Here is a 91578-nt window from a genome sequence, read left to right on the forward strand (position 1 = left end):
AAAAAATGGAAACTAATTTAAGCTAGAGATCCCCTAATGCATATGTATGAAATTTTTAAATAGTTAAAAGCAAGACCAGTAGTTACCAAGATGAACTTATTAACCTGCTTTATTTAAGACATCGTAGTCTGGAGTTTCAGGCAATTTATAAGCTGTTTTATCTCTCATCATAGCAAAAATAATATCAACTAAGCGACGTTGTAAGCAGACTAAAGCAGATTTGCCAGATTTACCTTCGGCTAATTTTTTTTGGTAGTAGTTATAAGCAACTGGATTTTTGGGTTTACCATTTCTAGTAGTACTGATTTGTTGTAAGGCCAGCATATAAAAGGCATTGTTAAGATTACGACAACCATACTTTTTACGAGATGTGTGGCTTGATTTACCTGAACTGTGTTCAGTCGGTGCTAAGCCTGAATATCTAGCTAACTGATTGGCTGAATTAAAGCGGCTAATATTACCGATTTCAGCAATGAATTGAGCCGCCAGGTTATAGCTAATGCCAGGCATGGTAGTAAGTTGATAAGGACTGTTATCAACCGCTTCTTGAAGCTCAGTCTTAATCTTTTCTAGTTGTTGGTTAATTAGCCGAAGTTGTTCAATTAGCATAACAATAAGTTTATTTCTAGCTCTTACAGAAACATCTTGTTCTTGGTCTTTATCAACTAACGAAAGGATTTTACTAGCTTTATCATTGGATATGTTTTTGGTCTGTTTTTTAAGGAATTTTTGTAATCTTTTTTCACCGTAATGCTTAAGTTTATTGGGATGAGGGAACTTTTTCCAAAAAGCTAAAGCAGTCTTTACCTTAAAAGGGTTGCTAAAAAACTTCTCATAGTTAGGATATTGTTGATGAATTAAGTTATGTAATTGATTTTTAATCTGAGTTCGTTGCTTAACTAGCCCACGAAGATGATTATTTAATTGCTTAATAGCTTTATGATTACCGTCTTCATGAATGGTGGGTAACTTATCCCATTGAGCTAGTAATACGTTGGCGATGGCTTCGCCATCAACTTGATCAGACTTATCAGGATTAGGACTATGTTGTCTTTCTCGTTTAGTTAAAGCAGGATTAACTTCTTTAACTTGATAATCCCTTTTAATTAACCATTGAGCTAAAGAGCGGCCTAATCCCTGGGTGTCTTCTAGACCAAAAACTAAAGTTTCCTGATTAGGAGTAAGAGTTTCAAGTTCTTTAATAAGTTCGTCAAAATTACTAGGGTTATTATGTGTTTCAACTACGCCAAGTTTTTGATGAAAGCAATTGATGACCACAGCAGTATGTTGATTCTTATGAGTGTCAACACCAACGAAGAGATAGTCTTGATAATTCATGAAAATCAACTCCTTTAAAGATTATTTATTAATAATCATCAGGCGAGTCCTGTTGTAGAAGCGTTGGTTCGCAGCGTCCTATCTATCGTCTCTGATGATTAAAAGGAGTGGGAGCCAGTCTTAATAAAAGCGTTACTTCAAAATCAATTGAAGCCGCAAGGAGGGATAAAGACTAACCCACTCCCTATTGATTGACTTTTTCAAAAATTAAAAAGCGAGTTGGAGTCCTCAATGGTACGAGCGTTACTCCTTGAAAAAGGAGTCGCAGAGGTACTCCACCTCGCTTCAGGGTAATTATAACAAAATTTTAGACAAATGTTAAGGTGGAGTACAATTATTTAACTTATTAGTAAGATTTCTTACTAATAAAATATCACAACAGGAGGGATTCTGATGAAAGCTAAGAATCAAAATATAGGACTTAAAAGTTTCTTAGATAAATTAGAAAAGTATAAAGAGGATAATATAATTTTTTTAGAAATTTTAAATACTACTGAACAGTATTTAGGTGAATACTTTAGGGAAGATAAACTGCAGGCCGAAACTTTCTTCGCCGGATTAAATATTATCAATTCATGTAAACAAGAATTAAAAGAAATAGAAAGCACCTATATCAATCGACTACTCATTACGAAAGAACAGAATCAAGCTTTAAAAGATGCAATTAAAAGCTTAATTAATAAATTACATGACAGTACTAAACAAGATTGGGCTAGTCACGATATATACAATAGATTTAAAGAATATGTAGATTTTACACAAAAATTCTATTTAGATGATAATTATAACTTAAATAATTAAAAATTGCTTAAGACTATGATTAAATTTGTACTCTACAATGACATAACTATCGGATAATTACCAATATATTGGGGAATATAATATTAGAAAAAACAACTTAATTAGGAGGTCATACTATATGTCTTTAATCCCTCACGAGCCATTTAGACATCTTGAGAATATTAGGCGTGAATTTGACCGTTTCTTTACAAATGAAAGACCTGGTGTTAAAGCACGTTTTGGACAAAATTTTGGTAATCCAGATATTGATATCTATGAAAAAGAAGGTGAAATTATAGCTAGATGTGACATCCCAGGCCTTGAAGAGAAGGAAGATGTTAATATTGAAGTTGACAATAACCTTCTAATAATTAGTGGTGCTGTAAATAAAACTAATGAAATTGAAGAAGAACATCTGCATAGGCAAGAACGCTTTTACGGACGTTTTCAGCGTTCTATAAATTTACCAACTCCAGTTTCACCAGAAGGTGTAGAAGCATCATATAAGAACGGTGTTCTAGAAATTCACATGCCTAAATTACAATCTGATACTAGAAAAAGAATTGATGTTGATTTTCATTAGGTTAATATTTATTAACCTGCCCCTTTTTAAGGGGCTTTTTTATTAGCAAACACTTTTAAAACTAATACTGTAATATCACTAACATCAATAAAACACAAAGTAAAAAAATAATATCATTAGAGAATATTTTAAAAACAATATAGAATTACAAGCAAAAAACTTGATAGATTTATTATGCATTCTAATTTCCATTTCATTATTCTAGATTATTATTATTTATAACTTTAAAATCATTTCATCCGATTCCTCAAATTTTAACTTCTCATAAATATCTCCATCTTCTTTTGAAGAAAACAATCTTATTGTTTATGGTAATATAGAAATGTACACCCTAAAATGGAAAAAGTCCTTGCCAACATCCCGAAAAAAGTATAAGCTCTAAGTATACAATCAAATACACAAAGAGATCATAAAAAGATGCTAGAAATGACTCAAATTAATTATATCAGAAGTACGACTGATTTAAAAGACGAAAGTTACAATAAAATCGCTAGTGTTTAGGAATTGACCGGAGAACTGTTAGAAAGTATGCTGAAATGGAGGATTTATCTCCAAAAATAACGACTCACAAAAGAAAAGCATCAGTAATAAATCCTGTAAAACCAATTATTATGGAATACAGTCTTAGGAGATAATAAATTAACAACAACCATGGTAGACCGTTTAATCCATCATGCTCAAATATTAGTTTTTAAAGATCAAGGTCATAGATTAAAGCATTCTGTACTTAAAAAAGAAGTTGGAATCAAATAACTAAACTAGGATTTGGGATGTTAGCGAGTTGTACAATTTTTAATTAGTAAACACACTAAAATCTCAGTAATAAAAATTATTTTCTAAATTCTTTCAATTTTTCTTCATAAATTCTGGAACCAATCTGATATTTAGTTGACTTTAAACTATTTAAATGACTAATAAAATCATTATCTATAACTTCATTTAAGACATTATCATTATAAAAAAGCCCAATAGCCTTAACCATATACTTAATGTCATCATAGTTCTCTCTATTATACCATTCAAGTGTAATAGAAAAATGATCTTCTAATGTTTTTTCAACATCCACACCTGTTGATTCTAAAGAATATGTTCTGCGTTCTGGATTTGCACAATAATCTTTACCCTGTTTAAAATTACATCTACTATTACATCCCATACAAAACCCATTATTTAAAAATACTATATTCTCATGACTATCTCTTATTTTATAACCAAGATTAGTTAATAAGTTAGACAAAATTACATCTTGAAATCTATAATGAATATAATAATTATTATTATCTTTTACCTTTTGTGATTTAAATTTAGATTCTAATTTTGCATAGATAATAATTGACTCCTGCATTTCATTAATAACATCTTTGAAGTTGGGTGCTAAAGGGGGACAACCTCCTCCTTTATTAAAATTACCACAAGAACGACATAGACTTGTTATTCTTTTATAGTCAAATATAATATCCTGTGATTTCAAGAACTTATAACCAATTTCAATTGGATAGCTTTTACCTTGCCCTGTTGTATATAAATAGTTCATTAGTCTACTACCTTAACCTCCCTGTTGAAAAATTTGTGACATTAAAGTTCCAAATAAAGCAATTATAATTCCCACAAGAATTGAACCATACATTTTTAATTTCGATTCCAAATTATCAATCCGGTCATTATTCTTAGATAATGAAACACTAGAACCTTGTATCATAGATATAAATTCTATAGGTATATTTTTATATCCTTTTCGCTTAGAAAATATTTCATCCTTATCTTTATCATTAAGAATTTCTCTTAGTCCATCAGGCATCCAAGAGCCTTCATCTTTTACATCATTATCTAGTTGTTTTAAATTATCTGTTAATGTTAAGAAAAAAATCATAAAAACTGGTTTGCCCTGCTGCATAATTATATCGTCTGGTCCTGCATTATATACTGAAAAAATTAGTTTCCCTTTATAACCAGGATCCACATGAAATCCTGAAATATTAACTAATCCCATTTTCTTATATTTAAATCTTACAGATATAAAACCCATTAAGTCAGAAGGAAGGTTAATTATTTCTTCGGTTTCTAATAAAGCAAAATCTCCCGGTTCAATTGTTAAGTATTCCTCTTTTTTTAACATAATAGGTTTTTTAGAACCAGTTATATACGCCTCCTTTCCCAAATTTAAATCAATCTGCCACCCCTTAAAATTATCACTTTTTATCCCTTTGTAACAATTTGGATTACAAGTCTCCTGTTTATATTTTTTATCTTTCCCATCACAATATCCCCATTCTTCACAAGTAATTAAAGGAGCTTCTTTACCTTCACCAATTATTCTTTTAATAAATGTTTTCCCCGATATAACTCCTGATTCTTTATTATTCATTTAAACCACCTCTACTTATTAATATAATAAATATGAGTCAATTGTGGCAAGATCCAAACACTTGTAGCAAACATAATTAATAATATTCCAATTATAATCACTATCAATAATACTGTTCTTACATAAAAAGTAGTCAATTCATAATTAACTCTAATATCATCATCATCATTTTCTTCTTTTCTTGCAAAAAAAACCAAGATAATTGCAAATAACACTAGCAATAACATACTAAAAAGTAGGCCTTCCGTTGTAGTAATATTAAATCACTCCTTTATACATTATTTACTTAAATTAAATATATTTACATTACATATCAAAAAAAGGAACCAGTTTTCTGGTTCCCGATTAGAGATTAGATAAAATTTGACAGCCTGGTTCAGGCCCAGTAGCGATATCATTATATGTCAGCCATCTTTGCCCAGGACATCCTGCTTGACAAAGATCTAATTTGTGGCAATTATTACAATTATTTATTTGTTTAAGGTCTAAGTCTCTAAGGGCATTTAATTGTTTATCATTCCACCAAATATGATATAAAGTTTGCTCTTTTATGTTACTAACATTCGGATCTGATTTAAATGCCTCACAAGGATGAACATCACCATTAGGACTTATTAATATCTTATTTTCTCCTGCAGAACAACTACTGGCCTCATTGAGAAAAAGACATTTATATGGTGCCCCTTTTCGAATTCTATTTATGCCACTTGTTTTTTCTACCTTCTTAATACTTTCTTTCATTTTAATCTCTTGCTGTCTAGTCATTCGAAGTCCATCATTGTCAGAATATCTTCCATGGGGTACAAGCCTCAGCAAAGAAATTTCATTTATTCCCATGCCTTCGAGTAGTTTGAGCATTGCAGGAATTCTCTTATAATTGATACTCATCGGTACAGTATGAACTTCCGTTTCTAAGTTAAATGATAATGCACTTTTTATTGATTGCAAAGTAATATTAAAACTACCATTTACGTCAGTAATTCTATCGTGAATATCTGCACTATCAGAAAACAAACTAAAAATAATTTTATCTGCATATTCTTTAATCATTTTTATTTGATCATTATCTAAAGGCTGTTTATTATTCATTACCCCTGAACTATATATACAAGTCTCATATTGAAGTTCATTAGCAGTAATTAAAATTTCTTCTATTTGAGGATGAAGTAGTGGCTCTCCTCCTGATAACGAAAGATATTCAGCGTTAAATTCCTTAGCGGTATGCAATATTCTTTTAATAGTATTTAAATCCAAAAATGTGCTTTTGAATGGGGTCGCTTCAGTAGAGCAGTGTTTGCAAATCAAATTACACCTGTCCGTAAGTTCTATGCCAATAGATTTAATTTGATTATACACTCTTCTCACCCCCAATATAATTTGCAGCCTCACCTTATACTTTTTATATAACATATATATATTAAATTTAATATATATATGTTATATATTTATTATAATTCATGATAAATTAAAATATTCCTTCAAAAAACTAAGCTTTTATGATGATAATTTCATCAAATACTATTATATGCGCTTATAATTGTGGATTTTGTAAAAATATTTTCAATAAGAAACTGCAACTAACCTCTCAATTAGCCACGGGTAAAATTAAAATCTTACATTATATTTAGCTGAATAATTATCATTCTTGAATTCTATCTCATTAACAATACCTTTTTAATTCTTCAGATTTCTATTATATTCTTGATATGTAGGAGGGGTAACCTCTGTCAAATCTTTACCAACATGAGGACGAAAAATCAAATTTAAGCCTACCCTACCTATTGTCCAATCAGAATCATTTTTATTAGGCGACAACATGTGATATCGTCTAAGTATTTTATATTGTTCTTCTCCATACTCAGCACTCGTATATACTCCTTCAATACGAATGAAATGAGAAGTATTTTGTTCTCCACATAAATTTTCTAGATGAATTCTAAATGGGTATCGGTACACATGTGGTTCTGAACTAACTTCTAAATTTAAATTTAATTTTGCAAACCAATAATTATCAAATTCTTCTTCAGTCAAATCCCCAAATTTAGAAATCGCAGTAATACTAGAATAAGAAGCATATTGTTTTCTTTTTTGATCTTCTATTATCATATATGCAGTACCCCTAGTAGCTAATTCTCCAGTATTCCAAACTTTTAATACTAAATGATTATTTTCATCAAGTTCAATTTTCATATCTATTCTTGGTCGATTTTCTCTATGAACCCATCTTATTTCTTTATATGCTATTACAGCCAACCATATAGTCCCAATTGCAATTCCTAAATTAATTGGTAAGCTAAGTGCTGACTCCCAATTCAAATTCAATTTATAGTGCATTAATATAGGAGAAAATATAAGTATAATGCCCAAAAACCATAATATGACTAATTTCTTTTTAAGTGTTTTCAGCATGTGAAAGTCTCCTTAATATGTAATCATCAACGTATTATACTTAATTATCCTATTCTACTTCAATAATCTAAATCCTTTATTCTAAACAAACAAAAAATACCCGTTATAGAATAAATAATCAAAAATCAAAAAGACAGCACTCATAAAAGTGCTGTAATCCCTATCATGTCAAGGTTTATTAATGGCGGGAATGTGTAGGAATCGAACCTACCGCGGACAGATCAAGTCTGGCCCGCCAGCGGATTTGAAGTCCGTGGTGCCCACCAGGGGCACAGCCATTCCCTCTATTAATTATTAAATTGCATCAATAATTATATCCTCTTTATTTAAATTTGTCAAGAGAAAAAGATTGGAACTACAGTTAATCAATTAAGATACGTTTGTCCTCTACTCTTTTAGTTATTCCTTGTTGGTCAAAGTAATTCAACAAAGGCAATGTATACTTTCTACTGCTATTCAAACAATTTCTATAATCTCCAATCGTCACTTCATCTCTCTCTTCGAATAATCCCCGCAATCTTCTTTCTGCTTCATCCAAAGTCTCATAATAGAAATAGATTTCAGAATCTACCCGCTTCAAGATTCCTTCCCTAACTAATAAATTAAATATTTCCTCAATTAATCTATCTTCTTTAGCCAGATCATCCTTCAAACTCTTTAAAGTAGGCGGAGTAAACGGCTCTGCTTTAAATTTATCTATTATATCTTCTTTAACTTCTACTTCGACTGAGCTTAACTTAATCTGATGCTCTTCTAGCCTTATCTCAGCACCTTCAATTTCAATTAAGTTTTCATTAACTAGATCAGTTAAGAATTGGTCATACTCTTGTTTATCTAACTCAACCTTTAACTGACTTCTTATCTCTTCTTTTGAACAACCCCAACGTAGATGATACTGCTTATGATAGTCTCTAAGAAGATCGCTGACCTGCTTTCGAAGCGTTAAATAAACATCCTTATGCAAATAAGCAACATTTTGTGCTTTATTAAACTTAATTGCTTGCTCATTAGTTACTAACTCTTCACACTTACTCTCGATTACTTCTTTTATTAATCCACTACCTGGTAATAAATCAACTGGTTTAACTGATTGCCAACTCTCTTTTAAAGCCAATTCTATTCTCTGTAAAGTGCTACCATTCTCTTCTATACTTAATTTTTCTAATACTGTCTTATCAAAACGTTTATGTCGCTTAGGGTTAGCTGCTAATACACGTCCTCCTCCAATAGTAATCATTGGTGAATAATGCCTAATTACAAAAGGTTGATTATGATAAGCAACTATTGGTTCCTCTAATCTTAATTGTACATAAGCACTTTCTCCTGGTTCAATAAATTCCTTATCTAAAATACTAATCCTGCCAAAAACTTCTTTAGCACCAATATGAATTCGTAATCGGTCGTTATACTCTAAACTTAATGGTGCTGTTGCTAATAAATCTAATTTAACATCCACTAATGTTGTTGGAGCTAAAGAGTCAGGTGTAGCTAAGATATCTCCTCGATTAATTTCATCAACTGTTACTCCGTTTAAATTTACTCCAGTCCTCTGCCCAGCGACCGCTTCTGGTGCAGATTGATTATGAACCTGTATATTCTTAACTTCAACTTCTTTCTCCTGTGGATAAATAACTGCTTCAGCCTCAGTCACTAACTTCCCTGCCATCAATGTACCAGTAATCACAGTACCAAACCCAGCCACTGAAAAACTACGGTCAATAGGTAGATAAAGATTATCATTCTGCTCCTTAGTTGCTATTCCTTCTGTCATATTCTCTAAACTTGTTATTAATTTATTAATACCATCTCCTGTTACACCAGAAACCGATATTAGTGGTGCTTCTGCTAAGAAAGTATCTTCTAAATTCTCTCTAATATCCTCTTTAACTAGCTCTAACCACTCTTCTTCTACCAAATCAACTTTAGTAATCGCTACAATACCTTCTTTGACCCCTAATAATTCCAGAATATTAAGGTGTTCTTTTGTTTGAGGCATAACTCCTTCGTCAGCAGCGATTACCAAAAGGGCCAAATCGACCCCACCAGCGCCAGCCAACATATTCTTAACAAACTTCTCATGTCCTGGTACATCTATAATTCCTAACTCTACGCCATTACTTAACTCTAAAGAAGCGAAGCCCAAGTCAATAGAGATACCCCGCTCTTGTTCTTCATTCAGTCTATCAGTATTAGCTCCTGTTAACTTCTGAATAAGAGTCGTCTTTCCGTGGTCAATATGACCTGCTGTTCCTAAAATTAAATGTTTCATTAGTCTTCCTCCTCTAACAAAACCTTAAAATGAGAGACTATAAACGAAATTTCCTCTTCTTTAATAGTCCTAGGATCAATAATAACTTTTTCTGATTGAATCCTTGTGAATAAAGGAGGGTTTAGACCTCTTAGTCTACTACTTATTCTCTCTGCAGTTAAATTAGTAATCGAAATTTCAACTAAAAAGGTAGCTAAAGCCTCCGTAGGAAAGGCCCCACCTCCTACCTGTGAATACCCTTCTTTAACATCCACTTCCAAATCATCACCTAACTCTTCTAAATTGGCTGCTAATCTATCTGCTCTATCCTTTAGTACTTTCGAATCTAACGTTAACAATCGCAGAGTAGGTATCTTCTCTATGGCTGCCTCAAAGTCTAAGTAAAGCCGCAAGGTCTCTTCTAAGGCTGCTAATGTAAACTTATCAACCCGTAAAGCTCTAGTTAAAGGGTTCCTCTTCATCTGTTGAATATATTCTTTCTTTCCGATAATAATTCCGGCTTGTGGTCCCCCTAATAATTTATCACCACTAAATGTAACTACATCAACACCGGTTTCTATACTCTCTTGAACCGTTGGTTCTGAGCTGAAACCATACTTGCTAAAATCGATTAAAGTGCCGCTTCCTAAATCATCTAAAACCGGCAATCCATTATCATGGCCTAACTCAACTAAATCTTGCAGAAGCACTTCTTTGGAAAAACCAACAATTCGATAATTACTAGTATGTGCTCTTAAGAGCAAGCCAGTCTCATCAGTCATCGCCGCTTCATAATCACGAAGGTGAGTCTTATTAGTAGCACCTACCTCTACTAAATCTGCGCCACTCTGTTCCATGACTTCTGGAATTCTAAATGAACCTCCAATCTCTACTAACTGTCCTCGAGAGATAATTACTTCTTTACCTTGTGCTAACGTGTTTAGTGCTAATAAGACTGCGCCAGCATTATTATTGACTACTAAACAATCTTCAGCACCAGTTAAATAGACCAATAAATCAGTCACATGCTCATATCTTGAACCTCGTTCACCACTTTCAATATCCATTTCTAAAGTTGAGTAATTCTCAGCAACTTCAACTAAACGCTTCTGTGCTGATTCAGCTAATAATGAACGTCCTAAATTAGTATGTAATACGACCCCTGTTCCATTAATAACTCGTTTAAGATTAGATTGTAGCCAAACTTTAAGCTTTCTATCTACTAATTCAACTACTCTATTTAAAGAAACCTCAAAATCAACTGGAAGTTCTTTATTATCTAAAATTCTCTCTCTTAATTTCTGGTTAACATCCCTTATTGCATCTACAACTAATCTTCTAGAATAATCATCTAATATTTTTTTAATAGACTCCTCATTCAAAACTCTATCCACAGCAGGAATCTGTCGTAAGTACTTCTCCATACTTCCACCTCTAATTTTCTATATTTTAAACTTAATATATTTTCCACTACTTCCTTGACTAATATTCTTGATTAAAATTAATTTTCCTGCTATACCTATATATTAACAGATAAAAAAATGTTGTGACCAATCTCGGCCACAACATTTCAGTAAAATCTTTAAACTTTTATATCTTAAACTGTTCCACCATTTTAGTCAATTCATTTGCTTCCTCAGCTAAGTTACTTGCTGTCTGCTTTATCTCTACCGACATATCTGCTATATTCTCGGTAGAAGTAACAACTTCGTCAGCCCCAGAAGCCATCTGTTCTGTAGCTGCACTTGTATCCTGAATCTGACCAATAGTTTCATTAATTTCTTCATTAATCTCTTCAAAAGCTTCTCCAGCCTGCTGAATAATTTCTTCACCAACTGCTACTTCCTCCGCACCTTTTTCTATAGATTTAATAGCCTCATGAGATTCGTTCTGTGTCTCTCTAATTAAATCTGCTATATTATCAGTAGCCTTAGCAGTTTCTTCAGCTAAGTTTTGGATTTCTTCTGCTACTACTGCAAAACCACGACCGTGTTCTCCAGCTCTAGCAGCTTCTATAGCAGCATTTAAAGCTAATAAATTAGTCTGCTCAGCTATATCAGTTATTAATTGAATAATCTCACCAATCTCTTGTGATTTTTCACCTAGATTACGCATCACATTCGAAGTGCCTTCTACGGTTTTTCGAACAGCACTAATCTCTTCAATTGCCTTTTCTACTGCTTCTTCTCCAACACCAACTGTACTAGCCATCCCTTCAGCAGAACCTGATACTACCTGAGCATTAGAAGCTATCTCTTGAACACTAGCAGATAATTGAGTTATACTAGCAGTAGTTGATTCAATATATTGATTCGACTGAGTAGTAGTTGCTGATAACTCTTCACTAGAACTAGTTACTACCTGGGCTGCATCTTTAACACTTTTAATCATTTCTGCCTGTTTAGTAACCATATTGTTAAAAGAGGTACCTAAAATCCCTAATTCATCATCACGATCAGCACAACCGACTCTGGATGTTAAATCTCCGCCTTCTGTCTTTCTCAAAGCATCAACCATCTGGTGGATTGGGTTAGTAATATTATTCGTTACAAAGACTGCCCCAGTCCCCATCAATGCCATAGCTATAATACAAGTAATAATCATCGTCCAAGCAACATTCGTACTAAAACGTGTCATATTATCAATTCGATCAGCAACGAATATATACCATCCTGATTTAGGATTATACTCGTAAGTAGCAAACATATTTTTACCATCAACTTGATACTCTATCTTTCCGGATTCAGTACCTCGAATCTTCTCTGTAAAATCTAAATTATCTTTTGCTACTTCACTTATTTCTCCTACTAATAATTCCCCTGATTTATCTATTATAAAAATAGACCCTGTATTTTTACTAAAATATTCTTCTTCACTCTTATTTACCTTTTGTTGTAATTTCATATTCGAATCAGGACTAGAAAGGTTAATAGTATTAACCTCATCAACAAGTTCAGACGCAATAATCTCTAACTTCTCAGTCGATAATGCTTTAAAACTATTATTGGCTGACTTATATGTAAAAACACCTAATAACACCAGCCCAATTAATCCTAATATTCCTGAAAAAATTAGCGTCTTTAATAACAAACGACTCTTAAATGACCTTTCAATATCAAGATCAAACATCTCCTTATCAATTAATCTCATAAAAATTCCCTCCTAATCCCCTTTTAGGTATGTGATCTTTATCACTTACATAAATTAATACTTTACTATTGCCTTATTTCTATAAATTGGTTCACTTCTCCTGCAATTAATCTAAAGTTTCGTCATAATTGCAAAAATAATAAGTTTTTATTTGATTATTTAATATTATATCATATAAAACTTAGTAATTAATATGATATTTACCATATTAAAGATAAAAAAAGCTCTCTTTAAAGAGAGCTTTTTTTATCTTTAATTCTCCAATTATGAGTGTAAATATTCAATCTTCTACCTCGAGCAAAACCGATCAAAGTGATTCCTAATTCATCAGCCAACTCAATAGTTAAAGAAGTTGGAGCCGCTCGTGAAATAAGAATCGGCAACCCTAATTTGGCTACTTTAAGCAAAATCTCCGAAGATACCCGTCCACTAGTAACTATAAGTTTATTAGTTAAATCTAAATCTTTCATAATTGTCTCGCCTACAATCTTATCAACAGCATTATGACGGCCAATATCTTCATTAAAGATTATAATTTCTCCAGGAGTACAAAGGGCTGAACTATGTGAACCACCGGTTTCCTTAAACAATCCAGCCCTCTTTTGTAATTCCCTAACTAATTCTAAAGCCACATCTACCTCTAAATCTAATTCCGTCTCAATTCTGTTACATTGAAGTGAATCAACTACGTTGTAAAAAGTAGTTCCTTTACCGCAGCCTGAAGTAATCGTCCTCTTTCCATATAACTCCTTCACTAATGAAGATGTCTTACCGGTAGTGTCTACTCTAACAACTCCCTCATCTTGATCGACTTCAACTTTTGCAATATCAGAACGCTTAGAAATTAAACCTTCTGATTTTAAAAAGCCTAAAGCTAGATAATCTAGTTTATTAGGAGTACAGAGTAAGGTTACTATCTCTTCATCATCTAAAATAATTGTTAAAGGAAATTCAGCAACTACTTTATCATTTACCTCTTTAATTTCTCCTCTATTTGCTCGTAATACTGTAACTTCTTCTAATCTTTTCACTATAGTCACCTCAATTGCATACCTTCACTAATTATTCTTAACTAACTTTTTCTATATTAATTGCACAGACCTTATACTCAGGAATCTTAGCTACTGGATCTAACGCTGGATTAGTCAGTACATTAGCAGCAGATTCAGCAAAGTGGAAGGACATAAAGACTAATCCTTCTGGTACTCGTTCACTGATGGTCACTTTAGATTCTACTGTACCACGACGTGAACTTACTTTTACCTTATCTCCTTCGCCAACCCCTAGCTTTTCAGCATCAGCTATATTCATTTCCATTAACTCTTCTGGATAATGAGCATCTAACGCCTCAGCATTACGACTCATCGTACCAGTATGGAAATGGAATAGACGTCTACCAGTAGTTAATACATACGGGTAATCTTTATCTGGTTCTTCTTGTGGTGGCATATACTCTGCTGGATTAAACTGTCCCAATCCTCTAGCGAATTCACCCTCATGTAAGTACATAGTTCCTGAATGATCATAGTCTAAGCATGGCCACTGTAAGCCATCTTCTTCTATTCTATCATATCTAATTCCACCATAAATAGGGCTTACGCTTGCGATTTCATCTGTAATCTCACTTGGATGATTATAATCCCAATCATATCCCATCCTATTGGCTAATTCAGTAAAGATTTCCCAATCAGCCTTAGTCTCACCTACTGGATCAATTGCTTTTCTTACTCTCTGAACCTTTCTTTCTGAATTAGTAAATGTTCCATCTTTTTCAGCAAAACTAGCAGCCGGAAGAATTACATCTGCATACTCAGCAGTCTCACTCATAAAGATATCCTGAACTACTACAAACTCTGCATCTTCTAAAGCTTCTCTAATATGATTCGAGTCAGGGTCACTTAGAACAGGATTTTCTCCCATGACATATAATGCTTTGACCTTATCTTCTTCGATAGCATCAAAGATTTCAGTAACAGTATATCCTACTTCATCCGATAACTCTACACCCCAAGCTTCTTCAAACTTCTTATTAATTTCTGGATCATCTACAGCCTGATAACCAGGATATACATTAGGTAAAGCTCCTAAGTCACAAGCCCCCTGTACGTTATTCTGTCCACGTAATGGATTAACTCCAGTACTCTCCTTACCTACATTCCCTGTTAGCATGGCTAAACAGGCTATTGATAATACATTATCGGTTCCAGAAGTATGTTGCGTAATGCCCATAGCGTAAAGAATGCTAGCCCTTTCAGCTTCGCCATACATATGAGCAGCCTTAACGATATCCTCAGCCGGAACAGTCGTAATTTCTGATACATATTCTGGAGTATACTTCTCAACTATATCTTCTACAGCAGAGAAGTTTTCAGTTCTATTTTCAATATACTCTTCATCTAATAAGCCATCTCTAATAATTACATGCATCAACCCGTTTAATAACGCTACATCAGTACCTGGTTTATGCTGTAACCAAAGGTCGGCATACTTCACTAAATCTATCTTTCTTGGGTCAGCTACTACTAATTTACCGCCATTCTTTTGTGCCTTCTTAACTCGCAAGGCAATTACAGGATGAGCCTCGGTAGTATTAGACCCAGTTACAAATATTGTATCCGCATTTTCAATCTCGTTAATAGAATTTGTCATTGCTCCACTACCAAAACTTTTGGCCAGACCGGCCACAGTAGAGGAGTGGCACAAACGAGCACAATGATCTACAGTATTAGTGCCCATCACCGCCCGCATAAATTTCTGCATTAGATAATTCTCTTCATTAGTACACTTAGCCGAACTCAAGCCAGCAGCAGCTTCTCCACCATACTCTTCTTTAATCTTGCCAAATCTTTTAGCTACTGTATCAAAGGCTTCGTCCCAACTTACTTCTTTGAATTCACCATCTACCTTCATTAATGGTTTAGTTAATCTATCTTCATTAGTTACAAAATCCAGTCCAAACTTTCCTTTAACACATGTTTGACCACGGTTAACATTATCTCGATTAGTAGTTACTTTAACTATTTCATTATCTTTTACGTTTAACTCCAATTGACAACCAACACCACAATAAGGACAAGTAGTTTCGACCTTATCTAGCTCCCAATTTCTTGCCTTACCCATTGCATCCTTTTCCATCAAAGCTCCAGTTGGACAAGCATTGAGACACATACCACAGAATTGACAGTTTACTTCTTCCAATGGTCTATCGAAGGCAGTAGTAACAGTCGTTTCAAACCCTCTATCTTCAAAACCAATAGCCGCTTCTCTTTGTACTTGGTCACAAATATTCACACATTTTCTACATAGAATACACTTTTCATTATCTCGAATAAAGAATGGATTATCAGAAACTATTCCTTCATACTTTCTCATTCTACCTTTAAACCTACTATCTTCAAGGTCATATTTATAAGCATAATCTTGCAAGTTACAAGCCCCCGCTTTATCACAAGTTAAACATTCTTGTTCGTGGTTAGCAAGTAATAATTCTAGTAACAATTTTCGCATTCTAACTACTTTTTCTGATTCAGTATTTACTACTAAATCTTCACTAACTTCCGTAGTACAAGCCGTTACTAATTGTCCAGAATCCTCAACTTCCACCACACACATCCTACAAGCACCTTCTGGCTTTAACTCTGGATCATAACATAAGTTAGGAATTTCAATTCCATTCTCTTGAGCAACTTGTAAAATTGTTTGCCCACCTGCTGCTTCTAACTCTTGTCCATTAATCTTAACAATTACGCTCACGCTGTCTCACTCCTTTCATACTCTTCTTCATCATCTACAACTAAAGCCTGACAAGTATCAGTAGCACAAACCTTAGCCGTAATATGTGCTAAATATTCATCTTTAAAATGATCTAACGTACTATAAATTGAAGTCGGCGCTGCTTGACCTAAACCACAAAGTGCTGTATTAGACATAACATCAGCTAAATCTTGTAGCTTATCTAAGTCTTCTAAAACGCCTTCTCCTTTCGATATCCTATCTAATATCTCATATATTCTAGTGTTCCCTTCACGACATGGTAAACACTTACCACAGGATTCATGCTCAAAGAAATGCATGAAGCATTTTGCAATATCAACAATACAATGAGTATCATCCATAACTAATAAGGCTCCTGAGCCTAATGCAGTTCCTACTTCTGCTAAAGCATCATAGTCCATAGGTGTGTCTAATAAATCTTTTGGAATACATCCTCCAGAAGTTCCTCCAGTTTGAGCCATCTTAAACTCTCTACCGTTAACAATTCCACCACCAAAGCCTTCAACAATCTCCCTTAAAGTAGTACCCATCGGCACTTCAATTAGACCTTCATTCTCTACATCACCACTAAGAGTAAAGACTTTTGTACCTGTACAACTTTCAGTTCCAATCTCACTATACCACTTAGCACCTTTTTCAAGAATAACCGGAATATTAGCCAGTGTCTCCACATTATTAATTAAAGTCGGCTTGCCCCACAGACCTTCACTCGGTGGGTAAGGAGGCTTAACCTGCGGTTCTCCTCTTTCTCCTTCAATAGATTGAAGTAAAGCAGTCTCTTCACCACAAACATAAGCTCCTGCTCCTTCTCTAATCTTAATTTTAAAATCAAAACCAGAATCAAAGATATTTTCACCTAATAAACCTAACTCTTCTGCTTGCTCAATAGCAGTTTCTAATCTATTAACAGCTAACTGGTATTCACCTCTAATATAGATATAACCGGTATTAGCTCCAACAGCATAACCAGCAATCGCCATCGCTTCTAATAAACTATGTGGATCACCTTCCATAATCAATCTATCCTTAGAAGTGCCTGGTTCTCCTTCATCAGCGTTAGCAACTACATACTTCTCATCAGCATCGGCTTGATTAGTAAACTTCCACTTCAATCCGGTTGGAAAACCAGCACCACCTCGTCCTCTAAGCCCAGATTCTTCTACCATCTCAATTACTTCTTCTTGGGTTAATTCAGTTAATGCCTTTCCTAACGACTGATATCCATCCTGAGCAATATACTCTTTAATATTCTCCGGGTTAATAATACCGCAATTTCTCAATACAACCCTCATTTCACCAGGAAAGACATCCTCCTGTTGATATGGGGCAATCACCTCAGCATCATCCCCAATTTCATACAATAATCTATTAACGCGACGTCCCTTTAATAAGTGTTCTTCAACAATCTCAGAAACATCCTCTACCTGTACATTTCCATAATAGACCCCTTCTGGATAGATAACCATTAATGGACCTGCTTCACAAGGGCCTAAACAACCTGTATCAACAACTTTAATTTCATTATCTAAATTAAACTTCTTTAACTCTTTAACTAAAGTACGTTCTACCTCTTTAGCACCTTTCTCTACACATTCTTGGTCTGTACAAACTAAAATATGACTTCTATAGAAAGCCATTATATCCCTCCTTTCTGCTTAATACTTTTTTAAAACAGTCTCTAATTTATTGGCGGTTAAATTTCCATAAACTCTATCATTAATCATAATTGCTGGTGCAACTCCACAAACACCTAAACAACTTGTCAATTCTAAACTAAATTTATTATCTTCTGTTGTTTCACCAATATCAATACCTAACCTTTCTTTAACTTCCGTTAAAACATTCGTAGATCCTTTAACATGACACGGAGCACTTTCACAAACCCTGATTATATTCTCACCTTTTTCCTCAGTATCTAACAAGGTATAAAAAGTTGCTACACCATAAACCTTGCTTAAAGGTAGATCTAAGTATTTAGCTACTAACTCTAATACCTCTTCACTTAAATAACCTAATTTAGCTTGTACCTTATGCAAGACAGAAATTAAAGGGGTTGTCTCGGATTCAAAATTTTCTGTAATTTCTTTTATGCTCGCTTCCAACATTTCCACCTCCTAACTTATTTATTATTAATTGACCATTCGCTTACAACTTGATTATTAACTATATGCTGCGCTACAACTTTGCGTGCTGATTCTGCATTTAAATTGCCATAAAGAACAACTGGTTGTTCAGCAGCTTTTACTTTGACTAAGGGTTCTTGCTGACAAAGACCTATACAGCCTGTATAAGTAACAGTCACATCATCTAATCCACGTGCCTCTAGTTCATCTAAAATAGCATCTGAAACATCTCTAGCCCCAGCAGCAATACCACAAGTACCCATTGCAATAGTAATCTTTACATTACTTTCCGCTGCTTCTGCTTCTTTAGACCTTATCTCTTCACGGAGCTTATTTAACTCCTCTAAAGACTTCATTAAGTTACACCTCCTCTTTTACTCAAAATTAGATTCCTCCATTAAATAATTATGCCTTGAATATATTTAGTTATGCAAGATAGAGTTAAAAACCAATTCAAATCCTCTCTAATTATGATTGTATTTTTTAATCACAATTGTATTTTCTCAATTATTATTATATATATAATTTTCTGAATTTATTTGTAGTTTTTAGTCTGAATTTGAATATAAAGGCAAACATAAATAAAATAATATACCAAGATTCACTTGGTATATTATTTTATTTAGCTATTTTTCTAAAAATTCCTCTTTTATTGAATAAATAAATGAGTTTCAATCATTATACTGCATTCATTGTAAAATTAGATTAAATCTATTTTCTTGATAAATGATAGGCTAAACTAATCAAACCTATTGACAGATCCTCATTCCTTAATTCAATTTCATGAGGCACTTTAATATGAGTAGGCGCAAAGTTCCAAATAGCCTTTACTCCGGCTTCAATTAATTCGTCAGCAATCCCTTGTGCATATTCAGCTGGCGCAGCAATAATTCCCATCTCTGCTCCGCTTTCTTTAACTACTTCAGTTAGATTCTCTACATTACTAATCTCTACATCACCAAATTCTTCCCCAATCTTTTTAGAGTCGGCATCTAATACATAATTAATATTTAAACCTAACTTTCTAAAACCACCGTAATTAACTAAAGCATGCCCTAAATGTCCAGCACCAACTAAGACTATTTCCCAATCCTGATTAAGTCCTAAAATCTTTCTAAGGTGTTTTAATAAGACTGGTACTTCATAGCCAACGCCTCGCCGACCAAATTCACCATAATAAGATAAATCTTTTCTTACTTGAGTAGATGGAATGCCAATTCGTTCACCTAGTTCTTTAGAAGAAATTACTTCTACATTCTTCTTATCTAATTTTTGCAAAGAACGATAATAAATAGGTAATCTTTCAATTGTTGTTGAAGGTGTTATTGCATCTTTCAATTCTTTTCCCCCTTTCGTTTATTATATTTCTCACTAGCCCTAAATAGATAGAAAATTCAAATTACACATTTTCTATATATCAATAAAATCCTTGTCATGGCAATTCCTATTATATATATTACTACAAATATTTAAAAAATCCTTTTTTTCACAAATAAATTTATTCTTTAAGTCCTATTTTACTATTTATAAATCACTTCTACAATACTAAACTTTATCTTTACATATACTATAATGTATATTATGATATTAATGAATGATAATTATCATTTAGGGAGGTTTATCAAATGTTAAAACCAGATTACATAGACCCTATTGCTTTCGAAATTGGTCCAATTTCTGTCCACTGGTATGGTATAATTATGGCTTCAGCTATCTTTTTAGGATTAATTATTGCCTTAAGAGAGAGCGAGCACAAAAATTTAGATCCTGATCTCTTTCTAGACCTTATTATATTTGCTATTCCCATAGCCATTATCAGCGCTAGAGCTTATTATGTCATCTTCCAATGGGATTATTATAGTCAGAATTTAAAAGATATAATCGCTGTATGGGAAGGTGGTCTAGCAATCCATGGCGCTCTAATTGGTGCCACCTTAACTACAATCATCTTCACTAAAGTTAAACAGATTAACTTTTGGAAGATCACAGATATAGCTGCTCCTAGCCTGATTTTAGGTCAAGCTATTGGACGATGGGGTAACTTTATCAACCAAGAAGCTTATGGCTACAAGACTGACTTGCCATGGGCAATGTATATTGACGGTGCTTATCGCCACCCTACTTTTTTATATGAATCTATCTGGGATTTTTCAGTCTTTATATTCTTAATTTGGTTAAGAAAGCAGAAGTTTATTAAAAATGGTGAAGTCTTCTTAAGCTATATAATTGCCTATTCTTTTGGGCGTTTCTTCGTTGAAGCCTTTAGGACTGATAGCCTAATGTTAGGCCCCTTAAGAATGGCACAAGTGATTAGTATTGTATTAATCATTGCCGCTGGTAGTTTAATTTATTGGCGAAGAAAGCAGTATTAAAATAACATCTTTAGAAATATATAAAAAGCTGACTAGTCTAAATTTAGACTAGCCAGCTTTTTATACTTAATCTTTTATATAAAGATAGATTTACATAATTTAAGGTAATTAAAAATGGTGGCAAGACCCGGATTTGAACCGGGGACACGAGGATTTTCAATCCTCTGCTCTACCAACTGAGCTATCTCGCCACATTCATTAATTATTTATTAGTTTTTAATGGCGGGGATGACGGGATTTGAACCCGCGACCTCCGGCGTGACAGGCCGGTGTTGTGGACCAGCTCTACTACATCCCCGAAATTCAACTATTATAAAATGGTGGGCGAAACAGGACTTGAACCTGTGACCCCCTGCTTGTAAGGCAGGTGCTCTCCCAACTGAGCTATTCGCCCACATCATTCATCACTTACAGTTATATATAATACTATAATTATTTAAGTTTGTCAATAGTTTTTAGAGTTTTTATTTACCCTAATATATGGAAAATAAAAAGGCCACCGTTGCTAATAAAAGGCGACCTTTTTAAGTTAAGCTACTTTTTAAGTTAAGCTATATTTTTATTTAAGCTCTTATTGCGGTCGAGGGAACTTATCAAAAAGTTTTTCTGTAATAGAACCTGGCTTCCCTTCTCCTATCATTCTATTATCCACCTTAACTATCGGTATAATCTCCACTGAAGTCACCGTGGCAAATACCTCATCGGCTGTATAAAGATCATATCGAGTCAAGTTATCTTCTTGTACCTCAAAGTTTAAATCTCTGGCTAAGTCGATTACCGTCTGCCTAGTTACTCCTGCCAATAAACCGGCTGAAGTAGGAGGAGTTCTTAGATAGCCGTCTTTAACCATAAAGATATTACTCACTGTACCCTCAGTTATAAACCCTTGTTGATTTAACATAATTCCATCATCAGCATTTGACATCTTAGCTTCAGCTTTAGCCAGAATATTATTTAGAAAATTACATGACTTTATTCTTGGACTTACTGTCTCACTATGATTCCTTCGAGTTGGAACAGTAATTACTTCCCAACCTTCAGAATGTAGTTTAGGGTCAGGGGGAGTTAGTGGTTTAGTAATAATCATTAAAGTAGGATTATTAGCTCCCATAGGACTAATCCCTACTTCTGATTCTCCTCGCGAAATACTTAACCTAATATATGCGCTGTCTTTCTGTAAATCGTTTGCTACTAAAGTTCTATTAATTTCATTCTTTAATTCTTCTTTTGACCAAGGTATCTCTAACAAAATCGCTTTAGCAGAAGCAAATAGTCTTTCTAAATGCTCACTTAATTTGAAGATTTTATCTCCATAGGAACGCATCGTCTCAAAGATACCATCACCATATAAATATCCCCGGTCTAATGGAGAGATTCTCGCCTCTTCCACTGAAGAGATTTCACCATTGATATTAACCAGCATAATCGATCATACTTTGGTCTAATTTTGGAAGTTCTAAAAAGTTCGCTAATAAATCATGCCCCGCTTTTGTTAAGATTGATTCTGGATGGAACTGCAAGCCTACAATATCATACTCTTTATGTTTGATTCCCATAATCTCACCAGCTTCAGTTTCAGCAGTAATCTCGAAACAATCTGGGATGGTCTCACGTTTAATAATTAAAGAATGATACCTTGTAGCAATAAATGGTGACTCAATCTCTTCAAATATCCCTTCACCATTATGATAAACCTCCGAAGTCTTCCCATGCATTAAATTTTCAGCTCTAATAATATCACCGCCAAATACATGACCAATGCATTGATGACCTAAACATATTCCCAAGATAGGAACTTTACCTTTGAAGTGTTTGACCACATCATTCGATATTCCTGCTTCTAAAGGCGTGCACGGACCAGGAGAGATAATTATCTTCTCTGGAGCTAACTCTTCTATTTCTTCAATTGTAATCTTATCATTACGATGAACAACCATATCTGCACCCAACTGACCACAATACTGAACTAAATTATAAGTAAACGAATCATAATTATCTATCATCAGAATCATTAAAATCACCTTCTTCTACAATAGTAATCGTCTTTAATAGTGCTTCTGCTTTCTTTAACGATTCTTCATACTCATTCTCCGGGATAGAATCATCAACTATTCCCGCTCCTGCTTGTACATATGCTCTACCATTCTTAATAACCATCGTTCTAATTACTATATTTAACTCCATCTCTTCACCAAAACCTAAGAAGCCAATAGCTCCAGTATAAGGACCTCGTCTAACCGGCTCTAACTCCTCAATAATCTCCATAGTTCTAACTTTTGGTGCCCCAGTAATAGTTCCTCCCGGAAAGACTCCTCTTAAAATATCAAAGCGGTCTTTATCTTGATGCAACTTTCCCTTTACATTAGAGACTATATGAATAACATGTGAGTATTCCTCAATTACCATCAATTCATCAACTTCTACTGTTCCATAATCAGCAACTCGTCCTAAATCATTTCGTTCTAGATCGACTAGCATAATGTGCTCTGCTCTCTCTTTAGGATGATTAATTAATTCATCAGCTAACGCCTGGGTCTCTTCTGGGGTTTTCCCTCGTGGCCTAGTTCCAGCAATCGGCCTTGTTTCAACTTCCCCATTGAATGACCGAACTAATAGTTCTGGCGAAGAACTAACGATTTGTAATTCACCAAAATTCAAATATGCCATATATGGCGAAGGATTTAACTTTCGTAAGACTTTATAGATAGTAAATGGCTCTTCAGTAACCGGTGCATCAACTCGAACTGATAAGTTAACCTGAAATATATCCCCAGCTTTAATATACTCTTTAGCCTGTCTTACTGCATCCGCAAAACCATCACGTGTAAAACTAGCGTTATAGTCTAAGTCATCTTCATTAAACGTCAAATCCTTGAACTCTCTGATCTCATCTTGATATTCATTCTCTTCAATCTGCTTAATAATTAAGTCTATACTTTCTATAGCCCTTGTATATAGCTTTTCTACATCTTCTTGACCATCACCTAACATTAAATTAGAAACTACTATTAGTTCCTCAGCAAAATGATCAAATACAATTACTGTATCAGTAAATACAAAAAAGATTTCAGGGATTTCCAGGTCATCATCTGCATCGACCGGTAGTTCTTCAAAAAATCTTCCTACATCATAACTATAGTAACCTATTCCTCCACCATGAAATTTAGGTAAACCATCTATCTTAACAGGATTATACTTATCTACAATCTCTTTTAATACTTCTAACGGCTTTTCATCATTAAATTCTAAAGTCTCATCTTCCTTCTTTATTCTAACTTCATTCCCCTTACTCCTGAAAGTCATAAATGGTTGATAGCCTAAGAAAGAATATCTGGCAATATTTTCTGGACCTTTACCACTTTCTAATAAGAAAAAATCATCATCATCTCCATCTAATTTTTCAATAACTGAGATCGGTGTCTCATCACCTAGTGATACTTTACGATAAACCGGAATTATATTTCCTTTCGCTTTCAATACCTCAACTTCTTTTTTAGTTGGAAAGTGCAAGGATTTACCACCCTTTCTTGTTTTTTAAATTTTCTAACAATTATAAATAAATCTATAACCCCTCTTTAGCCCTAGCTATTTCTGTAGAACTATTAACTTTAAAGTCAGTTATTATTCTCTTGCCCCCTTCTACCTTAAATTTAGCTGTTATATACTGTCCCAATGCTTTTTTTAAGTCTACCTCACTTATATATTCTTCTACATTGCCGTCTATCCCTTTAATTTTAGCCTTATATTTCTTAACTGCCATTGCTTTACCAAAGACATTACCTCTATCCACCATTCCTACCACCTTCTTGTAAAATATTATATTTTTTATTATACACTAACTTGAGTCATTTTGCAAACAAATGTTCCCAGATTCACAAGGTCTAATAAAAGTAAAAAACCATCGAAAGTGTAAGTTTACACTTTCGATGGTTAGAGATTGTTATTCTAGAACTTATCAAACATTACCTTTTCTGCTGGCATTCCGTGATCAACTAAGATGCGCTCTGCTGCATCGAGCATGACCGGTGGTCCACAGAGATATGATTCTGCATTCTCCAGTGACCCTTCCCTTTCATCTAATACATCAGTAACAAATCCGAAAGGCCCATCCCAGTTCTCTTTATCATCAGGAGTAGGGTCAGAAAGTGCAGGTATATACTCAAAGTTATCATACTTCTCTTCAAGTTCTGCAAATCTATCTTCATAGTAAAGCTCATCTGAATTTCTGGCACCAAAGTAATATCTTGTCGGTCGAGGCATTCCTAATTCATCTAAACGTTCAAGGATCCCTCTCATCGGTGCCATTCCAGCACCTCCTCCGATCAAGATAATCTCTCTATCGGATTCTTCATCGAGATAGAAGTGACCGTAAGGCCCAGTGAACTTAACAGTATCCCCTTCCTCTAGAGCAAAGTGAATCCAACTAGTACAAAGGCCACCAGGTACTAATTTGATTGTAAACTGTAAAGCATTCTCGTCTCTAGCCATACTTGGTGGTGAAGCTATAGAGTAAGCTCGGAATACTTCAAAACCAGGAATCAGAAGCTGTGCATACTGCCCAGCTTTAAATTCAATTTCTGTTGGTTCTATCATTTTTAATCTAACATGCTTAACTGTAGGAGTTACATCCTTTAATACCTCTACTTCAGCAGTATATTCCTGTACGTCAAGTAATTCTTGAGCAACTTCAATCTTCATATCCTCACTAACTTTAACCTGACAAGCTAGCCTTACTCCTCTTTCTTCTTCTTCTGGACTGATGAAAGCCTCTTCGGTAGGAAGCATCTCGCCTCCACCTTCCTTCACTTCAACCTTACAGTGACCACAAGCTGCTTTTCCACCACAAGCGGCTGGAATATGAATCTCATTATCTGATAAGATATTTAAGAGATTACCAGAACCAGCAACTGGAATATATTCTTCATCATTAACAGTAATCATCATCTGTTCCTGACTAGTAAGAAGATAATCAGCAATAGCCAGTACAGCTGCAACTCCAACGAAAATCGATGCTAATACATAAATTGGTTGTAGATTCATTTAGACATTCACCATCCCCCCGAAGCCCATAAAACCAAGGGCTAAAATACCAAGAATCACCATTACAATACCAGGTCCTTTCAGACCTTTTGGTATATCTCCAACTAATTCAAGCTTCTCTCTTATAGCAGCAACAATAGCAATTGCTACTAACCAACCCATTGATGAACCAAATGCAAAAACAAGTGTTGTTCCAAATGTATAGTTACGTAAAACCATAAATAAGGATACAGAAAGTACAACACAGTTTACCGTAATAAGCGGTAAGAAGATTCCAAAAGCTCTATATAGAGCTGGAAGGAACTTCTCTAAAATCATCTCTAAAAGCTGTACACTTGCTCCTATTGTTACAATAAATATAACATACGTTAAAATTGTACTATTCGTAGGTATCAAAATCAGATTATATATCGGCCAGTTAATTATAGCAGTCAGCATTACAACGAACGTTACTGACATTCCCATACCAACAGCCGTATTAAGGTTCTTTGATACCCCAATCATCGGACACATCCCAAGAATATAAGTCAATGCAATATTATGAGATGTAATCGTTGCTATAAAAATACTCAGAGATTCAGGCATATTACTTCTCCTCCATATATTTTAGTAATTTGACCATTAATTTTAAAACCATCCAAAGAAACTACTTTATGCTGCTTCTGATAATAAATCCTCAGAAGTCTCAAGAGTAGCTCGACTATTCTTTGTATCGCCTTCCTCTTCTTCAAATATCTGACGTTCACGAACAGCCCAGGTTAATACTGCTAACAAGAAGAAACCACCTGGTGCCATAGCCATTACTACCCATTTTGTAAATCCTTCTCCAACAACACTAACGCCCATTAACGTTCCAAAGGCAAGTACCTCTCTTATTACAGAGATTATAATTAAAACGATAGTATAACCCATACCATGAGCAAAACCATCCATTATCGAAAACTTAGCTGGATTCTTAGTAGCAAAGGCTTCCGCTCGTCCCATGATTAAACAGTTAGTTATAATCAAGGCAACGTAAGGACCTAAAGCCCGACTGATACTTGGATAAAAAGCTTTAAAGAACTGGTCTACTACAACTACAAATGCTGAAATCAAAATTACATAGGTAACTATTCTGACACGATTTGGAATATACTTTTTAATCAATGAGGTAAGAACTGATGAAACCATTACAACAAAAGTAACCGCTAACCCCATAGCAATTCCATTTACTACTCTATTAGTTACCGCTAACGCAGAGCAGATACCTAGTGCTGATAAAAGAACCGGGTTTTCAGACCAAATTCCGTCATACATAAGCGCAAATGGCTTAGTATATTTAAACTTATAGTATAGCTTCTTTAACATCTTACTTCACCTCCAATTGCTTCAGGGCTTCATCAATATTGTTATTTAATATTTTCTGGAGAGCTTTCCCAGATAAAGTTGCCCCAGCAATTCCATCTACTTCATTAGGTTTATCAGGAGACTTACTTGCTTTAAGAACTACAAGTTTTGGTTTATAATCTAAGTTCTTAAATTGATTAAGGAACCATGCTTCTTTAATTCTTCCACCAAGTCCAGGCGTCTCTCCCTGTGACATGATAGAAACTCCTTTTAAAGTCTTCATATCAGAATTAAATGCTATAAACCCAGTAATAGGTGCCCATAACCCTTTCCCTTCAAACATAAAGGCAATATCTCCATTACTAGTCTTATAAAATTTCTGTCCACCTTTTTCTACAACTTTAATCTTTTCCTTATAAACCTGTGCCATATTATCCTTTGTATAACTGATAGCAAAGGAATCGAGAACCTTTTGCATCTTTCTAAGTTTCTGATTCTTCTGTACAATAGGCTTCGTATAAGTACTCAGCCCTACTAACATACCCGATACAACTAAACCAATAATTAACATAAAGATTACCATCTTCGCCTTATCCAACAGAATATCCTTAGTTGTAATCTCCGGTTGTTCTAAATTAGTATTAGTTTTCATTGTAAACTACCCCATCATTTCTTGGTTTGAATTTTGCGTTTAGAATAACGCTATCAATTAAAGGTGTGATTGAGTTAGCTAATAATATACTGAACATTACACCCTCAACATAACCACCAAACGTTCTAAATAGCAGGGTCAAGAGACCAGCAAAGATACCAAATATCCACATTCCACTCTTTGTGAAAGGAGAAGTTACCGGGTCAGTCGCCATAAAGAAGGCCCCAAATAATAAACCTCCTGTAAGAATCTGATACATTGGCGGTGCAACCTGCGGTAAAAACTGATTTCCAATAGCAGATAAAACAAATACCGAACCTATATAAGCCACTGGAATTCTCCAGTTTATTATCTTAGTAATAATTAAGAATATACCTCCAAGAATTATTCCAATACGGAATGTTTCTCCCATAGAACCTCCGACAGCACCAAATAAAAGTTCAGAATAGGAAGTGCTTTTAGTAAGAGCTTCTACACCTCCGGTCTTAAGAACAGCTAATGGAGTTGCTGACGTAATTGCATCCGCTGGGATTGCATAGTTAAATAATCTTCCTAATCCTTCAGTCACTGGTTTTGCCCATTTTGTACTCATAGTGACTGGAAAAGCAATCGAAAGGAATACACGACCTACGATGGCCGGGTTAAATACATTTCGCCCTGTCCCTCCAAAAACTTCCTTACCAAAGAAAACACCAAAAAACGATCCTACTGCTACCATCCAAAGTGGAATTGTTGGTGGCAAAACTAGTGGAAAAATAAGTCCAGTAACTAGAAAACCTTCATGAATATCATGTTTTCTAATCATAGCAAATAATACTTCTGTTATTACACCAGCCATATAAGAAACTAAAATAATAGATAAAGCACGCCAACCATAAAAATAAATCGCTGCAAAAGTACTCGGTAATAAAGCTAAAATTACCATAGTCATATATCTCTTAGTGTCATTCTTGTCTACAATATGTGGTGCAGACGTAGTAACCTCTTCAGGCCCGAAAAAGATATTATCTACTGCTTCAATTGCGGGCTTGAAGGCGCTTAATGATTCATTATTCTTTAAATTATCAAAAAGACCACGAAGTCCGTTCATTCTTTATTCACCCTCCTAATTCTATCCAACTCCAAATCAGCAAGTACTATAGATTTACTTAACTGCATAACCTTTGTTCATTAAGAACTGCTTTCCTTGCTTGATGTGCTTTCCTAAAGGTCTTTTGGACGGACATACAAAAGTACATAAATTACATTCTACACAATCAAAAATACCATATCTAATTAATTCATCATCTACATTGCTCTTTGCTGTATACTGTTCAACAAGATGTGGGAATATATCGACTGGACAAGCCTGTTCACAATAGCCACAAGAAATACAAGGTCTTTCTTCTCCGTGAACATTAGTGTCACAATTACTACTTAAATTAGAGAACAGAGCTGAAAGAAAAGCATTTGAATAAGAAGCCCTCTTTGCTCCTGGACGTACGAATGCGAATACTTCACGCCCCTCACCTTCCGGTACTGCACTTAAATTATCAAATTCACGAGTGACCGGATACTTATAACTTGTAACTGCTTGGTCCGCTAATATATTACCAGAAACAATTCTGTAGTTACCATTATTTAAACATTTATTTGTAATAGCCTCTACAGGAGTCCCCACTCTCACTTTAACATGAAGGTTTTCTTTCCAACCTTCTCCAGATAATGATACTAGACGTTCTATTAATGGTTTCCCTTCTACTACAGCATCATAAGCATGCAGAATAGTCTGCATTTTAAATACAATTACACCCAGCTTTGTTGCTGAACCTCCAACTGTATATTCTTTGCCAAGAATAGTCGGAATTAATACTTTATCGCTACCCTGAGGATACTTAGGCTCAACGCTATATAACTGAACCCAGTTATTACTCCCAACTAAATTACTCAATTCTTTAATTAAATTCTGACGGTTCTTATTAATAGCTACATGCACTTTAGCTTGTGGTAATATCTTATGCAGAATTTTTAAACCATCAGCAAATTGAGATAACTTACCATCTTGTAAAAGAGCTGATAATGATAAGTTATAAGGATCAGACTCTACTCCCTTAATAATTACATGTTTTACATCATCTGTAGAGATCGACGAGCTTTGATATCTGGTCGGTATTCCTTGATTATCTAAGGAAGTAACTCCAGAATTGTAAAGCAATTCTTCAATCTTTTCGGCTGACATACTAGTCCAATCTGAACCATGCCCTTCTACTGGCTGCCAATCAGATGTGCCATCAGCTTCTATAATAATTGCTTTACTAGTAACCTCTTTTACTGTCCCATTAACACTTGCCTGTACTGGAGTAGATTCAGAGTTATCACTTTTACCAATAATCTGACCAGCCTTTACTTCTTCACCTGGCTCGACCGTTGGTTCTACTACCTGACCAAAACCCTGTTTTAATGGGATGCAAACTTGTGAAGGGATTTCTAGCTCAACGACTTTATCCTGAGGTTTACCTTCAAGATTAAATACATAGCCTCCAGAAAATGAATTATTTTTAACTTTCATGCCTATTTCACCTTATCCTTTATAATTATTTGGTCTACTCCGTTACTCTGACATTAAAAATTAACAAATGACTAACCTTCCCAACTTCCCCTTCGTTCCTAACATAAGTCTCTCTTAAGCCCCTCCTTTTATCTACCACCTCCTAAATAATAATCTGTCATTTTAATACTTTGTTCAGTTAAGAACAATCAATGACATCCTTAAGCTACTAAATATTTTTTACATTTCCACCATGTTAATATTTATACATAAATGATAAAACTCCTTCTTAATTTCATAAATTCACAACTTTTTTTCACAATTATTGATTTATCTGCCATAAGCATCCAAGTGTACGGCTGATATTTGTTCAAAAACAATCAATAATCTGATACCTATATTTACATAAACTAATAACTCAAATATCCTTTGTCTATATTTTATTACTTTTAAGGCCAGATGACAAGTGGTTATTTGAATCTCTTCTACCTTAATATGGTATTGAATTCTTATTTATTATATTACTATTTGATTACAAAAAGATCATCTTTGCAAAAATGTCAACTTCCCCCACCTAATCCAAAACAAGATTTAGATGGAGTTTCCTTGCTACATTTTAGATGAATTTCTAGAAAGATTTAAAATTAATATCATTATAAACCCAAAGAGTCTATAATAAATTAATGTTTAAAATGTCTTCTTCCTGTAAAGACCATAGCTATATCATGTTTATTTGCAGCAGCAATTACCTCTTCATCTCTAATTGAACCACCCGGTTGAATGATAGCCTTAATTCCAGTTTCAGCAGCTCTTTTAATAGCATCCTTAAACGGGAAGAATGCATCAGAAGCCACTACTGCCCCTTCTTTTCTCTCGCCAGCCTTACGACCAGCAATAATCATAGCATCAACACGACTCATCTGTCCCGCGCCAACACCTACAATCTGTTCATCTTTAGCCATTACGATCGCATTAGATTTAACATGCTTTACTACTTTCCAGCTAAATAAGAGATCCGCCATTTCTTCTTCTGTTGGTTCTCTTTCAGTTACTACCTCTAATTCCGATTCATCTAATTGAACTATATCTCTATCCTGGACTAATAGACCTCCAACTACTTTCTTCATATCTTTTTCTTTAGTATTCTGGTCTATAAATAACTCACCAGTCTTTAGCAATCGAACATCTTCCCAACGTTCTTTTAGAATTTCTAGAGCCCCTTCACTAAAATCAGGAGCAATAACTACCTCTACAAACTTTTCTGGTCCAGCTATTTCCTGGGCAGTTTCTATATCTACTTTACGATTTAAAGCAACAATACTACCAAAAGCAGAAGTGGGATCTCCAGCATAAGCCTTCTTATAGGCCTCTGCTAAACTATCTGCCCTAGCCATTCCACAAGGATTAGCATGTTTAATTACCGCTACTGCTGGTTTATCTGAAAACTCTTTAACCAATTCTAGAGCACCATTAGTATCATTAATATTATTAAAAGATAAGTCCTTGCCATGTAATTGTTCAGCCGTAGTAATTGACGGTTCTGTAGTCTCTGCCTCTTCATAAAAAGCAGCATTTTGATGGGGGTTTTCTCCATATCTTAAGTCACTTACCTTTTCATAGCGGTCTCTAACTACTGCTGGTAATTCTGAGCTTCCATTCACAAATTTAGATAAATAATTTTGGATTAAATGATCATATTCAGCAGTATGCTTAAATGCTTTATAAGCTAATTCTAATTTTGTTTTTACTTCCAGATTTAATTCATTCTCTTTTAATTCATTTAAAATCCTATTATAATCTTTAGGATTAACTATTACTCCTACATCATTATGATTCTTAGCTGCTGACCTAATCATAGTTGGGCCACCAATATCTATATTCTCAATAGCATCTCCAAAGGTTGCATCTTCTTGAGCAATCGTTTCAGCAAATGGATAAAGATTGACTACAATTAAATCTATCGGCTTAATTCCCTGCTCTTTAATCTCCTCCATATGCTCATCATTCTCTCTAACTGCCAAAATCCCACCATGAACCGCTGGGTGAAGAGTCTTTACTCTCCCATCCATCATTTCTGGATAGTCTGTAACTTGAGAAATATTGATTACTTCAATACCTGCTTCTCTTAACTTTCTCCCTGTTCCACCAGTAGAAATGATTTTAACTCCTAACTCACTTAATCCTTGAGCAAATTCTACAACCCCTGTTTTATCAGAAACACTGATTAGTGCATATCTTACCTTCGACATCTTATCACTCCTTCGCTACTTTTATAAAATCTCCACTTTTCTTCCTTCTACCTTTAGTCTTTCATCTGCAAAAAGCTGAATAGCCTTTGGATAAATCCGATGTTCTACTGCCAAAATTCGTTTAGAAAGACTAGTTACTGTATCATCTTCTAAAACTGGTACTGCTTCCTGTAAAATAATCGGTCCAGTATCCATACCTTCATAAGCAAAGTGAACCGTACAACCAGTTACTTTGACACCATATTTAAAAGCTTGGCGCTGAGCATCTACCCCTGGAAAAGCTGGTAATAAAGAAGGATGAATATTCATTAACCGATTGCGATAATAATCAACGAAATATGAACTTAAAATCGTCATAAAACCAGCCATAACTACTAGTTCTACTCCATTTTCTTCTAATACCTTTATCATTTCTTCCTCATATTCTTGTTTGATGTTAAAATTATCTTCTTCTATGCAGATACTTTTTATTCCATGATTTTCTGCTCTATCCAAAGCTTTAGCTTCAGGATTATCACTAATTATAATCCCAATCTCTGCTTTCAATCTGCCATCTTCAATACTATTAATGATAGACTGTAGGTTAGTTCCCCTTCCTGATACTAAAACCCCAATAGTTAATCTCTTACCAACATTATTGCACCTCATTTCTCTTATGTATCTAAATTCAAAGTAACCGATTGATCTCCCTTTTTAATCTCACCGATTATATAGGCTTCTTCGCCTATTGCTTTTAATTTGTCCAAAATTCCTTCTACATCAGATTCATCAACTACAACAGCCATACCGATCCCCATATTAAAGGTTCTATACATCTCTTTAAGTGGTATTTCTCCTTCATTCTGAATTAAATCAAAGATTACTGGTGTAGGCCAAACTTGTGAATCAATCATTGCTTCCATTTTATTTGGTAAGATTCGAGGTACGTTCTCTATTAAACCTCCACCTGTAATATGGGCAACACCTTTCAGTTGAAAATCTTTCATTAGCTCTAATATAGGTTTAACATAAATTTTAGTTGGTTTCAATAATTCATTACCTAAGGTTCCATCTAATTCTTCTATCTCACTTTCTACATTATAGCCTGCAATATCGAATAGTACCTTTCGTGCTAACGAATAACCATTGCTATGAATTCCATTAGAAGTTAAACCAATTATCTTATCTCCAGGGGAGATTTCTTTACCAGTAATTAAATCTCCTTTATCAACTATCCCCACAGCAAAACCAGCTAAATCATATTCATCCTGATTATAAAAACCAGGCATTTCTGCCATTTCACCACCAATTAAAGCAGCACCGGCCTCTTTGCAACCTTGGCTAATACCATGTACTATTTCTTCTGCCTTCTCTGGAATCAAATTATCAATAGCCAAATAATCTAAGAAGAACAAAGGACGAGCTCCCTGTACTACAATATCATTAACCGACATCGCCACTAAATCTATGCCAATAGTATAGTGTTTATCCATCATAAAAGCAACTTTTAATTTAGTTCCTACCCCATCTGTTCCAGCGACTAAGATAGGTTCTTCATAATCATCAAAGTTTGGAGCAAATAAGGCACCAAAACTGCCTAAACCAGTCAAAACTTCAGGTCCAAAAGTAGATTTAACATCATCATTAATCTTATCTACAGCTGCTTCTCCAGCATCAATATCAACACCAGCATCTTTATATGATAGTCCCATTTTGCTACCTCCTTTTACTCCAATGCAAACTTTCCAGTACCAACTTGCACATGGTAGTTCCCATCAAAACATGATGTGCAAAAACCATAATTATCAGCATTAATTGAGTTCAATAGCCCTTCTTGTGTCAAGTAATGCAATGAATCAGCACCAATATGCTCACAGATTTCATCAATACTCTTTTGAGCAGCTATTAGCTCTTGTCGTCTAGAAGTATCTAGCCCATAATAACATGGATCAGTTACTGGGGGAGAGGAGATAGCCATATGCACTTCTTTAGCTCCTACCTCTTTGACCATTCTAATAATCTGTTTGCTAGTAGTCCCTCTAACGATCGAATCATCAATTAACAGTACTTTCTTCCCTTCGATAATCTCTTTAACCGGATTTAACTTGATTCTAACTTTCAAATCTCTAATCTCTTGTGTAGGCTGAATAAAAGTACGACCTACATATCTATTCCTTAAAATCCCTTTTTCGTACGGAACTCCTGACTCTTCAGCATAACCAAGGGCTGCCGAAATCCCCGAACTAGGCACTGGCACTACTAAATCAACCTCTTGATCTATCTCCCTTGCTAACTGTCTACCCATAGCCCTTCTGGCTAAATGTACATTCTGACCACCAATTATACTATCTGGACGAGCAAAATATATAAATTCAAAGACACAGAAAGTATGAGGCTTCGGCTCACTATAATTTAAGCTTCTAATTCCGTCTTCATTAATAACTATTATTTCTCCTGGCTCTACATCTCTTATCAGTTCAGCACCTATAATATCAAAAGCACAAGTTTCCGAAGCAACAACGTACTTCTCACCTAATTTTCCAATCGATAACGGTCTAAAGCCATGAGGATCTCTAGCAGCTATTAGACTCTCTTCTGTCATAGCTACTATACTAAAAGCCCCTTTTAATTGCTGCAAACTATGAATGAAGGCTTCAATAATATCATCCTTAAATGAACGAGCAACTAAATGAGCAATTACTTCCGTATCAAGAGTAGAATGGAATATGGAACCTTGATTTTCTAAATTCACCTTCATCTCTGCACTGTTAACAAGATTACCATTATGAGCTAAAGCTAAATCTCCTTTACTACAGTTAACTAATATTGGTTGAGCATTGGCTAATAGGCTTGAGCCTGTTGTTGAATAACGAACATGACCGATAGCCATCTCACCTGTCAACTCTAATAACTTCTCTTCATCAAATACATTAGTAACCAATCCCATATCCTTATGAAGCTTAAACTCACCTTGTTGGTTAACACAGATCCCAGCACTTTCCTGACCTCTATGCTGAAGAGCATGAAGCCCTAGATAAGCTAGATTGCTGACTTCACACCCTCCTTTTGGAGAATAAATACCTAAAACTCCACACTCTTCTTCCATCTTATCATTTATCCTTCTATTTTGGAGCGAATACTCTCTTTCCATCTCTTTTTCATCTCCCCAATCTTCATGTTAACCAAATCATTAATGATCAACTTATCTCCATTAACTCTTCCTAACTTAGTAACAGAAACTTCATTTTCTGTTGCTTGATTTTTTACCTTTTCTACATCTTCCTTAGCAACAGAAATAACGATTCTACTTTGGGATTCAGAGAATAATAAACTACTAGGAGCCATATCACTATTGATTTCAACTTCAGCACCTAAACCTCCTGCAATAGAACTTTCTGCTAAAGTTACTGCTAAACCACCATCCGCACAATCATGAGCTGATTTAACTATTCCTTCTTTAATTACTGTTAAACAAGTGTCTTGAACCCGCTTTTCTAGATCTAAATCTAACTCCGGAACTTTACCAGTCTCTAAATCATGTACAGTATTTAAATACTCACTACCACCAAGTTCATCTTTCGTTTCACCAAGTAATAAGATTACGTCTCCTTCATCTTTAAAATCAGACGTAGTTGCTTGATTAATATCTTCTAACAGGCCAACCATCCCAATTATCGGCGTAGGATAGATAGCTCCTGATGGACTTTCATTATAGAAGCTTACGTTTCCACCTGTTACCGGAGTACCTAAACTCAAACAAGCTTCACTAATACCGTCAATACACTTTTCAAACTGCCAGAAGATCTCTGGTTTCATCGGATTACCAAAGTTTAAACCATCAGTAATTGCTACCGGTTCAGCACCCGAACAGACAATATTACGAGCAGCTTCTGCTACAGCAATAGCCCCACCTGTTTCTGGGTCAAGATAACAGTAACGACCGTTACAATCCGTTGTCATAGCTAATCCTTTTTCTTTTCCTTTAACTCGTAATACTGCAGCATCAGATCCAGGTAATACTACTGTATTTGTTCTTACCATATGATCATACTGTTCATAAACCCATTCTTTACTAGCAATATTAGGAGACTGTAACACTTCTAACAATGCTTCATTATAATCTTCTGGCTCTGAAAGACTACTTAAATCATAGCTCTGTACTTCATCTAAATAACTTGGACGTTCTGATTCTCGATCATACTCTGGAGCATCATCGGCTAATGAACGAGCCGGCACTTCGGCAGCTACCTCTCCTTCATCTAAGATTCTAAGCATTCCATCATCGGTTACTTTACCAACAACCGCTGCGTTTAACCCCCACTTTTCAAAGATTTCTTCTACTAATTCCTCTTTCCCTTTCTTGGGCACAACTAACATTCTCTCTTGCGACTCTGATAACATTACTTCATAAGAGTTCATTCCTGTTTCTCGCTTAGGAACTAAATCAATATCTAACTCAATACCTGCTCCACCACGGCTGGCCATCTCACAAGAGGAACCGGTTAAGCCAGCAGCTCCCATATCCTGAATACCTACTAAAGCACCAGTCTTAATTAATTCTAAACATGCTTCTAATAATAATTTCTCCATAAATGGATCTCCGACCTGTACCGCTGGACGATCTTCTTCTGAATCCTCTGTTAATTCATCAGAAGCAAAACTAGCTCCTTGAATCCCATCTCGTCCAGTAGTGGCGCCTACTACCATTACCGGATTACCTACTCCTTTAGCAGTTCCGGTCGAAATATCTTCATGATCCATAATTCCTACACACATCGCATTAACTAATGGATTCTCTTGATAGCTTTCAGAAAAATAGACCTCTCCACCGACAGTTGGGATTCCAATACAGTTACCGTAACCTGAAATACCTTCTACTACACCCTCAAGTAAGAATTGTACTCGCTCATTATTTAAGTCACCAAACCGTAAAGAATCTAAACATGCTATCGGTCTAGCACCCATAGTAAAGATATCACGAATAATTCCTCCAACACCAGTAGCTGCACCCTGATATGGTTCAATAGCCGAAGGATGATTATGACTTTCTATTTTAAAAGAAACCGCTTGTTCATCACCTATATCAATAATACCTGCATTTTCACCAGGTCCTTGTAACACTCTTGCCCCTTCTGTTGGCAAATTTCTTAAAACCTTCTTAGAATTTTTATAACTACAATGTTCTGACCACATAACTCCATACATTCCTAATTCTGTTTTATTAGGCTTTCTACCTAAAATATCAACAATCATTTTGTATTCTGCTTCTGTTAGCCCTTCATTCTCCCAAGGTTTATTAGCCACACTGCTCACTCCCTTTAGTTACATACTCTAGAATTGAAGCGAAAATTTTATATCCATCCTCAGTTCCATTTCCTAAAATCGATTCAGAACATCTCTCTGGGTGAGGCATTAGTCCAAATACATTCTTCTCTTTATTGCAAATCCCAGCAATATTCATAACAGAACCGTTAGGATTCTCTGCTTCATCTTCATACCTAACTACGATCTGATCGTTAGCAATTAAATCTTCTAAGCCATCTTCATCAATATGATAATTACCTTCTCCATGAGCAACCGGCACTTGAAGAATTTCTCCTTTATTACACTGATTAGTAAAAGGCGTTTCAGCATTAACAACTTCTAAATTAACATACTTACAAACAAACTTTAGATTATCATTAATCTTCATTGCCCCTGGTAAGAGACCTGCTTCTAACAAAATTTGAAATCCATTACAGATTCCGATTACTAAACCACCATTCTTAGCAAAATCTATCACTGAATTCATAATTGGCGAAAACCTAGCGATTGCTCCTGTTCGCAGATAGTCTCCATAAGAGAAACCACCCGGTAAGATTACACAATCATATTCTGATAAATCTTGTGCGTCTTTATGCCATAACATATCAGTAGGTTGTCCTAATACTTCCTGAGCTACATGATAACAATCCTGGTCACAGTTAGAGCCAGGGAAAGTTATAACTGCAAACTTCATACTATCCCTCCATCTCTTCAACTTGAAAAGTATAGTCCTCAATTACCGGGTTAGCTAGTAGTCTTTCACACATTTCCTCAATCTGTGATTCTACCTCTGCTTTTGATTCTACATCTTCAACTACTAACTCCATATGCTTACCTACATTAACATCTGATACGTTTTTATAACCTAGAGCATCTAACCCACTCTCCACTGCTTGTCCCTGCGGGTCTAAAATACTCTTCTTCAACATTGTTTTAATTTCCACTTTCCAATTCATTTTATCCCTTCCTCCGTTTTATCAATTTTGATATGCGAAACCACACACTAAAAGATCATCTTTTGCAAATTTGTAATGTGCTCGATACGAATTTTTACTTCTAATAATATTCATTACTCCTTAACCTCAACCTTAGCCTCAACCTTAATCCTACGACTTCAACCTATTTAATATCTCTTTGTAAGCTCCTTCTACTTCACCTAAATCTCTTCTAAATCTGTCTTTATCCAACTTCTTCTTAGTCTCACTATCCCAGAACCGACAAGTATCAGGCGATATTTCATCTCCTAGATATACTTTACCATCTACACCTTTTCCAAACTCTAATTTGAAATCAACTAAATCAATCCCTTTATCAGCTAAGAAGTCTACTAATATTTCATTGATCTTAAAAGCTAACTCTTTAATAGTCTCTAATTCATCAGCGGTAGCTAATTCTTCAGCATAGATATGATACTCATTAATCATCGGATCTCCTAAATCATCATCTTTATAATAAAACTCTAAAACCGGCTTCTTTAATTCAGTTCCTTCTTCTAATCCTAATCTTTTAGCCAAACTACCAGCGGCTATATTTCTCATTACAACCTCTACTAAAATAATATCTAACTTCTTAACTAATATATCTATCTCATTTAACTGTTCTATAAAATGAGTAGGGATGTCATTCTCCTCTAATAATTCGAAAAAGATAGTAGATATTTCAGCATTAAACTTGCCTTTTTCAGCAATCTGACCTTTCTTTTCACCATTGAAAGCTGTTGCATCATCCTTATACTCTACAATAACCTTGTCATCTTCCTCAGTTTCATAGATTCTTTTCGCTTTACCTTCATAAAGTTCCTCTAACTTCTCCATTATTATACCTCCAAATTTCTAAATTTCTAACTCATTCTTCCAATAGTTAACTACTTTTTCTGTCTTCTCTACGGCAATTCCAATATATTCTTCAGGGTTAATCAATAGCTTCTCCTGTTTCTGATTTAATTTATCCCAATAAAGTTTTAACTCATCTTTTTCTTGAATTAATTCCCGTAAGGTTTGTCCTGACTCTTGGGACTCTAAAGTTAATCTCCTTACTGCTTCGTGAGCATCAGGATGTCCTAAAGAAGCTAATAAAATATATAGAGGTTCAGCTACTATCATCTCTTTACTTTGGTCAAAGTTACTTTTCATATTTTCTTGATCTACAACTAACTTCTTACAAGTCCTAATCAGACGGTTAACTGCTGATAAAAAACCAACAATTATTTCCGGAATGAATCTGCTTGAGGCTGAATTAGTTAGATCTCGTTGATGTTCAGATAATTGATCTTGATAGATAGTAACCATCCGTGGCATAAATTCTTTCCACATACTCTTGACATTTTCATAGTTGATAGGATTTCTTTTGTGAGGCATTGTTGAAGAACCAACTTGATCTTTATCGAAGTACTCACCTACTTCACCAATCTCTGATCTCTGTAAGTGACGCATATCATCACTAAAGCTAGCAATCACCCCAAAACAAGAGACTAAAGAATGTACAAAGTCAGTTAGGTATTCTGGCTCTACTATTTGAGTAGAGTAATTTCCTGCTTTCAAATCTAATTCGGCTAATACATTAGCTTCAAACTCTTCTGGGTCATCAAAAAATAAATGACTAGCATTATAAGCACCTACTGCCCCAGAAATCTTGCCTTTTAGCTGCTGTGTAGTCTCATCTATAGCTTTAATTCGATTCCCTAAGCGATCAACATATTCAGCAACTGCAAATCCAAAAGTAACCGGTACTGCATGTTGCCCATGGGTTCTACCAGTCTGAATCGTTTCTTTCTCTCTCAATGCAATCTCCATTAATACTTTCTCTAATTCTTTTAATGTAGGTAAGATCAATTCCTCTGAACACTTTTTGTAACGTAATGAATTAGCAGTGTCTACTATATCAAAGGATGTAGTAGTAAAATGTACATAAGGCTTAGCCTCCTCACTCACCTTCCTTTGAATGCAGTTTACCAATGCACGAATATTATGTTTTGTCTTTCTTTCTTCTTTATAAACTTCTTCAGGATTTATTCCTTCGGCAGCTTTTTTTACTTCTTGAGCTACTTCCATTGAACAGATACCTGCTTTGGCTAATGCCTTAACTAATGCTACTTCTACTTCTGCTTGGCATTTAACCTTTGCCTCTTCTGATAAGTACTGAGAATATTTTTGGAATTCATCTTCACGTAAAGAATAACGATGATCCAAAGGACTAATATTTGCAAAAATATTACGAGTCACCATTCATCTTATCCTCCTCTAATTAATCTCTTTACCTCAGGAACTAACTGATAACCGATCTCTCTACCTTTTTTTAAAAGGTAAGGAATCTTATCAGTATCAGTCAAACTAATATGCGACACCTGCGGCTTAATTACTAAATCAGCGTAACTCTCTGTCTTTAAGTTTGAAATTTCTTGTCCCATAATATCAAAAGATTGCAACACCATATCTATAGGGTTCATAATTGAATTATCGTCTTGAAGCGAAAAACCTAAATCAATCGCAATCTTTATATCTACACCTAATTCATCTAGAATATCTGCTGGGACATTATCCTTTACTCCTCCATCTACTAATAATCTTTCATTAATTTCACAAGGTTCAAATAGACCAGGGATTGAAATAGTTGCTCTAATTGCTTTAGCCACCTGCTTATCAGTAACAAAAATATAATCTTTTAAGTTCTGCAAAGCAGGCACTAATCTTTCATTAACAAATACTATTAACTCTCCAGTCTCAACATCAGTAGCAGTAATAGCTACTGGAATTTCTGTTTGATTAAAAAATTTACCTTCTGTATCTTCTACTAAAAACTCTTCAATATCATTGCCAGAAATCAAACCTCTCGGCATCCTCTTAGAAGTAGCACCTAATTTTGAAAGTAAAAGGCTGATCAAAATCCTTATTATTCTATTGAACTCTATACTTAAATCAAAATATTTACCTTCTTTAAAATTCAAGGCCAACCTCTCTAACTCTCGGGGGTCATGCCCAACACTATATAATCCAGCAATCAATCCTCCTATACTACTTCCAGCAATAACATCAATTGGAACCCTATGGCGATGAAAAACATCTAAAATACCAATATGAATAACCCCGGTTAATCCACCACCGCCAAGAGCTATACCAACTAATGCCTGAGTTGATTCTTCTCTTTCTAACATCGGCATTCACGCTCCTTTAACACATTATACTTTCATAATATTAACCGATCCTAGAAAGAGTGAAAAAAGTTATGATTGGTTTTCTAAATAATCTTTATAACCTAGTTCCTCTAATTCTGATGCTGTTTCCTTAACTGTTTCTGCCATATCTATTTTATACTCTTTAAAACTTTCTCTAATCTTTGCATCTGCTACTCCTAAAATCTGTATAGCCAATAATCCTGCATTCTTAGCCCCATTAATACCAACTGTAGCCACTGGAACTCCTCCTGGCATCTGAACAATAGAATATAATGAGTCTACTCCACTTAACTTCGAAGTCTTAATCGGCACCCCAATAACCGGTAGTGAAGTATGAGAAGCTGTCATCCCTGGTAGGTGAGCTGCTCCTCCTGCACCAGCAATAATTACTTCAATCCCTCTTTCTTCTGCTTTTTCTGCATATGCAGAAACTCGATCAGGTGTTCTATGAGCAGAAACGACCGTAATTTCATAAGGAATACCAAATTCCTCTAAAATTTTAGCTGCATCCTTCATAACTGGTAAATCAGAATCACTACCCATAATAATTCCAATTTTAGGTTTCATAAATTAAATCCCCCCACTTTTTATTAGTTTACAGTTGACAGTGAAGCCCAGAAAAAAGTTTCCGAACTAAAAGCAGAGTCTATCGTAAACCTTGACCTGAACCTAAGATAAACTTTTGACTTTAAACTTGGTTTTAACTATCAACTGTCAACTATTATCTCCCTGTTACTTTAACTAAGCTACTTGCTTCTAATGCCATTTGAGTTGCTTCCTCTACTGTATCTGCTGTGACTGTTAAATGTCCCATCTTTCTGCCGGGCTTTGATACTTTCTTTCCATAAACATGCAGTTTAAGATTAGGAAATTGTAATACTTCTTTTGTTCCAACTACACATGCTTCACCTTTATTTTCTTCTTGCCCAAGAATATTTCTCATTACCGCTGGATTTACTAAATCTGCACTTCCTAAAGGAAGCTCTGCAATAGCTCGGATATGATTTTCAAATTGAGAAGTGACACAGCCTTCTATAGAATAATGGCCTGAGTTATGAGGCCGTGGAGCTATTTCATTAATTAACACTTTACCATCTTTCGTTACAAACATTTCAATACAGAAAATACCAACACCTGCAAAAACGTTCATAACCTTTTGTCCTAGTTCCAAAGCTTTATCTTTAATAGTAGTAGAAATATCAGCCGGCACCTTAGTCTCAATTAGAATACTTTCTTCGTGATTATTCTCACCTATAGGATAAGTAATTATTTCTCCTTCAGTGCTTCGACACGCTAAAACTGAAATTTCTTTAGTGAAAGGCACGAATTCTTCTACCATTAATAAATTATCTCCTGCTCCTAAGGCTTGATAAGATTCTCCAATCTGATCTTCATCTTTTATTAGTGCATTACCTTTACCGTCATAACCACCTGTGCAGCTTTTTAACATTATAGGATAATTAAATTTAGCCGCTGCTTCTTTAATATCTTCTATTGTAGATACTCTTATAAAATCTGGAACAGGAATACCCTCTGCCTTTAATAATTGTTTCTGATTATATTTATTTTGAATTATTTCTAAACTTTTAGGAGTTGGATATATACTATAACCTTCTGTCTCTAACTCTTTTAAGATATCTACTCTAATATGCTCAAACTCATAAGTTACAACATCTGATTTTTCGGCTAACTCTCTGATAGCATCTCGATCATCAAATTCAGCCACAATATGTTCATCAGTAATACTATCTGCTGGACAATGGACAGTAGGGTCTAGAATAACAACCTCAAAATCCATCTTCTTAGCTTCTAAGATCATCATCTTACCTAATTGACCACCGCCGATGATACCTATTCTTTGATCGGTATAATCCACTGATCCTCCTCCTTCATAATCATTATTTATAATTCAGCGCTTTATCCCCAATATCACTACGATAATGGACATCAGCAAAATCTATCTTTTCTACAGCTTGATAAGCTCTTTTAATTGTGTCTTTGTATCCCTTTCCTAAAGCTGTGACACCTAAAACCCTACCCCCAGCAGTTACTAATTTATTATCTTTATACTCAGTTCCAGCTTGGAAGACAACAGTATCCTTATTATCATTTGCTTCATTGATTCCCTTAATTTCTTTACCAGTTTCATAATCTATTGGATATCCTCCTGAGGCCATAACTACACATACTGCTGTTTTGTCTGACCATTCTATATTGAATTCTGCTAATTCCTCTTCGATGATCGCTTCAGCTATTTCTACTAAATCAGTCTCTAAAAGTGGTAAGACAACCTGAGCCTCTGGATCTCCGAAACGCACGTTATACTCTAAGACTTTAGCTTCTCCATCTTCAATCATCAAGCCACTATATAAAATGCCTTTAAACTTAATCCCTTCCTCTTTTAACGCCTCAATAGTTGGAACTAATATCTCCTCGTATGCTTTATGTAAAATTTCATCAGTAGCTACTGGTGCTGGCGCATAAGCACCCATTCCTCCAGTATTTGGCCCTTCATCATTATCATAAACTTGTTTATGATCTTGGGATGGCAACATTGGGATAATTGTTTCTCCATCAGTAAAAGCTAACAAAGTTGCTTCTTCTCCGGTTAAGTATTCTTCAATAACTACTCGCTCTCCAGCTTCCCCAAACTTCTGATTAACCATAATAGTCTTTATAGCCTCAATTGCTTCCTCTTCGGTTTCAGCAACAACTACCCCTTTCCCAGCTGCTAAACCTTCTGCTTTAACTACAATAGGCGCTCCTTCTTCTTTAACATAACCAATTGCTTCATCTTCATCAGTAAAAACTTCATACTTAGCAGTGGGAATATTGTATTTTTTCATTAAATTCTTAGAAAAGACCTTACTACCTTCCAGCTGTGCAGCATCTTGATTAGGACCGAAGACCTTCAATCCAGCCTCTTCAAAAGAATCTACAATTCCAGCCACTAAAGGAGCCTCAGGACCAACAAATGTTAAATCAATCCCTTCTTTTTGAGCAAATTGGAGTAACTCTTCTAAATTAGTGTCTGATATATCTACATTTTCAGCAACTTCTGCTGTTCCTGCATTACCAGGTGCTACAAAAATTTCATCTACCTTTGTACTCTGACTTAATTTCCAGGCTAAAGTATCTTCACGACCACCACTGCCAATTACTAATACCTTCATTAAATCTCTCCCCTTAAACTTATTTATGATTAGAACACAAAAAGGTTATATTGAGCAAATCATAAATTTTTCGTTCACCATCTTGGTGAATAGGAGGTAAAAATGAGGCCGAACCACAGGAAGTGGTGAGCTAATCACAGCACAGGACGTGCTATTGATTAGGAAGCCTTATTTTTACCGGATATGAACCTTAGATGGTTCGAAAAATTTATTCTATCGCGAAAGATGACCTTTTTGTGGTTAAACCATTTATTTAAAATATAAAAAAACCCAGGCAGGCAGATTCCACTGTCAACTAAGAGCAGAACCTCCCCGCCTGGGCTTTTATCCCTTCGGTGTCATCAACTGTACCGCTCGGACCAAACCATTGTCATCTAACAACGTGGAACCCTAGGTACACTTCCCCCATAGTCAGGTAGTTTACGGCCACCTGGTAGAAACTTGTGAGCCTTATTCTCACGATTATATGAGGTTATTATTCGGATATAATTCTTCTACACGTTTATAATAACAAAAAAATCTTTTTTCGTCAATATATATCTAGAATATATCCGAACTTTTTTTAATAAAATAAATTTAATATTCACTTTTATATGAATATTATTAGAAAAATTTTAATTATAATAAAATAAGACCGCTTAAGTATTAAAAAACTACAATACCTAAACGGTCAAATTATTACTATCTATCACATATTTAACCTACAAATTTCTTTAAAATCATAGTCTGTGCTCTTTTCGGACCTACTGATAAAATAGAAACTTCAGCTCCTACTAATTCAGATATTCTATCTAAATACTTCTTAGCATTCTCTGGTAATTCATCATACTCTTTCATCTGAGAAGTATCTTCTTCCCAACCAGCAAACTCTTCATAAATAGGTTCACATTCAGCCAGAACCTTTTGGTCAGTTGGAAATTCTTTTAATACTTCGTCCTTATATTTATAACCTGTACATAGTTTAATTGTATCTAAGCCATCTAATACATCCAGTTTAGTAACCGCTATGCTAGTTAAGCCATTGACTCTTTGTGCATATTTAACTATTGTGGCATCAAACCAACCACATCGTCTAGGTCTTCCTGTAGTTGTACCAAATTCTCCACCTTTATCTCTAATAAGGTCTCCCATTTTACCTGTTAATTCAGTTGGGAAAGGACCTGCTCCTACTCTAGTTGTATAAGCCTTAGCAATTCCAATTACACTATCAATCTTAGTAGGCCCAACTCCTGTACCGGTACAGACACCACCAGCAGTTGGATTCGAAGAAGTTACAAAAGGATAAGTACCATGGTCAATATCTAATAAAGTTCCTTGTGCACCTTCAAAAAGCACATTATCCTGCTGTTCAATAGCCTGATTAATTAGATAAGATGTGTCAGTTATAAATTTTTCTAATTCCTTACCATACTCCATATATTCTGCTACTAATTCATCAATACCAAATCTTTCACCGTCATAAACTTTTTCTAATATCTGATTCTTTAACTCTAAATTAGCCGTTAATTTCTCTTTGAGAACCTCTTCATCTAATAAGTCTGCCATCCTAATCCCAGATCGTGCAATCTTATCTTTGTATACCGGTCCAATTCCTTTACCAGTAGTTCCAATCTTATCATTTCCTTTTCTTTTCTCTTCTAATTGGTCTAAAGCTCGGTGATAAGGCATAATTACATGGGCATTAGAACTAATATAGAAATCTTTAACTTCTACTTCTTTATCAGCCAAATACTCTAACTCTTCTAATAAGACTTTAGGATCAACAACAACCCCATTCGCTATTACACAAGTAGTATCTTCATATAATATCCCTGATGGAACCAAATGTAACCTAAGCTCTTTCTCACCAACAACTACTGTATGACCAGCATTATTCCCTCCTTGATACCGTACTACAACATCTGCCTTTCGAGAGATCATATCAGTAATCTTTCCTTTACCTTCATCTCCCCACTGTGATCCTACCACAACTACAGTTGCCATTAGTAAAACCTCCATTTGTTCTCTTTAGATTTATTACTTGCTCAATATTAATCTTTTTATATTTTAAGCACTTATCTATTCTAAACCTAGTCTAGTAAAGACTTGGTCAATATTTCTTAGGTGATAATCATAGTCAAATATTCTTCCAATCTCTTCCTTGCTTAAATACTTTAAAATATCCTCATCAGCCAAAAGATAATCTTTAAATGGCCTATCATCCTGCCAAGCCTTTAAGGCATTACGCTGTACTAATTCATAAGCATCGTCTCTTAATAGCCCTTTATCAACTAACCTTAACATAGCTTTCTGCGAAAAGATTAATCCATTAGTCTTCTCTAAATTTCTGAGCATATTTCCTTCTAACACACTTAATTTCTCAACAACATCTTTAAATTTAGTTAACATATAATCTATTAAGATACTACTATCCGGAAAGATAATTCGCTCAACAGAAGAATGAGTTAAATCACGCTCATGCCATAGAGGTTGATTCTCTAAGGCAGCAACATTATTAGACCTAACTACTCGCGCTAAACCTGAAATACGCTCACAAGTAATTGGATTCTTCTTATGTGGCATAGCCGAAGAACCTTTTTGGCCTTTTTTAAATGCCTCTTCCACTTCCAAAATATCTGTCCGCTGTAAATTCCTAATTTCAGTCGCAAATCTATCTAATGAACCAGCAATAATTGCTAAAGTAGATATGTATTCTGCATGACGATCTCTCTGTAAAATTTGCGAAGAAATCGGTGCTGGTTTTAAGTTAAGTAACTGACAGGTCTTTGCTTCTACTTCTGGACTAATATTAGCAAAAGTTCCAACAGCACCAGAAATTTTGCCATAACTGATATCCTCTTTAGCTTCTTTAAATCTCTTAATATTCCTCTGCATTTCTGCATACCAATTGGCCAATTTAAAACCAAACGTAACTGGTTCAGCATGAATACCATGAGTCCTTCCAATCATTACTTGATTTTTATATTTAATGGCTTTTTTACCTATTGCCTCGGTTACTTCTTCTAAATCTTCTAAGATTATTTCGGCTGCTTCTTTTAATTGTAAGGACCTAGCTGTATCTTTAATATCAGATGAAGTCAATCCTAAATGAATATACTTTGATTCTTCACCTAAACTTTCAGCTACTGCTGTTAAAAAAGCTAAAATATCATGTCTAGTCTCTTTCTCAATCTCTTTAATCCTATCAACAGTAAAAGTAGCATTAGCTTTAATCTCCGCTACTGCTTCCTTAGGAATCTCATCTAACTCTGCTAGGGATTCACAGACAGCTACTTCTATCTTCAACCAGTTATCAAATTTATTCTCTTCACTCCAAATCTGCTGCATCTTAGGTAATGTATACCTTTCAATCATTAAAGTTAGCCTCCTATGTAAAAGTTAATCACAATCATTCAACCAAAACACACTAATAATAATAGCAAAATAACTACCTAATGTCAAGATATAGTCGAATTTAATTGAGGTATAATAAAATAATATTCGTTTATTTTATTAATTTAGCATATTAAAGTAATAAAACAAATAAATATAATTTAGCCCTAGCCTTAAGTAATCTTAATTACTTAGACTCTGACTAAATTATATTTTAACCAATTCATATATTACTTATAATTTATTGAGCTTCTCTTCTCGCTAAATCTACAAACTTTGTATACTCTTTCTGGAAAGCAAGTTCTACTTTACCTACCGGTCCATTTCTTTGCTTACCAATAATAATTTCAGTAATTCCTGCTTTTTCTGAGTCTGGATTATAATAATCATCACGATAAATAAATGCTACCACGTCAGCATCCTGTTCAATACTACCACTCGATCTTAAATCACTTAATTGAGGACGCTTATCATTTCGCTGTTCTACAGCTCGACTCAGCTGTGATAAAGAAACTACAGGAACATCTAATTCTCTAGCTAAACCTTTAAGAGAACGAGAAATTTTCGAAACTTCTTGTTGTCTACTCTCACTATTACTACTACCTTGCATTAACTGTAAGTAATCGATTAAGATCAGATCTAGTCCGTGTTCCGCCTTAATTCTTCTTGCTTTAGCCCGCATCTCCATTACTGTAATCCCAGGAGTATCATCGATAAAGACTTTGGATTCACTCAATTTTCCAGCAGCATCAGTTAACTTATTCCAATCTCTCTCATTTAAGTAACCTGTTCGTAAACGATGGTTATCTACCTGAGCCTCACAACATAACATCCGCTGAACTAATTGCTGCTTTGACATCTCCAATGAAAAGATAGCTACTGATACATCTTTTTCAACAGCAGCATATTGGGCTATATTTAAGGCCAAAGCAGTCTTTCCCATACTAGGACGAGCAGCAATAATTATCAAATCAGAATCCTGAAAACCAGAAGTCATCTTATCTAAATCTGTAAATCCAGTCGGAACTCCTGTAACCCCACCTTTATTATCGTAAAGTTTTTCTAAATCATCAAAGGTATCCATTAATACATCTCGTATACCAGAAAAATCCTGTATAGCTCGTTTTTGTGAAATATTAAAGATGGACCTTTCAGCTTCATCTAAAATCTCATCTAGCTCTTTATCCGCTGAATAGCCTAATTTAGAAATTTCCGCCGATGATCTAATTAACTTTCTTAGAATAGACTTTTCTTCTACTATCTTCGCATAATAAGTGACATTTGCCGATGTTGGCACACTATTAGCTAATGATGTAAGGTAGGCTATACCTCCTATATCATCTAAAGCATCACGATCCCGCAATTCTTCACTAACAGTTACTAAATCTACTGGCTCTCCTTTATCGAATAAAACATTAATTACTTGAAAGATAGTAGAGTGAGCTTCACGATAAAAATCATCTGGTTTTAAGATTTCTATTACTTTAGCTATTGCGTCGCGATCTATTAACATTGAACCCAAAGTAGATCGTTCAGCATCTATACTTTGAGGTGGGACCTTATCAGTTAAATTATTTTTCATTCTATCCCCCCTAACAAGCCTGTTCATTCTCAGTGACTAATATTCTCTTTAATATATCATTAATATCTTTGACTAGGTTAATCTTTACTTCTGTTTCATTTTCTGGAACCTCTTTACGATTAGCATACGGAAGAAAGACTTCTTTAATACCTGCTTGTTTTGCTCCATAAATCTTTTCTATAATTCCTCCTACAGCTTTAACACGCCCTCGAATAGAAACTTCACCAGTAATAGCTACATCCTGCCTAATCGGCTTCTCTTGAATAGCACTAATAATAGCTACAACAATTGCTAAGCCTGCCGAAGGACCATCAATCTGTCCTCCACCAATAACATTAACATGTAAATCATAATCATTAATATCCTCACCGGTTATCTTTCGCACAACTGATGCTGCATTAAAGACCGCATCCTTAGCCATACTACCAGCTGTCTCATTAAACCTAATCTTTCCTTGCTTCTTCTTCGTAGCCGGAAAAGCAATTGCTTCTATTTCTAGTACACTTCCTAGAAAACCCCTCACTCCTAAACCAAGTACTTTACCTACTTCTGGAGTAGAGCTAGCTTTATTCTTCTGATAAGGAGTTAATCTACTTGTTTGCACAACTTCATAAATAACTTCTTCGTTAATTCTAATTTCTTCTTGCTGACGATAACCAACCTCAGTCTCATAAAGAGTTAAACCGTAAGCATCTGCTAGCATATTTACTGCTTTACGTCCCTCTATAGTATATTGACTAATTAATTCTGGAACTTTAATATCCATCTCTACTTCTAATTTTTCACTAGCATTCTTAACTATCTCCTCAATGTCTCTCTTCTGTAAAGGTTCAAAAAAGACTTCTACAGCTCGCGAACGTAAAGCAGGATTAATATCTTCTGGTGAACGGGTAGTAGCTCCAATTAATACAAAGTCAGCTGGAGCACCCTCGTCAAATAACTTCTTTATATATTGAGGTACATTATCATCATTTGGATCATAATAAGAAGAATCAAATTGAACCCTTTTATCCTCTAACACTTTCAATAATTTATTCTGTAACATCGGATCAAGTTCACCAATCTCATCAATAAAAAGCACACCGCCATGGGCATCTGTTACTAATCCAGTCTTAGGCTCTGGTACTCCCCCGTCAGCTAATTTCTTACTAGCTCCTTGATAAATAGGGTCGTGAACTGAACCTAATAATGGGTTAGTAACTTCTCTTGGATCCCAACGCAAAGTAGTACCATCTACCTCCACAAAATCTGCCGTTTCATTAAAAGGAGTGTGAGCCATCTCCTTAGCCTTATTCAATGCTAATCTGGCCGCTGTCGTCTTACCTACTCCCGGTGGTCCGTAGATGATAATATGTTGAGGAAAAGGAGAAGCTAACTTAGATAATAAAGCCTTGACTGCTTTCTCTTGTCCTACAATCTCTTTTAAATTAGTAGGTCGTAAGATTTCCATTGCCGAACGAGTTAAGCCTTGTGTCTCTAATTTTTCTAACTCACCATATTTCTTTAAAGTAGCTGGATTATCAGCTGTATTTTTGCTTTCTTCAGCAATAATCTCTTTCTTAATCTCTTTTAAGTACTCCTCATGCCGTTCCTGCATCTTATCTGCTATCTTCTTCTCTAATTCATCATTAATCGATTTCTGAACGAATAATTCTGAAATCTCTTCTTCTAAAACCGATAATAATTCTCTAGGAGTACCTTTTAACTCTTCCATTGTAGGATCTTCATAAACAATTCTCTGTAAAGCAACCAATTGATTATCAATTGCTTCAGATTCCATCAAATCTAAAGCATCTAACTTACCTGCTTTTAGAACTAATTTATCCATCCCATAAAACTCAGCTAAAAGCTCAAAGAGAGCAGTTACCTGATATTGTAACTGCTCTTCTTTTTCGTCTTCACAAGCAACCCCTTTTTGCCCCTCTTTAAGTAGCTTTTCTATATTATCTTTCATCTTAACTCCTTTCTAAGCTTCAGTAACTTTAACCTTTACTGTAGCAGACACATCTTTATGTAGGTTTATTTCAACCTTTTTTGTGCCTAATGTCTTAATATTATCATCTAATTCTACTTTTCGTTTATCAATCTTAATTCCTATTTCATCATAAATTGCATCAGCAATATCATTAGTAGTTACTGAACCAAATAACTTACCCATTTCCCCAGCCTTTACCGGGATTTCTAAAATTAAATCTTCTATCTTATTAGCCTTTTCTTTTGCTTCTTCTAACTCTTTCTTCTTTTGTCGTTTCTTAGCTTTCTTCTTTGCTTTCAATTTGGATAACTGAGCATCATTAGCTTCAACAGCTAACCCCTTTGGTAACAAATAGTTACGGGCATGTCCATCAGCTACCTCAACTACCTCTCCTTTATTCCCAATATTATTAACATCTTCTTTTAAAATAACCTTCATATCTACTTCCTCCTTTAAATTATATAATAGATTAAAGCTATTAACAACACCATCTAACTAGTAAATACTCCTAAGGTTAGGAGCATTAACCCATCCTTCAATCATCTAACTTCCTATAGTCAAACCAAGTGTCTAAAATACCTAAAAAGGATAAAATTTGGTTTACAGGAAGAATAACTAAAATAGCTAAAATTATCTTTTGCAATGTATTAGAAATATTAAACCTCTTTAAATAGTAAGCTGCTATTGCTAACCCTTGAATAAAGAAGATAAAGTTAAAGACCATGTATATATTCTTACCTATATTAGTATTAATTAAAAGAATACCCAATATAAAACCAACGGTTAAATATTTAGGAAACCTCCATTCTACTAAAGGAGGAGGCTCTTCATACTCATAACCTAATCTATTTAAAGCATTTATTGCTATGTAATAATTAACTAAGCCATTTATGGCACTAGCTGTTAGTATCAGAGCCGGGGCAATAGTAACGAACATATCTATTAATTCTTGCTGGGTAGCCTGATCAATTCCTAAGCTTTTGTACTGTTGCAAAACTGTATTAATAATAGGCTCAATACTAAAATCAAGTAAGTAAAAATTCACTCCAAGAATTAATAAGGTAGAAATAGTAGAAACTATAATAGCAATCATTATTATCTTTGTCGATGAGAATTCTTCTTCAAAAGCAGCACCTAAAACTACTCCAATTAGCCCAAAACCAAATAGAACCATTAAAGACATTAGAAAGTTAATCAACATACCTAATAAAATAGCACTCAATATCGTCGTCAAAATACCAATCTTAGTCCCCTGCCGCACCCCAACAACTATAATTGGTAACGGTAAAACCAATATCATAACAATCCCAAATAGCGGTAGATACGAGCCAATTAATGCTAATAATACTGTTATAGCACTAAATAAAGCTCCTTCAACTAAACCTTTCGTTTCTAATGATGCCAAAACTGTCACCTCTCATTTATCTTTTTTTAATCAAATGCTTTAATAATAGACTCAAGTCACCATACCACTCTTCAATTTTGTGTTGCTGATCTATATTTTCTCGTAAATTATCCTGTATCTTTCTTTCCAATCTATTAGGAGAAACACCTAATCTCTTTGCTAATAAATAAGCCGCAATTATCAAATTAGCTAATGCATCAGTTATCTTCTCTTGATTATCTTTGAGCATCACTTTAAAAAGGTGAGAAATGCTACCTAAGAGTTCACTCTTTAACCATTCTATTACTTTTAAGTTCTTAGTAATATTATTCTTTTGATCTTTATGATTATATTTTCTCATTTAATCCCTCCTAATTCCAATTAACTAAATTATATAAGTAAATTTTATAATTAATTGATGTAATCAACTTAAATCAAAATAAACTGTATTAAGATAAATTCTTGAGAAAAATATTTTTTCCTGCTTAAGATAAGAAAAACAGAGAGGGCACCCTCTCTGTTTTAAACCTTAATCAATTGTAAACGGTAGTAAAGCAATATTTCTTGCTCTTTTAATAGCTTTGGTTAATTGTCTTTGATGTAAAGCACAATTTCCTGAAATTCTTCTTGGTATAATTTTACCACGATCAGTAATATACTTTTCTAACTTATTAGCATCTTTATAATCTATATGATCTACTTTATTAGCACAGAATTCACATGATTTATTTCTTCCGCGTCCCATCTAGTCTACCTCCTTCTATTCAAATTCTAAAATGGAACATATCTATCGATAAATATATCTTATTAATCTACACTATTATTCTTCGTCTTTTAAAATTAAGAACTTAAGAATAGTATCAGTAATTCGATAAACTCTTTCTAATTCATCTACAGTTTCAGCTTCACCTTTGAAATTAACCACTGTATAGTATCCAGCTTTATAGTCTTGAACTTCATAAGCTAATTTCTTAGTCCCCCATTTATCTGCCTTAACAACTTCACCTTTAGTATTATTGATAGTATCAAGAATCTTTTCTACTACTGCTTCTGTTGCTTCGTCATCTAAATCAGGATTTACAATAAAGACTGTTTCATATTTACGCATTATTGATTCACCTCCTCCATATGGGCTAAGACCCTATCTTCTCAATAGAGCATGGATTCTAAATTATTATAACACTTTTCTGTTCAAATTGCAAACACTAAACATTAAATCTAAAGTAGCATACATCGCCATCTTTAACGATATAATCTTTACCTTCTAATCTTAATAGCCCTTCATCTCTTGCTTGAGCAAATGAACCAACCTCTATTAGGTCATCATAACTAATAACTTCGGCTCTAATAAACCCTTTTTGCATATCAGTATGTATCTTACCGGCGGCTTCTGGAGCAGTAGACCCTTCTTTTACTGTCCAAGCTCTAACTTCTTTCTCACCTGCGGTAAAGAAAGTAATTAACCCTAATAATTTATAGCCAGCTCTAATTAATTTATCTAAGCCAGACTCTTCAATACCTAATTCTTCTAAGAAAAGCTCCTTTTCATCATCATCCAACTCTGCTATTTCAGACTCTACCTTAGCACTAACAGTAATTACTTCAGCATTCTCTCCGGAAGCATAATCCTTTACAGCTTGTACATATTCATTATCCACTGCATTAACTTCATCTTCACTTACATTTGCTACATAAAGGATCGGTTTAATAGTTAATAGATGACAATCTTTAATGACTGTTTTTTCTTCAGTTGAAAGGTCTACACTTCTTATTGGTTCCCCTTCTTCTAAAGCAGCAATAACTTTTTCTAAGACTTCCATTTCCTCTTTATATTTTTTCTCTCCTGTCTTTAACATACGTTCCGTCTTCTCTATTCTATTTTCAATTGTCTCTAAATCAGCCAGTACAAGTTCAGTATTGATAGTCTCAATATCACGGATCGGATCTATACTACCTTCAACATGGGTAATATTTGTATCGTCAAAGCAACGAACTACATGAGCAATAGCATCGACTTCTCTAATATGGGATAAAAATTTATTCCCTAAACCTTCTCCTTCACTAGCTCCTTTAACTAAACCCGCTATATCAACAAATTCAATTGCGGTTGGAATCGTCTCCTTTGGTTCAATAACCTCAGTTAACCTATTTAAACGTTGATCTGGAACGTCAACTATCCCCACATTAGGGTCTATAGTACAGAAAGGATAATTCTCTGCTCCAGCACCTACCTCAGTAATCGCATTAAATAATGTAGACTTACCTACGTTTGGTAAACCTACTATTCCACATGTCATTCCCATTAGTAATTAGCATCTCCCTCGTTAATTTTAAATTTAAGCACAACAATGATTATAACTTATATTGGATTTATCTTCAAGTTAAACTTAAAATCAATCCATAACTTTTTCTTTAACGCTCTTTTCAAATTTCTTTCTTGGCAACATAATTATTCTTTCACAACCTAAGCATTTGACCCTAAAGTCCATTCCTGTCCGCAATATCTCCCATCTATCTTCCCCACAAGGGTGTTCTTTTCTAAACTTCACTACCTCTCCTACTTCAAATTTCATCTACATCACACTCCTTACTTTCAGTAATAAGCACTCGTTTAGGATAAGGAATCTCAATATCCTCAGCATCTAGCTTCTCTTTAAACCTCTGTCTTAACTTTCGTTCGACAGCCCATTTCTCCATTGGTGTTACCCACGCTAAGGTTCTTAAAGTTACACTTGAATCTCCTAATTCTTCTACTCCTACAACCTCCGGGCCTTTCTTAATATCCTGCATCTCTTCTGCTAATTCTTTAGAATAATTTTTAAGAATTTCAATTACCCTTGCTATATCTTCATCATAACCAATTCCTATATCAACCACTATTCTACTATCTGCTGCAGTAAAGTTCGTCACCTGTTTTATTTCACCATTAGGCACTATATGTACATCACCATCAAAATTCTTAATCTTAGTAATTCGTAAGCTTATCTCTTCGACAATCCCCGAAACACCTGCAGTTTCAATATAATCACCAATGCTAAATTGATCTTCAAAAAGAATGAAAAAACCAGTAATTACATCTTCTACTAAGCTACGGGCACCAAAACCAAAAGCCAATCCAGCTATTCCAGCACCAGCTAAAATAGAAGTAGTTGGAATCCCTAAAACTTCTAATGCCATAGTCGCACCTATAAAGTATACTATATAACGAGTTACACTCTTTAACAAAGGGTTTAAAGTCCTAGCTCGCCTACTTTTAACCAATCTATCATTCTCTTTAAAGACTTGATCAATCAACATATAAGTTAATCGCTTTAATAAATTTCCTAAAATTATAATCCCTACTAGTTGTAAAATTGCTACTCCAATCAATATTAAATTATTTGGTGCAACTACTTTTGTAAGCATCTTAATTAATTTTTGATATAAGTCTGTTAATTCCATTCTAACACCTCCTACTTATTCCTTCACCTTTATTATTTCACCATCTTTAAGATAAATCCTGGTAACTCTAGAACTAATCTGTGACACAACTTCATAATTAATAGTGCCTATCTTACTAGCTAATTCTGTTACTGTTATCTCATCTGAACCACTTTTTCCAATTAACACTACTTCTGACTCTAAATCTAAATCAGAAATTCCAGTTACCTCTATCATTAGTTGGTCCATACATACCCTACCTAATATCTTTCTTCTCCTTCCTTTAATTAATACATCACCTTGATTCGATAATAACCGTGGATAACCATCGCTATACCCTAAAGGTATAGTTCCAACCTTAGTAAAATCAGTTGTAGTATAAGTACAACCATAACTAATACTATATTCCGGTGGTAACTCTTTAACATAAGCTAGTTTAGCCTTCCATTCTAATGCAGACTGTAGGTTTAATTCAGTAGTAATCTCTGGTGAAGGTGGTAATCCATAAAGAGAAATTCCGGTCCGTACCATATCAAATCTGCTTTTAGGATATTCAAATGTAGCCGCGCTATTGGCTAAATGTCTGATTGGGACCTCTATACCTTCCTTCTTTATCTCCTTAATTAAATCACTGAATCTATTTATCTGCTGATGAGTATACTCCTGCCCTTCTAATTCATCAGCAATAGCCAAATGACTGAAAACTCCCTCAATATTAATATAAGGCAGTTTATTAACTTCTTTAATTAATTTAAAAGCATCATTTGTTAAGACACCTATCCTCCCCATGCCCGTATCTACTTTTATATGTATATCTATTTCTTCTTCTATCTGACTTCCATACTTAGAAATAGCCTTTGCCATTTCTAAAGTAAAGATAGTAGGAGTTAAATTATACTCGACTAACTCTTGGATTTGGGATGAATAAATAGGACTTAAAATTAAAATTGGCACCTTAATTCCTGCTAATCTCAATTCCTTTCCCTCTTTTAATAATGCTACCGCTAGTCTATCTGCACCATTATTCAAGGCAGTCTTTGCTACCTCAACTGCTCCATGACCATAAGCATTGGCTTTTACTACTGCCATCAATTCTACTTCTGAGCCTATATAATTCTTAATTTCTCTTGCATTTTGAGCAATAGCATCTAAATCTATCTCTAACCAAGCCGGTCTCAATCCGTCTAATACTTCTCTACTACTCATGTTTTGCCTCCTAAAAAGATTACTTCAAACTTATCTAAAGTTCTTTAACATATTTATAATTTCAGCTATAAATATCAAACTCCTTCTTCAATGACCTTTTCTTTATAATATAATCTTACTCTTCAAGTAATTTAAAAATAAGAATATTAGAATCAACCCTCCAATATATCCTAAGAAAGGATAGACTACTGCTACTAATGAATCAAAACGAAATTTAGATAATAAGAAACTAAATATAACTAAGAAGGTCAACATCTTATTCTCTTGAAGAGAAAAACGCTCTTTACTCCTAATTACTAGCCCATATAAACTACTAGTAGCCGTAGTTATCATTGCTGACCAAAGAACTACTGAATAAAGAATATATAAGCCTTTATTATGATAATTTAGAATTTTTAAAATAGGGATTTGACTCTCTGTAATTAAACTCAAATTTTGTACTAACAAAATGTTAATGACCAAAGCTAATACTACTAATAGCCCCCCTGCTAATATACTTCCTTTCTTTAGAAGATTTAAGTCATTAATCTGAGTAGGTATCGCAATTAAAACCGGTAATGCTAAAAAGTAATTATAAATAACATAAATAATAGAATAGAGAAGCCAATTATTAAATACTATATTATTATAACCTTGTCCTTGTAGATTAAAACTGAGATTAGATTCTACATTAAACCAAAATGTTATAAATACAATTAATATTAAAACTGGAATCAAGAATAAGTTTAAGTTCATAACACCTTCTATTCCAAACTTAATTGCAGATATGACAATAATAATAGTTAATAATATACCTAAATTTTTGTCCACTCGAAAGTAATTATTAAATATTTCCCCGCTCCCAGACAACATAACTACAAAACTACCAAGTAAGAAGAGTAAAATAACTGAATCAGCTAGAGAACCTAGCCTTCTGCCCCCTAGTTGGTAGAATAATTGACTATAATTATTTAAATTAGAATTAATACTTATTTTAAAAGTAATATATCCTAAACTTGCGAGTAAGAGACCGCAGGTTATAATACCTAGATACCCCCAGAATCCATGCACAGTAAAAAATCTAAAGATTTCTTGCCCAGAAGCAAAACCAGCACCAATTATAGCACCTATATAGGTCGCTGCAATACGAAAGATATATCTATAATCTTTTTTCAAACTCTTCTCTCCCCCCCAAAAGTTTTAGTTACAACTAATTATATTCCTTCGAATAAATCTTTATTATTAAACTATACCAAGATTTAACAGGTTATTTAAGTTAGATTTTACATATATTAAATTAAAGCTTTATGTTTTAATGGGAGGTATTAAATTAATGGGTAATTTTGAAGCCATCACTTGTAAAAATTGCGGGCGTCAAATTATGGATCTTAACTTCTTTGCTAATACTCAAACTGTCTGTAACAATTGTGCTAAAAAGAATAATAGGATAGATAAAGTAGTAGGAAAACTTCAAAAGCAGAAATTCTTAGAGGAAAGACGAGTACATATTGACGATAGATTAGCAGCTAATAAGTTAAAGAAGTTAATCAATAAATCTTTAAGTGAATTATACAACAACTCTTATAGTCAACTTATTATCTTATGTATAGGAACCGACCGTTCTACTGGTGATGCCTTAGGGCCTTTAGTCGGTAGTAGATTAAATCGAATTATTGCTCCTCAAATACCTGTCTTCGGTACTTTAGAAAATCCAGTTCATGCTACTAATTTAGAAAAAAATAGAGAATTCATTGCGCAGGAGTATTTTAAACCCTTTATCCTAGCTATAGATGCCGGTTTGGGTAAGAATAAAAGTGTAGGTTCAATTAGCGTCAATCACGGTGCCCTTAAGCCTGGCTCAGGAGTGAATAAGAATTTATCTCCTATAGGAAATATGCATATTACTGGCTTAGTCAATATTGGTGGTTATATGGAGTATTTTGTATTACAAAGTACCAGATTAAGTCTAGTAGTTAAAATGGCTAAACTAATCTCACGAGGAATAAGTTGGGGATTAAGAAGCAAAGGTTTCTTAAACTAATTATCTTCATCTTAATTCCCCTAATAATCTCTTGTTATCCTATGTGAAATTTATTTATCCTTCTTGCCTTCATCTTTTTTCTGCTTATCCTTCTTTTCTTTATTATTAAACCTTTTAGTAATTGCTGCTTTTGATTCACTCTTGCCTTTAAAAGTAGCACCATCTTCTATAATCAAATTAGCCATCTTAATATCACCAATTAATGTTCCTGTAGAAACAATTACTAACTTCTCATTAGCAGTTACATTACCTGTTATACTACCAGCCACCGTTATATTCCTAGCTTCTATATCTGCTTCTAAAACTCCATTCTCTCCAATTACTATATCTTCTTTTACATTCAGTTCTCCCTTCAATTTTCCATCAATCCTTAAAGAAGTGTCTGCATTGATAGTACCTTTAATCTCTGTACCTTCACCAATAATAGTTTCCATGCCTTTAGAATTTCTCTTTTGTTTATTCGTCTTCTTCTTATCCTTTCCACCAAATAACATATGTGATCCTCCTTAAGATTAATCAAATATTTATTTTAAATAAGGCAGTGGGTCTACAGGTTTACCATTGACTAAAATTTCATAATGCAAATGTGGCCCAGTACTACGTCCAGAGTTACCTGTATAAGCAACTACATCTCCTCTTTCAACTCGTTCCCCAATTTCAACATTTAAGCGTTGGTTATGTGCATAAATCGTACGAAAACCATAACCATGATCAATAACAACCGCCCTACCATAGCCACCTTTCCACCCAGCATAGATAACCTTCCCTGCACCTGTAGCATAAACCTTTGTTCCATACCAAACACCTATATCTAATCCTTCATGTATTGTCCTTTCACCAGTAACAGGATGGGTTCGATAACCAAAATATGAAGTTATCCTTTTTTCTTCAGTTTTAAGAGGCCATCCAGTTGGTTTAGAAGCTAAATAATCATTATATTCAATTACCGAACTCTTTAATTCTTTTAATTCCAATTTCTCTTTTGGAAAGAGAGTCTCTAATTTCGAAAAATTATTTGCAGTATTATTAACCAAATTAATTATATGATTATTATCCGAACTAGAACTTAGTTCATATCTATTATTTAAACTAACTTGTTGAGCATCAGAATATGTATTTTTACCTTCTTTTTTACTAATTTTTTGCTTAGAAGTATCAAAGTTAATTAATTGTTTTATTTCTTTATTTGTCTTTTGAATTTCCTTAAATTTAGTATTCAATATCTTAGCTTCTTGTGATAAAGTATGTAGTCTACTTTTTAATCGTTTATTTTGTTTTTTAACTGATTCTAAATGTGCAATAGTAGATAAAGCTTCATTGCTCTGCTGATAATAAAAGAAAAAACCAAAACTACTTCCTATCAAACATATTAAGATAAGACTAATTAATAGTTTAGGAATAATTCTTGGGATTTGAAATGTAATCATATCGCCATCGGAGTGAGGAACTACTTTAATTGTAATTCTTTTCTTTTGCTTATCATAAGACACTATTGCTCCTCCTTTCACAAATACATTTTTCCTTAAAAAAACTGTCTAATATTCTTTATTCGATAAAAAAAACAATTTTCCTCTTTATCTTTATAATACTAAAATAAAATTATTAAAAAAGCCTTATTCTCTGTCATCTGACGAAGAATAAGGCTTGTTTTCTAAATAACTATTAAATAACTTAACCCAATTGCCACAAAAATACTAGGTAGCAAGTTACCTACTTTAATCTCTGCTATTTCTAAGATATTAATGGATATACCAATAATTAATAATCCTCCAGTAGCAGTCATTTCAGCTATAATTTCTGGAGTCAAAATTGCTTGCACACTACTAGCTAATAAAGTTATAAGACCCTGATATAATAAGACAGGTAATGAAGAAAAGATAACTCCAATCCCCATAGTAGAAGCAAAGGCTATTGCTGAAAAACCATCTAGCATAGATTTAGCATATAATGTTGAAGGGTCGCCGGTTAAACCATCCTGAATTGCCCCCATAATTGCCATTGCTCCTACACAGTATATTAAAGTAGTCCTCACAAAAGCTTTAGCTACACTTCCTCCTTCAGAACTGAATTTACTCTCTATCCATTCCCCAAATTTATTTAGTCTAGTTTCAATCTTTAATAGTTCACCGATAACCGCACCAATTAAGAGACTAAAGATGACCACTGGTGGATTATTAGTCTCTAAAGCCATCTGCCCTCCAATTAATAAAACCGCCAAACTTAATCCCTGCATTACTGTTGTCTTTAAACCATCTGAAAGTCTATGCCCTAAAATAACTCCTAAACTACCACCTGCTATAATAGATACCGTATTTACAATCGTGCCCTTCACAAATTTCATCCCTTCTTTTTTATAGGTCTTATCCTTTTTTAAATTTGGACCTAATTATTCAAACTCTTAAATCCTTTTAATTGTCAATTGTCAATCGTAAATTGTCAATTATTTTTAACCCTGTACTTCTTTCGCAATCCCTCTAATTGCAGTCAATAACTCTTCACAATCATCTTTAGTATTAAAAATACCTGGACTGATTCTAACCGTTCCTTGCTCATCAGTACCTAAAGTTTGATGAGCTAACGGTGAACAATGTAGTCCAGTTCGCACTCCAATATTAAAAGCTCTATCTAAAATAAAGCCTACTTCTGAAGCAGCTTCTCTACCAATATTTATTGATATTACTGCTGCTTGCTTATCTATATCTTGTGGTCCATAAATCTTAACTTCTGGAATCTTAATTAGTTCTTCTAATAAGTATTCTGTTAATTCTAATTCATGTTTCCTTAAGTTATCAATCCCTTTATCCAAAATATAATTAATTCCTGCTCCTAACCCTACAATCCCTGGGCCATTTGGCGTGCCACTTTCATATCTATCAGGAATAGTTTCAGGTTGATAAATAGCTTCTGAATTACTACCTGTCCCCCCTTGACGAAGACTTTTTAAACTTAATTTCTTATTAATATACAACCCACCAACACCCTGTGGGCCTAATAAACCTTTGTGACCAGGAAATGCCATCAAATCTATATTCAATTTTTGAACATCTATTTCGTATACACCTGCTGTTTGAGCTACATCAACCATAAAGTTAATATCTTTCTTATTAGCTAATTGACCTATCTCTTTAATAGGCATCAAAGTTCCGGTTACATTAGAAGCATGGGTTGTAATTATTAACTCAGTATTATCTTTAATTGAACTTTCAATATCCGCAATTAATAATTCTCCTGTTTCATAATCACAATCTACTACACTTATTTCTATTAATCCTTCTCTTTCTAGATGCTTTAGAGGTCTAATAACCGAATTATGTTCCATACTGCTAATAATCACATGGTCACCTTTAGTTAAAATCCCCCTTATTCCTAAATTAAGAGCGTCTGTTGTATTTAACGCAAATACTACCTCAGCCGAATCCTCAATATTAAAAAAATCTGCTATTAACTCTCTAACAGCAAATATTTCTCTACTAGCAGCATTAGCCAATTGATGTCCAGCGCGACCTGGATTAGCACCTTTATTACGCATAAATTTATCCATTTTATCATAAACAACTTCTGGTTTCGGAAAAGAAGTTGCAGCATTATCAAAGTAAATCAAGATTATCCCCCTTCCAAACTCCATATTTTCATTTACCTCTATATCTAATCATAATCCTCTGAATATATCTTTCTCTAAATATCCTTATTCCCCTTTTTAAAATACTCCAACTTTCCAGTAGTTTATCAACTAAAGAGATAATTTTTCGCATCTAATTCTAATTATCGGCTAAAAAACCAGAATAACAGTTATTATTCACCAATTAATTTATTGTTTCCAAATTCTTTTAGCTAAAGGAAAAGGCTCTAATGCTCTATCTAAAATACCATGAACATGTGCAATCAACATTCCATAGTTAATAATAGGAATCCCTAAACTATCAGCTTTATTTAAACGATACAGTATTTCTTTACGATTAGTCATACAACCCCCACACTGAACAATCAAATCATAATTATCTAAGTCATCTGGAAACTCTCGACCAGAAACATGCTCAAATTCTAACTCTCCGCCTACCATCTGTCTCAACCAACGAGGAATCTTAACTTTTCCTATATCATCAGCCGTACGATGATGAGTACAGGATTCAGCAATCAACACCCGATTGCCAATTTCTAAATCATCAAGTCCTTTAACTCCCTTAGTTAGAATTTCTAAATCCCCTTTATAGCGAGCAAATAAAATTGAAAAGCCAGTCAACATAATATTTTCTGGTACATCAGCAGTTACTTCCTTAAACACCTGGGAATCAGTTACAACAAGCTTAGGCTCTTTATTTAAACTATCTAATGCCCCTTTTAATTCTCCTTCTTTAACCACAACTGCCTGACCATCATTATCTAGTATATCACGTAAAGTCTGCACTTGTGGTAAGATTAATCTTCCTTTGGGAGCAGCCAAGTCAATAGGTACTACTAATATTACTATGTCTTGAGGGTTAATCATGTCACCAATTATATGCGGTTTTTCAAATTTTTCTGGTGCTTTTAAAGCTATCTCCTTCTTTAATCCTTCAATCCCCTCTCTTGTTATAGCACTAACCTGCAATAATTTAATCTTTAGCTCTTTTGCTAACTCTCTTATATTTATTTCTTTAACTTTATCTTCTTTATTTACTACTCCTATAACTGGAATTTCTCTTTCTTTAATTTCTGCTAGTAGTTCTTTCTCATAATTATCTATTCCTACTTCAGGGTCTATTACTAAGATAGCCAAATCTGTTCTACTCAATACTTCCTTGGTCTTTTTTACCCTCAGACTACCTAATTCACCTACATCATCTATTCCAGCCGTGTCAATCATAACTACTGGCCCAATAGGTAGGAGTTCCATTCTTTTATAGACAGGATCAGTAGTTGTTCCTGCTACTTCTGAAACGACAGCTAAATCTTGATTAGTTAATGCATTAATCAAGCTAGACTTTCCGGCATTCCTTCTGCCAAAGATTGCAATATGCAGTCTATTAGCCTGTGGTGTTTCTTCCATTGATATCACTCCTATCTATTCTTCTTAATTTATCTAAATTTAAGTATCCCGGTATCTTTCTATTAGCCGCTAAGATAGACTCTACCGCCCAATCTAAATCTACCATATTCTTATTACTATAGATTTCATAATTTTTTCTTAGATGAGGTGGAGTCATAATCAACATAATTACGTTAGCCCCCGCCTGCAAAGCCTTTTCTTGACCTTCTGGATCTAGAGAGGCTATGGCAGTAGTAGCTGGAATAAAGACATTTTGACATACTAATCTCATAACTGCTATTACCTTTAACGATAGTAATAGATCTCCAGAATCTATATCTTCATACGGTGTACTATCTGCTGGTAGGAATGGCCCGATACCGATCATATGAATCCCATATTTCTTATGAAACAGAATGTCTTTGGCTAAATCACCTATAGTTTGATTTGGCAATCCAATTATACTCCCTGAGCCTGTAATATAACCTAACTCTTTAAGCCACTTAATATGTTGTAAACGTTCTTCATAATTATCATCCGGATGAATCTCTTTAAATAATTTTTGATTAGCGGCCTCAATCTTTAGTAGATAGTTATTAGCTCCTGCTTCTTTAAATAATCTATATTCCTCTTCACTTCTTTCGCCTAAACTTAGGGTAATCCTCATTCCAAATTCCTCTTTAATCCTCTTGATAATTCTAATTATTTTATCTGTAGTATACCACGGGTCTTCCCCTGACTGTAGAATTACCGTTTCTATTCCCATTTCATATATTTCACGAGTAGATTCTATAATTTCATCTTCAGTCATTCTATATCTTGTTAAACCTTTATTCTGCTTTCGCACCCCACAATAATTACATCCTTTATTGCAATTATTTGAAAACTCAATAGCTGCCCTAACATCAACTGTATCTTTTACAGTCTCCTTCCTAATACGATTAGCTGCTAAAAATAGAGCATCCAACTCTTCTTCTGTATCTGCTTCTAAAAGTACTTTTATCTCTGATAGATTTAAAACTTCATCTTTTGCTACTTTCTTTAAAGTACGCATGAAGTTTGGATTAATATTTAATTCCCAAAGATCACTCCAATCGGATAAACGATTCTTTTTCTCTATGTCATATATATCTTGCCATTCAATATCTTTAGCATCAATCAATTCCTTGATTTGTGACTTATATTGCTTAGAAAACCTAATTGCCGTAGTGCAGGCCGAACCAATGCCTGATGGCGTTGGTATTAATTCTATTTCAAAACCATGTTGACGTAATAGTTGATCAGCCTGTAGCATATGATGCGTAGATGAACAGATTAAGACTGATTCCTCCTCTGTTTCACTTTGCTTAATAAATTTATCTCTTAAAGCCATAACTTTTCACCTCAATTCTTATAAATATATATCCCTTACTCCCTCTTTAACCTCTTCAATTCTTTTTTTAGTTCTTTTTCTTAACTTTGAGTCTTCAATTTTTCTTAATTGCTCCGAAATTAACCTTTCCCCAGATCTTTTTGTTTCACGTGAAGCATAATCTTCTAGGTATTCTTGGAAAGTAATCAAAGCATTAGGTTGACAGAACTTATGAATCTCCCCTACTTTAGCTAAATCCATAAATCTTTCTCCAGTTCGTTCTGTCCTATAGCAAGCAGTACAGAAACTTGGCAAATAATCTGAATCACAAATTCCTTTAATTACTTTATCTGGCGTTCTATGGTCAGCAGTTCTAAACTGTTTAGCATCAGCCTTTTCCTTTATATTCTCTTCCTTATAACCGCCTGGGTCAGTACATGATCCCGCACTCATTTGAGAAATTCCTAACTCTAATAATTCCTCTCTTAACTCAACTCCTTCCCTAGTAGAAAGAATCATTCCAGTATAAGGTACAGCTAAACGAATAATAGCCACTAATTTTTTAAACTCTTCATCCGAAACTGGCGCAGGAATATCTTCTTTATCAACCCCAAACGCAGGTTTCCATCTAGGAATAGAGATTGTATGTGGACCAACTCCATATTCTTCTTCTAAATGAATAGCATGTTCTAACATTGCTAAAACCTCATATTTATAATCATATAGACCAAATAAGACTCCTAAACCAATATCATCTATCCCAGCTTCCATAGCCCTATCCATAGCAGTCAAATGGTACTCATAATCAGACTTTGGCCCAGAAGGATGCATCTGCTCATAAGTTTGTGGATGATAGGTTTCTTGGAATAATTGATAAGTTCCAATTCCGGCTGCTTTTAATTTCTTAAAATCTTCTACTTCTACAGCTGCTACATTAACATTTACCCGCCGTATATCTCCACTCTCATAGACAGCTTCTATTGCTTCTACTACTTTTTCTATCGAAGCGGCTCTAGGATCTTCTCCAAACTCAATTAGAATTCTTTTATGCCCCATCTTCTCTATTACTTTAACTTGTTGGCCAATCTCTTCCAGAGTTAGACTAATCCTTTTTAAATCCCGATTATCTTTTCTAAATCCACAATATAAACAGTTATTAATACACTTATTACTAATATACAATGGCGCAAAAAGAACTACACGATCACCATAAATTTCATCTTTAATATTTCTAGCAACCATAAATATTTGCTCTATTAACTTTTGATCTTCTACTTGCAATAAAGCAGCTGTTTCCTCTAAGGTTAAACCCTTCTTCTCTCTCGCTTTATCTATGATTTTTATAATTTTATTTCTTGAATTATCTTGGTTGTCTATAAGTATCTCCTCAATCTTCTTATGATTAATGATGCTAGTCATCCGTATTCCTCCTTTAATTAATATTAAAAGCCTATCCAAGTTGGATAGGCTTTTATAATCTAGTTAAAGTAGTCTAATTTTAGACATACTTCTCCTTAAGCTATCTTTATGATTAGGTTCCCCCCTCTCACTTAGATTAAAAGAATATTATTTTCTCCTTTAAAACAGGTAGCCCCATTTTATTAGAGAATGTTTCACATGAAACATTTTCATGTGAAACACTTTTTAGTATATTTTACTTTTCAACAACGCCTTTTATGTGTAAGTGAACTTATTATATCTCTATTATATCATAAATGAATGATTAATTAAGGGATGATTAGAAGATTTTATTCATTAAATTTAAAAAGTATTCATCTTTAAGGTCAAAATAAATTTTATCTATCAAGATACTCTAAAACCCTAGCTAATTCTTCTTCAGAATAATATTCAATAACTATCTGCCCTTTATTCTTCCCGTGTTTTATATTTACAGGAGTTCCTAATCGTTTCCTTAGTCTATCTTCTATTACCGTTATATTAGGGTCTTTCTGTTTATGGTCAGTCTTCTTCTTTTCTTTCTCTACTTCATCTGTAGTTAAGCTCTTTATTAGCCTTTCTGTTTCTCTAACTGATAAACCATTCTCTATTATCTCTTTTGCTACTTCGCTCTGCTCTTCAAAAGTATCGAGAGCTAATAGAGTTCTAGCATGTCCAACAGTTAATGTTTCACGTGAAACAAACTCTTGTACTTTTGGAGCAAGATTTAATAATCGTAAAGAATTAGATATAGCAGAACGACTCTTGCCTACACTCTCAGCTACTTCAGCTTGAATTAAATCAAATTCTTCAATCAATCGTTTATATGCTTTAGCTTCTTCTATAGGATTTAAATCTTCTCGTTGTAAATTTTCAATTAAAGCTACTTCCATCATCTGCTGATTACTATACCTCTGAACTATAGCTGCTATTTCATCTAAACCAGCTAATTTAGCTGCACGCCAACGCCTCTCTCCAGCCACTAATTGATATTTACCTCTTGCTTTTTCTCTCACAGTTATTGGCTGAATCAAACCATGCTCTTGAATTGAATAACTTAAATCTTCCAATAATTCCTCATTAAAGTCTTCACGAGGTTGATATGGATTAGAATTAATCTTTTCAATGTCTATCTTTTTTATTTCATTCTTAGATTCTCCCTCTGAACTTTGACTAGGAATTAAAGCACCTAACCCTCTCCCCAATCGCTTTTCACTCACGATTAACCACTTCCTTTGCTAAGTTAAGGTATGCCTTCGCCCCTTTCGAACTTTTATCATACAGATTAATAGGTTGTCCAAAGCTTGGGGCTTCACTTAATCTTACATTACGAGGAATAATAGTCTCATATACTTCATTTTCAAAATAATTACATACTTCGTCTCTAACTTGCTGAGATAAGTTAGTCCGAGAATCATACATAGTTAAAACTACCCCATCAATATCTAGATCCTGATTTAAATTATTCTGAACCAAATTAATTGTATTTAAAAGTTGGCTTAAACCTTCTAAAGCATAATATTCACATTGAATTGGAACAATCACTGAATCAGCAGCAGTCAACGCATTCAAAGTCAATAAACTCAAAGAAGGAGGACAATCGATCAATATATAATCATAATCCATCTCTATTTCATTAAATGCTTTCTTTAATCTTTCTTCTCTAGATAACTTAGAGACTAACTCTATTTCCGCACCTGCAAGTTCTAAAGTAGCAGGTGCTAAGTCAAAGTTAATTAACTCTGTATTAACTATAATATCTTTAAGTTTATAATCATTAACTAAAACATCATAGATGCAATGTGTAATCTCTTTCTTATCTAATCCAACTCCACTACTAGCATTTCCCTGCGGGTCTATATCCATTAATAGTACTTTTTTATCTAATTCAACTAAACTAGCACCTAAGTTAACAGCAGTAGTACTCTTTCCTACACCGCCTTTTTGATTAACAATTGCTATAATCTTCCCCATATTATCACCTCGAGATTACTTTATTCCTTGGGTAAACGAATCTTAACTTCTACATAGTCATCTTCATCAACTTCTTCAAACTCTACTTCTAATCCACTATCTCTTATATCACGAATAGTCTTCCGGATAGTATTTAAAGAAAGTCTAACATCATTAAAGTATCTAACAACATTAATATTATCTTCGTCTTCTTCCTCACCATTAATTTCAGCTAACATACCATCAATTAGTTCTTCCATCTCCCTAACTGTGTACTCATTTTCGATCACTTGTTCAATTACGCTTACTTGTAACTCTTCAGTTGGCAGTTTTAATAAAGCTCTAGCATGTCTTTCTGTAATATTAGGATTTTTGGCCAATTGCTGTACTTCCTCCGAAAGCTTTAATAATCTTAATTTATTTGCAATCGTAGATTGACTCTTGCCTATTTGCTCAGCTAATTCCTTCTGTGTTAGGTCAAAGGTTTCTAATAATTTCTTGTAACCTACTGCTTCTTCTAAAAAATCTAAATCTTTTCGCTGTAAATTTTCAATTAAAGCAATCTCTGCCATTTCCTTTTCAACAAATTCACCAACTATAACTGGAACCTCTTTTAATCCAATTAATTTACTCGCTCTTAACCTTCGTTCTCCAGCTATTAACTCATATTCATCTTCAGAATTCTTTCTAACTGTTAACGGCTGAATAATACCATGATTCTTAATTGATGATGCTAACTCTTTCAATTCTTCTTCATCAAATTCAATTCTTGGCTGATAAGGATTAGGAATAATTTTATCGACAGGCAAATACTCAATGTCCCTTTTTTTTACATTTTTTATCTGTTCTTGACTTATTTCTTCACCATTTGTCTGAGCCCCTTCTTGTTTAAAGCCTAAAAACTTTGTTAATTGACTCTTCATTGGTACACCTCACCTTTTCATGTAGTACTATTTCAGTTATTAGTTTTATTACTTCTTTAAATACCCCTTAATTTCCTGCTTTAAAAGCCTTTTCTAATAATTTTTTCCATTAAATTGAAAAAATAGCCTTTTTAGAAGGTTTACTTCTTTATCTTAAATCTAGTAATTGCTGCTAAATTACCATCAATATAAAGTTTAATAGCATAAGTTCCTATCTGATCTGGCACCATTAACTGTTCTTCTGCTTTCTTTTTAAGACTAATATAAGATTTAACTATATTTTGCTTAAAATTAAATAATTGTAGCTGATTAATAACCCTATCCTTAGGGTCAATCCATTTAACTAAAACTCTATGTTGAATATTATCAGCTTTCCAACTAACATAATACTGGACTGCAGGATCTTCACGCAGACTAAATTCCCTTTTAAACTTTAGTGGTAACCCTTTAGAATCTAATCCATTAGTCGTCAAAAGATAATTAAACCTTACTCCTGAATCCATGCTGAAAACTAAACTAGAACTAAAAAAAATTAAAAACACCATTGAAAGAGTTATTAATGTAAGTTTATTTACTTTGAACATTTATTAACTCCTTTCTTAAGAAATCGGCGCCTGCTTAGGGGTTCCCGCCTGACGAGGGTATTTTTTGGGTGTATTCCTTACCTTATTAATAATTACTAAATTTCTTTCAGCTTCAGTATAAGGTAAATCAATAGATACTAAATCATAAAATTCAGCACCTAAAGCTTCTATCGCTGATTGTGCTTCAATAACTTCATTCTTAGCTTCAGCACCTTTCTGTGAAATAAACTGCCCACTAGACTTCAAAAATGGGACTGTATATTCACATAACACATTTAGAGAAGCAACCGCCCTAGCAACTACCAAATCATATTGCTCTCTATAGTCAGAATCTTGACCATAATCCTCCGCTCGCCCATGAATAAATTCAATATTACTTAAATTTAGTTCTCTAGATAAATTCTTTAAAAAAGTTATCCTTTTATTTGTAGAATCTAATAATGATAGTTCGATTTCAGGATTAAGAATCTTTAAAGGTATCCCCGGAAAACCTGCACCTGTACCTACATCAATAACTTTAGCCCCAGGACTTAAATCTATTACTTTCATACAAGAAATAGAATCAAGAAAATGTTTGATCACAATCTCACGAGAAGTATCAATAGCAGTTAAGTTCATCTTCTTATTCCATTCCTTCAGAACATCTATATAAGTTAAAAACTGATTAACTTGCTTTTCAGAAAGCTCCAAACCTAACTTGTTACTTCCTGTTACCAGTAATTCTTTAGTTTCCATGCTTTCACCCCTTTTTTCATTTCGAATATTATCGGCTAAGTAAACCTAGTATTTACAAGAGTTCATAAGCCCTTATAGATTTACTCACCTCAATAATAATTCTTCAATAACGATTCAACATATATCCTCCGCTTGTCATTCGCTCCGCGTCCTGCTCTACTCATTATCAAAAAACAGTTTTCCGCCCTCCATGGCTCCAAACTGTTTTTAAGAGTCGCTACGGAAATATGTTGAATAGAATATTTAAAATGACCAACATCAATAGATTGTGCTCCAAAACTAACTTTTAACCCGAAAACTCTTTTTGGGCTTCACTGTCTCGCCCAGCCTAAAAATCAAGGCTGGTCGCAAGCCTACGATAGACTCTACTTTTAACCCGAAAGCTCTTTTTGGGCTTCACTGTCAACTGTCAACTGTAAATTGTCAACTATATTAACCTAATTTGCGTAAATAAACAGTTAACAACGATACATCCGCTGGAGAGACTCCAGAAATTCTCGCCGCTTGTCCTACAGAAATCGGTTCTACCTCTTTTAATTTTTCTAAAGCTTCCGCAGATAAACCATTAATCTCATCGTAATCTATATTCTCCGGAATCTTTTGGTCCTCTAACTCCCTCTGCTTTTCTATCTGTTTTAGTTGTCGCTGAATATAACCTTCATACTTTAATTGAATCTCTATTTCTTCTTTAACTTCTGGTGCTAAATCAGGACGTTCTGGATCAATTGGTGCTAAATCTCCATAATCTAGTTCTGGTCTCCTTAATAAACGGGCTATAGTATCAATATTCTTTAATTCTGGTGTGCCAAGTTTCCTTAAATGAGCTTGTATATCCTCCTCAGGATGTAATTTGTATTTCTTTAAACGTTCTTTTTCTGCTTCAATAGATTCTTTCTTAGTTTCAAATTTTTTATATCTTTCATCAGAAATTAATCCTAGTTCATATCCCAAAGGGGTTAAACGTAAATCAGCATTATCTTGTCTCAATAATAATCTATATTCAGCTCGTGAAGTTAACATGCGATAAGGTTCATTAGTTCCTTTAGTTACTAAATCATCAATTAAAACACCAATATATGCTTCAGAACGTTTTAAAATAATAGGTTCTGCCCCTTTAAGCTCCCGAGCCGCATTTATCCCTGCCATTAACCCTTGTCCTGCTGCTTCTTCATAACCAGAAGTTCCATTAATTTGACCAGCAGTATATAATCCTTTCATTCTCTTGGTTTCTAAAGTAGGTTTTAACTGTAAAGGATTAATACAATCATACTCAATAGCATAGGCCGGTCTCATAATCTTTGCTTCTTCAAAACCAGGTAAAGTACGTAACATCTTTACCTGTACCTGTTGTGGTAAACTTGTAGAGAATCCTGAAAGATACATTTCATAAATATATTCTCCTTCAGGCTCAACAAAGATTTGGTGTCTTTCTTTATCAGGATACTTCATCACCTTATCCTCAATTGATGGACAATACCTCGGCCCTTCTCCTTCAATAGTGCCACCATATAGAGGTGAAAGATTAATATTCTCTCTAATTACATCATGAGTATCTTCATTAGTTCTAACTAACCAACAAGATTGTTGTTCTTTCTTACTAGTACTACTTACATCAGCAAAAGAAAAGGATATATCTTCATCGGTTCCCGGTTGTTCTATTAATTGTGAAAAGTCTATAGTTCTTTTATCAACCCGAGGTGGAGTTCCTGTTTTAAATCGTCTAATATCAAATCCTAATTCCTTTAAGTTACTAGATAATGCATTAGCCGGAAACTGATTATGAGGTCCAGAGTTAAAAGAATAGTTACCAATTATGATTGAGCCTTTGAGAAATGTTCCTGTAGTTAAAATTATTTTATTTCCGCGGAAATTTAATCCTGTTTTCAACGTAACACCTTTTACTTCGTCATTTTCTACTATTAACTCCTCAACAATTCCTTGTTTTAAATCTAAATTTTCTTCTTCTTCCAGAGTTTTTTTCATATTTAGATGATAAGCCTTCTTATCAGCTTGGGCTCTTAATGCTTGAACAGCCGGTCCTTTTCCAGTATTTAACATCCTAACCTGAATAAATGACTTATCAATATTCTTAGCCATCTCACCACCCAAAGCATCAATTTCACGTACAATATTACTCTTAGCTGGTCCTCCTATTGCCGGATTACAAGGCATTAACGCTACATTATCTAAATCAACAGTTAAAGCTAAAGTCTTACATCCTGATCTTGCTGCTACCAAAGCTGCTTCACATCCTGCATGGCCAGTACCAACAACGATTATATCATACTCTTTCATTCTGTATCCGCCCCTCGTCCTTTATATTCCTCAATATAAACCATTAAAACAGAGATATCTGCTGGTGAGACACCTGAAATTCGAGAAGCTTGCCCTATAGAAACTGGTCTTATTTCGTTTAACTTTTCTCTTGCTTCGTTACGCAGATTATCTAATTGATAATAATCAATTCCTTCCGGAATCAACTTCTCTTCCATCTGCTTAAACTTTTCAATCTGCCGCATCTGTCGCTTAATATAGCCTTCATACTTAACTTCTATCTCAATCTGTTCTTTAACTTCTTCTGGTAGATCCGGAACTTGATCATGAAACTCTTTCAAATTATCATAACTTAATTTTGGTCGTCTTAATAAAGTTGCTAAAGAAACCGGTTTTTTCATTCCTCCCGACCCAAGTTCTTTAAGCTTCTCTCTTACTTCTTTGGTTGGCGTAATCTGAATATCTTCTAAGTACTCTAAACCTTCTTGGATTTTCGTCTCTTTTTCTTTTACATCCTTATATAAACTCTCATCTATCAAACCAATTTCATAACCTAAAGGCATCAAACGTGAATCAGCATTATCTTGTCTTAAGATTAATCTATATTCAGCTCGTGAAGTCAACATTCGATAAGGTTCATTAGTTCCTTTAGTTACTAAATCATCAATTAAGACACCAATATATGCTTCAGAACGTTTTAAAACAATAGGACTCTCTCCATTAAGTTCTCGCGCTGCATTAATTCCAGCCATCAAACCTTGTGCACCTGCTTCTTCATAGCCAGAAGTCCCGTTAATCTGGCCAGCAGTATACAAACCCTCAACTTTTTTAGTCTCTAAAGTAGGTTTTAATTGAGTAGGTACTAAATAATCATACTCAACAGCATATGCAGGTCTCATAATTTCAGCATTCTCCAACCCAGGAACACTCCTCAAAATTTTTAACTGTTCCTCTTCAGGCATAGCCGTGGTTAAACCATTTACATACATCTCATTTGTATTTCTTCCTTCTGGTTCAATGAAGACTTGGTGAGCAGTCTTTTCTGGAAAGCGCATAATCTTGCGGTCAATAGATGGACAATATCTAGGTCCTTCACCTTCCACAATTCCTGTATTTAAAGGTGATTTAGCAATATTTTCTTGAATAACCTCTTTAGTCCTATCACCAGTATAAGTTAACCAGCATGGAATCTGCTCTCTTTCAACTCGTTCACCAGTAAAAGAAAATTGAAGCGGCTCTTCAGAACCTGGATGAATAGTCATCTTAGAAAAATCTAAAGTCTTACGATCTACTCGTGGTGGTGTAGCAGTCTGAAACCTCTTTAAGTTCAAACCTATCCCTTTTAAACTATCAGAGAGTTCTACTGCTGCAAATTCACCCTGGCGCCCACCAATATATTTAGTATCACCAATAATCACTCTACCACCTAATGATGTTCCCGTCGTCAAAACAATTTTATCACTTAGATAATCCATCCCGGTAATTGTCTTTACTCCTGTTACTCGATTACCTTCAGTAATTAATTCAGTAACTACTGCTTGTTTTAAATCTAAATTTTCTTGACCTTGGATAGTTTTAGTCATTTCTAACTGATAAAGATGCTTATCCGCTTGAGCCCTTAAGGCATGAACTGCTGGTCCTTTAGCAGTATTCAAAAGCATAATGTTTACATATGATTTATCAATATTCTTAGCCATTTCACCGCCTAAAGCATCTATTTCCCTGACAATATGGCCTTTAGCTGGACCACCAATCGATGGGTTACAAGGCATTAAGGCAATATGGTCTGCATTCAAAGTTAATAAGAGAGTCTTACACCCTAGTCTAGCTGTTACTAAAGCTGCTTCACATCCTGCATGTCCAGCTCCAATTACTATTATGTCATATTTATTCAATCTAAATCACTCCTAAATAACTAAATTAGTTCTATTTAAAAAATCTTGCATAGTTAATTACTAATACCAAAAATTATGCATTAATTATACTTGAAATCTAATTATGAAATTCACTTATTTACCTAAACAGAAATCTGCAAAGATTCGATCAATAATATCTTCACCTAATGTATCACCAGTTATCTTGCCTAATTCTTCTAAAGTTGTCTTTAAATCAATAGTAACAAAATCTGCCGGTAGTCCCTGTTTTACTGTCTCTTTTACATTTAATATACTATCATAGGCTGCCTCTAAAGCTTCTTTGTGTCGTAAATTAGTTATTAAAGTTTGCTCATTAGCCTTAACCTCACCAGCAAAGACCATTTCAGAAATCAAATCTTCTAATTCTGAAATACCAATTCCTTCTACAGCTGAAGTTTCGACTACTTGTACATTTTCAAATTTCTTCTTTAACTCACCTAAATTTAAATTAGATTCTAAATCAGTCTTATTAACAACTACTACAGTCTCTTTCTCATCTACTAAATTAATTATTCTTCTATCTTCTTCTGTAATTCCACGATGTGCATCTAATACTAACAACACAAGGTCAGCCTGTTTTAAGAACTTTTCTGACCTTTCAACACCTATCTTTTCTACCTCATCCTCTGTCTCTCTAATTCCCGCGGTATCCATTATCTTTAGTGGAATACCATCAATATTAATTACTTCTTCTATTACATCTCTTGTAGTACCAGGAACATCAGTAACAATTGCCCGATTTTCTCTTAATAATGCATTTAATAAGCTAGACTTACCAACATTAGGCTTACCAATAATAGCAGTCCTAATCCCTTCTTTAATAATTCTTCCTCGTTTACTAGTAGCTAATAATCCCTCTATTTGCTCTATAATCTCCTCTACTCTACTATCTATTTCATCAGAATTAAAGTCTTCAATTTCATCTTCAGGAAAGTCAATAGAAGCCTCTAAATGAGCTAATAAACCTAATAATTTATGTTTGATTTCTTCAATTTGACTTGATAAACCACCTTCTAATTGGTCCATAGCTGCTTCTAAACCAGCTTCTGTCTTAGAATTAATCACATCCATAACAGCTTCTGCTTGTGAAAGATCTATTCTCCCATTTAAAAAGGCTCTTTTTGTAAATTCTCCTGGCTCAGCTAATCTAGCTCCATTCTTTAATACTAAATCTAAAATCTTCTGTAATGGAATACTACCTCCATGACAATCAATCTCAACTACATCTTCTTTTGTATATGTCTTCGTAGCTTTCATTACTAAACATATCACTTCATCAATTATCTGTTCATCTTTAGGGTTAATAATATGTCCATAATGAGCAGTATATGTATCAACTTCATTCAAATCTTTATCTGTTTGCCCATAACCTTTAAATATCTTATTAATAGTAGAAATAGCCTCAGGTCCACTGACTCTAACTATTCCAATTCCTCCTTCACCAATAGCAGTAGATATTGCTGCAATAGTATCTTTAAAATACAATTTTATCACCTCTTAACTATAAATTACCCTAAGTATTCAATTAGAATTCAGCACTTAAACTTTTAAAACCCAGTAGAAAATCTACTGGGTTTTATTAATCAAATTATTGAGCTACAATGATAACCTTTCGATATGGGTCTTGTCCTTCACTATGAGTACGTACTTTAGGATCGTCCTGTAACGTACTATGAATAATCCTTCTTTCATGAGGAGGCATAGGTTCTAAAACAACCTTTTTTCCTTTATTCTTAGCTTTACTAGCTAGCCGTAAAGCTAAATCCTGTAAAGTTTCCTTTCTACGTTCTCTATAGCCTTCAGCATCAATAATCACTCTTAAATGGTCATCATCATCATATTTATTAATAGCTAAATTAGCTAAATATTGTAATGCATCTAAAGTCTTACCTCTACGACCAATTACAATTCCCAGATTAGGTCCAGTTAAATTGATTACTACTTGTTCTGAATTAGATTCACTTTCCAATTCTTCAACTGTAATGCCTAAATTCATCTTATCAATTAATTCATTCATAAAATTAAGTGCTTTCTTATGTTTATCTTCTTTCTTTTTAACTCTTATTTTGGCATCCTTACCACCAATTATTCCTAAAAAACCTTTATTACCTTCTTCTAAAACCTCTACTTCTACCTTCTCTCTAGTAGTCGATAACTTTTGAAGTGCTTCTTCTAAAGCAACATCGACAGTCTTTCCTTCCGTAACAATCTCATTCATCTTAATTCGATTCCCCCTTTATTGTCGCCGGTTCTTGGTATAAAAAGTACTGTTGAACTACCATTACTAAATTTGAAGTGAACCAATATACTAAAACACCAGCCGGTAAGCGGAAACCAATTACTACGATTAATAACGGCATAAATAACATCATCTTATTATTTGCAGCGGCATTACCCGACATACGTTGTTGCATTTGTGTCTGTCCAAGCATGATCAAACCAGTTAAAATTACTAAGATAATATCCGGCTGTGCTAAATCACTAATCCATAAAAAACTTGTTCCCTTTAAAGGCTCAAAGCTTTGTAAAACCCTGAATAAAGCTATTAATATAGGCATCTGAACTAAAAGGGGTAAACATCCAGCTGCTGGATTAACTTTATTTTCTACATACAATTCTTGCATCTTTTTTTGAAATTCTTGTGGTTCATCTTCGTACTTCTTCTTAAGTTCTTCCATTTTAGGTTGTAATTCTTGCATCTTTTTCATTGACCGAGTCTGTTTAGCAACTAAAGGAAAGAGAATAATTCTAACAGCCAATGTTAACAAAAAGATTGATAATCCATAACTGTTAGTGAATCCATAAAAAAAGTTCAATGCATTAATCATTAAATCTCCTATCCAACCAAATAATTGTCCAAAAATTCCTACCGAAACTAAGTTCAACAAATTTGCAACCTCCTATTAGATCTTTATTTTAATTTATTCTACAGGGTCATACCCTCCAGGATGAAAAGGATGACAACATAAAATTCTTTTAATAGCCATCAATCCTCCATGTAAACTCCCGTACTTTCTTATAGCTTCTAAAGCATAATTAGAACATGTCGGATAAAACCTACATTTCCCTGGTTTTAATGGTGAAATAAACTTTTGATACACCCTGATTAATACCAATAGTAATCTATTTAACATATTTAAAACCGCCTTATCCAAACTTTAAATTCATTAACTTTTATAATTACTTTAACACTTTAGCTTTTTTAAAGATTCTTAGCATAGCATTACTAATTTCTTGGTAAGATGCTTGGTCAATTCCCCTTCTTGCAATAATAATTAAATCTACATTATCAATTAGTCTATATTTATTCTTACGATAAACCTCTTTAAAAGTCCTTTTAATTCTATTTCTAGTAACTGCTTTGCCAATCTTCTTACTTACAGAAAAACCAATACGTCTCTGGTCCTGATCTTTCCTTAAATAATATAAAACAACTAAACGATTTGCTATAGATTTACCATTGTTATACACTTTTTTAAATTGATAGTTCTTAGTTAACATTTCAAACTTAGGCAGTGATTCATCTTTTTGTACCATACTAAAACTTCCCCTCTAAAGTGTATAAATATTAAATACTGTTAATTATATTTATTTATCAAAATTAATCTAGAAGATTCTACTATATAAATTATAGATTATAAATCACCTTTATGTCAAGATATATTAAAAATTGATCTGCCTTACTTATCCAAAGAAAGTTGTGGATTTCTAATAAATTGTGGGTAAAATGAATGTTTTCTGTGAAATAAATGTTGATAATCTGTGAATAATTTGTTATTATTATTATATCGAAAATAAACCAAAATTAAGCTTAAGGAACTAATAGAATGGGATTATAACTTATACACAGGTTGTTAGTAAGTCTGTGGATAAGTTATACATTTTATATTTTTTTGCTTTATTCTCTTTGTTATCCACATTATTAGGTATAATACTAAAATTTTGTTGATAATATAAACTGTTACATATATTTTTTTGTCTTTTTTAGACTATTATACTATTTATTGGGTAATATAGTAATTAAGCACTTAATTATTTATCCACGCTTTTGTGAGTATTTCTGTGGATAACTTTTAAATTTTTTAGGAGGTCAAAATTAATGAAGAATGAAGATTTAGCTCACATTTGGCAAAAAGCTTTAGAAATATTTCAATCTAAATTAAGTAAACCTAGTTTTCAAACTTGGCTTAAATCTACTAAATTAATCGCTATTGAAGAAAATAATATATTAGTTGAAGTACCTAATGAATTCTCTAAAGATTGGTTAGAAACAAGATATGATAACTTAATTAAGGAAACTATTAATCAACTAATTAATAGAAATTTAGACGTTAAATTTGTAATACCAGAACCTCAAAAAGAAGAATCTAACAATAAAATAAATGATAAAAAAGAAAAGAAAATAAAAGAAAAAGAATCACAAAATAAAAAGAATACTTCATTCTTAAATCCTAAATATACTTTTGATACATTTGTTATTGGCAGCAGTAATCGTTTTGCTCATGCAGCATCTTTAGCCGTAGCTGAAGCTCCAGCTAAAGCATATAATCCTTTATTTATTTATGGTGATGTTGGATTAGGCAAAACTCATTTAATGCATGCTATTGGCCATTATATTCTTAAGCATGACTCTAGCTTAAAAGTTGTTTATGTTACTTCAGAAAAGTTCACCAACGAACTCATTAATTCAATTAGAGATGATAAAACGGTTAAATTTAGAAATAAATATAGAAATATTGACATTCTATTAGTTGACGATATTCAATTTCTAGCTGGTAAAGAAAGAACTCAAGAGGAATTTTTTCATACCTTCAATGCTTTACATGAGGCTAGTAAACAGATAATAATCTCTAGTGACCGCCCTCCAAAAGAGATACCTACTTTAGAAGAGAGGTTACGATCACGATTTGAGTGGGGACTAATTACTGATATCCAAGAACCTGACCTAGAAACTAGAATAGCTATCTTACGTAAAAAAGCTACTTTGGAAGATCTTGAAGTACCTAATGAAGTAATAGTCTATATTGCTAATCAGATTCATTCCAATATTAGAGAATTAGAAGGGGCTCTCATTAGAGTAGTTGCTTATTCTTCTTTAACTAATAAGAATATAACTGTTGAGTTAGCTCAAGAAGCATTAAAAGATATCATTCCTACATCAGAACCAAAGGAAATAAATATGGAATTAATTCAAAAAGTAGTTACTGAATATTACAATTTAGAAATGAAAGATATGAAATCTAAAAAAAGAACTCGTGCTATAGCTTTTCCTAGACAGATAGCTATGTATATTTCAAGAGAATTAACAGATGCCTCTTTACCTAAAATTGGAGAAAATTTTGGAGGAAGAGACCATACTACTGTATTACATGCTTACGATAAAATAAGCACTAAAATTGAAGAAGAAATTGATTTCAAAAAAACAGTAGAAAGTCTAATAAATAAAATAAAAAAGTAAGTCTCAAATCTGTTCATAACATTGCTAACAAGTTGTTTATTAATTGTGTATAACTTTAAGGGTTACTTATATCTGTTTATATGTGTATAACTAGGTCTAGGTTAATAACACTTTATTAACATGTGGATAACCTTGTAGGGCATGGGATTTATCCACTTTTCCACATATCCACAGCTACTACTACTATTACTACTATTTTTTATAATTATATAGACATAATATAATAGTTACTAATATGTTGATAAACTAAATTTCAAGGAGGTCTTTACATGCAAATTAAGGTTAATAAAAAAGAGCTTTATGAAGGAATTCAAATTGTAAGTAAAGCAGTTTCCTCAAAAAGCACACTACCTATATTATCTGGAATATTAATAAAAACTGTAAATGATAAATTAAAATTAGTTGGAACTGACTTAGAAATAGGAATAGAATGTAATGTAAATGCTAAAATTATAAGTAATGGTAGTACTGTATTACCAGCAAATTATCTAACAAGTATTATTAGAGAACTTCCTAATCAAGAATTAGAATTAAAAGTTAATGAAGAGAATAATGCTAAAATAATTTGCGATCTATCGGAATTTAAAATTAATGGTTTTCCAGCTGATGAATTTCCATTATTACCAGAAATAGAATCTGGAACTGAATATTTATTAAAACAAAAGAACCTTAAAACAATGATTGATAGAATAAAATTTGCCACTTCTAATGATGAAAGTAGACCATTCTTAACAGGTGGTTTATTATTAGTAGAAGACCAATTACTAAAAATGGTTGCTACTGATTCATATCGCTTATCATATACAGAATTAAACTTGGATAAAGAATTATCAGATAATAAAGTTATTATTCCTAGTAAAACTTTAGATGAATTAAGTAAATTATTAAGTTCAGAAGAAGAAAAAGAAGTGCAAATTTTAACAACAGATAATCAAATGTTATTCGATTTTTCTGGTATAACAATTATATCTCGCTTAATTGAAGGAAATTTTCCTAATTATAATCAGGTTATTCCTAATAATTTTTCTACTCAAGTAACAGTAAAAAGAAAAGATTTATTAAATGCAACTAAAAGAGCTTCATTATTTGTAAAGGATAATTCAAATATTATTAGAACAAAATTTGAAGATAGTCGTTTAATAATTGAGTCAACTTCTTCAAAAGTTGGTGAATCATATGAGGAGTTAGAAATTGAACAACAAGGAGATAATACTGAAATAGCATTCAATGCTAATTACTTAATGGATGTTTTAAAAGTAATTGATAGTGAAGAGGTATTATTAGAGCTATCAGGTAAATTAAGTCCTGGTGTTATTAAAGAAATGAAGAGTGATGAATATATCTATGTTATTATGCCTGTTAGATCTGCATAAAGGAGTGGTAAAATGAAAAATATAGCTATAAAAACAGATACAATTAATCTAGATCAATTTTTAAAGTGGGCTAATCTTACTTCTACCGGTGGAGAAGCCAAATTAATTATAAAAGAAGGAAAAGTGATGGTTAATGGTGAAATAGAAGAAAGGAGAAGTGCTACTCTATATCCTGGAGATGTAATTGAAATTAAAGGAAATAAATATAAAGTAACCAGTAGTTAGGTGGTAAGGAGTGAAAAAATAACTTGTATCTTGCCAACCTTTTTTTAAAGAACTTTAGAAATTATCATACTTTGAAATTAGAATTAAATAAAAATCTTAATATATTTATAGGAAATAATGCTCAAGGGAAGACTAACATTTTAGAGGCTATATATTTATTAAGTACAGGTAATTCTCATCGAACTAATATTGTTTCTGAAATGACTAACTGGCAGAAAGATAAATTTTATATTCAAAGTAAACTTCATAAAAAAGATCAAAAATTTAAAATAGAGGTTTTGGTCGAAGGAAGAAAAAAGGATATCAAAATTAATTCTAATAATTTAAAAAGAATTAGTGACCTTTTAGGATATCTAAACGTTGTTATTTTTTCACCAGAGGATTTAGAATTAGTTAAAGGTAGCCCTAGTAAAAGAAGAAAGTTTATTAATTTAGAAATTTCACAGATCAATTCATATTATCATCATAATTTACAAGAATATAATCAGGTGCTGAAGCAACGCAATAACCTATTAAAAGAAATTAGAGAAAGAAATAGTTCTAAGGATATGTTAGCAGTTTGGAATCAACAGTTAATAGAGTTAGGTAGTAAAGTGATTATTAAGAGACTAAAAACTTTAGAAAAATTAAGTATTTTAGCTCGATTAATGCACCGTAAAATTACTAATGGTTTAGAGACATTAGAATTAATTTATGATTCATCTTTAAATTTAGATGATAAAGATTATGACTTAGAAAAGATTAAAGACCAATTTGATTATAAATTAAATAATAATCAACAGAAAGAGATTAATCGCGGAGTTACTTGTTATGGGCCACATCGTGATGATATTATACTTAAAGTTAATGATATAGAGATTAGAAAGTTTGGCTCACAAGGTCAACAAAGGACTGCAGCATTAGCTTTAAAGTTAGCAGAGTTAGAATTTATGAAGTCAGAAATAGGAGAGTACCCTATTTTATTGTTGGATGATGTTTTTTCTGAATTAGATAATAGAAGACAGAAACATCTTTTAAAAGTAATTATGAATAAGATTCAAACATTTATAACTAGCACTAAAATAGATAAATTAGATAAATTAAAAGCTAATAAGAATATTTATAAAGTTACAGAAGGTAAGGTGGTGAGGGTCTCAGATAATGGTTAAAGATATTAATCACGTTTTAAAAGAGACTCTAAAAAAGTTAGACTTAGATAAAAAGATTAAAGAAAGAAAAGCTTTAATCATCTGGCAAGAAGTTATCGGTGATAAGTTAAAGAAACATACTAAAGCTAATTACATAAATCGAGGAATACTATTTATACTTGTGAATAGTTCTACTTGGGCTCATCAACTTTTATTTTTAAAATCAGAATTAATATCTAGATTGAATAATAGATTAGGTGAAGAAGTTGTTAAAGATATAAGATTTAAATTAGGTACTATAGAAGATAAAGAAGAAGAATTAATATCTAATGAAGAGTTTGACTTAAGTGAAATAGAGTTAACATCTGATGAACTTAAAGAAATTGATAGTAGTATAAAGAGTATTGGGGATTCGGATTTAAGTGAAAAGATTCATTCGATAATGGTGAAAGATAAGAAGATGGAGAAATGGAAGTTGAAGAATGGTTGGAAAAGGTGTAAATATTGTTCAACATTGCATCCTGATGATACAGATGGATGTATGGTCTGTCAATTAAAGAGTGGTAAACAACTTGATAAATTAGAAAGATTATTATTAGAAAGCCCCTGGTTAACTTATGAAGAAGTTAACGAAATTTATCCTGAACTTCTGGTTTCAGATTATAATAGAATCAAAAAAGAATTGATCGATAAATTCTGGGGAGAGATTGAAGATGGAATTACTGATGTAGTTAGGAGACAGAAGCCTAAATTGAATCAGAAGTTTAAAGTTTTGATTCAATATTACGTAATGTTAAAGGAAAAAATTCATCCTAAACAATTAAATAGAGATATAATCGAAGAAGTAATTGGTAGTAACTACATTAAGATTTATGATAAGTTATAGGGAGGCTATAGATTATGTTATTACATTTAGGGAATGATTATATGATTCCTACCAAGGATGTAGTAATGATTGCTGATATTGAATCTACTGATTCAGAAGATACTGATGATTTTTTACAGATTGCTAAAGAAGAAGGATTTGTTAAGGATTTTTCAAAAGGCAAACCTAAATCATTTGTAATAACGAATGAAACTATTTATTATTCAAATATATCTTCTAAAACATTAAGAAAGAGAATGAATTTTGTAAATCGTTTAAACCGTGATCACTAGTGTCACGGTTTTAATCAGTTTATGAAAGGCGACTAAATGGAGGTTATAGCTATGACAAAAGAGGAATTTAATCATTCTGAATATGATGCTGACCAGATTCAAGTGCTAGAGGGGTTAGAAGCAGTTCGCAAAAGACCAGGTATGTATATAGGAAGTACTGGTCCTAAAGGATTACATCATTTAGTTTATGAGGTAGTAGATAATAGTATAGATGAAGCTCTTGTTGGTTATTGTAAAAATATAGAAGTAACTGTCGAACCTGGTAATGTAGTTACAATTACAGATGATGGGCGAGGTATTCCAATTTCTCCTCACCCTAAATTAGAAAAAACAGCTGTTGAGATAGTAATGACCGTTTTACACGCTGGTGGGAAATTTGATAGTGAAGGATATAAAGTTTCTGGTGGATTACATGGAGTAGGGGTTTCAGTAGTGAATGCCTTGTCAAAATGGCTGGAAGTAGAAGTAAAAAGAAATAATAAGTTATATCATCAACGATACGAAAGAGGAATTCCTACTAAAGAATTGACAGAGATAGGTGAAAGCAATAATAGTGGAACGAAGATTAGATTTAAACCTGACCCAGAGATATTTGATATTGTTGAATTTAAGTATAGTACTTTAATTAAGAGATTAAGAGAATTAGCATATTTAAATAAAGGAATTAAGATTGAATTAAAAGATGAAAGAACAGATGAAGAAAAGCACGATATATTTCAATATGAAGGTGGAATCATTTCATTTGTTAAAAATTTAAATGAAAAGAAAGACCCAATCCATGAAGAGGTTATTTATTTTGAAGAAGAGATTGAAGACAATCATATAGAGATAGCAATACAATATAATGAAAGTTATGTAGATAGTATCTTTACATTTGCAAATAATATCAATACTCATGAAGGTGGAACTCATTTAAGTGGATTTAAAAGTGCTCTAACAAGAACAGTAAATGATTATGCAAGAAGAAAGAATCATCTAAAAGAAGATGACCCTAATCTATCTGGAGATGATATTAGAGAAGGAATAGTAGCTATCGTTAATGTTAAGTTGACTGATCCACAATTTGAAGGACAGACTAAGACTAAATTAGGAAATAGTGAGATGCGAGGAATAGTTGATTCAATGGTTTCTGAAAATCTAAATAATTTTTTAGAACAGAATCCCAAAATAGGTTCTATCGTTGTTCAGAAAGCTATTAAAGCTGCTCAAGCTAGAAAAGCTGCTAAAAAAGCAAGAGAGTTAACTAGAAGAAAGAATGCTTTAACCAGTACAGCACTACCAGGAAAGTTAGCTGATTGCTCTTCAAGAGATCCTGAAGAGTCAGAAATTTATATAGTAGAGGGTGATTCTGCTGGAGGGTCAGCAAAGCAAGGGAGAGATAGAGAATTTCAAGCTATTTTGCCTTTAAAGGGTAAAATATTAAATGTAGAAAAGGCTCGCTTAAATAGAATTCTAAACAATAATGAAATTCGTGCTTTAATTACTGCTTTAGGAACAGGAATTGCTGATGAGTTTGATATCAGTAAGGCTAGATATAAGAAAGTTATTATTATGACAGATGCTGATGTAGATGGGGCACATATAAGAACTTTGCTCTTAACTTTCTTTTATCGTTATATGCGGCCACTTTTAGAAGCAGGTAATATATATATAGCTCAACCACCACTTTATAAAGTGAGTAGAGGCAGAAAAGAATATTATATCTATAATGATCGGAAATTAGATGAATTATTAAATGATATTGGTAGAAAAGGAATCTCGATGCAAAGATATAAGGGACTAGGAGAAATGAACCCTGGACAGTTATGGAAGACTACTATGGATCCAGAAAATAGAACGCTTTTAAAGGTACAGATAGAAGATGCAGTAATGGCAGATGAAGTCTTTACAACTTTAATGGGAGATAAAGTAGCACCGCGGAGAGAATTTATTCAACAACATGCTAAAGAGGCTAGGAATATAGATATTTAAGTTTCAATGTTAAGTATAAATAGGGGGAAGAATTATGCCAGAATTAGAACAGAAGCAAGTTAAACTTGTAGATATTGAAAATGAGATGAAAGATGCCTATATAGATTATGCTATGAGTGTAATTGTAGGTCGGGCATTACCTGATGTTAGAGATGGCTTAAAACCAGTTCATCGTCGAATCTTATATGCAATGTATGATTTAGGAATAACACCTGACAAGTCTCATAAGAAATCAGCAAGAATAGTAGGTGAAGTACTAGGTAAATACCATCCACATGGAGACACTGCTGTCTATGATACGATGGTAAGAATGGCTCAAGATTTTTCCTATAGATATATGTTAGTCGATGGTCACGGTAACTTTGGGTCAGTTGATGGTGATTCAGCAGCTGCAATGCGATATACAGAGGCTAGAATGTCTAATATTGCTACTGAGTTACTATCAGATATAAAGAAGGATACTGTAGATTTTCAACCTAATTTTGATGATACGCTTGAAGAACCGGAAGTATTGCCAGCTAAGCTACCAAACCTTTTAATTAATGGTTCCTCCGGGATAGCTGTTGGAATGTCAACGAATATTCCACCACATAATTTATCAGAAGTGGTTGATGGGTTAATTGCTATGATGGAAGATCCAGATATTGAGATTATAGATCTGATGAAGATTATTAAAGGTCCTGATTTTCCAACTGGCGGTTTAATTATGGGTAGAAAGGCAATTAAAAAAGCATTTGAAACCGGAAGAGGAAAGTTAACAGTCCGAGCTAGAACTGAAATTGAAGAGATGAATAATAATAAGTCTCGAATTATTGTTCATGAGTTGCCGTATCAAGTAAATAAAGCTAAGTTAGTTGAACAGATAGCAGATTTAGTTAAAGATGAGAAAGTAACTGGTATTTCTGATTTGCGAGATGAATCAGACCGTAATGGCATGCGAATAGTTATTGAATTAAAGCAAGGAGTTAATCCTAAAATAACTTTAAATAAATTATTTAAACATACGCGTTTACAGAATACTTTTGGTATTATTATGTTAGCGTTAGTTGATGGTGAACCGAAAGTATTAAATCTAAAAGAAGTTTTAGAGCATTATCTTGAACATCAAAAAGAAGTAGTTACTAGAAGAACTCAGTATGATCTTAATAAAGCAGCTGCAAGAGCACATATTCTAGAAGGTTTAGAGATTGCGTTAGATAATATAGACAAAATAATTAAGATTGTACGTGGATCTGATAATGCAGATATAGCTAAAGATAGATTAATGTCTGAGTTTGAATTGACTGAAAAGCAAGCTAAGGCTATACTAAGTATGAGGTTACAAAGGTTAACGGGTTTAGAGAGAGTTAAGATACAAGATGAATATAAAGAATTAGTTAAAAAAATAAAGTACTATGAATCAATTTTAGCTAGTGATGAAAAATTATTAGAAATTATAAAAGAAGAAATATTAGAATTAAAAGAAGAATATAAAGATGAAAGAAGGACAGATATAGTAGACCAAGAGATTGATATAGATATGGAAGATTTAATTAAAGAAGAAGAGATAGTGATTACTCTAACTAATCAAGGGTATATTAAGCGAATTCCATTAGATACATATAGAAGTCAACATCGTGGTGGTAAAGGAATAATTGGTGTTAATACCAATAAGGAAGACTTTGTAGAAAATTTATATACAACATCAACTCATAATTATCTATTATTCTTTACTAATCAAGGACGTGTATATAGACTAAAAGGGTATCAGATTCCGGAAGCTAGCCGTCAGGCTAAAGGTACAGCTATTGTTAATTTACTAGAGATAGCTCCAGATGAAAAAATCACAGCTGTTATTCCAATAAAAGAGTTTAAAAAAGACAAATACCTAATGATGGCGACTAAACAAGGAATAATTAAGAAGACAGACCTAGAAGCATTTGATACTAACTATACTGGATTAATAGCAATTGACTTAAAAGAAGATGACGAATTAATTAGTGTTAAACCGACTGTAGGAGAAGAAGAGATTATTTTAGGTACAGAGATGGGATTAGCTATTAGGTTTAGTGAATCGGAAGTTAGGAGCATGGGGAGAACAGCTAGAGGAGTAAAAGGTATTGACTTAGCACCGGAAGACCAAGTAATTGGAATGGACATCATTAGAGAGGGTGCTCAATTATTAGTTATTACTGATCAGGGCTATGGTAAACGTACATCACTGAATAAGTATCGACCGCAAAGTAGGGCTGGAAAAGGTTTAATTACTCTTAAACGAACAGAAAAGAATGGAAAGCTAATAGCTCTAAGAGTAGTTGAAGAAGATGATGAAATAATGTTAATTTCAGAAGATGGTATTTTAATTAGAATTTCAGTTGCAGGAATTTCATCTACAGGTCGTAATACACAAGGTGTTAGAGTAATGACTCTATCTGAAGGAGACCAAGTGGTTTCTTTAGGTTATATAAATAATAAAGCTAATGATGAAGAAGAAAATGTCGATGAAGAAAATAAAGAAGAGAACAAAGATAGTATAGAAGTTAAAGAATAACCAACAGAAAAAGAGTCAGTATAAATATAAAAAATGAAATATATTGACTCTTTCTCAATATAATATGAATATAAAACTTAAACTTAGAACAAAATAGTAATAAGTTGATATAATTGCTGTACATAGATGTTTTTTATTCTTGACAGATTGATAATAATATGTTAGAATATTTCTTGTCGCTTAAACAATTGACAGTTGACGATTGACTATTGACAATTTTAAATTCAAAAGATTAAAGATAATTGTTAAAGGTTGTTGTCACTTATAAATTGTTAGCGTGAGTGAGAGAAAAAACATTTTGAATTTTTTCTTGACACTTTTCGGAGAATTTGTTACACTATTTCTTGTCGCTTAAAACAATTGACAGTTGACAATTAACAATTTTAAATTCAAACATTTAAAGATAGTTGTCAAAGGTTATTGTTAATTATAAATTGTTAGCGTGAGCGAGAGAAAAAACATTTTAAATTTTCTCTTGACAAGTTCCGAAAGTTTTGTTACACTATTAATTGTCGCTTAAACAATTGGCAATTGACAATTGACAATTTTAAATTCAAAAGATTAAAGATAGTTGTCAAAGGTTGTTGTTAATTATAAGTTGTTAGCGTGAGTGAGAGAAAAAACATTTTAAATTTTCTCTTGACACTTTTCTAAAGATTTGTTACACTATTTCTTGTCGCTTGAAGAAATGCGACAGATTATAACTTGTCTAGCAAAATTATTTTTAAGTTTTTCTTGACAAGCTTTCGATGACATGATAGAATGATAAATGTCGCTGAAAAAGTGACAGCAAAATTTAAAGTTCATTTTAACAAGTCAAATCATTAAATCTTCATTTATATATTGATGATTTTGATTAACAAAAAAGTTGGTCTTTGAAAACTAAACATTGTCTGTACACATGAACGTCAATGCAAATGAGTAATCTTAAGAGTCAGTTAAACTCGCGATTAAATCTGCTTTGCAGATTAATCATATATTTTATTTGGAGAGTTTGATCCTGGCTCAGGACGAACGCTGGCGGCGTGCTTAACAC

The 91578-nt window shown here is 33.6% G+C and carries 83 protein-coding genes, 4 tRNA genes, 1 pseudogene and 1 riboswitch; of the genes and pseudogenes, 13 read left to right on the forward strand and 75 right to left on the reverse strand.

All coding sequences use genetic code 11. The features are described 5' to 3' along the window. Nucleotides 1–99: 99 nt before the first annotated feature. Nucleotides 100–1338, reverse strand: a complete 1239-nt coding sequence (locus BM077_RS06130; protein WP_089748655.1) for an IS110 family RNA-guided transposase — start codon at nucleotides 1336–1338, stop codon at nucleotides 100–102. A 393-nt stretch (nucleotides 1339–1731) separates the two neighbouring features. On the opposite strand from BM077_RS06130, the gene BM077_RS06135 reads away from it, so the two are divergent. From BM077_RS06135 to BM077_RS14205, 3 genes and pseudogenes are all read left to right on the forward strand, one after another. After that, complete coding sequence (locus tag BM077_RS06135; RefSeq protein WP_089748939.1) at nucleotides 1732–2139, forward strand: hypothetical protein; 408 nt, start codon at nucleotides 1732–1734, stop codon at nucleotides 2137–2139. Between the two features lie 118 nt (nucleotides 2140–2257). Continuing rightward, nucleotides 2258–2701, forward strand: a complete 444-nt coding sequence (locus tag BM077_RS06140) for an Hsp20/alpha crystallin family protein (RefSeq protein WP_089748937.1) — start codon at nucleotides 2258–2260, stop codon at nucleotides 2699–2701. Between the two features lie 624 nt (nucleotides 2702–3325). Further along, a pseudogene (locus BM077_RS14205) lies at nucleotides 3326–3454 on the forward strand (ATP-binding protein); the annotation flags it as partial. A 76-nt stretch (nucleotides 3455–3530) separates the two neighbouring features. Here the strand turns inward: BM077_RS14205 and BM077_RS06145 are convergent. The 15 genes from BM077_RS06145 to BM077_RS06215 all read right to left on the reverse strand — a co-directional run bounded on the left by BM077_RS06145 (nucleotide 3531) and on the right by BM077_RS06215 (nucleotide 20108). Then, nucleotides 3531–4235, reverse strand: a complete 705-nt coding sequence (locus BM077_RS06145) for a DUF2284 domain-containing protein (protein ID WP_089748935.1) — start codon at nucleotides 4233–4235, stop codon at nucleotides 3531–3533. A 12-nt stretch (nucleotides 4236–4247) separates the two neighbouring features. After that, nucleotides 4248–5066, reverse strand: a complete 819-nt coding sequence (locus BM077_RS06150; protein ID WP_089748933.1) for a dCTP deaminase domain-containing protein — start codon at nucleotides 5064–5066, stop codon at nucleotides 4248–4250. An 11-nt stretch (nucleotides 5067–5077) separates the two neighbouring features. Continuing rightward, the gene (locus BM077_RS06155; RefSeq protein WP_089748930.1) at nucleotides 5078–5293 is read right to left on the reverse strand and encodes a hypothetical protein; all 216 of its coding nucleotides are present in this window, start codon (nucleotides 5291–5293) and stop codon (nucleotides 5078–5080) included. 118 nt (nucleotides 5294–5411) lie between these two features. Beyond that, complete coding sequence (locus tag BM077_RS06160) at nucleotides 5412–6422, reverse strand: radical SAM/SPASM domain-containing protein (protein WP_176941657.1); 1011 nt, start codon at nucleotides 6420–6422, stop codon at nucleotides 5412–5414. A 318-nt stretch (nucleotides 6423–6740) separates the two neighbouring features. Further along, complete coding sequence (locus tag BM077_RS06165; RefSeq protein ID WP_089748926.1) at nucleotides 6741–7475, reverse strand: hypothetical protein; 735 nt, start codon at nucleotides 7473–7475, stop codon at nucleotides 6741–6743. A 182-nt stretch (nucleotides 7476–7657) separates the two neighbouring features. Then, a tRNA-Sec gene (locus BM077_RS06170) sits at nucleotides 7658–7758 on the reverse strand. Between the two features lie 78 nt (nucleotides 7759–7836). Continuing rightward, complete coding sequence (selB, locus tag BM077_RS06175; protein WP_089748924.1) at nucleotides 7837–9744, reverse strand: selenocysteine-specific translation elongation factor; 1908 nt, start codon at nucleotides 9742–9744, stop codon at nucleotides 7837–7839. Beyond that, entirely contained in the window at nucleotides 9744–11147 is a 1404-nt protein-coding gene (gene selA, locus BM077_RS06180; protein ID WP_176941656.1) for an L-seryl-tRNA(Sec) selenium transferase, read from the reverse strand. The genes selB and selA overlap by 1 nt, the downstream gene beginning before the upstream one ends. A 166-nt stretch (nucleotides 11148–11313) precedes the next feature. Further along, nucleotides 11314–12873 (reverse strand): methyl-accepting chemotaxis protein, encoded by a 1560-nt coding sequence (locus BM077_RS06185; protein ID WP_089748920.1) that lies wholly within the window; start codon nucleotides 12871–12873, stop codon nucleotides 11314–11316. A 230-nt stretch (nucleotides 12874–13103) separates the two neighbouring features. Continuing rightward, on the reverse strand, nucleotides 13104–13904 hold the full coding sequence (fdhD, locus tag BM077_RS06190; protein ID WP_089748918.1) for a formate dehydrogenase accessory sulfurtransferase FdhD: 801 nt from the start codon (nucleotides 13902–13904) through the stop codon (nucleotides 13104–13106). 37 nt (nucleotides 13905–13941) lie between these two features. Beyond that, nucleotides 13942–16626, reverse strand: a complete 2685-nt coding sequence (fdhF, locus tag BM077_RS06195; protein WP_089748916.1) for a formate dehydrogenase subunit alpha — start codon at nucleotides 16624–16626, stop codon at nucleotides 13942–13944. Continuing rightward, entirely contained in the window at nucleotides 16623–18284 is a 1662-nt protein-coding gene (gene nuoF, locus BM077_RS06200) for an NADH-quinone oxidoreductase subunit NuoF (protein WP_089748914.1), read from the reverse strand. Before nuoF ends, fdhF begins: the two co-directional genes overlap by 4 nt. A gap of 18 nt (nucleotides 18285–18302) precedes the next feature. Continuing rightward, nucleotides 18303–18749 (reverse strand): NADH-quinone oxidoreductase subunit NuoE, encoded by a 447-nt coding sequence (gene nuoE, locus BM077_RS06205; protein WP_255361584.1) that lies wholly within the window; start codon nucleotides 18747–18749, stop codon nucleotides 18303–18305. A gap of 17 nt (nucleotides 18750–18766) precedes the next feature. Beyond that, the gene (locus BM077_RS06210) at nucleotides 18767–19126 is read right to left on the reverse strand and encodes a (2Fe-2S) ferredoxin domain-containing protein (RefSeq protein ID WP_089748912.1); all 360 of its coding nucleotides are present in this window, start codon (nucleotides 19124–19126) and stop codon (nucleotides 18767–18769) included. A 355-nt stretch (nucleotides 19127–19481) separates the two neighbouring features. Further along, nucleotides 19482–20108: a redox-sensing transcriptional repressor Rex gene (locus tag BM077_RS06215; protein ID WP_089748911.1), complete on the reverse strand. Its 627-nt coding sequence runs from the start codon at nucleotides 20106–20108 to the stop codon at nucleotides 19482–19484. A gap of 287 nt (nucleotides 20109–20395) precedes the next feature. Between BM077_RS06215 and lgt the strand changes: the two genes are divergently transcribed. Continuing rightward, nucleotides 20396–21142 (forward strand): prolipoprotein diacylglyceryl transferase, encoded by a 747-nt coding sequence (gene lgt / locus BM077_RS06220; RefSeq protein ID WP_089748910.1) that lies wholly within the window; start codon nucleotides 20396–20398, stop codon nucleotides 21140–21142. A 115-nt stretch (nucleotides 21143–21257) separates the two neighbouring features. Here lgt and BM077_RS06225 read toward each other — a convergent pair. The 40 genes from BM077_RS06225 to BM077_RS06420 form a co-directional block, all read right to left on the reverse strand. Beyond that, a tRNA-Phe gene (locus tag BM077_RS06225) sits at nucleotides 21258–21333 on the reverse strand. 29 nt (nucleotides 21334–21362) lie between these two features. Beyond that, nucleotides 21363–21440: transfer RNA gene (locus BM077_RS06230), tRNA-Asp, on the reverse strand. A 20-nt stretch (nucleotides 21441–21460) separates the two neighbouring features. Then, nucleotides 21461–21536: transfer RNA gene (locus BM077_RS06235), tRNA-Val, on the reverse strand. Nucleotides 21537–21713: 177 nt separating this feature from the next. Next, nucleotides 21714–22565, reverse strand: a complete 852-nt coding sequence (gene ilvE, locus BM077_RS06240) for a branched-chain-amino-acid transaminase (protein WP_089748909.1) — start codon at nucleotides 22563–22565, stop codon at nucleotides 21714–21716. After that, the gene (locus BM077_RS06245) at nucleotides 22555–23154 is read right to left on the reverse strand and encodes an anthranilate synthase component II (protein ID WP_089748908.1); all 600 of its coding nucleotides are present in this window, start codon (nucleotides 23152–23154) and stop codon (nucleotides 22555–22557) included. The genes ilvE and BM077_RS06245 overlap by 11 nt, the downstream gene beginning before the upstream one ends. Further along, the gene (trpE, locus tag BM077_RS06250; protein ID WP_090003486.1) at nucleotides 23135–24652 is read right to left on the reverse strand and encodes an anthranilate synthase component I; all 1518 of its coding nucleotides are present in this window, start codon (nucleotides 24650–24652) and stop codon (nucleotides 23135–23137) included. The genes BM077_RS06245 and trpE overlap by 20 nt, the downstream gene beginning before the upstream one ends. Nucleotides 24653–24704: 52 nt before the next feature. Next, nucleotides 24705–24932, reverse strand: coding sequence for a hypothetical protein (locus BM077_RS06255; protein WP_089748906.1), 228 nt, complete (start codon nucleotides 24930–24932; stop codon nucleotides 24705–24707). A 155-nt stretch (nucleotides 24933–25087) separates the two neighbouring features. Further along, entirely contained in the window at nucleotides 25088–26182 is a 1095-nt protein-coding gene (locus BM077_RS06260) for an NADH:ubiquinone reductase (Na(+)-transporting) subunit F (RefSeq protein ID WP_089748905.1), read from the reverse strand. Then, complete coding sequence (locus tag BM077_RS06265; protein ID WP_089748904.1) at nucleotides 26183–26767, reverse strand: Rnf-Nqr domain containing protein; 585 nt, start codon at nucleotides 26765–26767, stop codon at nucleotides 26183–26185. It abuts the gene before it with no gap. A gap of 66 nt (nucleotides 26768–26833) precedes the next feature. After that, nucleotides 26834–27529, reverse strand: coding sequence for an electron transport complex subunit RsxE (gene rsxE / locus BM077_RS06270; RefSeq protein WP_090003485.1), 696 nt, complete (start codon nucleotides 27527–27529; stop codon nucleotides 26834–26836). Nucleotide 27530: 1 nt separating this feature from the next. Further along, entirely contained in the window at nucleotides 27531–28160 is a 630-nt protein-coding gene (locus tag BM077_RS06275; protein ID WP_089748902.1) for an FMN-binding protein, read from the reverse strand. Then, a complete protein-coding gene (locus tag BM077_RS06280; RefSeq protein ID WP_090095179.1) occupies nucleotides 28150–29250 on the reverse strand; it encodes an RnfABCDGE type electron transport complex subunit D in 1101 nt (366 codons plus the stop codon). The genes BM077_RS06275 and BM077_RS06280 overlap by 11 nt, the downstream gene beginning before the upstream one ends. Before the next feature lie 54 nt (nucleotides 29251–29304). Continuing rightward, a complete protein-coding gene (locus tag BM077_RS06285; protein WP_089748900.1) occupies nucleotides 29305–30708 on the reverse strand; it encodes a 4Fe-4S dicluster domain-containing protein in 1404 nt (467 codons plus the stop codon). A gap of 659 nt (nucleotides 30709–31367) precedes the next feature. Next, complete coding sequence (purH, locus tag BM077_RS06290) at nucleotides 31368–32936, reverse strand: bifunctional phosphoribosylaminoimidazolecarboxamide formyltransferase/IMP cyclohydrolase (RefSeq protein ID WP_089748899.1); 1569 nt, start codon at nucleotides 32934–32936, stop codon at nucleotides 31368–31370. A gap of 21 nt (nucleotides 32937–32957) precedes the next feature. Then, nucleotides 32958–33584 (reverse strand): phosphoribosylglycinamide formyltransferase, encoded by a 627-nt coding sequence (gene purN / locus BM077_RS06295; RefSeq protein ID WP_089748898.1) that lies wholly within the window; start codon nucleotides 33582–33584, stop codon nucleotides 32958–32960. Between the two features lie 5 nt (nucleotides 33585–33589). Then, a complete protein-coding gene (gene purM, locus BM077_RS06300; protein ID WP_089748897.1) occupies nucleotides 33590–34627 on the reverse strand; it encodes a phosphoribosylformylglycinamidine cyclo-ligase in 1038 nt (345 codons plus the stop codon). A 14-nt stretch (nucleotides 34628–34641) separates the two neighbouring features. Then, nucleotides 34642–36066 (reverse strand): amidophosphoribosyltransferase, encoded by a 1425-nt coding sequence (purF, locus tag BM077_RS06305; protein WP_089748896.1) that lies wholly within the window; start codon nucleotides 36064–36066, stop codon nucleotides 34642–34644. Continuing rightward, complete coding sequence (purL, locus tag BM077_RS06310; protein ID WP_255361582.1) at nucleotides 36030–38219, reverse strand: phosphoribosylformylglycinamidine synthase subunit PurL; 2190 nt, start codon at nucleotides 38217–38219, stop codon at nucleotides 36030–36032. The genes purF and purL overlap by 37 nt, the downstream gene beginning before the upstream one ends. Beyond that, nucleotides 38212–38913: a phosphoribosylformylglycinamidine synthase subunit PurQ gene (gene purQ / locus BM077_RS06315; RefSeq protein ID WP_089748895.1), complete on the reverse strand. Its 702-nt coding sequence runs from the start codon at nucleotides 38911–38913 to the stop codon at nucleotides 38212–38214. The genes purL and purQ overlap by 8 nt, the downstream gene beginning before the upstream one ends. A gap of 1 nt (nucleotide 38914) precedes the next feature. After that, nucleotides 38915–39175: a phosphoribosylformylglycinamidine synthase subunit PurS gene (gene purS / locus BM077_RS06320; protein WP_089748894.1), complete on the reverse strand. Its 261-nt coding sequence runs from the start codon at nucleotides 39173–39175 to the stop codon at nucleotides 38915–38917. 150 nt (nucleotides 39176–39325) lie between these two features. Beyond that, nucleotides 39326–40033 (reverse strand): phosphoribosylaminoimidazolesuccinocarboxamide synthase, encoded by a 708-nt coding sequence (gene purC, locus BM077_RS06325; RefSeq protein ID WP_089748893.1) that lies wholly within the window; start codon nucleotides 40031–40033, stop codon nucleotides 39326–39328. An 18-nt stretch (nucleotides 40034–40051) separates the two neighbouring features. Next, the gene (gene purB / locus BM077_RS06330; RefSeq protein ID WP_089748892.1) at nucleotides 40052–41443 is read right to left on the reverse strand and encodes an adenylosuccinate lyase; all 1392 of its coding nucleotides are present in this window, start codon (nucleotides 41441–41443) and stop codon (nucleotides 40052–40054) included. Between the two features lie 5 nt (nucleotides 41444–41448). After that, nucleotides 41449–42369, reverse strand: coding sequence for a patatin-like phospholipase family protein (locus tag BM077_RS06335; protein WP_177188343.1), 921 nt, complete (start codon nucleotides 42367–42369; stop codon nucleotides 41449–41451). 69 nt (nucleotides 42370–42438) lie between these two features. After that, on the reverse strand, nucleotides 42439–42957 hold the full coding sequence (gene purE / locus BM077_RS06340; RefSeq protein ID WP_089748890.1) for a 5-(carboxyamino)imidazole ribonucleotide mutase: 519 nt from the start codon (nucleotides 42955–42957) through the stop codon (nucleotides 42439–42441). Nucleotides 42958–43111: 154 nt separating this feature from the next. Beyond that, nucleotides 43112–44266 (reverse strand): 5-(carboxyamino)imidazole ribonucleotide synthase, encoded by a 1155-nt coding sequence (locus tag BM077_RS06345; RefSeq protein ID WP_089748889.1) that lies wholly within the window; start codon nucleotides 44264–44266, stop codon nucleotides 43112–43114. Nucleotides 44267–44288: 22 nt separating this feature from the next. Next, a complete protein-coding gene (purD, locus tag BM077_RS06350; RefSeq protein ID WP_089748888.1) occupies nucleotides 44289–45563 on the reverse strand; it encodes a phosphoribosylamine--glycine ligase in 1275 nt (424 codons plus the stop codon). Between the two features lie 388 nt (nucleotides 45564–45951). Then, a riboswitch (purine riboswitch) is annotated at nucleotides 45952–46053 on the reverse strand. A 206-nt stretch (nucleotides 46054–46259) separates the two neighbouring features. Further along, on the reverse strand, nucleotides 46260–47546 hold the full coding sequence (locus BM077_RS06355) for an adenylosuccinate synthase (RefSeq protein ID WP_089748887.1): 1287 nt from the start codon (nucleotides 47544–47546) through the stop codon (nucleotides 46260–46262). A 75-nt stretch (nucleotides 47547–47621) separates the two neighbouring features. Further along, nucleotides 47622–48917 (reverse strand): adenylosuccinate lyase, encoded by a 1296-nt coding sequence (gene purB / locus BM077_RS06360; RefSeq protein WP_089748886.1) that lies wholly within the window; start codon nucleotides 48915–48917, stop codon nucleotides 47622–47624. A 259-nt stretch (nucleotides 48918–49176) separates the two neighbouring features. Further along, nucleotides 49177–50517, reverse strand: a complete 1341-nt coding sequence (dnaB, locus tag BM077_RS06365; RefSeq protein ID WP_089748885.1) for a replicative DNA helicase — start codon at nucleotides 50515–50517, stop codon at nucleotides 49177–49179. A 10-nt stretch (nucleotides 50518–50527) separates the two neighbouring features. Further along, nucleotides 50528–52471 (reverse strand): Lon family ATP-dependent protease, encoded by a 1944-nt coding sequence (lonC, locus tag BM077_RS06370; RefSeq protein WP_089748884.1) that lies wholly within the window; start codon nucleotides 52469–52471, stop codon nucleotides 50528–50530. A gap of 12 nt (nucleotides 52472–52483) precedes the next feature. Beyond that, nucleotides 52484–52930: a 50S ribosomal protein L9 gene (gene rplI / locus BM077_RS06375; protein WP_089748883.1), complete on the reverse strand. Its 447-nt coding sequence runs from the start codon at nucleotides 52928–52930 to the stop codon at nucleotides 52484–52486. Nucleotides 52931–53027: 97 nt separating this feature from the next. Further along, entirely contained in the window at nucleotides 53028–53897 is an 870-nt protein-coding gene (locus BM077_RS06380; protein ID WP_176941654.1) for a YybS family protein, read from the reverse strand. A gap of 16 nt (nucleotides 53898–53913) precedes the next feature. Further along, nucleotides 53914–54237, reverse strand: a complete 324-nt coding sequence (locus tag BM077_RS06385) for a MazG-like family protein (protein ID WP_089748881.1) — start codon at nucleotides 54235–54237, stop codon at nucleotides 53914–53916. Between the two features lie 168 nt (nucleotides 54238–54405). Continuing rightward, the gene (gene rpsR, locus BM077_RS06390) at nucleotides 54406–54621 is read right to left on the reverse strand and encodes a 30S ribosomal protein S18 (RefSeq protein ID WP_089748880.1); all 216 of its coding nucleotides are present in this window, start codon (nucleotides 54619–54621) and stop codon (nucleotides 54406–54408) included. A gap of 75 nt (nucleotides 54622–54696) precedes the next feature. After that, nucleotides 54697–54984, reverse strand: coding sequence for a 30S ribosomal protein S6 (rpsF, locus tag BM077_RS06395; protein WP_089748879.1), 288 nt, complete (start codon nucleotides 54982–54984; stop codon nucleotides 54697–54699). A 97-nt stretch (nucleotides 54985–55081) separates the two neighbouring features. After that, complete coding sequence (ychF, locus tag BM077_RS06400) at nucleotides 55082–56179, reverse strand: redox-regulated ATPase YchF (RefSeq protein WP_089748878.1); 1098 nt, start codon at nucleotides 56177–56179, stop codon at nucleotides 55082–55084. A gap of 90 nt (nucleotides 56180–56269) precedes the next feature. Further along, the gene (locus BM077_RS06405; protein WP_089748877.1) at nucleotides 56270–56449 is read right to left on the reverse strand and encodes a DUF951 domain-containing protein; all 180 of its coding nucleotides are present in this window, start codon (nucleotides 56447–56449) and stop codon (nucleotides 56270–56272) included. Beyond that, entirely contained in the window at nucleotides 56439–57317 is an 879-nt protein-coding gene (locus tag BM077_RS06410; RefSeq protein WP_089748876.1) for a mechanosensitive ion channel family protein, read from the reverse strand. Before BM077_RS06410 ends, BM077_RS06405 begins: the two co-directional genes overlap by 11 nt. A gap of 15 nt (nucleotides 57318–57332) precedes the next feature. Continuing rightward, the gene (alr, locus tag BM077_RS06415) at nucleotides 57333–58502 is read right to left on the reverse strand and encodes an alanine racemase (protein WP_089748875.1); all 1170 of its coding nucleotides are present in this window, start codon (nucleotides 58500–58502) and stop codon (nucleotides 57333–57335) included. Between the two features lie 102 nt (nucleotides 58503–58604). Continuing rightward, nucleotides 58605–59657 (reverse strand): YkvI family membrane protein, encoded by a 1053-nt coding sequence (locus BM077_RS06420; RefSeq protein ID WP_089748874.1) that lies wholly within the window; start codon nucleotides 59655–59657, stop codon nucleotides 58605–58607. A gap of 157 nt (nucleotides 59658–59814) precedes the next feature. On the opposite strand from BM077_RS06420, the gene yyaC reads away from it, so the two are divergent. Continuing rightward, nucleotides 59815–60522 (forward strand): spore protease YyaC, encoded by a 708-nt coding sequence (gene yyaC, locus BM077_RS06425; protein WP_089748873.1) that lies wholly within the window; start codon nucleotides 59815–59817, stop codon nucleotides 60520–60522. Between the two features lie 50 nt (nucleotides 60523–60572). Here yyaC and BM077_RS06430 read toward each other — a convergent pair whose 3' ends face one another. The 19 genes from BM077_RS06430 to rnpA form a co-directional block, all read right to left on the reverse strand. Further along, complete coding sequence (locus BM077_RS06430; protein ID WP_218124665.1) at nucleotides 60573–61016, reverse strand: bactofilin family protein; 444 nt, start codon at nucleotides 61014–61016, stop codon at nucleotides 60573–60575. 30 nt (nucleotides 61017–61046) lie between these two features. Beyond that, entirely contained in the window at nucleotides 61047–62012 is a 966-nt protein-coding gene (locus BM077_RS06435) for a M23 family metallopeptidase (protein ID WP_089748872.1), read from the reverse strand. A gap of 161 nt (nucleotides 62013–62173) precedes the next feature. Continuing rightward, nucleotides 62174–62854, reverse strand: a complete 681-nt coding sequence (locus BM077_RS06440) for a DUF554 domain-containing protein (protein WP_089748871.1) — start codon at nucleotides 62852–62854, stop codon at nucleotides 62174–62176. A 114-nt stretch (nucleotides 62855–62968) separates the two neighbouring features. Further along, nucleotides 62969–64123, reverse strand: a complete 1155-nt coding sequence (locus BM077_RS06445; RefSeq protein ID WP_089748870.1) for an aminotransferase class V-fold PLP-dependent enzyme — start codon at nucleotides 64121–64123, stop codon at nucleotides 62969–62971. Between the two features lie 207 nt (nucleotides 64124–64330). Then, the gene (gene hydF / locus BM077_RS06450; RefSeq protein WP_089748869.1) at nucleotides 64331–65548 is read right to left on the reverse strand and encodes a [FeFe] hydrogenase H-cluster maturation GTPase HydF; all 1218 of its coding nucleotides are present in this window, start codon (nucleotides 65546–65548) and stop codon (nucleotides 64331–64333) included. Then, a complete protein-coding gene (gene hydE, locus BM077_RS06455) occupies nucleotides 65526–66899 on the reverse strand; it encodes a [FeFe] hydrogenase H-cluster radical SAM maturase HydE (protein ID WP_089748868.1) in 1374 nt (457 codons plus the stop codon). The genes hydF and hydE overlap by 23 nt, the downstream gene beginning before the upstream one ends. A gap of 18 nt (nucleotides 66900–66917) precedes the next feature. Further along, nucleotides 66918–68297, reverse strand: coding sequence for a [FeFe] hydrogenase H-cluster radical SAM maturase HydG (hydG, locus tag BM077_RS06460; RefSeq protein WP_089748867.1), 1380 nt, complete (start codon nucleotides 68295–68297; stop codon nucleotides 66918–66920). Between the two features lie 377 nt (nucleotides 68298–68674). Beyond that, the gene (locus tag BM077_RS06465; RefSeq protein ID WP_090003482.1) at nucleotides 68675–69538 is read right to left on the reverse strand and encodes a ParB/RepB/Spo0J family partition protein; all 864 of its coding nucleotides are present in this window, start codon (nucleotides 69536–69538) and stop codon (nucleotides 68675–68677) included. Next, a complete protein-coding gene (locus tag BM077_RS06470) occupies nucleotides 69528–70289 on the reverse strand; it encodes a ParA family protein (RefSeq protein ID WP_089748865.1) in 762 nt (253 codons plus the stop codon). The genes BM077_RS06465 and BM077_RS06470 overlap by 11 nt, the downstream gene beginning before the upstream one ends. 20 nt (nucleotides 70290–70309) lie before the next feature. Continuing rightward, the gene (noc, locus tag BM077_RS06475; protein WP_218124663.1) at nucleotides 70310–71191 is read right to left on the reverse strand and encodes a nucleoid occlusion protein; all 882 of its coding nucleotides are present in this window, start codon (nucleotides 71189–71191) and stop codon (nucleotides 70310–70312) included. A gap of 140 nt (nucleotides 71192–71331) precedes the next feature. Then, nucleotides 71332–71775, reverse strand: a complete 444-nt coding sequence (locus BM077_RS06480; protein WP_089748864.1) for a hypothetical protein — start codon at nucleotides 71773–71775, stop codon at nucleotides 71332–71334. Between the two features lie 15 nt (nucleotides 71776–71790). Beyond that, nucleotides 71791–72510 carry a 16S rRNA (guanine(527)-N(7))-methyltransferase RsmG gene (gene rsmG, locus BM077_RS06485; protein WP_089748863.1) on the reverse strand — a complete coding sequence of 240 codons (720 nt, stop codon included), beginning with the start codon at nucleotides 72508–72510 and terminating at the stop codon, nucleotides 71791–71793. A gap of 432 nt (nucleotides 72511–72942) precedes the next feature. After that, nucleotides 72943–74805, reverse strand: a complete 1863-nt coding sequence (gene mnmG / locus BM077_RS06490) for a tRNA uridine-5-carboxymethylaminomethyl(34) synthesis enzyme MnmG (RefSeq protein ID WP_089748862.1) — start codon at nucleotides 74803–74805, stop codon at nucleotides 72943–72945. Continuing rightward, nucleotides 74802–76679 carry a tRNA uridine-5-carboxymethylaminomethyl(34) synthesis enzyme MnmG gene (mnmG, locus tag BM077_RS06495; RefSeq protein ID WP_089748861.1) on the reverse strand — a complete coding sequence of 626 codons (1878 nt, stop codon included), beginning with the start codon at nucleotides 76677–76679 and terminating at the stop codon, nucleotides 74802–74804. Before mnmG (BM077_RS06495) ends, mnmG (BM077_RS06490) begins: the two co-directional genes overlap by 4 nt. Before the next feature lie 114 nt (nucleotides 76680–76793). Then, nucleotides 76794–78185, reverse strand: coding sequence for a tRNA uridine-5-carboxymethylaminomethyl(34) synthesis GTPase MnmE (mnmE, locus tag BM077_RS06500; RefSeq protein WP_176941653.1), 1392 nt, complete (start codon nucleotides 78183–78185; stop codon nucleotides 76794–76796). A 103-nt stretch (nucleotides 78186–78288) separates the two neighbouring features. After that, nucleotides 78289–78918, reverse strand: coding sequence for an RNA-binding cell elongation regulator Jag/EloR (jag, locus tag BM077_RS06505; RefSeq protein WP_089748860.1), 630 nt, complete (start codon nucleotides 78916–78918; stop codon nucleotides 78289–78291). A 1-nt stretch (nucleotide 78919) separates the two neighbouring features. Next, entirely contained in the window at nucleotides 78920–79588 is a 669-nt protein-coding gene (locus BM077_RS06510; RefSeq protein ID WP_255361581.1) for a YidC/Oxa1 family membrane protein insertase, read from the reverse strand. 33 nt (nucleotides 79589–79621) lie between these two features. Continuing rightward, a complete protein-coding gene (gene yidD, locus BM077_RS06515) occupies nucleotides 79622–79834 on the reverse strand; it encodes a membrane protein insertion efficiency factor YidD (protein WP_089748859.1) in 213 nt (70 codons plus the stop codon). A 46-nt stretch (nucleotides 79835–79880) separates the two neighbouring features. Continuing rightward, nucleotides 79881–80237 (reverse strand): ribonuclease P protein component, encoded by a 357-nt coding sequence (rnpA, locus tag BM077_RS06520; RefSeq protein ID WP_089748858.1) that lies wholly within the window; start codon nucleotides 80235–80237, stop codon nucleotides 79881–79883. Nucleotides 80238–80799: 562 nt separating this feature from the next. Here rnpA and dnaA point away from each other — a divergent pair. From dnaA to gyrA, 8 genes are all read left to right on the forward strand, one after another. Then, nucleotides 80800–82158 (forward strand): chromosomal replication initiator protein DnaA, encoded by a 1359-nt coding sequence (dnaA, locus tag BM077_RS06525; protein ID WP_089748857.1) that lies wholly within the window; start codon nucleotides 80800–80802, stop codon nucleotides 82156–82158. 269 nt (nucleotides 82159–82427) lie between these two features. After that, entirely contained in the window at nucleotides 82428–83531 is a 1104-nt protein-coding gene (gene dnaN, locus BM077_RS06530) for a DNA polymerase III subunit beta (protein WP_089748856.1), read from the forward strand. A 12-nt stretch (nucleotides 83532–83543) separates the two neighbouring features. Next, nucleotides 83544–83756, forward strand: a complete 213-nt coding sequence (locus BM077_RS06535; RefSeq protein WP_089748855.1) for an RNA-binding S4 domain-containing protein — start codon at nucleotides 83544–83546, stop codon at nucleotides 83754–83756. A 23-nt stretch (nucleotides 83757–83779) separates the two neighbouring features. Next, complete coding sequence (gene recF, locus BM077_RS06540; protein ID WP_089748854.1) at nucleotides 83780–84904, forward strand: DNA replication/repair protein RecF; 1125 nt, start codon at nucleotides 83780–83782, stop codon at nucleotides 84902–84904. Beyond that, nucleotides 84897–85769 (forward strand): DciA family protein, encoded by an 873-nt coding sequence (locus BM077_RS06545; RefSeq protein ID WP_089748853.1) that lies wholly within the window; start codon nucleotides 84897–84899, stop codon nucleotides 85767–85769. Before recF ends, BM077_RS06545 begins: the two co-directional genes overlap by 8 nt. A 14-nt stretch (nucleotides 85770–85783) precedes the next feature. Further along, entirely contained in the window at nucleotides 85784–86041 is a 258-nt protein-coding gene (gene remB, locus BM077_RS06550; RefSeq protein WP_089748852.1) for an extracellular matrix regulator RemB, read from the forward strand. A 51-nt stretch (nucleotides 86042–86092) separates the two neighbouring features. Beyond that, a complete protein-coding gene (gyrB, locus tag BM077_RS06555; protein WP_090003480.1) occupies nucleotides 86093–88012 on the forward strand; it encodes a DNA topoisomerase (ATP-hydrolyzing) subunit B in 1920 nt (639 codons plus the stop codon). A 34-nt stretch (nucleotides 88013–88046) separates the two neighbouring features. Continuing rightward, nucleotides 88047–90542, forward strand: a complete 2496-nt coding sequence (gene gyrA / locus BM077_RS06560) for a DNA gyrase subunit A (RefSeq protein ID WP_089748850.1) — start codon at nucleotides 88047–88049, stop codon at nucleotides 90540–90542. The last annotated feature ends 1036 nt before the right edge of the window (nucleotides 90543–91578 follow it).

The organism is Candidatus Frackibacter sp. WG13, assembly GCF_900114655.1.
Classification (GTDB): Bacteria; Bacillota; Halanaerobiia; order Halobacteroidales; family Acetohalobiaceae; genus Frackibacter.

Excerpts from the sequence above, each read along its gene's own strand:
- nuoF (WP_089748914.1), bottom strand. The coding sequence starts at position 18,284 with ATGGCTTTCTATAGAAGTCATATTTTAGTTTGTACAGACCAAGAATGT.
- purF (WP_089748896.1), bottom strand. The coding sequence starts at position 36,066 with ATGGAAAGAGAGTATTCGCTCCAAAATAGAAGGATAAATGATAAGATG.
- ilvE (WP_089748909.1), bottom strand. The coding sequence starts at position 22,565 with ATGCTGGTTAATATCAATGGTGAAATCTCTTCAGTGGAAGAGGCGAGA.
- remB (WP_089748852.1), top strand. The coding sequence starts at position 85,784 with ATGTTATTACATTTAGGGAATGATTATATGATTCCTACCAAGGATGTA.
- BM077_RS06210 (WP_089748912.1), bottom strand. The coding sequence starts at position 19,126 with ATGAAGTCTTTAGAGGAGTTAAATAAGCTCCGTGAAGAGATAAGGTCT.
- BM077_RS06135 (WP_089748939.1), top strand. The coding sequence starts at position 1,732 with ATGAAAGCTAAGAATCAAAATATAGGACTTAAAAGTTTCTTAGATAAA.
- BM077_RS06265 (WP_089748904.1), bottom strand. The coding sequence starts at position 26,767 with ATGCCTGAATCTCTGAGTATTTTTATAGCAACGATTACATCTCATAAT.
- BM077_RS06245 (WP_089748908.1), bottom strand. The coding sequence starts at position 23,154 with ATGATTCTGATGATAGATAATTATGATTCGTTTACTTATAATTTAGTT.
- BM077_RS06410 (WP_089748876.1), bottom strand. The coding sequence starts at position 57,317 with ATGGAATTAACAGACTTATATCAAAAATTAATTAAGATGCTTACAAAA.
- alr (WP_089748875.1), bottom strand. The coding sequence starts at position 58,502 with ATGAGTAGTAGAGAAGTATTAGACGGATTGAGACCGGCTTGGTTAGAG.
- dnaB (WP_089748885.1), bottom strand. The coding sequence starts at position 50,517 with ATGAAAAATAATTTAACTGATAAGGTCCCACCTCAAAGTATAGATGCT.
- BM077_RS06470 (WP_089748865.1), bottom strand. The coding sequence starts at position 70,289 with ATGGGGAAGATTATAGCAATTGTTAATCAAAAAGGCGGTGTAGGAAAG.
- purB (WP_089748892.1), bottom strand. The coding sequence starts at position 41,443 with ATGGTGACTCGTAATATTTTTGCAAATATTAGTCCTTTGGATCATCGT.
- BM077_RS06285 (WP_089748900.1), bottom strand. The coding sequence starts at position 30,708 with ATGAAAGTTAAAAATAATTCATTTTCTGGAGGCTATGTATTTAATCTT.
- purD (WP_089748888.1), bottom strand. The coding sequence starts at position 45,563 with ATGAAGGTATTAGTAATTGGCAGTGGTGGTCGTGAAGATACTTTAGCC.
- dnaA (WP_089748857.1), top strand. The coding sequence starts at position 80,800 with ATGAAGAATGAAGATTTAGCTCACATTTGGCAAAAAGCTTTAGAAATA.
- ychF (WP_089748878.1), bottom strand. The coding sequence starts at position 56,179 with ATGGGAATGACATGTGGAATAGTAGGTTTACCAAACGTAGGTAAGTCT.
- gyrA (WP_089748850.1), top strand. The coding sequence starts at position 88,047 with ATGCCAGAATTAGAACAGAAGCAAGTTAAACTTGTAGATATTGAAAAT.
- BM077_RS06260 (WP_089748905.1), bottom strand. The coding sequence starts at position 26,182 with ATGAATCTACAACCAATTTATGTATTAGCATCGATTTTCGTTGGAGTT.
- purB (WP_089748886.1), bottom strand. The coding sequence starts at position 48,917 with ATGATTGAAAGGTATACATTACCTAAGATGCAGCAGATTTGGAGTGAA.
- jag (WP_089748860.1), bottom strand. The coding sequence starts at position 78,918 with ATGAATGAGATTGTTACGGAAGGAAAGACTGTCGATGTTGCTTTAGAA.
- dnaN (WP_089748856.1), top strand. The coding sequence starts at position 82,428 with ATGCAAATTAAGGTTAATAAAAAAGAGCTTTATGAAGGAATTCAAATT.
- BM077_RS06140 (WP_089748937.1), top strand. The coding sequence starts at position 2,258 with ATGTCTTTAATCCCTCACGAGCCATTTAGACATCTTGAGAATATTAGG.
- gyrB (WP_090003480.1), top strand. The coding sequence starts at position 86,093 with ATGACAAAAGAGGAATTTAATCATTCTGAATATGATGCTGACCAGATT.
- purN (WP_089748898.1), bottom strand. The coding sequence starts at position 33,584 with ATGAGGTGCAATAATGTTGGTAAGAGATTAACTATTGGGGTTTTAGTA.
- purH (WP_089748899.1), bottom strand. The coding sequence starts at position 32,936 with ATGTCGAAGGTAAGATATGCACTAATCAGTGTTTCTGATAAAACAGGG.
- purS (WP_089748894.1), bottom strand. The coding sequence starts at position 39,175 with ATGAATTGGAAAGTGGAAATTAAAACAATGTTGAAGAAGAGTATTTTA.
- BM077_RS06335 (WP_177188343.1), bottom strand. The coding sequence starts at position 42,369 with ATGTTAGAAAGAGAAGAATCAACTCAGGCATTAGTTGGTATAGCTCTT.
- hydE (WP_089748868.1), bottom strand. The coding sequence starts at position 66,899 with ATGGCTTTAAGAGATAAATTTATTAAGCAAAGTGAAACAGAGGAGGAA.
- BM077_RS06145 (WP_089748935.1), bottom strand. The coding sequence starts at position 4,235 with ATGAACTATTTATATACAACAGGGCAAGGTAAAAGCTATCCAATTGAA.
- BM077_RS06405 (WP_089748877.1), bottom strand. The coding sequence starts at position 56,449 with ATGAAATTTGAAGTAGGAGAGGTAGTGAAGTTTAGAAAAGAACACCCT.
- yyaC (WP_089748873.1), top strand. The coding sequence starts at position 59,815 with ATGGGTAATTTTGAAGCCATCACTTGTAAAAATTGCGGGCGTCAAATT.
- BM077_RS06535 (WP_089748855.1), top strand. The coding sequence starts at position 83,544 with ATGAAAAATATAGCTATAAAAACAGATACAATTAATCTAGATCAATTT.
- BM077_RS06545 (WP_089748853.1), top strand. The coding sequence starts at position 84,897 with ATGGTTAAAGATATTAATCACGTTTTAAAAGAGACTCTAAAAAAGTTA.
- hydG (WP_089748867.1), bottom strand. The coding sequence starts at position 68,297 with ATGACTAGCATCATTAATCATAAGAAGATTGAGGAGATACTTATAGAC.
- BM077_RS06430 (WP_218124665.1), bottom strand. The coding sequence starts at position 61,016 with ATGTTATTTGGTGGAAAGGATAAGAAGAAGACGAATAAACAAAAGAGA.
- rsxE (WP_090003485.1), bottom strand. The coding sequence starts at position 27,529 with ATGTTAAAGAAGCTATACTATAAGTTTAAATATACTAAGCCATTTGCG.
- BM077_RS06130 (WP_089748655.1), bottom strand. The coding sequence starts at position 1,338 with ATGAATTATCAAGACTATCTCTTCGTTGGTGTTGACACTCATAAGAAT.
- lonC (WP_089748884.1), bottom strand. The coding sequence starts at position 52,471 with ATGAAAGATAATATAGAAAAGCTACTTAAAGAGGGGCAAAAAGGGGTT.
- rplI (WP_089748883.1), bottom strand. The coding sequence starts at position 52,930 with ATGAAGGTTATTTTAAAAGAAGATGTTAATAATATTGGGAATAAAGGA.
- yidD (WP_089748859.1), bottom strand. The coding sequence starts at position 79,834 with ATGTTAAATAGATTACTATTGGTATTAATCAGGGTGTATCAAAAGTTT.
- purE (WP_089748890.1), bottom strand. The coding sequence starts at position 42,957 with ATGAAACCTAAAATTGGAATTATTATGGGTAGTGATTCTGATTTACCA.
- rpsR (WP_089748880.1), bottom strand. The coding sequence starts at position 54,621 with ATGGGACGCGGAAGAAATAAATCATGTGAATTCTGTGCTAATAAAGTA.
- rnpA (WP_089748858.1), bottom strand. The coding sequence starts at position 80,237 with ATGGTACAAAAAGATGAATCACTGCCTAAGTTTGAAATGTTAACTAAG.
- BM077_RS06385 (WP_089748881.1), bottom strand. The coding sequence starts at position 54,237 with ATGAGAAAATATAATCATAAAGATCAAAAGAATAATATTACTAAGAAC.
- BM077_RS06150 (WP_089748933.1), bottom strand. The coding sequence starts at position 5,066 with ATGAATAATAAAGAATCAGGAGTTATATCGGGGAAAACATTTATTAAA.
- BM077_RS06480 (WP_089748864.1), bottom strand. The coding sequence starts at position 71,775 with ATGTTCAAAGTAAATAAACTTACATTAATAACTCTTTCAATGGTGTTT.
- BM077_RS06185 (WP_089748920.1), bottom strand. The coding sequence starts at position 12,873 with ATGAGATTAATTGATAAGGAGATGTTTGATCTTGATATTGAAAGGTCA.
- noc (WP_218124663.1), bottom strand. The coding sequence starts at position 71,191 with ATGAAGAGTCAATTAACAAAGTTTTTAGGCTTTAAACAAGAAGGGGCT.
- selA (WP_176941656.1), bottom strand. The coding sequence starts at position 11,147 with ATGGAGAAGTACTTACGACAGATTCCTGCTGTGGATAGAGTTTTGAAT.
- BM077_RS06155 (WP_089748930.1), bottom strand. The coding sequence starts at position 5,293 with ATGTTATTGCTAGTGTTATTTGCAATTATCTTGGTTTTTTTTGCAAGA.
- purC (WP_089748893.1), bottom strand. The coding sequence starts at position 40,033 with ATGGAGAAGTTAGAGGAACTTTATGAAGGTAAAGCGAAAAGAATCTAT.
- rpsF (WP_089748879.1), bottom strand. The coding sequence starts at position 54,984 with ATGCGTAAATATGAAACAGTCTTTATTGTAAATCCTGATTTAGATGAC.
- purQ (WP_089748895.1), bottom strand. The coding sequence starts at position 38,913 with ATGAAGTTTGCAGTTATAACTTTCCCTGGCTCTAACTGTGACCAGGAT.
- rsmG (WP_089748863.1), bottom strand. The coding sequence starts at position 72,510 with ATGGAAACTAAAGAATTACTGGTAACAGGAAGTAACAAGTTAGGTTTG.
- BM077_RS06280 (WP_090095179.1), bottom strand. The coding sequence starts at position 29,250 with ATGAACGGACTTCGTGGTCTTTTTGATAATTTAAAGAATAATGAATCA.
- BM077_RS06165 (WP_089748926.1), bottom strand. The coding sequence starts at position 7,475 with ATGCTGAAAACACTTAAAAAGAAATTAGTCATATTATGGTTTTTGGGC.
- mnmG (WP_089748862.1), bottom strand. The coding sequence starts at position 74,805 with ATGAAAGAGTATGATATAATCGTTGTTGGTACTGGCCATGCAGGATGT.
- BM077_RS06355 (WP_089748887.1), bottom strand. The coding sequence starts at position 47,546 with ATGGCAACTGTAGTTGTGGTAGGATCACAGTGGGGAGATGAAGGTAAA.
- purM (WP_089748897.1), bottom strand. The coding sequence starts at position 34,627 with ATGGGACTATCATATAAAGATGCTGGTGTTGATATTGATGCTGGAGAA.
- selB (WP_089748924.1), bottom strand. The coding sequence starts at position 9,744 with ATGAAACATTTAATTTTAGGAACAGCAGGTCATATTGACCACGGAAAG.
- lgt (WP_089748910.1), top strand. The coding sequence starts at position 20,396 with ATGTTAAAACCAGATTACATAGACCCTATTGCTTTCGAAATTGGTCCA.
- hydF (WP_089748869.1), bottom strand. The coding sequence starts at position 65,548 with ATGGAAGAAACACCACAGGCTAATAGACTGCATATTGCAATCTTTGGC.
- BM077_RS06275 (WP_089748902.1), bottom strand. The coding sequence starts at position 28,160 with ATGAAAACTAATACTAATTTAGAACAACCGGAGATTACAACTAAGGAT.